General features: G+C 54.2%; 116 protein-coding genes, 4 tRNA genes and 1 pseudogene (1 of these 121 running past the window's edge). 83 read left to right on the top strand and 38 right to left on the bottom strand.

Annotation, left to right across the window (positions count from 1 at the left end):
• The 5 genes from E7Z62_00605 to E7Z62_00585 all read left to right on the top strand — a co-directional run.
• Positions 1–550 carry the 3' portion of a thioredoxin reductase gene (locus E7Z62_00605; protein ID MBE6521624.1) on the top strand. It extends 332 nt beyond the left edge of the window, so only the last 550 of its 882 coding nucleotides appear in the window; its start codon lies off the left edge, out of view; the stop codon is at positions 548–550.
• The gene (locus E7Z62_00600) at positions 547–1,059 is read left to right on the top strand and encodes a helix-turn-helix domain-containing protein (GenBank protein ID MBE6521623.1); all 513 of its coding nucleotides are present in this window, start codon (positions 547–549) and stop codon (positions 1,057–1,059) included. The genes E7Z62_00605 and E7Z62_00600 overlap by 4 nt, the downstream gene beginning before the upstream one ends.
• A 105-nt stretch (positions 1,060–1,164) precedes the next feature.
• On the top strand, positions 1,165–1,614 hold the full coding sequence (locus E7Z62_00595; GenBank protein ID MBE6521622.1) for a helix-turn-helix transcriptional regulator: 450 nt from the start codon (positions 1,165–1,167) through the stop codon (positions 1,612–1,614).
• A gap of 5 nt (positions 1,615–1,619) precedes the next feature.
• Positions 1,620–1,865, top strand: a complete 246-nt coding sequence (locus tag E7Z62_00590) for a hypothetical protein (GenBank protein ID MBE6521621.1) — start codon at positions 1,620–1,622, stop codon at positions 1,863–1,865.
• On the top strand, positions 1,858–3,399 hold the full coding sequence (locus tag E7Z62_00585) for a tRNA uridine(34) 5-carboxymethylaminomethyl modification radical SAM/GNAT enzyme Elp3 (protein MBE6521620.1): 1,542 nt from the start codon (positions 1,858–1,860) through the stop codon (positions 3,397–3,399). The genes E7Z62_00590 and E7Z62_00585 overlap by 8 nt, the downstream gene beginning before the upstream one ends.
• On the opposite strand, the gene E7Z62_00580 is transcribed toward E7Z62_00585, so the two are convergent.
• Positions 3,400–5,598 carry an AAA family ATPase gene (locus E7Z62_00580; GenBank protein ID MBE6521619.1) on the bottom strand — a complete coding sequence of 733 codons (2,199 nt, stop codon included), beginning with the start codon at positions 5,596–5,598 and terminating at the stop codon, positions 3,400–3,402. It lies immediately after the preceding gene.
• 152 nt (positions 5,599–5,750) lie between these two features.
• Between E7Z62_00580 and E7Z62_00575 the strand changes: the two genes are divergently transcribed.
• From E7Z62_00575 to purQ, 4 genes are all read left to right on the top strand, one after another.
• Positions 5,751–6,143 (top strand): hypothetical protein, encoded by a 393-nt coding sequence (locus tag E7Z62_00575; GenBank protein MBE6521618.1) that lies wholly within the window; start codon positions 5,751–5,753, stop codon positions 6,141–6,143.
• A gap of 106 nt (positions 6,144–6,249) precedes the next feature.
• A complete protein-coding gene (gene purS / locus E7Z62_00570; protein ID MBE6521617.1) occupies positions 6,250–6,489 on the top strand; it encodes a phosphoribosylformylglycinamidine synthase subunit PurS in 240 nt (79 codons plus the stop codon).
• A 4-nt stretch (positions 6,490–6,493) separates the two neighbouring features.
• Positions 6,494–8,821: a phosphoribosylformylglycinamidine synthase subunit PurL gene (purL, locus tag E7Z62_00565; GenBank protein ID MBE6521616.1), complete on the top strand. Its 2,328-nt coding sequence runs from the start codon at positions 6,494–6,496 to the stop codon at positions 8,819–8,821.
• Positions 8,818–9,636: a phosphoribosylformylglycinamidine synthase subunit PurQ gene (gene purQ, locus E7Z62_00560; protein ID MBE6521615.1), complete on the top strand. Its 819-nt coding sequence runs from the start codon at positions 8,818–8,820 to the stop codon at positions 9,634–9,636. The genes purL and purQ overlap by 4 nt, the downstream gene beginning before the upstream one ends.
• A gap of 24 nt (positions 9,637–9,660) precedes the next feature.
• Here the strand turns inward: purQ and E7Z62_00555 are convergent, their stop codons facing one another.
• The 3 genes from E7Z62_00555 to E7Z62_00545 all read right to left on the bottom strand — a co-directional run bounded on the left by E7Z62_00555 (position 9,661) and on the right by E7Z62_00545 (position 11,371).
• A complete protein-coding gene (locus E7Z62_00555; protein MBE6521614.1) occupies positions 9,661–10,317 on the bottom strand; it encodes a DUF120 domain-containing protein in 657 nt (218 codons plus the stop codon).
• An 89-nt stretch (positions 10,318–10,406) separates the two neighbouring features.
• On the bottom strand, positions 10,407–10,775 hold the full coding sequence (locus E7Z62_00550) for a hypothetical protein (GenBank protein ID MBE6521613.1): 369 nt from the start codon (positions 10,773–10,775) through the stop codon (positions 10,407–10,409).
• Positions 10,772–11,371 (bottom strand): DUF998 domain-containing protein, encoded by a 600-nt coding sequence (locus E7Z62_00545; GenBank protein MBE6521612.1) that lies wholly within the window; start codon positions 11,369–11,371, stop codon positions 10,772–10,774. The genes E7Z62_00550 and E7Z62_00545 overlap by 4 nt, the downstream gene beginning before the upstream one ends.
• A gap of 68 nt (positions 11,372–11,439) precedes the next feature.
• On the opposite strand from E7Z62_00545, the gene E7Z62_00540 reads away from it, so the two are divergent.
• Positions 11,440–12,204 carry a GTPase gene (locus E7Z62_00540; GenBank protein MBE6521611.1) on the top strand — a complete coding sequence of 255 codons (765 nt, stop codon included), beginning with the start codon at positions 11,440–11,442 and terminating at the stop codon, positions 12,202–12,204.
• Between the two features lie 84 nt (positions 12,205–12,288).
• Here the strand turns inward: E7Z62_00540 and E7Z62_00535 are convergent, their stop codons facing one another.
• Positions 12,289–13,533, bottom strand: coding sequence for an AAA family ATPase (locus tag E7Z62_00535; protein MBE6521610.1), 1,245 nt, complete (start codon positions 13,531–13,533; stop codon positions 12,289–12,291).
• A 110-nt stretch (positions 13,534–13,643) separates the two neighbouring features.
• On the opposite strand from E7Z62_00535, the gene E7Z62_00530 reads away from it, so the two are divergent.
• The gene (locus E7Z62_00530) at positions 13,644–14,120 is read left to right on the top strand and encodes a TIGR00270 family protein (GenBank protein ID MBE6521609.1); all 477 of its coding nucleotides are present in this window, start codon (positions 13,644–13,646) and stop codon (positions 14,118–14,120) included.
• Positions 14,121–14,372: 252 nt separating this feature from the next.
• Entirely contained in the window at positions 14,373–15,347 is a 975-nt protein-coding gene (locus tag E7Z62_00525) for a hypothetical protein (protein MBE6521608.1), read from the top strand.
• Here the strand turns inward: E7Z62_00525 and E7Z62_00520 are convergent.
• A complete protein-coding gene (locus tag E7Z62_00520) occupies positions 15,338–15,847 on the bottom strand; it encodes a DUF2240 family protein (GenBank protein MBE6521607.1) in 510 nt (169 codons plus the stop codon). The two genes, E7Z62_00525 and E7Z62_00520, sit on opposite strands and share 10 nt — an antisense overlap.
• A gap of 197 nt (positions 15,848–16,044) precedes the next feature.
• Entirely contained in the window at positions 16,045–16,647 is a 603-nt protein-coding gene (locus E7Z62_00515; protein MBE6521606.1) for a DUF3800 domain-containing protein, read from the bottom strand.
• Between the two features lie 188 nt (positions 16,648–16,835).
• On the opposite strand from E7Z62_00515, the gene E7Z62_00510 reads away from it, so the two are divergent.
• From E7Z62_00510 to E7Z62_00490, 5 genes are all read left to right on the top strand, one after another.
• Complete coding sequence (locus E7Z62_00510) at positions 16,836–17,165, top strand: QacE family quaternary ammonium compound efflux SMR transporter (protein MBE6521605.1); 330 nt, start codon at positions 16,836–16,838, stop codon at positions 17,163–17,165.
• Positions 17,069–17,512, top strand: coding sequence for a hypothetical protein (locus E7Z62_00505; GenBank protein ID MBE6521604.1), 444 nt, complete (start codon positions 17,069–17,071; stop codon positions 17,510–17,512). Before E7Z62_00510 ends, E7Z62_00505 begins: the two co-directional genes overlap by 97 nt.
• 123 nt (positions 17,513–17,635) lie before the next feature.
• The gene (locus E7Z62_00500) at positions 17,636–17,818 is read left to right on the top strand and encodes a DNA-directed RNA polymerase subunit K (GenBank protein MBE6521603.1); all 183 of its coding nucleotides are present in this window, start codon (positions 17,636–17,638) and stop codon (positions 17,816–17,818) included.
• A gap of 16 nt (positions 17,819–17,834) precedes the next feature.
• Entirely contained in the window at positions 17,835–18,464 is a 630-nt protein-coding gene (locus E7Z62_00495; GenBank protein MBE6521602.1) for a 30S ribosomal protein S2, read from the top strand.
• 1,494 nt (positions 18,465–19,958) lie between these two features.
• Positions 19,959–21,146 carry a hypothetical protein gene (locus E7Z62_00490; protein ID MBE6521601.1) on the top strand — a complete coding sequence of 396 codons (1,188 nt, stop codon included), beginning with the start codon at positions 19,959–19,961 and terminating at the stop codon, positions 21,144–21,146.
• Here E7Z62_00490 and E7Z62_00485 read toward each other — a convergent pair.
• The 3 genes from E7Z62_00485 to E7Z62_00475 form a co-directional block, all read right to left on the bottom strand.
• The gene (locus E7Z62_00485; protein MBE6521600.1) at positions 21,133–21,396 is read right to left on the bottom strand and encodes a hypothetical protein; all 264 of its coding nucleotides are present in this window, start codon (positions 21,394–21,396) and stop codon (positions 21,133–21,135) included. The two genes, E7Z62_00490 and E7Z62_00485, sit on opposite strands and share 14 nt — an antisense overlap.
• A gap of 81 nt (positions 21,397–21,477) precedes the next feature.
• Entirely contained in the window at positions 21,478–22,386 is a 909-nt protein-coding gene (locus E7Z62_00480; GenBank protein ID MBE6521599.1) for a glycerol dehydrogenase, read from the bottom strand.
• Positions 22,383–23,705, bottom strand: coding sequence for a single-stranded DNA-binding protein (locus E7Z62_00475; protein ID MBE6521598.1), 1,323 nt, complete (start codon positions 23,703–23,705; stop codon positions 22,383–22,385). The genes E7Z62_00480 and E7Z62_00475 overlap by 4 nt, the downstream gene beginning before the upstream one ends.
• A gap of 236 nt (positions 23,706–23,941) precedes the next feature.
• Between E7Z62_00475 and E7Z62_00470 the strand changes: the two genes are divergently transcribed.
• Positions 23,942–25,015: a formate--phosphoribosylaminoimidazolecarboxamide ligase gene (locus E7Z62_00470; GenBank protein MBE6521597.1), complete on the top strand. Its 1,074-nt coding sequence runs from the start codon at positions 23,942–23,944 to the stop codon at positions 25,013–25,015.
• On the opposite strand, the gene E7Z62_00465 is transcribed toward E7Z62_00470, so the two are convergent.
• From E7Z62_00465 to E7Z62_00450, 4 genes are all read right to left on the bottom strand, one after another.
• A complete protein-coding gene (locus E7Z62_00465; GenBank protein ID MBE6521596.1) occupies positions 25,016–25,291 on the bottom strand; it encodes a hypothetical protein in 276 nt (91 codons plus the stop codon).
• Positions 25,292–25,720: 429 nt separating this feature from the next.
• Entirely contained in the window at positions 25,721–26,554 is an 834-nt protein-coding gene (locus tag E7Z62_00460) for an ABC transporter ATP-binding protein (GenBank protein MBE6521595.1), read from the bottom strand.
• Positions 26,443–27,486, bottom strand: a complete 1,044-nt coding sequence (locus E7Z62_00455) for an iron ABC transporter permease (protein ID MBE6521594.1) — start codon at positions 27,484–27,486, stop codon at positions 26,443–26,445. The genes E7Z62_00460 and E7Z62_00455 overlap by 112 nt, the downstream gene beginning before the upstream one ends.
• A gap of 5 nt (positions 27,487–27,491) precedes the next feature.
• Positions 27,492–28,727, bottom strand: coding sequence for a hypothetical protein (locus tag E7Z62_00450; GenBank protein MBE6521593.1), 1,236 nt, complete (start codon positions 28,725–28,727; stop codon positions 27,492–27,494).
• 387 nt (positions 28,728–29,114) lie between these two features.
• On the opposite strand from E7Z62_00450, the gene E7Z62_00445 reads away from it, so the two are divergent.
• The 10 genes from E7Z62_00445 (at position 29,115) to E7Z62_00400 (ending at position 40,915) form a co-directional block, all read left to right on the top strand.
• On the top strand, positions 29,115–29,750 hold the full coding sequence (locus E7Z62_00445) for a helix-turn-helix domain-containing protein (protein MBE6521592.1): 636 nt from the start codon (positions 29,115–29,117) through the stop codon (positions 29,748–29,750).
• A gap of 71 nt (positions 29,751–29,821) precedes the next feature.
• The gene (locus E7Z62_00440) at positions 29,822–31,609 is read left to right on the top strand and encodes an ABC transporter ATP-binding protein (protein ID MBE6521591.1); all 1,788 of its coding nucleotides are present in this window, start codon (positions 29,822–29,824) and stop codon (positions 31,607–31,609) included.
• Between the two features lie 2 nt (positions 31,610–31,611).
• Positions 31,612–33,348: an ABC transporter ATP-binding protein gene (locus tag E7Z62_00435; protein MBE6521590.1), complete on the top strand. Its 1,737-nt coding sequence runs from the start codon at positions 31,612–31,614 to the stop codon at positions 33,346–33,348.
• Positions 33,349–33,456: 108 nt separating this feature from the next.
• Entirely contained in the window at positions 33,457–34,611 is a 1,155-nt protein-coding gene (locus E7Z62_00430) for a pyridoxal phosphate-dependent aminotransferase (GenBank protein MBE6521589.1), read from the top strand.
• Between the two features lie 112 nt (positions 34,612–34,723).
• Positions 34,724–35,788 carry an alanine--glyoxylate aminotransferase family protein gene (locus E7Z62_00425; protein MBE6521588.1) on the top strand — a complete coding sequence of 355 codons (1,065 nt, stop codon included), beginning with the start codon at positions 34,724–34,726 and terminating at the stop codon, positions 35,786–35,788.
• A 2-nt stretch (positions 35,789–35,790) separates the two neighbouring features.
• The gene (locus tag E7Z62_00420) at positions 35,791–37,368 is read left to right on the top strand and encodes a phosphoglycerate dehydrogenase (protein MBE6521587.1); all 1,578 of its coding nucleotides are present in this window, start codon (positions 35,791–35,793) and stop codon (positions 37,366–37,368) included.
• Positions 37,369–37,372: 4 nt separating this feature from the next.
• Positions 37,373–37,768, top strand: coding sequence for a hypothetical protein (locus E7Z62_00415; protein MBE6521586.1), 396 nt, complete (start codon positions 37,373–37,375; stop codon positions 37,766–37,768).
• Positions 37,738–39,654, top strand: a complete 1,917-nt coding sequence (locus E7Z62_00410) for an ATP-dependent DNA helicase (protein MBE6521585.1) — start codon at positions 37,738–37,740, stop codon at positions 39,652–39,654. Before E7Z62_00415 ends, E7Z62_00410 begins: the two co-directional genes overlap by 31 nt.
• Before the next feature lie 59 nt (positions 39,655–39,713).
• On the top strand, positions 39,714–40,598 hold the full coding sequence (locus E7Z62_00405) for a phosphatase PAP2 family protein (protein ID MBE6521584.1): 885 nt from the start codon (positions 39,714–39,716) through the stop codon (positions 40,596–40,598).
• Positions 40,599–40,639: 41 nt separating this feature from the next.
• Complete coding sequence (locus tag E7Z62_00400) at positions 40,640–40,915, top strand: hypothetical protein (protein ID MBE6521583.1); 276 nt, start codon at positions 40,640–40,642, stop codon at positions 40,913–40,915.
• Here the strand turns inward: E7Z62_00400 and E7Z62_00395 are convergent.
• From E7Z62_00395 to E7Z62_00385, 3 genes are read right to left on the bottom strand one after another with little or no spacing between them, the layout of a single operon-like run.
• Positions 40,909–41,535, bottom strand: a complete 627-nt coding sequence (locus E7Z62_00395; GenBank protein MBE6521582.1) for a tRNA 4-thiouridine(8) synthase ThiI — start codon at positions 41,533–41,535, stop codon at positions 40,909–40,911. The two genes, E7Z62_00400 and E7Z62_00395, sit on opposite strands and share 7 nt — an antisense overlap.
• Positions 41,535–42,101 carry an RNA-binding protein gene (locus E7Z62_00390; GenBank protein MBE6521581.1) on the bottom strand — a complete coding sequence of 189 codons (567 nt, stop codon included), beginning with the start codon at positions 42,099–42,101 and terminating at the stop codon, positions 41,535–41,537. The genes E7Z62_00395 and E7Z62_00390 overlap by 1 nt, the downstream gene beginning before the upstream one ends.
• 5 nt (positions 42,102–42,106) lie before the next feature.
• Complete coding sequence (locus E7Z62_00385; protein MBE6521580.1) at positions 42,107–42,700, bottom strand: methyltransferase domain-containing protein; 594 nt, start codon at positions 42,698–42,700, stop codon at positions 42,107–42,109.
• A 235-nt stretch (positions 42,701–42,935) separates the two neighbouring features.
• Between E7Z62_00385 and E7Z62_00380 the strand changes: the two genes are divergently transcribed.
• On the top strand, positions 42,936–44,285 hold the full coding sequence (locus E7Z62_00380; protein ID MBE6521579.1) for an NADP-specific glutamate dehydrogenase: 1,350 nt from the start codon (positions 42,936–42,938) through the stop codon (positions 44,283–44,285).
• Between the two features lie 592 nt (positions 44,286–44,877).
• Positions 44,878–46,437 (top strand): bifunctional phosphoribosylaminoimidazolecarboxamide formyltransferase/IMP cyclohydrolase, encoded by a 1,560-nt coding sequence (purH, locus tag E7Z62_00375; protein MBE6521578.1) that lies wholly within the window; start codon positions 44,878–44,880, stop codon positions 46,435–46,437.
• A gap of 82 nt (positions 46,438–46,519) precedes the next feature.
• On the opposite strand, the gene E7Z62_00370 is transcribed toward purH, so the two are convergent.
• Together E7Z62_00370 and E7Z62_00365 are read right to left on the bottom strand one after the other, a co-directional pair.
• Complete coding sequence (locus E7Z62_00370) at positions 46,520–46,735, bottom strand: hypothetical protein (GenBank protein MBE6521577.1); 216 nt, start codon at positions 46,733–46,735, stop codon at positions 46,520–46,522.
• A gap of 94 nt (positions 46,736–46,829) precedes the next feature.
• A complete protein-coding gene (locus E7Z62_00365; GenBank protein MBE6521576.1) occupies positions 46,830–48,068 on the bottom strand; it encodes an MBL fold metallo-hydrolase in 1,239 nt (412 codons plus the stop codon).
• A 394-nt stretch (positions 48,069–48,462) separates the two neighbouring features.
• Here E7Z62_00365 and E7Z62_00360 point away from each other — a divergent pair, with 394 nt between their 5' ends.
• The 8 genes from E7Z62_00360 to E7Z62_00325 all read left to right on the top strand — a co-directional run bounded on the left by E7Z62_00360 (position 48,463) and on the right by E7Z62_00325 (position 55,835).
• Positions 48,463–50,073, top strand: coding sequence for a hypothetical protein (locus E7Z62_00360; GenBank protein ID MBE6521575.1), 1,611 nt, complete (start codon positions 48,463–48,465; stop codon positions 50,071–50,073).
• A gap of 102 nt (positions 50,074–50,175) precedes the next feature.
• On the top strand, positions 50,176–50,472 hold the full coding sequence (locus E7Z62_00355) for a transcription factor S (protein ID MBE6521574.1): 297 nt from the start codon (positions 50,176–50,178) through the stop codon (positions 50,470–50,472).
• A gap of 9 nt (positions 50,473–50,481) precedes the next feature.
• The gene (gene pcn / locus E7Z62_00350) at positions 50,482–51,216 is read left to right on the top strand and encodes a proliferating cell nuclear antigen (pcna) (protein MBE6521573.1); all 735 of its coding nucleotides are present in this window, start codon (positions 50,482–50,484) and stop codon (positions 51,214–51,216) included.
• Positions 51,217–51,220: 4 nt separating this feature from the next.
• A complete protein-coding gene (locus E7Z62_00345; protein ID MBE6521572.1) occupies positions 51,221–52,051 on the top strand; it encodes a transketolase in 831 nt (276 codons plus the stop codon).
• The gene (locus E7Z62_00340) at positions 52,048–52,989 is read left to right on the top strand and encodes a transketolase family protein (GenBank protein MBE6521571.1); all 942 of its coding nucleotides are present in this window, start codon (positions 52,048–52,050) and stop codon (positions 52,987–52,989) included. The genes E7Z62_00345 and E7Z62_00340 overlap by 4 nt, the downstream gene beginning before the upstream one ends.
• 4 nt (positions 52,990–52,993) lie before the next feature.
• A complete protein-coding gene (gene fsa, locus E7Z62_00335; GenBank protein ID MBE6521570.1) occupies positions 52,994–53,641 on the top strand; it encodes a fructose-6-phosphate aldolase in 648 nt (215 codons plus the stop codon).
• Positions 53,527–54,792: an NAD(P)/FAD-dependent oxidoreductase gene (locus tag E7Z62_00330; protein ID MBE6521569.1), complete on the top strand. Its 1,266-nt coding sequence runs from the start codon at positions 53,527–53,529 to the stop codon at positions 54,790–54,792. The genes fsa and E7Z62_00330 overlap by 115 nt, the downstream gene beginning before the upstream one ends.
• Positions 54,789–55,835 (top strand): class I SAM-dependent methyltransferase family protein, encoded by a 1,047-nt coding sequence (locus E7Z62_00325; protein MBE6521568.1) that lies wholly within the window; start codon positions 54,789–54,791, stop codon positions 55,833–55,835. Before E7Z62_00330 ends, E7Z62_00325 begins: the two co-directional genes overlap by 4 nt.
• Here the strand turns inward: E7Z62_00325 and E7Z62_00320 are convergent.
• Complete coding sequence (locus tag E7Z62_00320) at positions 55,804–57,309, bottom strand: hypothetical protein (GenBank protein ID MBE6521567.1); 1,506 nt, start codon at positions 57,307–57,309, stop codon at positions 55,804–55,806. The two genes, E7Z62_00325 and E7Z62_00320, sit on opposite strands and share 32 nt — an antisense overlap.
• A gap of 113 nt (positions 57,310–57,422) precedes the next feature.
• Between E7Z62_00320 and E7Z62_00315 the strand changes: the two genes are divergently transcribed.
• The 10 genes from E7Z62_00315 to E7Z62_00270 all read left to right on the top strand — a co-directional run bounded on the left by E7Z62_00315 (position 57,423) and on the right by E7Z62_00270 (position 67,680).
• Positions 57,423–57,911: a hypothetical protein gene (locus E7Z62_00315; protein MBE6521566.1), complete on the top strand. Its 489-nt coding sequence runs from the start codon at positions 57,423–57,425 to the stop codon at positions 57,909–57,911.
• A 49-nt stretch (positions 57,912–57,960) separates the two neighbouring features.
• Positions 57,961–58,887, top strand: a complete 927-nt coding sequence (locus tag E7Z62_00310) for a ribose 1,5-bisphosphate isomerase (GenBank protein ID MBE6521565.1) — start codon at positions 57,961–57,963, stop codon at positions 58,885–58,887.
• A gap of 4 nt (positions 58,888–58,891) precedes the next feature.
• Positions 58,892–60,121 carry a ribulose 1,5-bisphosphate carboxylase large subunit gene (locus tag E7Z62_00305; protein ID MBE6521564.1) on the top strand — a complete coding sequence of 410 codons (1,230 nt, stop codon included), beginning with the start codon at positions 58,892–58,894 and terminating at the stop codon, positions 60,119–60,121.
• Positions 60,118–61,629 (top strand): AMP phosphorylase, encoded by a 1,512-nt coding sequence (locus tag E7Z62_00300; GenBank protein MBE6521563.1) that lies wholly within the window; start codon positions 60,118–60,120, stop codon positions 61,627–61,629. The genes E7Z62_00305 and E7Z62_00300 overlap by 4 nt, the downstream gene beginning before the upstream one ends.
• Entirely contained in the window at positions 61,626–62,390 is a 765-nt protein-coding gene (locus tag E7Z62_00295; GenBank protein MBE6521562.1) for a chitin deacetylase, read from the top strand. The genes E7Z62_00300 and E7Z62_00295 overlap by 4 nt, the downstream gene beginning before the upstream one ends.
• Before the next feature lie 254 nt (positions 62,391–62,644).
• Entirely contained in the window at positions 62,645–63,532 is an 888-nt protein-coding gene (gene folD, locus E7Z62_00290) for a bifunctional methylenetetrahydrofolate dehydrogenase/methenyltetrahydrofolate cyclohydrolase FolD (protein MBE6521561.1), read from the top strand.
• Positions 63,529–64,188 (top strand): RNA 2'-phosphotransferase, encoded by a 660-nt coding sequence (locus E7Z62_00285; protein MBE6521560.1) that lies wholly within the window; start codon positions 63,529–63,531, stop codon positions 64,186–64,188. The genes folD and E7Z62_00285 overlap by 4 nt, the downstream gene beginning before the upstream one ends.
• Before the next feature lie 25 nt (positions 64,189–64,213).
• Entirely contained in the window at positions 64,214–65,167 is a 954-nt protein-coding gene (locus tag E7Z62_00280; GenBank protein ID MBE6521559.1) for a DUF1743 domain-containing protein, read from the top strand.
• A 74-nt stretch (positions 65,168–65,241) separates the two neighbouring features.
• Complete coding sequence (gene uppS / locus E7Z62_00275; protein MBE6521558.1) at positions 65,242–65,952, top strand: di-trans,poly-cis-decaprenylcistransferase; 711 nt, start codon at positions 65,242–65,244, stop codon at positions 65,950–65,952.
• A gap of 3 nt (positions 65,953–65,955) precedes the next feature.
• Entirely contained in the window at positions 65,956–67,680 is a 1,725-nt protein-coding gene (locus tag E7Z62_00270) for a TIGR04190 family B12-binding domain/radical SAM domain protein (protein MBE6521557.1), read from the top strand.
• Between the two features lie 3 nt (positions 67,681–67,683).
• On the opposite strand, the gene proC is transcribed toward E7Z62_00270, so the two are convergent.
• A complete protein-coding gene (gene proC, locus E7Z62_00265; protein MBE6521556.1) occupies positions 67,684–68,490 on the bottom strand; it encodes a pyrroline-5-carboxylate reductase in 807 nt (268 codons plus the stop codon).
• Positions 68,491–68,681: 191 nt separating this feature from the next.
• Between proC and E7Z62_00260 the strand changes: the two genes are divergently transcribed.
• The 14 genes from E7Z62_00260 (at position 68,682) to E7Z62_00195 (ending at position 81,143) form a co-directional block, all read left to right on the top strand.
• Positions 68,682–68,969 (top strand): NADH-quinone oxidoreductase subunit A, encoded by a 288-nt coding sequence (locus E7Z62_00260; GenBank protein MBE6521555.1) that lies wholly within the window; start codon positions 68,682–68,684, stop codon positions 68,967–68,969.
• Positions 68,960–69,523, top strand: a complete 564-nt coding sequence (locus E7Z62_00255; GenBank protein ID MBE6521554.1) for an NADH-quinone oxidoreductase subunit B — start codon at positions 68,960–68,962, stop codon at positions 69,521–69,523. Before E7Z62_00260 ends, E7Z62_00255 begins: the two co-directional genes overlap by 10 nt.
• A gap of 2 nt (positions 69,524–69,525) precedes the next feature.
• A complete protein-coding gene (locus E7Z62_00250) occupies positions 69,526–69,990 on the top strand; it encodes an NADH-quinone oxidoreductase subunit C (GenBank protein ID MBE6521553.1) in 465 nt (154 codons plus the stop codon).
• 5 nt (positions 69,991–69,995) lie between these two features.
• Positions 69,996–71,150 carry an NADH-quinone oxidoreductase subunit D gene (locus E7Z62_00245; GenBank protein ID MBE6521552.1) on the top strand — a complete coding sequence of 385 codons (1,155 nt, stop codon included), beginning with the start codon at positions 69,996–69,998 and terminating at the stop codon, positions 71,148–71,150.
• Positions 71,151–71,156: 6 nt separating this feature from the next.
• Positions 71,157–72,320, top strand: a complete 1,164-nt coding sequence (locus E7Z62_00240) for an NADH-quinone oxidoreductase subunit H (protein MBE6521551.1) — start codon at positions 71,157–71,159, stop codon at positions 72,318–72,320.
• Complete coding sequence (locus tag E7Z62_00235) at positions 72,320–73,060, top strand: 4Fe-4S dicluster domain-containing protein (protein MBE6521550.1); 741 nt, start codon at positions 72,320–72,322, stop codon at positions 73,058–73,060. The genes E7Z62_00240 and E7Z62_00235 overlap by 1 nt, the downstream gene beginning before the upstream one ends.
• On the top strand, positions 73,060–73,401 hold the full coding sequence (locus E7Z62_00230; protein MBE6521549.1) for an NADH:ubiquinone oxidoreductase subunit 6 (chain J): 342 nt from the start codon (positions 73,060–73,062) through the stop codon (positions 73,399–73,401). Before E7Z62_00235 ends, E7Z62_00230 begins: the two co-directional genes overlap by 1 nt.
• Positions 73,394–73,687 carry a hypothetical protein gene (locus tag E7Z62_00225; protein MBE6521548.1) on the top strand — a complete coding sequence of 98 codons (294 nt, stop codon included), beginning with the start codon at positions 73,394–73,396 and terminating at the stop codon, positions 73,685–73,687. The genes E7Z62_00230 and E7Z62_00225 overlap by 8 nt, the downstream gene beginning before the upstream one ends.
• The gene (gene nuoK / locus E7Z62_00220; GenBank protein ID MBE6521547.1) at positions 73,684–73,992 is read left to right on the top strand and encodes an NADH-quinone oxidoreductase subunit NuoK; all 309 of its coding nucleotides are present in this window, start codon (positions 73,684–73,686) and stop codon (positions 73,990–73,992) included. Before E7Z62_00225 ends, nuoK begins: the two co-directional genes overlap by 4 nt.
• Before the next feature lies 1 nt (position 73,993).
• On the top strand, positions 73,994–75,994 hold the full coding sequence (gene nuoL / locus E7Z62_00215) for an NADH-quinone oxidoreductase subunit L (protein MBE6521546.1): 2,001 nt from the start codon (positions 73,994–73,996) through the stop codon (positions 75,992–75,994).
• Between the two features lies 1 nt (position 75,995).
• Complete coding sequence (locus E7Z62_00210; GenBank protein MBE6521545.1) at positions 75,996–77,492, top strand: NADH-quinone oxidoreductase subunit M; 1,497 nt, start codon at positions 75,996–75,998, stop codon at positions 77,490–77,492.
• Positions 77,493–77,547: 55 nt separating this feature from the next.
• The gene (locus E7Z62_00205) at positions 77,548–78,981 is read left to right on the top strand and encodes an NADH-quinone oxidoreductase subunit N (protein ID MBE6521544.1); all 1,434 of its coding nucleotides are present in this window, start codon (positions 77,548–77,550) and stop codon (positions 78,979–78,981) included.
• Positions 78,982–79,098: 117 nt separating this feature from the next.
• On the top strand, positions 79,099–80,049 hold the full coding sequence (locus E7Z62_00200) for a hypothetical protein (GenBank protein ID MBE6521543.1): 951 nt from the start codon (positions 79,099–79,101) through the stop codon (positions 80,047–80,049).
• Positions 80,050–80,057: 8 nt separating this feature from the next.
• Positions 80,058–81,143, top strand: coding sequence for an NAD(P)/FAD-dependent oxidoreductase (locus tag E7Z62_00195; protein MBE6521542.1), 1,086 nt, complete (start codon positions 80,058–80,060; stop codon positions 81,141–81,143).
• Here the strand turns inward: E7Z62_00195 and E7Z62_00190 are convergent, their stop codons facing one another.
• Positions 81,144–81,602, bottom strand: a complete 459-nt coding sequence (locus tag E7Z62_00190) for a nucleic acid-binding protein (protein ID MBE6521541.1) — start codon at positions 81,600–81,602, stop codon at positions 81,144–81,146.
• A 78-nt stretch (positions 81,603–81,680) separates the two neighbouring features.
• Between E7Z62_00190 and E7Z62_00185 the strand changes: the two genes are divergently transcribed.
• The 8 genes from E7Z62_00185 to E7Z62_00150 all read left to right on the top strand — a co-directional run bounded on the left by E7Z62_00185 (position 81,681) and on the right by E7Z62_00150 (position 90,663).
• The gene (locus E7Z62_00185) at positions 81,681–82,259 is read left to right on the top strand and encodes a CDP-2,3-bis-(O-geranylgeranyl)-sn-glycerol synthase (GenBank protein MBE6521540.1); all 579 of its coding nucleotides are present in this window, start codon (positions 81,681–81,683) and stop codon (positions 82,257–82,259) included.
• A gap of 5 nt (positions 82,260–82,264) precedes the next feature.
• Positions 82,265–82,798, top strand: coding sequence for an orotate phosphoribosyltransferase (locus E7Z62_00180; protein ID MBE6521539.1), 534 nt, complete (start codon positions 82,265–82,267; stop codon positions 82,796–82,798).
• On the top strand, positions 82,795–83,325 hold the full coding sequence (locus tag E7Z62_00175; GenBank protein ID MBE6521538.1) for a uracil-DNA glycosylase: 531 nt from the start codon (positions 82,795–82,797) through the stop codon (positions 83,323–83,325). Before E7Z62_00180 ends, E7Z62_00175 begins: the two co-directional genes overlap by 4 nt.
• Entirely contained in the window at positions 83,322–84,092 is a 771-nt protein-coding gene (locus E7Z62_00170) for an HAD-IIA family hydrolase (GenBank protein MBE6521537.1), read from the top strand. Before E7Z62_00175 ends, E7Z62_00170 begins: the two co-directional genes overlap by 4 nt.
• A gap of 152 nt (positions 84,093–84,244) precedes the next feature.
• On the top strand, positions 84,245–87,826 hold the full coding sequence (gene smc, locus E7Z62_00165) for a chromosome segregation protein SMC (protein MBE6521536.1): 3,582 nt from the start codon (positions 84,245–84,247) through the stop codon (positions 87,824–87,826).
• 1 nt (position 87,827) lies between these two features.
• Positions 87,828–88,694, top strand: coding sequence for a chromosome segregation protein ScpA (locus tag E7Z62_00160; GenBank protein MBE6521535.1), 867 nt, complete (start codon positions 87,828–87,830; stop codon positions 88,692–88,694).
• A 1-nt stretch (position 88,695) separates the two neighbouring features.
• Complete coding sequence (scpB, locus tag E7Z62_00155; protein ID MBE6521534.1) at positions 88,696–89,217, top strand: SMC-Scp complex subunit ScpB; 522 nt, start codon at positions 88,696–88,698, stop codon at positions 89,215–89,217.
• A gap of 135 nt (positions 89,218–89,352) precedes the next feature.
• Complete coding sequence (locus E7Z62_00150; protein ID MBE6521533.1) at positions 89,353–90,663, top strand: hypothetical protein; 1,311 nt, start codon at positions 89,353–89,355, stop codon at positions 90,661–90,663.
• Between the two features lie 2 nt (positions 90,664–90,665).
• Here the strand turns inward: E7Z62_00150 and speB are convergent, their stop codons facing one another.
• The 6 genes from speB to mtnA form a co-directional block, all read right to left on the bottom strand.
• Complete coding sequence (gene speB, locus E7Z62_00145; GenBank protein MBE6521532.1) at positions 90,666–91,529, bottom strand: agmatinase; 864 nt, start codon at positions 91,527–91,529, stop codon at positions 90,666–90,668.
• 11 nt (positions 91,530–91,540) lie between these two features.
• Entirely contained in the window at positions 91,541–91,918 is a 378-nt protein-coding gene (locus E7Z62_00140; protein ID MBE6521531.1) for a translation initiation factor IF-5A, read from the bottom strand.
• A gap of 196 nt (positions 91,919–92,114) precedes the next feature.
• A complete protein-coding gene (locus E7Z62_00135; protein ID MBE6521530.1) occupies positions 92,115–92,723 on the bottom strand; it encodes a thymidylate synthase in 609 nt (202 codons plus the stop codon).
• 75 nt (positions 92,724–92,798) lie between these two features.
• Complete coding sequence (locus tag E7Z62_00130) at positions 92,799–93,881, bottom strand: ribosomal biogenesis protein (protein ID MBE6521529.1); 1,083 nt, start codon at positions 93,879–93,881, stop codon at positions 92,799–92,801.
• 4 nt (positions 93,882–93,885) lie between these two features.
• Positions 93,886–94,494 carry a class II aldolase/adducin family protein gene (locus E7Z62_00125; GenBank protein ID MBE6521528.1) on the bottom strand — a complete coding sequence of 203 codons (609 nt, stop codon included), beginning with the start codon at positions 94,492–94,494 and terminating at the stop codon, positions 93,886–93,888.
• Positions 94,495–95,490: an S-methyl-5-thioribose-1-phosphate isomerase gene (gene mtnA, locus E7Z62_00120; protein ID MBE6521527.1), complete on the bottom strand. Its 996-nt coding sequence runs from the start codon at positions 95,488–95,490 to the stop codon at positions 94,495–94,497.
• Positions 95,491–95,636: 146 nt separating this feature from the next.
• Here mtnA and E7Z62_00115 point away from each other — a divergent pair, with 146 nt between their 5' ends.
• A complete protein-coding gene (locus tag E7Z62_00115) occupies positions 95,637–96,419 on the top strand; it encodes a winged helix-turn-helix transcriptional regulator (GenBank protein MBE6521526.1) in 783 nt (260 codons plus the stop codon).
• Here E7Z62_00115 and E7Z62_00110 read toward each other — a convergent pair.
• The 4 genes from E7Z62_00110 to gpmA all read right to left on the bottom strand — a co-directional run bounded on the left by E7Z62_00110 (position 96,390) and on the right by gpmA (position 98,952).
• Positions 96,390–97,022, bottom strand: coding sequence for a 2,5-diamino-6-(ribosylamino)-4(3H)-pyrimidinone 5'-phosphate reductase (locus E7Z62_00110; protein ID MBE6521525.1), 633 nt, complete (start codon positions 97,020–97,022; stop codon positions 96,390–96,392). The genes E7Z62_00115 and E7Z62_00110 overlap by 30 nt on opposite strands.
• Complete coding sequence (locus E7Z62_00105) at positions 97,000–98,055, bottom strand: RNA 3'-terminal phosphate cyclase (GenBank protein MBE6521524.1); 1,056 nt, start codon at positions 98,053–98,055, stop codon at positions 97,000–97,002. The genes E7Z62_00110 and E7Z62_00105 overlap by 23 nt, the downstream gene beginning before the upstream one ends.
• A 40-nt stretch (positions 98,056–98,095) precedes the next feature.
• Positions 98,096–98,167: transfer RNA gene (locus E7Z62_00100), tRNA-Gly, on the bottom strand.
• Positions 98,168–98,247: 80 nt separating this feature from the next.
• Positions 98,248–98,952 carry a 2,3-diphosphoglycerate-dependent phosphoglycerate mutase gene (gene gpmA / locus E7Z62_00095; GenBank protein MBE6521523.1) on the bottom strand — a complete coding sequence of 235 codons (705 nt, stop codon included), beginning with the start codon at positions 98,950–98,952 and terminating at the stop codon, positions 98,248–98,250.
• 214 nt (positions 98,953–99,166) lie between these two features.
• Here gpmA and E7Z62_00090 point away from each other — a divergent pair.
• The 3 genes from E7Z62_00090 (at position 99,167) to E7Z62_00080 (ending at position 101,394) form a co-directional block, all read left to right on the top strand.
• Positions 99,167–99,242, top strand: a tRNA-Val gene (locus E7Z62_00090).
• Positions 99,243–99,700: 458 nt separating this feature from the next.
• Positions 99,701–99,776, top strand: a tRNA-Val gene (locus E7Z62_00085).
• A 226-nt stretch (positions 99,777–100,002) separates the two neighbouring features.
• The gene (locus E7Z62_00080) at positions 100,003–101,394 is read left to right on the top strand and encodes an aldehyde dehydrogenase (GenBank protein ID MBE6521522.1); all 1,392 of its coding nucleotides are present in this window, start codon (positions 100,003–100,005) and stop codon (positions 101,392–101,394) included.
• Here E7Z62_00080 and E7Z62_00075 read toward each other — a convergent pair whose 3' ends face one another.
• The 4 genes from E7Z62_00075 to E7Z62_00060 are packed head-to-tail and all read right to left on the bottom strand — an operon-like array spanning position 101,395 to position 104,341.
• Positions 101,395–101,901, bottom strand: coding sequence for a hypothetical protein (locus tag E7Z62_00075; protein ID MBE6521521.1), 507 nt, complete (start codon positions 101,899–101,901; stop codon positions 101,395–101,397).
• Positions 101,902–101,959: 58 nt separating this feature from the next.
• On the bottom strand, positions 101,960–102,598 hold the full coding sequence (locus tag E7Z62_00070; GenBank protein MBE6521520.1) for a hypothetical protein: 639 nt from the start codon (positions 102,596–102,598) through the stop codon (positions 101,960–101,962).
• The gene (locus E7Z62_00065) at positions 102,595–103,428 is read right to left on the bottom strand and encodes a hypothetical protein (GenBank protein ID MBE6521519.1); all 834 of its coding nucleotides are present in this window, start codon (positions 103,426–103,428) and stop codon (positions 102,595–102,597) included. Before E7Z62_00065 ends, E7Z62_00070 begins: the two co-directional genes overlap by 4 nt.
• A 4-nt stretch (positions 103,429–103,432) precedes the next feature.
• The gene (locus E7Z62_00060) at positions 103,433–104,341 is read right to left on the bottom strand and encodes an ACT domain protein (protein MBE6521518.1); all 909 of its coding nucleotides are present in this window, start codon (positions 104,339–104,341) and stop codon (positions 103,433–103,435) included.
• A 101-nt stretch (positions 104,342–104,442) separates the two neighbouring features.
• Here E7Z62_00060 and E7Z62_00055 point away from each other — a divergent pair, with 101 nt between their 5' ends.
• Together E7Z62_00055 and E7Z62_00050 are read left to right on the top strand one after the other, a co-directional pair.
• On the top strand, positions 104,443–105,390 hold the full coding sequence (locus tag E7Z62_00055; protein ID MBE6521517.1) for a hypothetical protein: 948 nt from the start codon (positions 104,443–104,445) through the stop codon (positions 105,388–105,390).
• Position 105,391: 1 nt separating this feature from the next.
• Complete coding sequence (locus tag E7Z62_00050) at positions 105,392–106,411, top strand: hypothetical protein (GenBank protein MBE6521516.1); 1,020 nt, start codon at positions 105,392–105,394, stop codon at positions 106,409–106,411.
• Here E7Z62_00050 and E7Z62_00045 read toward each other — a convergent pair.
• Both E7Z62_00045 and E7Z62_00040 read right to left on the bottom strand, forming a co-directional pair.
• Complete coding sequence (locus E7Z62_00045) at positions 106,381–106,650, bottom strand: hypothetical protein (GenBank protein MBE6521515.1); 270 nt, start codon at positions 106,648–106,650, stop codon at positions 106,381–106,383. The two genes, E7Z62_00050 and E7Z62_00045, sit on opposite strands and share 31 nt — an antisense overlap.
• 1 nt (position 106,651) lies before the next feature.
• Complete coding sequence (locus E7Z62_00040; GenBank protein ID MBE6521514.1) at positions 106,652–107,044, bottom strand: hypothetical protein; 393 nt, start codon at positions 107,042–107,044, stop codon at positions 106,652–106,654.
• A gap of 54 nt (positions 107,045–107,098) precedes the next feature.
• On the opposite strand from E7Z62_00040, the gene E7Z62_00035 reads away from it, so the two are divergent.
• The 7 genes and pseudogenes from E7Z62_00035 to E7Z62_00005 all read left to right on the top strand — a co-directional run.
• Positions 107,099–107,581: a LytTR family transcriptional regulator gene (locus E7Z62_00035; GenBank protein ID MBE6521513.1), complete on the top strand. Its 483-nt coding sequence runs from the start codon at positions 107,099–107,101 to the stop codon at positions 107,579–107,581.
• Positions 107,578–108,039, top strand: a complete 462-nt coding sequence (locus E7Z62_00030; protein MBE6521512.1) for a DUF3021 domain-containing protein — start codon at positions 107,578–107,580, stop codon at positions 108,037–108,039. Before E7Z62_00035 ends, E7Z62_00030 begins: the two co-directional genes overlap by 4 nt.
• Positions 108,040–108,491: 452 nt before the next feature.
• A complete protein-coding gene (locus E7Z62_00025; GenBank protein ID MBE6521511.1) occupies positions 108,492–111,656 on the top strand; it encodes a leucine-rich repeat domain-containing protein in 3,165 nt (1,054 codons plus the stop codon).
• Positions 111,657–111,774: 118 nt separating this feature from the next.
• Positions 111,775–111,857, top strand: a tRNA-Leu gene (locus E7Z62_00020).
• Between the two features lie 157 nt (positions 111,858–112,014).
• Positions 112,015–112,131 (top strand): annotated as a pseudogene (locus E7Z62_00015) (poly(3-hydroxyalkanoate) granule-associated protein PhaF).
• Between the two features lie 386 nt (positions 112,132–112,517).
• Positions 112,518–114,152, top strand: a complete 1,635-nt coding sequence (locus E7Z62_00010) for a hypothetical protein (GenBank protein ID MBE6521510.1) — start codon at positions 112,518–112,520, stop codon at positions 114,150–114,152.
• A 572-nt stretch (positions 114,153–114,724) separates the two neighbouring features.
• On the top strand, positions 114,725–115,343 hold a 619-nt coding region (locus E7Z62_00005; GenBank protein MBE6521509.1), incomplete at its 3' end, for a hypothetical protein.

Genomic DNA, 115,343 nt, shown 5'->3' with positions numbered 1-115,343 from the left:
GAAGCTGGCCGTTCCCGGAGAGAAGGAACTCTACGGCAAAGGGGTCAGTTACTGCGCGGTATGCGACTGCAATTTCTACAAAGGCCGCAGGGTCGTGCTGGTAGGCAACGAGTCCGAGGCGGCTTCATCAGCAAGGATGATGACCTCCTATGCATCCGAGACCTCATGGGTCGCATGGGACCTCACCGCGGACGAATCCGTAGTGTCGAAGGCGTTGGATGCAGGCGTGAGGCTGTACACCAACAAGCCCGTATCCATAGACGGTACCGACAAGGTGGAATCGATCACATTGGGTGACGGGACCGTCATTCCGACGGATGGTGTGTTCATCGAGCTCGGGGCCAAATCGGCCGCGGACATTGCGATGGACATAGGCGTCATGCCGGAGATGGACGACACCATCAAAGTGGATGCCGACTGCAAGACCGAGGTCCCCGGCGTTTTCGCCTGCGGGGACATCACCGGGAAACCCTGGCAGGTCGCCAAGGCCGTAGGTCAGGGATGTGTCGCCGGCCTCAACGCTGCCGATTACGTCAAAGAGAAATCATGACAGTGGACGACCTCATAACCGGGATGCTGAGGGAGGAAGGCGGATTCCAGATAGCCTTCCGCGGTATCCTAGATAACGAACTCCATATGTCCTTGAACGAGTTCTGCCGTGCCACCGGCATATCGCAGAGCACCCTGTACAAGGTCATGGAAGGGGGCAGGGAGCCCAATCTGAGGACCGTCCGCGAGGTAATAAAGGCCCTCAAGATCCTGAACACCGCCGAGGAGAACCGTTTCATAGCGATTATCGCGGCTTCTACAGCATTGGAGAGCATCCCGGAGAGCGTAACGGTTAGCGGACAGAGTATCAAAGTCCACGAATACCCTGTCGCCACACTCGAGGATGCAATAATCGCGGCTGTTCGTGCGGAGCGCGACGGGGCCTTGGGATTGGTGTGCGCGCCCATCGTCGCACCCACCGTCGAGAAGATCCTATCCATTCCCGTATCGCGTGTCATACCGACCTCTAGCATCCAAACGGCGATGGAGAGGTTGATCAATAATCTCTGATTTACATACTATTTTATATACAAATTTAAGGTGGAGTAATACGCGATTTAACGTGATACCTTAACCCTTAAAAACCACTATCACTATATCGTCAGCTGGTATTAGATGTTTGAGCTACAGGTGGTCAGTAACACACCCATGAGTGGTGTCACGGACGTCGATGTCGTCGCGGAGACACTCCTCGTACAGATAGGTTACCTGCCTAAGGGATACGACCCTAAGACAGGGGCAGTGACCATCAGGGACAGCGTCCCGTACCGTCTTTTCATGGACTATCTCATGGCCTACCCTTCCAAGGCGTGGACCGTTGAGGAATTGGCAGTCCTTTTGGAAACCACCAAGCCTACAATCTACAGGCACATCAACAAGCTGAAGTCGATGGATCTCCTTGAGGCCATGGATGTTGAGTTCAACAACCAGATCCGCAAGGGATACCGTATAAGGTTCGGGGACATCGTCAAGGCGTGGAGCTTCACCGAGGCCAACGTCAACATGGCGATGGAGAACTACCGCAAAACCGTCATCCACTTCCGCGAACTCATGGCTCAGAAGTGATCGGCTTGGATGGGGAATACGTCGTATCCGTCGGATCCAAGTACCGTGTGAACCACGGCGATGAGGAGCTCACAACAGGTATTTTCAAGGGCTATTCCGCAATGGGTTCGGAGACAATGATGGTCTTCGAATTGGAGGACAAGACCCTCAGATTCATAAATCTGGCACAGATAATCTACCTAGACCTTCTCGAGGATGCTCCCAAGAAGCAGACCAAGAAGAGGGAAACCGGCAGCGTGTACTATGGATGAGCGCATAGCGGCACTGTCCGAGGAGATCATCGATGCGGTCAAGACGCATCGCGTCAAGGACCGCGACGAGCTGCAGAATCTCAAATTGAAGCTTTCTAAGAAGTATGACCTAGGCACGGTACCGAAGAGTTCGGAGATCCTCGCCAACGTCAAGGACGAGGACCGTAAGCTCCTCACCCCGTTTCTGATCAAGAAACCGATGCGCACGATGAGCGGAGTCGCCGTCGTCGCGGTGATGTCATCGCCTTTCGACTGCCCTCACGGGAAGTGTGCATACTGTCCCGGAGGGGTGGCGAACAACTCCCCGCAGTCGTACACGGGTAAGGAACCGGCCGCCAGGCGTGCCGGAAGGAATGATTTCGATCCCTTCAAGCAGGTCTCCGATAGGATCAAGCAGCTTACGGACATAGGACATCAGACGGACAAGATCGACCTGATCATAATGGGAGGGACGTTCACCTGCAGGGACCCGGAATACCAGGAATGGTTCGTCCGCAGATGCTTCGATGCCATGAACGGCATCGATTCCATAACGCTGGGGGAGGCCCAGGCATTGAATGAGCTCTCCGAGCACAGATGCGTCGGCCTCACGGTCGAGACACGTCCCGATGTCTTCGACGATTCCCAGATCGAAAGGTCGATGAGGCTCGGCGCCACAAGGGTGGAGCTGGGCGTGCAGATCCTGGACGATGACATCCTTGACAGGGTCGACCGCGGCCACAGGACCGATGCGGTGCGCGACTGCACGAAGCGCTGCAAGGATCACGGTCTGAAGATATGCTATCACCTCATGCCCGGACTGCCGGGGTCGTCACCGGATCATGATCTGGAGTGTTTCAGGAAGGTCTTCGATGACCCGAACTACCGCCCGGACATGCTGAAGTTCTATCCCACTTTGGTCGTAGACGGCACAAAGGTGCTCGAATGGTGGAAGGAGGGCTCATACAAGCCCTTGGATACCGATGAGGCGGTCGATCTGCTCTGCAGGATGAAAGAGGCCGTTCCCGAGTATGTGAGGATCCAACGCATCCAGAGGGACATACCCGTGCCCCAGATCACAGCGGGGATCATGAAGAGCAACATCCGCCAGCTCGTCGCCGACGAGATGGAGAGGCGCGGGACCGAATGCAGATGCATACGCTGCAGGGAGGTCGGCCACAGAGGTATCAAACTGGAGGATCCCGACAAAGTATCGCTCAAGATAACCGAATACGACGCCAGCGGAGGTAAGGAGTACTTCGTCGCTCTGGAGTATGAGGATTCATTAGTTGGATACGTGCGCGTGAGGGTCGACGATAATCCGGTTGCCACGATAAGGGAGCTGAAGGTCTTCGGTAAGATCGTATCCATAGGCGAGGATGGTGACGATTGGCAGCACAGAGGCTACGGGAAGACGCTCGTGGCAGAGGCCGAGCGCATCGCCAAGGAGAACTCCAAACAGGGTATCCGCGTGACCAGCGGCGTGGGCGTCAGGAAGTACTACGAGTCGCTGGGCTTCCGTAAGTCTCTACCTTACATGCAGAAGGACTTCTGATCATCCGTAGAACGGGACGTTATCCCATCCGGAGCGGCGCTTGTTGAGGTCCTTCCCGATCTTGTCGTAGTTCTCGAACATGCGGGAATCCACCGACGGGACTACATTCTGAAGTGCGCCGTCGAAGTCATCCGCGGAGACGAATTCAGCGCCGTTGTTCTTGCGGTATGCGGTCAGTCCGGCCTCTCTGCACAATGCGGCAAGGTCCGCTCCCACGTATCCGTCCGTCTTGGATGCGATGTATTCGAGGTCCACGCCCATAAGGGGCATGTTGCGCGTGTGTACCTTGAGGATGTGGAGACGCGCCTTCTCGTTCGGTTTTCCGACCAGAACGAGCTTGTCGAATCTTCCCGGCCTGAGAAGGGCGGGATCGATCATGTCGGGCCTGTTGGTCGCTCCCATGACCATGACGTTGTTGAGGCTCTCCACCCCGTCCATGGACGTGAGCATCTGGGCGACGACCTTCTCCCAGGCGGAACTGTCCCCGCTCCCGCGAATAGGAGCGATGGAATCCAGTTCGTCGAAGAATATGATGCACGGGGCCATCTGCTTGGCCCTCTTGAATATCTGGCGGATCGCCCTCTCGCTCTCCCCGAACCATTTGCTGGCCATCTCGGGGCCGTTGACAGTGATGAAGTTGGCCCCAGCCTCGTTGGCGATGGCCTTCGCGATGAGCGTCTTACCTGTCCCCGGGGGACCGTAGAGCAGGACGCCTTTGGCGGGGGTTATCCCTAGCCTCTCGTAGGACTTGTTGCCCTCCTCGGGTACGAAGGCCTCCTCGATCTGCTTGCGGACATCGTCCAATCCGCCGACGTCCTCCCATGTGACCTTGGGGATCTCCACGAGGACTTCCCTCATTCCGCTGGGCTCCACGTCGGCCAGAGCCTCCCTGAAGTCGTTCATGGACACCTTCATGTTCTCCAGGATCTCGTTGGGGATCGGTTTGTCCAGGTCCAGGTCCTTCATGTGCGATCTGACGCACTTCATCGCTGCTTCCCTGCATAATGCGGCAAGGTCGGCGCCCACGAATCCCTGAGTCATCCCGGCCAATGCGTCGAGGGACACGTCCTCGGTGAGCGGCATCCCCCTCATGTGGACGTTCAGGATATCGCTGCGGGCCTTCCTTCCGGGGATACCTATCTCGATCTCCCTGTCGAACCTACCCGGCCTCCTGAGGGCGGGATCTATTGAGTCCTCCCTGTTGGTGGCCCCGATGACTATGACGTTGCCCCTGTCCCCGAGCCCGTCCATGAGCGTGAGGAGCTGTGCGACGACGCGCCTCTCCACCTCTCCGGACACGGAGTCCCTGTTGGGGGCTATGGAATCTATTTCGTCGAGGAATACTATGCTCGGGGTGCTCTCAGATGCCTCCTTGAATATCTCCCTGAGCCTCTCCTCGCTCTGTCCGTAATACTGTCCGATGATCTCCGGTCCGCGGACCGAGAAGAGCTTCGCACCCGACTCGTTGGCGACCGCCTCCGCTATGAGGGTCTTACCTGTACCAGGAGGTCCGAACAGAAGCACTCCTTTGGGTGCTCCGATGCCCAATCTCGTGAACAGTTCGGGGTGCTTGAGGGGGAGCTCGACCATCTCCCTGATCCTCTTCAGCTCGTCGTCCAATCCTCCGACGTCGTCGTATGTGATCTGCTTGCCGGAGGATGTCTTGACCGTCTGCTTCTGAGCGGAGTCCTTGATGACTATGTCCGTGCGCTTCGTGACCATGACGGGTCCGCCCGGATTGGTGGATGAGACGTTGAACGTGGACCTGTTGCCCATGAGGGCGACGTTGGGGACGATAATGTCGATCCCGGTGACGAGCGGCCTTCCCTGAAGGCCGTTGGAGAACACTTCTTCGATCCCCTTCCCGAAGCGGATCTTCTTCCCGTCGGGGATGTTGGGCGATAGGGTGATGGATATCGCTTCCTTCGGGACGCATTTCCTCACGGTGACGTTCTCATCGATGGATACCCCGGCATTCGTCCTCGTCAGACCGTCTATGCCTATGAGGCCGTGCCCTTCCTCGTCTATGGAGCTGGGGAAGACCTTGGCGACCACTGTCCTTTTGCCTACGATCTCCACGATGTCTCCGATTTCGAGTTCTAGTTCGCGGCGGGAGGCACTGTCCAATCTGGCGCGGCCGAATCCCGATTCCGCCTGACGTTGCGGCATGGCAACCTTGAGGACTATGGATTTAACCATCGTAGTACCAGATGTCTTCTGCCGTCTTAAAGATGGCTATGGTTTCGGTACATATCGGGGTGCTCTAGTTGATATCAACGGGCCGGCGGTGTCAGCTATCGACTGATGGTAATCCTTTAATTTGTTGGACGAATCTTCCAAATAGGCGAAATATGGCTCCTAATCCAACAACCGTCAAGATAATTGTCGTCATCTTCGTCGTGGCAATCGCAGTCGTCTTAGCGGTCGTGTTCTTCAACCAAGAGCCCGAGGAGGAGCTGCCTTACGAGGTCGAATACAAGAGCAAACTCGGCCAGCTCATCGTCCGCCAGACAGACGAGATCCCCGGCGATTGGTGGTTCGGGGACGTCTACTACGAGGATCCGGAATCCGGCGAGACCGTATACATATTGCAGCAGGAATACACGTCTCTCGGATGGGGCAAAACCTCATTCAGGATTATATCGGAGTCTCTGGTGAATCTGGACGAACGGACGTATACCGTTGAGCTCTTCAACGACTATCTAGATCCCCTCTTTTACAAGATAGTGGTGGAATCCTCGTAATCCAACACCGTTTCGCGTATTATCAGCGGTCGCCCCCTTCGTAAACCCGCGGATGCGATGCCCAATCCAGCGATTCCTTTTATTGTCGCACGCGATAGGGATGGGCATGGCTGTATTAGAGATCAGAATCGAGCTCAAGAAAGGCGTTGCCGATCCTGAAGGAAAGAACACTAAGAAGACATTGGAATCGCTTGGATTCAAGGGCCTCGGAGAGGTCAAGACCGTCAAGCTGTTCGAGATGGAGATCGACCTGCCTCCGGAAGAGGCGAAGAAGGCCGGCGAGGAGATGTGCAGAAAGCTCCTGGCCAACCCCGTAATCCAGAACTACAAGGTCACGGTGAGATGATCCAATGGCAGATCTGATGGTCAAACGCGACGTCCCCTTCCCGTTGTTCGACGTGAAGATCCTGGATGCCTCAGACGAGGAGCTCAAGCAAGTATCCTCGGACATGGCATTGGGACTCTCCGTGGACGAGATGAAGGTGGTCCGCGATTATTTCAAGAAGGAGGGCAGGGACCCCACCGATGTGGAGCTCCAGTCCCTCGGTCAGGCATGGAGCGAGCACTGCTGCTACAAGAGCAGCAAGCCGATCCTCAGGGAGTTCGTCTTCGGACTGGACAGGGAGGACATCCTCTCCAGGGGAGACGCCGGTGTCATGGTATTCGACGATGACTACGGTTACTGCCTGAGGATAGAGAGTCACAACCACCCCTCCGCAGTGGAGCCGTACGGAGGTGCCGCCACAGGTATCGGCGGAATCCTCAGGGATGTTGTGTGCATGGGTGCGCAGCCCATCGGACTGGCCGATCCGTTATGCTTCGGCCCCATAGACTACAGCGGGGAGATCCCTCCCGGAACAAAGCACCCCAGGTATCTGGTAAACGGTGTCGTGTCCGGTATCAGGGACTACGGAAACCGCTGCGGAATCCCCACGATCACAGGAGGATTCTTCTTCGACGAGAAGTACACCGGCAACTGCCTTGTGAATGTGGCATGCCTCGGAATCGTCAAGAGGAAGGACCTTGCCAACAACTTCGCCGGAGGGCCCGGCGAGGTCATGATACTCATAGGCGGCCGTACCGGCCGTGACGGTATCCACGGAGTCAACTTCGCGTCCGCCGACCTTACAGCCACGTCGGACGAGGATTCCAGGGGTGCCGTCCAGCTGGGAGACCCCATCACCAAGGAGCCTGTCATGCATGCATGCTTCGAGGTCAACGCCAAGCATCTCATCACGGGAATGAAGGACCTCGGAGGAGGCGGACTCAGCTGCGTCGTCGGAGAGATGGCGCTGGAAGCAGGCTGCGGAGCCGATGTCGATCTTGAGAAGGTCCCGCTGAAGGAGCCCGGACTCGCACCCTGGGAGATATGGGTGTCCGAGTCGCAGGAGCGTATGATGTGCACCTGCAAGCCCGAGAACGTGGAGAAGGTCCTGGAGATCTTCGACATGTGGGATGTGCTGGCCACACCCATCGCCAAGACCACGGACAAGAGGCGCACACGCCTGTTCTGGAACGGCGAGCTGATATTCGACATGGACCTGGAGTTCCTGACCGGAGGACCGGTCTACAACAGGCCCTACACCCTTCCCAAGGTCTCGAGCAAGGCCAACGAGAAGTTCCCCGCACTGCCTTCCGACAAGGAGGTCATCCTGAAGATGCTGTCCGATTTCAACGTGGCATCGAAGGAGTGGGCCATCAGGCAGTACGATCACGAGGTCCGTGCGAGCACCGCCATCCACCCGATGGTCGGAAAGCTGAACGAGACCGGTCCCGGAGACGCATCGGTCCTCCTGCCGGTACCCGGCAGCAAGAGGGGATTGGCAGCAGCCATAGGATGCAACCCGTGGTTCTGCGAGGCCGACCCCTACAAGGGCGGAATGGCGGCCATCGACGAGACATGCAGGAACATAGTCGCCGTCGGTGCGATGCCCAACGCGTTCACCGACTGTCTCAACTTCGGAAACCCCGAGATCCCGGAGAGGCTGGGAGTGTTCAGGGAGGCAGTCAGGGGACTGGGAGAGATCGCACGCGAGCTCAACATCCCCATACCCTCCGGAAATGTCAGTCTCTACAACGAGGCGCCCGGTGGAAAGCACATCCTTCCCACGCCCATGCTGCTCGGATGCGGTATCATCGACGATGTAACCAAAGCCGTCACAGCAGACTTCAAGAGGGCGGGAAGCTGCATCTTCATAGTCGGAAAGACCAAGGACGAGATGGGAGCATCGCTCCTGTTCAGGAAGTTCGGCGGAGTAGAGGGAGAGGTCCCCGGAGTGGACATCCCCGCACTGAAGAGGAACATGGCCAACCTGCTGAAGGCAATGGACAAGAGACTGGTCCTCAGCTGCCATGACTGTTCCGACGGAGGATTGGCGATCGCAGTGGCCGAGATGTGCATCTCAGGTCAGATCGGGGCCGAGCTCGACCTTTCCGCAATGGAGGGCGATCTCAGGAGGAACCTGTATTCCGAGAGCAACAGCCGTTGGATCGTCGAGGTCGACGGAAAGGACGTCACGGAGTTCACACAGATCATGGGCGACGACGCGCAGATCATCGGAATCACCAAGGGCGATTCCCTGAAGATCAAGGACAACGGAACCGAGATCCCCGTCTCAGAGATGAGGAAGGCTTGGAACGATCCCATTTGGAACATCATGGGAGGTGGTTCCCAATGAAGGCAGAGGATGTAAGGGTATGCGTCATACGCATCGAAGGTACGAACTGCGAGGACGAGATGGCCAACGCATGGAACATGGTAGGTGCGAAGGCGGAGAAGGTCCATCTCAAGCAGCTGATCGGACAGGCACCCGCCGACATGAGGCGCAGCCTGGAGGACTATGACGTACTGGCCTTCCCCGGAGGATTCTCTGCAGGGGACTACGTACGCGCAGGAGCGATCTTCGCAGCGAGGATCAAGGCCGGTATCGGCGGCGATGTGAAGAGGTTTGTCGAATCGGGCAAACCCGTCATCGGAGTCTGCAACGGATTCCAGATCCTGGTGGAGCTTGGTCTTCTGCCCGCCTTCGACCAGGTCATGGCTGACGAACCTAATGCTGCGCTGTACAACAACGTGTCCGGAAGGTTCGAGTGCCGTCCGACCGTCCTTAGGAACGACAACAAGGGCAAGTGCATCTTCACCAAGTGCATCCCCGAGAAGAAGACGCTGATGATCCCCTCCGCACACGGAGAGGGTAACCTCCTGAGCCTGGACCCTGATTTCGTCCAGAAGCTCGAGGACAACGACCAGGTCGTCTTCAGGTACGTCCGCCCGGACGGTTCCGACGCCGACTATCCCTGGAACCCCAACGGATCCCCCTCGGACATCGCAGGTATCTGCAACCCGGCCGGTAACGTCATGGGTATGATGCCCCATCCCGAGCGTGTGATGACCAGGTTCACGCACCCCGATTGGACCAGAGGATACGACACGGAGGAAGGGGACGGAAGATGCGTCTTCGAATCCGTTATCAAACATTTGGAAAAGTTCTGAAAACGAGGCGGGGGAAACCCCGTCTCATAATATTGCCTTGATGTCGACCTTGTCGCCGTCCACCAGGCTGAGAGTCCTGCGTACGCTGCAGGGTGCGATGATCTCCAGGATGTCCACGTAATGGGACCTCTCGGGGACGATGATGGCGCATTCGATGTTGTGGATCTTGCACCTGTATGCGATGACACTGCCGAAGCTCCTTCCCTCGCTGATGAAACCGTCAATCATGATCCCGGAGGTGCTCCTGATGATGTCCAGCTTACCGATCTCTTCGGGATAGATGCGGACGTTGAAGGTACCCTGGAAGGGCGTGAACCCGAGCTTCTTCTCGAACTGCGTGAGGTAGCCGTCCTGACAGATGTAGTATCCGCCCTCACCCATTCCGCTAACGACCTCTCCGCGGAGGATGAGGTGGTCGCTCTTCTCGAATATCCTGCGGTATTCGGAGTACTCCTTCTTCATCTCCTCCACACCCTTGCTCGTGATCTTGATGCGCTGCTTTCTGGCGCCCAGATCCCTGACGATGTATCCCTCGTCGATGAGTTCCAAAATCTTTTTGGAGGCTGACTGTTGACTCATCATGAGGTTCTCCCCCAATTCTCTCGAGGAGAGCATGATGTAGTCGTCTAGGGCACCCATGAGTGCGAGCTTCCGAAGGGCGAAGGTGTGCTTACCGTCCATAACGTCGATTCGGTATATTTTACCAATTTAAAAGATGATGATATTAATCTTGAAGAATAATAATGGGGTCCTTTCGGACCCTTATGGTTTCAGATGACTCTGTTGGCGTCTACGTAATCCTTTGTGCTGGAGAAGTTTCCGATGATGATGCAAACGACTCCAAGGATTGCGAGGAGTATAGCGAAGTATATGGGCAGGGCTTCGTAGATACCGCCGATGATGGAGGCTGCGGTCGCAATCGCTGAGAGAACAACGATTGTGTTGCCTTTTACAGGGCTGTAGGATGTGAAGCTGCCAGCGACGCCGAAGAACACCACGGCAACCGCCATGTCGACTCCGACAAGGCTGGTGGAATCGACGCTTCCATCCCAGGCCATGGCCATGGAGATGAATGCGCAGATCGCACCCAGGAAAGCTGCCGCCATTCCCAGTTTCATTGTGTTGGGCATTTCGCTCATTCTGTTACCATCCTGTTATCGGATTCCGTATTATAATCATTGCTGAAGGACAGCGAGACTCCCTGGGTGAACATCCACACGCAGATGGCGAATACGGAGATGACTTCCGTTCCCGGCAGATCGAATCCGGGCATGGAACCGTAGGATATGAGCAGCACTATGATACCGACAGACATTGAGAGGAATCTCCTGTTCCTGTAATCCCCGATGAGGCCCACGATTATCGCTGCGGTCATCATGAGGAAGTATCCTATTGCGACGGGGATGTGGACGCTGGTGTCCTTGTTGAACAATCCGACCGCGACTAGAAGCACCCCGGCCAGGATCAGGAGGAATCCGGTTGCCGAATCCAGTCCGTGCTTCATCATGTATTTTCCGAATCCGAAGAATGCTGTGAATATCCCTCCGATGATGCAGGTAACGGTGAAGACCATCCTGGCGAAATCATCTTCAGAGATACCTAGGTCGGAGAGGGTATTGATGTTAAATGTCCAACTGCCGTCTGCAAAGATCGCTACAGTGAATGCCAGGGGTACGAAGGCACCCACGAGCATAACGACCAGAGAGAACGGTGCCGTGCCCGTTTTAGAGAACATGGTCGAAAGATTGCATACTTATTTTATATTGATTTCCCGTGCAATCATCAGAACAGGTCGTTGATCACTTGAAGTTCTTGTTTTTCATCGGTACAGCCGGCAGCGGGAAGAGTACTCTGGTCGGAGCGTTCAAACAGTGGTGCGACGATGCCGGCGTGGATACCGTCATCGTCAATATGGATCCCGGGGCGGACGCATTGCCCTACACCGCGGACGTGGACATCAGGGAATGGATCTCCCTCGATGAGGTCATGAAGGAGTACAACCTCGGGCCGAACGGAGCGCAGATTGTCGCGGCGGACCTGATGGCCGTGAACATCAACAAGATGAAGGACGTCCTGTCGGGATACGAGACGGATTACGTCCTCGTGGACACGCCGGGACAGTTGGAGCTGTTCGCTTTCAGGGAGTCTTCTAACGTCCTTGTCGATGCGTTCGGAAGGGAAGATTCCATGCTTATCTACCTGTCCGACCCTTCTTTGTGCAAGTCCCCTAACGGATTCGTCACAGCAATGGTCTTGGGTGCGCTGGCACAGTTCAGGCTCCAGCTTCCCATGATGAACCTTCTCTCTAAGGCGGATACCCTCAACGAAGAGGATGAGCAGAGGATGCTCGATTGGTATTCCGTACCCGATGCGCTCTACGGCGACCTGCTAGATGCGGATATGAACCCCGAGACCGTGGTCGGCATGGAGCTCTTCAAGGCGATGGAGAACACGGGCGTCTTCGGAGAGATCCGTTCGGTCTCTGCGGAGACATCGGTCGGTCTCGAGGAGATCTACGCTGCCGCGCAGCTGTCGTTCTTCGGCGGAGAGGACAACGAGAAGTCCTGACGATGCTCTGTAATGTTGGAGAAAACGGTCCTACCGTTTTGCCGATAAAGAATAATGGGGGCAGAGCCCCCTTTTGTTACAGTTTTATTGGAACATGTATGCGGGAGCAGGGTTGGCCTTGTTCCTTCCAGCTTCCATGACCTTTTCCTTGGCGTTCATGAAGTCGCGCTCGTTGGCCTTGTTCCTTCCGTCCCTGATGGCGAGCATTCCCGCCTCGGTGCACATGTTCTTGATCTCCGCTCCGGAGAGTCCCTCGGTCTGCTCGGCGAGCTTCCTCGCGGAGACCTTCTTGTCCACGTTCATGTGACCGATGTGGATGCTGAAGATCTGCGTCCTAGCTTCCACGTCGGGGAGACCGACATCGATGATACGGTCGAATCTTCCGGGCCTCAGGAGTGCATCGTCCAGGATATCGGGCCTGTTGGTCGCTCCGATGATCTTGACGTCCTTGATCGCGGTGAATCCGTCCATCTCCGAGAGGAGCTGCATGAGGGTCCTCTGGACCTCCCTGTCTCCGGATGTCGCGACGTCGAGCCTCTTTCCTCCGACGGAATCCAGTTCGTCGATGAATATGATACTGGGTGCCTTCTGCTTCGCCAGGTCGAACAGGTCGCGGACGAGCCTTGCACCCTCTCCGATGTACTTCTGGACCAGTTCGGATCCGACCAGTCTGATGAAGGTGGCGTTGGTCGCGTTCGCGACAGCCTTGGCCATCAGGGTCTTTCCGGTTCCCGGAGGCCCTACGAGGAGGACTCCCTTCGGGGGTTCGATACCGATCTTGGCGTAGAGTTCGGGCCTGAGCAGCGGATCCTCGACGGCCTCACGGAGCTCCAGCATCTGCTGCTTGAGTCCTCCGATGTCGTCGTAGGTGACGTTGGGCTTCTCCAGCACCTCGGCTCCCGAAACGATCGGGTCGACGGATGCGGGGATGACCTCCATGACGGCCAGGGTCTGCTTGTTCAGTGTGACCCTGGATCCCGGGATCAGTGTCTTGGGGTCGATGTAATCGGACAGTGCGACGACGAAATCCGGTCCTGTAGAACTCTTCACGACAACACGGTTGTTGGGGAGGATATCCCTGAGGCTTCCGATGATGAGCGGAGGAGTCTTGAGCCTCTCCATCTCGCCCCTGAGCCTCGCCAGGTCCTTCTGGAGCCTGAAGAGTTCCCCTTCAGCGTAACGCTTCTCGTTCTCCGCGTTACGAAGGTCCTCTACAAGCCTTACGTTTCTGTCTTCCAGAGTGACGATCTTAGCTTTGAGTTCCGCGACCTCGTCAGTGAACGTCTGATCGAGGTCCTGTCTATCGATTATGGTCTCGTCGTTGCTCATTGAACCGTCATAAAGTTCGGCTACAATATAATAATGCGCTTGAATCCTTCGATTATCTTACCATTATTGTTATTTACAACCGCTCCGATTGGTGACGCATGATCTGCGAAATGTGCGGAAAAGAGGTCCCCCTGACCAAGACGGTCATAGTGGAGGGAAGCAGGCTGAACGTGTGCCCCAACTGCGCCAGGTTCGGAGAGGACTACAGGTCCAACCAAAGCGGTGCCCCGATATCCTCGTCCGTCATAGACCAGAGGCTCGAGAAGCGCGAGAAGAGGATGAAGACCAAAGACATCTACGCCGGCACGTCATCCACCGAGCTCGTCGACGATTACGGCGGGGTCATCAGGGAGGCCCGTGAGGCCAAGGGAATGGATCTCGAACAGTTCGCCGCGTCCATCCTCGAGAAGAAGGGAACCATCGCCAAGATCGAATCCAACTCGCTGGTCCCCGATGATAAGATCATCAAGAAGATCGAGAAGGCATTGGGAATCAAGCTCACCGAGACCGTCCAGTCGGGAGTTTCCGTCGGTGGCGGGAACAACAGCAACAAGATGACCCTCGGCAACTTCATCAAGAAGGAGTGAAACTTTATTTTTCAAACTCTGGCACACAGCCTTCGTGTGTCAGAGATTCATTTTTATCGATTCTATTCACGGCCATCGTGCCATGTTGATGCTAATAGAAAGTAGAGTATGATTCATGGTCTATTCAGACCATGCCGAAAATCGGCATTACGGGAGACATCCTTCGAGTAATCTGTCATTTCACAACGGAGGTTAGTAGTTTTATAATCCGTTGGATGATAATTCCATGCTATCATTACAGCCGGTGGTCCGTTGGAATTCGGCAAGTCGAACGTATTGGTCGTCCTGATCCTGGGAGAGATGATGTATGGGTTCGTAGGTCTATTCTCCCGTTATTTCTACGACCTTGGAATGAGGTCCATCGACATCACGTTCCTCAGGCTGTTCACTATCACCGTAGTGCTCCTCATCGTGCTCCTGATAGCTAAGAGGGAGCTCCTCAAGGTCAAGCCCATGGACCTTGTGTTCTTCGTATCGTTCGGAGTGTTCAAGCTCCTTGCCGATGTGTTCTACATATTCTCCATAGACTACATCCCTCTGGCCCTGGCATCGGTGCTTCAGATGATGTTCCCGTTCTACATCATCGTGCTATCCCTTCTCCTGTTCAAGGAGAAGATCGACCTCAAGAAGCTGGTCGCGATCCTTGTAGGTTTCATTGGATGCACGCTCATAACCGGGAATCTGTTCGCAACCGGAAAGATAGAATCCATGGGTATAGTGGCGGCCATGATATCCGGACTCGCACTGTCGGTGTACGTCCTGGGAGGAACGTTCAGTTTCAAGAGAGGGTACCATCCTGCCACGTATCTGCTGTTCAGCGCCATGCTGAGCGATCTGATAGCCCTTCCCTTCATCCAGCATGATCTTGTGATCGAGACGATAACGAGTCTGGATGTCATACCTCTCATCATGGGGCTTGGTATCGTCGCATCCCTCATCCCCATGTTCATAGAGGTGTGGAGCGCAAGATATCTGTCCCCAACGGTAATATCGATAGTCTCTATGGTCGAGGTCGTATCCGCGGCGATCATAGGTGTCGTGGCATTCGATGAGGTCTTGGACATCTTCAACATATTTGGAATCGCTCTCGTGCTCTCCTCCATTCTGATAATCAACATCAGGATAAGCATCAAGGCCCAGAAGTACTTCGAGGAGCATCCAGAGGTAGTGGAGAGACTCAAAGAGGAATACGGCCCTAAACGTTCCGATGGCCCTGATCAGGAATGAGCTCCGCTGATCCCGGCATATACTTTGCCGATATATGGGGAGATGTCCACACCGTTGTCCCTGAGAACTATCAGCGCTGCGGCGGCGATATCGATGCCCAGTTTCTTTTGGATCTTGGTGCAGACCGGGACGAAATCTCTGGTCTGGATGCCGTTGGAGGTCGCCACATCCATCAGGATATGGAACATGTCCGGTTCGGTCTCCTTCTTCGATTCGTAGGTCTCGACAGAGCTGGAGCGAATGAGCTCGTTGACATCCTTGGAAGGCTTGTAGGCTAGAGGCAGGTCGATGCCGCTCAGGTCCGAGGATGCGCGGATGTAATCGCCCTTCTTCTCCAATATCCCTTTGGCAAGAAGAGTCCTCAGCAGGAGCTTGGCATCCGACGGTGACATCCATTTGAGCTCCAGGGAGGATATCATCACGAACTCATCAGAGGTTGTAACGTCCTTCCCTATGCTGCGGAAGAATGCGGCAGCGCAGACTGTCAGCTCATCGGTCATGCTGTCTGCAACGATTAGTCCGTAATTAGGCTTTACGGGACATTTGTTAATCGGTATAATCGATGTCTTCGCTGAATTGATTGTTACTATTAAGATTATGAATTGTTTTCTTCATGACAAACTTGTGTTTAAATATAACAAAATCATTGGATTATCATCCAAGTAAGACCCATGAGTCGGCTGCAAGTGCGCGGCCATTATGTCTCATGGGCAATGGATATTTTGTCTTTGATGATGGCTAAGAATTCGTCATTCCCGTGTTCATATTTTTCGCGAATCGAACCTGATACAAAATCTGCAAGCTGGACAGCCTTGTCTGATGAAGAATTGACTTTTCTAACAGATTTAACATTATGATTCGATAGATTATCTTTAACCATCTCTGTCAGTTTTTTCATACTGATGCAGAGATTTTCGTCAAAATTCAGATTAACGTCTTTTGTTAATACAGTTTTATCGATTAGGGGTAATATCTCTCTTATCGAAGCCCTGTATAAGTCACAGTTACGTACATCGCTGTAAAGCTTCGATTTTTTCTTATCAATGACTATGAAGACGATAGAAACAGAACTACTTGATAGCGCATTTAAAATCTCCATTTTTTCATCTGTATAAGAGTGACTGAATTTTACTTCAAACGAGGAACCTTTCTTTTTGGTTTTTCTCTTCCTTATTTCATCAAGAAGTTTGAAAGGTTTGTTCAGATCGCTTGTGCGCTTCACAATCAGGGCAGACATCACAAAGTATCTGTCTTGTGAGCCGACATTTCCTGACTCATCTAAAGATACTGTTGATGTCATTCGATCACGATGTAACAAGAATCAATACTCGATAGATATTGTTATTGCATCGGCGTCTGTCTTCTGAGCTGCGATCATGGAAACAGTAGGCGGTTTTTTTGTATACAATTACTAAGTATAGCCATTGAAACAATGAATATGGTAGTGTCGAACCGTTTTTATCTCTCATCAATTTGCACCCATCTGCAATGGCCGATCTCGGAATACTTTGGGTGATCCTTGCAGGATTGATGGAACCTATTTGGATGGTGTCGCTCCAGAAGTACAACAAATCGAAGAACCTCCTCTGGGGCGCAGTGGTCCTGGCGTTCATGTTCATCGGTCCGGCCTGTCTCTCCATGGCGACCGAGGGCACCCTGCAGGTCAGTATAGCATATGCGGTGTGGGTGAGCATAGGCACGGTCATGACCACACTGGTCGGATGGATATTCTACAAGGATCCCCTCGACAGGTACACGATACTCTACATAGCGATGGTCGTAGTAGGCGTCGCTGGATTCGATCTGGTGGTAGGATGAACAGAGCATGGCTTTGGGTTATTGCAGGGGGCATCGTCGAGGCCATCTACACTACGTTCATGGGCCTTGCCGAAGGCATGACGGATATTCTGTACACTGTACTAGGTCTCTCGCTGAGCATTGTGGGCACCATCCTGCTCAACGGAGGGCTCAAGCGCGGTCTTGCGATGGGGTCTAGCTATGCTGTATGGGTAGGCATCGGTGTCGTGGGTGCCGCAATAGCCGATGTCGTAGTCTTCTCCAACGGCCTCAACGTGTTGGGATACCTGTTCCTCGCCATCACGATGGGGGGCATCGTAGGGCTGAATCTCAAGAACGACAAGGCCTCGGATAAGGTCCCGGAATGAGTATCGAAAGACGGCCCTCGCGCGCGCGTTTTTTGATATATGTACTAACAGTAAAAATAAGGGGCCTGCAAACCTTTATAATCAAGACTAATCTACACGGCTCTATCCTGTATGGTGACTTATATGGAAGCACACAGTAAGTACACAAGATTCGAGAAAGCAAGGATCATCGGAGCGAGGGCACTGCAGATCTCATACGGAGCGCCCGTACTCACGGACTATCCGGAGGATATGCTTGACCCGATCGATATCGCCATGCTGGAATTCGACAAGGATCTCATTCCGATCTCTGTCGTCAGGAACTGAATAAGAGGTAATAATCATGAGCGAAGAGGAATCATATGTAGCACCGGGAACCGATCTCCTGGTGGAAGAGGACATCTACCTGACATCTGGAGTTCACATCGGAACACAGCAGAAATCCGCAGACATGAAGGATTTCATCTACAAGGTCAGGCAGGACGGACTGTACGTCCTTGATGTCAAGAAGACCGACGACAGGCTTAGGGACGCAGCTTCCTTCCTGGCAAGGTTCGACTCCAAGAGGATCCTCGTCGTCTCTGCAAGGCAGTACGGACAGAAGCCCGCAAGGGAGTTCTCCAAGGCAATCGGAGCACCCGCATTCGCAGGCCGTTTCGTCCCCGGAACACTGACCAACCCCTTGAACCCCGCTTTCATCGAGCCCGAGGTCCTGGTCGTCACCGACCCCGCAGCCGACAAGCAGGCACTCAACGAGGCACTCAACCTCGGAATCCCGATCGTCGCACTCTGCGATGCCAACAACGAGACCAGGAACGTCGATCTCGTCATCCCCACCAACAACAAGGGAAGGCGCGCACTCGCATGTGTCTACTGGATCCTCGCCAGGGAGCTCCTCACCAAGCGCGGTGACCTCAAGGACCCCAACGACTTCCAGTTGTCCATTGACGACTTCGAAGCAAAGCTCGTCTGAGCTTCTCAAACTCATTGCCCCTTCGGGGGCATTTTTACAATTCAATTATAAAGAAAGGGTCTTTTTTTCTAAAGGAAAGACTGTATAGGATTCATCCAACCTATTTTAATCGTATATAAAAGCGAACGGATACAAAAAATTCTAGCCAGACATTAGAAAAAGTGTCCATTTTAATTGCTTACAACCCATCTATGCAATCTAACAATTGGATATAACAATCAAAAGTTATTTATAGAAATCAAGCATAGTATACTGTTGCCTAATACATCACAAACTCCATGAGTAAGTGTAGCGAGTAATCGCTTAGGTCCATGTACCGTCCGTCAAGGTCGGGTGAGAAACGAAGAGGACCGAGTACCTCCATATGGAGGGAAAGGGTTGCTCGGCTGTCGACGCTGAGTCGTCGGGTAGGCTGAAGTTTCTGCATGGTGCAGCGCCAAGCGCATGACAGCGCGTCGCCCGTATGGGTGGAGACCGGGTTCGAGTCCTGGTTGGTTGTTGCGAAGCCGCAATCCGCGCATAGCGTACGTATATGGCATCAGCCATCATGACACTGTGTCATGGTGGACCACCGTGGCAGTGCAGTCGATCCCTTTGGGGTCAGGCGGCTGCTTACGGTCAGACATATGCGACAGATCAGCACGTGAACGATGTGTCCCCATGGGTTGGGGACGTCCGGGGTAAAACCCGGAAGAACACTGGCTATGACAGCGGGTGACGCATGTATCGCTCAGGCGATGCGTGCGCCGTATTCCCGGTGGCAATATGTTGGCGCCCGCACCGTAAGGTGATGGGTTGTTGGATATGGCTCAAGCACGGTGACAGTGCAGCCCCGGTAAACGGGGAAGGTCGGGGGCAGAGCCCGATGAGATTTGTGCGCGGTATTGGATCAGCGTCGTATGTGGCGTGGTGTGCGAAACGGTTGCGTGTGCGTTTCCTGCAAAGGAGTGCAGCGTCATCATCATCGTGTGTCGCGGTTTGGGAGTGCCCGCCGTATGGTGGACGGTCTTGTGTCGCGTATCGCGTATACACATCGCGGTTTCGTCGTTCCCCTCGGGGTTCGGCGGCCCATACGGTTGCACGTAAACACATCATAAGTGTTTTGGTGCCCTGTGGCAGTGTGCTGTTGCTTGATCCGCGAGCAATCGTCGGCGTTCTTGGTTCCTGTCGGGAATCAAGACTGTCGCGTGAACTCGGTGCAGTGTGTGTTGCACCAGTGCCCGCAAGGGCGTTGGTGTGTGGAACCACATTGTTAGCGGCACCGTAGACATCGTGGTGCATATCCTGGTGTCACGGATCCGGGGTGATAAGGTCCTCCGGAATAAACTCCCGAAGTACAGGATGGGTAACCATCCTGTGCTCCGTACCCTCTTTGTGTGGGTAGGGCTCCGCATTAGCCAACGGCTGATGTGGAGTCAGGATTGACCTTATGTTCCTACTTTATTCTACGATTCTAACATTAATTTTATTAAACCAAGCCAATTCTTAATCATCATGATCATGGGTTTGGACATACTTGGTATCACCACCGTGCCCCAGTTAGTCCTTACTCTGATGCTCCTTTTCTACACTCCTTTTGCTTTCTATCAGCTCTTCCTTATCGATTACAGTATGCTGATGACCGATAGGAAGCTGTTCGATAGGCATGAGAAGCTGGAGGTCTCAAACAACGTCATCGTCGCAATCACCACCAACGGGATGGCTACTGATGTGGTCGAGAAGATCATCAAGAGGGTCAAGAGCTACAACGTGATCTCCGAGATTTTCGTAGTCAAGGAGGAGAGGGATACATTCGAATACAGCTGCAGGATGGTAACCGTCCCTTCGGATTACAAATGCCCCAACGGATCCCTGTGCAAGATGCGTGCCATGCAATACGGTATCGAGGCATTCCACGAGATGGGTTTTGGAAAGGAGACATACATCTGCCACCTGGATGATGACAGCATAATCGACAAGCCCTACCTGGAGTTCGTGAAATACTATCTGATCAGCGAAGGGGCGCAGGGATGCATAAGGCTCCGCGCGTGGGGAAGGCATCTGTTCTCGTCCCTTGCGGATATCATCAGGATCGCCAACTGCGAGGCGTGGTGCAAGAGATGCAACCATAAGAACCGCCCGCAGTTCGTTCACGGGGAGGGTCTGGTTGTCCGTGCCGATGTCGAATACGAGATCGGATGGGATTACGGGACATACGGTGCAGAGGACCTCATAATGGGGTTGTCGATCTCCAAGAAGTACACGTTCGCGGAGATCCCTGTCGGCCACATCTATATCGCTCCCCCAACATCCGTCAGGGATTATTACAAGCAGAGACGCAGATGGTTCTGGTCCCTGATGAACAACAAAGGCGTCGTCAGGAAGCTCTCGCTCAGGACTTGGCTGTTCTACATGTACATGTACATAAACGGAATCCTAGGACTACTGTGCCTGTGCCTGTTCCCGGTCCTGCTGTTCATGGCTCCGGGTCTCAGCGATTTCACCCAATTCATAGCGGTGATGAACATGGTATGTTTCTTTGGGTACTATCAGTTCGGTGCAACGTTCATGCATTCCGCATCCATATCGATAGCGATGTTCATACTGACGATTCCGGTGGCGTTCTATGACGGTATGACCTCGATATATGCTCTGATCAGGCCACCCGACTTCAAGTCGTTCGAGACCATCAAGAAAGTCTGATCTTGTCATCCTCTTCGCATTCTGGATTCTCATCCAGGCTGGAATTGAGAGGGTCGAACACCTGATCCTTGGTATAGATGACATATAAGGCGACGGCGACTCCGAAGATTATCGTTGCCAACATGAAGTATGAGGAGATGGTGCTGAGTTCATCTAGAACAATTCTGCTCTTGAGGAAAGATATGACGCACGCCGCTATGAGCATATTGGCGATGATGATGTCTATCAGCTGATGCTGCCTTATCTTCATGTTCTGAAAAAATCAGGAGTCCTGATATTTATTAGATATTATTTGTTAATACAACGATGTAGGGGGATGGACCCCCTACGTTCAAATGCGTTTGAGGTATCTCAGGTTAGGTTCGTAGACGAGTCCCTTGTCCATGAGGGTGTTGGAGACCTCTTCGAGCTCGATGCTGCTGATGCCCTCGGCCTCGGCCCTTCTCTCGAGCTCCTCCCTGGGCGCACCCTTGCCGTCGGTGTCCAGCTCCTCCAGGAGCCTGAGGATCATGTCCTCGAGCTGTGCGGCGTTGTTGCCTGAGCTCTCGCCGTTCTCGGGCATCTCTATCTCGTCGGGCTCGTCCGAGTAGTCCTCGGGGAACCCGAGGTCGACATCCCTGTCGGGGAGCAGCATCCTGAGGGCTGCCTGGATGGTCTTGAGGTACAGTGTGGAATCGGGCATCTGGCCGTAGTTGTCCAGTGCATATGTTATGCCGAATGCCTCGGTAGGGGACATTCCCGATTTGATCAGGTCCTGTTCGGTGGCATCCCCCATTCCGAGAACCTTCTTGGTGTCCTTGAGCCTCTTCCAAGTGGATTTGGCGGTCTCGAGGATCCATTCGTTGCGTACGGATTCGTCGATGGGGACGATGTGCTCCGGCCTGACGGACACGAAGACTCTCTGGTCGTCGGTGGTGTATGTCCTTACCCTTCCGACGGCAGCCACGAAGCTTGGGATCTCGATATCTGCTATGGCCGCGGAGGCCTCCGGCTGGAATCTTCCGACGTTGATGTAGAAGCTTCCGGACACGTCCTGTATCCTGGCCTTCCACATGGGTTCCTCTTCGCTCCCGATGTTCTCCTTCTCGGTCATGACGCCGGCGATGAGCACCCTGTTGATCTTCGCACCAAGCGGGGTGACGATGTAGGAAGGCTGCTTCTCCTCAGTTGCCTTGATCTCGAGGGTGGTGGAGTTCAGCTCGGTGGCGAACACCCTCCATGCGGTCTCCCTGGCGTTCATATCGCTGCCTCCACTTCGTCGAGGAGTTTGTTCGCTTCGGCCTGCAGGTTTATTTTCTCCAGGCTGGCGGTCTTGACTATCATGCTGGGGCCGTAGTCGTCGCTCATGACGTTGCCGGTCACCTTCACCCTCTTCATGAGGATCTTGCTGGTGATCTCCCTTCCGACGACGGCTTCGCCTTTCACCGCGGCCAGTCCGCGGGCGGCCTGGAGGGTCACTCCGGTGAGCTTCTCGGTGTCGTTCTTGTTAATGATGGCGCCGATGGCTCCGGTACCGTCGTCGATGACGACCTTGAGCCTCAGATCCATCACGCCTTCTACGATTCCGTGGGTGGTGCACGCGCCGTTGAGCATGGAACGGTTGCACTGGGGGCATCTCCTGATGATACCGCTTCCCTGGCGGACGTCCACGACCAGACCTTCCAATGTTATGTCCAGTCCGCCGCCTATCCTGGTGATCTCGTCGACCGTCTTCATGTTGGCGGATGTGTCAACGATATCGGTGACCTCATCCACGCGGCTCACTTCGCACCTGTCGCCCAGATTGAGCTGGGGGATGCCCTTCCATGACCTGATGTAGGCATTCTGGATGCACAGGGACTCCCCTTCTTTGAGGCCGAAGTCGCTCCATGCCGAGAACTGTATCTTCCCGGTGTCATCGGCGATGATTCCCGAGTAGACTGTCTTCTGTTCCCCTTTGGCAGTGATCTCCCTGGTCTCTACGGAGATTATCTTACCGGTGACCGTGACGCTGCCCATGCCTTCCTTGATCTTTCCGATCTTGATCTCTGTGGGTGCGGCTGTTATCTGCCTTTCGGGAAGGTCGATCTTCACTCCGTCGGCGGGTTCGACCTTACCGCGGTTGCCCAGATTGACCTGGGCCTTGTCGTTCCAGGTCTTGCAGTAGCAGTTCCTGAAGTGGTATACCGATCCTTTCGCGAGTACGAGCGCTCCCGGCTCCCAGACTGTGAAGGACACCGATCCTGTCTCGTCCGCAAGGATACCTGATATGATCTGCTTGGGCAGACCCTTGACTGTGATTTCCTTGTTGTCAACGAATACCACCTTGGCCGTGATGTCCACGTTCTGCTCCGAACCCGTGAGTTCGGAGATCTTCTTCACAAGTGAGTTGCCGGTGACGAAGGTGGCCGTGTCGGTCCCCCCGTACTTCCTTATGATGCCCCTTTTGGCGGCATCGATGTTCACGTGGTACTCGTTCAGATACTTGTTCAGCTCCGCGATGAGCTGTTCTTCGTCGATCTTGTCTCCGAGCACCCTTTGCAATTCCTGAATATGGGGTGTTAGTTCTTCCATTTCCATTGTATCGACTCCTTCCTTTCGGAGGGATATCTCATCATCGTTCCGATTGTATAAAAGGATATGAGGGAGGTCTCCGAAAGTACCCGAAAGTGCAGATAGCCAGATATTGAAAAGTAGTGTTAATTGTAGCATCGCTACCGGGCGATTCTCACGCAGCCTCTAACCCAGCGAAAGCGTATCCAGACATGTCCTTTTAAGCGAGATACTATTAAATGCGACAATCCCATTAATCGCTAATGGTACCCAAAGGTAAGATCGACGCAATCCTGGACGAATACGATCCGAAGGACATCACGATAGCAACTCTGTGCTCCCACTCGTCGCTGCAGATTTTCCATGGCGCGAGGAAGTTGGGCTTCAAGACCTTGGGTCTGACCATATCTCACAGCACTAAGTACTACGATGCGTTCCCCCTCGGAAAGCCCGACGAGATCATCAAGTACAAGGATTTCGAGGACATGGAGTCCCGTGTAGACGAGCTCTACGAGAAGAATGCGATCATCATCCCCCACGGTTCCTTTGTCGAGTACATGGGTTCCGAGAGGTTCGGCGATTATCCCGTCCCCTCGTACGGCAACCGTGAGGTCCTTAATTGGGAATCCAGCAGGGAGAAGCAGAGGGAATGGATCTCCGGAGCCGGCGTATCCATGCCCGAGATCATCACCGACCCCAAGGCCATCGACAAGCCTGTCATGGTCAAGTACAACGGTGCCAAGGGCGGTAAGGGTTACTTCATCGCCATGGACTACAACGGTTTCAAGATGGCAGTCGACCCCGACGAGTCATACAACATCCAGGAATACTGCATGGGTACAAGGTACTACATGCACTTCTTCTATGACCCTCTGAAGCATGACGGTTACAAGTGTGCCGAGGGCGGTTCGCTCGAGCTCATGTCCATGGACCGTAGGGACGAATCTAACATCGATGAGCTGTACAAGCTCGGTAACATAGACGATCTGAAGAAGGTCGGAATGTACCCCTCGTTCGTGGTCACCGGAAACACACCTGTGGTCCTCAGGGAATCTCTCCTGCCGAAGGCGTTCGACATGGCCGAGAAGGTCGTGGACAAGTCTTACGAGCTGTTCGGAGGAATGTGGGGACCGTTCTGTCTGGAGACCGTCGTCAACGATAAGCTGCAGTTCAAGGCCTTCGAGATCTCGACAAGGATCGTCGCGGGAACCAACCCGTTCATCTCCGGTTCCCCCTATGCCGACCTGATATATCCTGGAATGAGCACTGGCGCAAGGATGGCCATGCACATCAAGGAAGCGGCAGAGACCGGTAAGCTGAAGGAGATCGTCTCCTGATCAGTCCAGGTTGATCTCTCCTTCGTAGGTGCTGAGAAGCGTTTCGTTCTCTATCAGCTTGCGCCTTCCCCGATCAACATACACGGACACGCGGAAGTTCGTTACATCCTTACCTGTGATGGCCTTAATGGCATCAGATGCTTCTATGGGGGATAGTCCTCTTATCCGGACCAGTGAGAAGGAAAGAGCCTCCATGATGGACAGGCCTTCGATTGTGGTAAGGTTGAAGAACGGCTCTAAGATGTCTTTTTTTATCTGCTCAAACTCTGAAACCAACGGATCACCAGCGGTATTTTATACTCCCCATTGACTATTTTTATTATGCGAGAGTGGATGACGGCTCCCGGAGGAGCCGGGTCAGTTAGGCTGACCAATCCTTGACATCCTTCACGGGATATCAACGATAATCAAGACTTCATCTGTCATGATTATCAACATAGAACCGACAGTAAGTGGTTCCATAAGGATGCAGAGCATCGATTTCACCTCCCACCAACGGTTCCGGCGCCGAGCAATTGGTCTGCCCGGCGTCCCGGACTTACCGTATTCGGCAATTATCCTATTTAGAGTAATTTTATTTAATTATTTTTATGCGCCGTCATTCTAGTTATTCTTTTTATCAGGATTGTACTCAGGAGCGGTCAAACAGATGGTCAATAGTTTGCGTTATTTGATTGATCTAATCGGATACACCACAGGGAACCCTTAGCTGTTAATCGCTACTTCCGCCTCTACCCTGTAAACATCACGGAGCATTTCTGGAGTAATTACTTCCTGAGGCGTTCCTGACGAGTACACCTCTCCATGATCCATAACAACTATGCGGTCGCAATACCTCGAAGCAAAATTCAGGTCGTGGAGCACCATGACGGTGGTCAATTCCCTCAGGGAATGCTCCTCTCTGATTATTTCGAATATGTCCAATTCCCTCTTAAGGTCCAGATTGTTCATGGGTTCATCGAGGATGATCAGGTCGGGGTCGGATACGAGACATTGGGCGATCATTACCATCTGGGCCTGTCCCCCGGACAGTTCGCCTACATTCCTGTCGGCAAATTCCTCTATCCCCAACTTGTGAAGCGGAGAATAAGCAAGGTCGATGTCGTCTTCCGATACCCTCAGCTTAAGTTCGTTAGCACGGCCCAGGAGCATGAACTCAAGTACGGTCAGATTGCTGATATGCGGTGTCTCTTGGGACATGTAGGTCATGTTGATCTTGTAAGGGTCTCTATGTATCAGGCTCTCTCCATCGAACGTGGCGGTGCCCGATGAAGGTTTGTGGACACCCGACAAGCACTTCACCAGTGTGGATTTTCCAGCACCGTTCGGGCCCAGTACGGCATTGATGCCTGTATCGAACTCCATTGATACGCCCTTCAGGATCTCCGTGCTGCCGTATGAGAAGCGGAGGGCGTCTACTTCCAGTTTCATGAGACCACCGCCCTCTTTCTCATTATGAGGTAAATGAAGAACGGTACACCGACAAGGGATGTAACGACACCTATCGGCAGCGATGCCACGTTTTCGAGGAATTTGCATATGATTGAGGCGATGAGTACCATTGCCGCGCCGCACAGTCCGGACATCGGCAGGAGGAATCTCTGATCATCGCCCACGAGCATGCGTGCGATATGCGGCCCCACCAACCCAACAAAACCTATCGTCCCCGTGAAGCTGACCGCGGTTGCCGTCACCAGAGATATCCCTATTATGATGTTACGCCTCAGTTTGGTCACGTCAATGCCCATGGAATTGACTTTGCTGTCCCCCATCTTCAGAGATGTCAGTTTCCATGCATTCCAAGCGAAGAGTGTCGCCACCAATACGACTACCAGGGCCAGTATCCCGATGTCGCTGTAGTTGTTATCCCTCCCGATACTTCCGAACATCCAGAACATGATGCTGTTGGCCGCATCTTTGTTCGATATCGATTGGATGAGGCTGACCAGAGATTGGAACAGGAACAGCATCGCCACTCCAAGCAGAATGGTCGTGGTCGGGTTGGCCGTTCTTCTGTTGATAACCGATGTGATTACCAGGCATATCATCATCGAGAATGCGAAGGCTAGTATTATCGTGGAATAATTTCCGAAGACGGTCGCTCCGAAACCGAATGCGATGGATAGCGCGGCACCGAATGAAGCGGCCGATGAAATCCCCAGGGTGTAAGGTTCTGCCAAGGGGTTGTTAAGCACCGTCTGCATCTCTGCACCGGCCATACCTAGAGCCAATCCGACGAGGAGCCCGAAACAGCTCTCAGGCAGACGGTAGTAATGCATGATCAGATATGTACTCTTACTGACAGAATCTGGATCGAAAAGGGCTTTAAGGCCCTCGATCGGACCCGCACTAAGGTTGATCAGCATGTTGGACATGAATGCGATGGCCACAGTGATCGCGGCAATGAGGATGAACAGCACCCTCTTCCTAGTTATGTTCCTGTACAGTGTGCGTCCGATCGTAGGGTCCATGTTTATCACTGCGTCACGTAACTGAATGTTCCGTCGATCTTCCAGGGCATGAACTTGTTCAATCCGGCTGTCAGGTCGGCGAGTTCCTTGTCCGAAACGATCTTCTCGTCAACAATGTTGGCGAGATCATAGAGGTCGTAAAGTCCCGCGAGACCGTTCCTCATCTCCCCGTAACGGAAGCATACATGTTTGTTCTTCACAGCATCAAGTTCGGACCATCCGTCACGCGACAGATACTCGTCCATGGCGGATTGGAGGGATTTCTCGTCCTTCTGTACGAAGTAGCCTGTGAGCTGTTTGTCCCCGTAATATGCAGTGGATATGATCACAATCCAATCGGCTTGGCACTCTATCATCTTCTCAAGATTGAATGAGAAGTTGTAGCCTCCGCCGTAATCGTTCTGGATGTTGTAACCGAGTATATCGATCTCCGGGAACCCGTATGCGGATACAGTTCCGTATGTGCCGGGTTCGACCGGGACCTCTCCATAGAAACGGATCGTATCGCCCGATCTGCCTGAAACCCTGTCCTTGACCATCTTCAGCTTCTCATCGTAGAATTTGACCATATCCTTCGCACGATCCTCCTTCTGCAGGATCTTTCCAAGAGGGGTGAAGTTCTTGTCAGCGATGCCTTCGGATAGGCCCCAGGTGTAGAACATGGTTTCGAAATAGGGTATGTCTGCTTTCTTCAGCATGTTGAAGAATCCATCAAGGGCTCCAGGGAAGTAGTCAATATAGGATTTTGCAAGCAGTACGAAATCGGGGTTCGTGTCGATTATGGCTTCAGATACAGAAAGAGGATTCGTAGAGAATCCGGAGAACATGTCTGGGCATTTTGGAAGTTTGCTCAGTTCGGGCCACGTCTTCTCTATATAGGATCCGAGCGACATATCCCTGGAGGATATGTCGGCAGGCATCATGCATACGATCTTGTCCCATCCTTCGCCATAGGCGGTTGCGAACATTTCCAAGGTGCTGACGTCGGTTATGGCCACGCGTTTGATCTCCTTGCTGATCGTTACTTTGTTTCCAGCGAGATCCTCGACGGTGAAGGCTTCGAAGGGCTTATCGGATGATCCGTTGTCATTTCCTCCGCTGACCGCCACAATAGCGATTGCAGCAACTGCAACCACTGCTATTAATGCGACAACAGGTATCAATTTACTATTCATTTTGTATTTCTCCAAATCAGTTTTGTTCGACTCTCTATTGGATGAATCTGTTTCTATTTTAGGCATGCCTAATATTATTAAATATTACCAAAACTTTGACAAAAATGGTGTCTTTTCTTGCCAGGAGATAGTTCGAAATACGGCTCGTATGAGAATCGGGCGGTCCACAACGACTTTGAGCGCACCGCGACTACAGACGGATTCCGGTATGAGATCCATAACAACGAAGGGGATGCAGTAGTCAGAACCAGGTTCTTCGAACCTTCTATAGGTATCTGCAAGGCATACTTTGATACTAGTAGTATATCGAACAGGAATGTTATCGGCAGGACCGACCTAATGGAATTCCATTTCCCGCTGTTCGGCAGATCCATCTACAAGACGGATTCTGCGCAGACACATTATCTTCCAGGGGTCGGATAGCTTTACAATCCACACTGGGAGAGAATAGATATGCTGATCCCGTCCAAGAGGCACAGATCGCTTGATGTTATCGTGGCCCCCGGAGAGTTCTATGTCAAGGGTTCCGATCCCCAGTCCACCCGGAAGATATTGGATGGCATTAAGGACAGGTACCGCATGAACAGCGGCAGGTGTTTTGAATTGGGTGACAGGGTAATGGTGGACACAATGGCAATATGGAAGGTACTGGACAGGGAGAACCCCGACCCCGAAACGATACATGTGTTGGTATCCGATCTGATAATGAGCCTTCATTCCAGCGATGAGGTGAATTTCGTCAAGGCACATACGCCGGCAGCGGCATCTCCCGAGGATGAATTGTGCAACATGCTGCAATCGAAGATCAATACAGAGGTCACGATCGACAGCCTGTGCAGGCAGTTGGGAATCGATGGTCCAGGAGCATGCAGGAGATTCGCTCGTATCTATGGGAAGACGCCGTATTCGTATCTGAAGTACTATCGTATGATAGATGCCGCAAGCACGATCCTTCTGGGGGAGAGGAGTATGGAAGAGGTGGGGAGATCTGTCGGTTATTCAGCAGAATGCAAGTTCGCAGAATCCTTCAGGAAACAGTTTGGGTGCAGGCCCAAACATTTCATCACCCAATATCATACATATTCATAATTGTGAAAAAAGAAACCATAATTGTTAGTCTTGCCTAAATTTTTATTAACCGATTATGACCAGTTTTTATCATGGGCAAAGAAAAGAAACCGAGTCGTATCTCGGAGTTCGAGAAATATGCCGAAGGCAGGCATCACCTTGTCATTCTGTCAATGGTCGGTTCTGCGATAAGCGCTATTCTCTCCGTGATACCCTTCTATTACATTTGGCTGATAGCTAAGGAGGCCATGGGTGCCGGCGATACCGAGCTGATGATAAGCTATGGCTGGTTGGCTCTGGCGTTCGCACTGATATCGATCCTTGTTTACATCATAGCATTGATGTTGTCGCATCTGGCAGCCTTCCGTATCAGCAAGAATCTGAAGAAAAAGATGATAAATCACGTCCTGTCGCTGCCCCCTGGAGCCTTGGACGAGGAAGGAAGCGGGAGAGTAAGGAGGACCATACAGGATTCAGTGGAATCCACGCATGAGTTCATAGCGCACAACCAGCCTGACCTGGCCTCGTCATATATCCTTCCGATAGCCATAATCGTGCTGTTGCTGGTGTTCGATTGGAGGCTCGGATTGGCATCGCTGATCCCCGTCCTGCTGGGGATTTACATCTCCATGTCTATGCTGGGAAGGTCATCGATGAAATACCATATGACGCAATGGCAGAATTCTCTGGCCGATGTCAACAACAAGGCCGTGGAGTATGTTAGGGGAATATCCGTTGTAAAGGTCTTCCAACAGACGGTCGATTCGTTCCAGAGTTTCAAGGGTTCTATAGACAATTACTCCGACTACTGTCTGGGCTACACAAAAATGGCCCGCAGGCCGATGTGCGAGTTCTTCACGCTGATAAACAGCTGCGGAGCCTTCATTGTGGCATTCGCTGTGATCATCATAGAATTCCTGGAGGACGGTGCGGTCTCCGGAGACCTAATCGCCAATGTGATCTTCTATGTCGTGTTCACACCCATCATATCTGTCCTGCTGATGAGGATAATGTTCTCGTCGGATCAGACATATAGGGTCGATGATGCGCTCATGCGCATAAACGAACTGCTGGCCATGAAGCCGTTGGATGAGCCTGCCGCTCCGAGGTCCCCTCAGGACTTCAGCATCGTCTTCAAGGACGTCCGCTTCTCCTATTCCGAGGAGTCTGCTCCTGCAGTGGACGGCGTATCCATCGAACTGAAGCAGGGAACAATCACGGCATTGGTCGGTCTGTCCGGGAGTGGAAAATCCACAATGGCGGGGCTGGCAGCAAGGTTCTGGGATCCCCAGGAGGGTTCAATTACTGTAGGCGGGATTGATCTGAAGGACGTCGGCAGTGATAATCTCCGCAAGATCGAGAGTTATGTCTTCCAGAACAACCATCTCATAAAGGGAACGCTGTCAGAGAACGTCCGCCTCGGCAGGCCCGACGCTACGGACGAACAGGTGGCCAACGCTCTGAAGCTCGCCCAGTGCGACGACATCGTTGCCAAGATGCCTGAGGGTCTGGACACTATGATCGGTCCCGGAGGGGTATATCTGTCCGGAGGAGAGGTGCAGAGGGTATCCATCGCAAGGGCTATCCTCAGAGATGCCCCCATCGTCATATTGGACGAGGCTACGGCATTCGCGGATCCGGAGAACGAGCACCTCATTCAGAAAGCATTCGAAGAACTGGCCAAAGGCCGCACCGTGCTTCTAATCGCACACCGTCTCACAACAGTTCGCAACGCAGACCAGATCTGCGTCATGGACCACGGAAAGGTGATCGAAACTGGGAAGCATGACGATCTGGTCCTATCCCAAGGCAAGTATCAGGCTATGTGGGAGGACTATCAGAAGGTCCTGTCCTGGAAGGTCAAGGGGGTGTCCGCATGAGCATCAGCAGTACACTGAAAAGGAAGTTCGGTCTTTCTGAAAAGGGCTGGAAGAACCTCAAGGGTGCTTCGATCTCAGCCACGATAACCAATTTCGTGCTCATGATCCCGATGATGGTCATCATAATGTTCATAGCGGACCTGATAGGCGATAACGAGTATGATTACGACCTGGATTTATGGATCTATGTCGCATTATGCCTTGGTCTCATGCTGTTGACATTCATCGTATACATGTATGAGTACCACCGCTGTTTCTTCGACGTATACAGCGAGAGCAAGAACGTGCGCATCGGGATGGCTGAGAAGATGCGTAAAATGCCGCTATCGTTCTTCTCACAGAAGGACCCTACGGACCTTACCGTCCGTATGATGGGCGACGTCTCCATGCAGGAATCGGCGCTATCCCACTGGGTCCCATCACTGATCGCGTCACTGATATTCACTCCGATCATCGGTATTATGGTCCTGGTATGGTCCCCAATAATCGGTCTTGCGATCGTCTGGCCTATACCTGTGGCGTTTGCCATGGTCGTATTCTCCTCTAAAATCCAGAGAAGGGAGAATAAGAAGAAGTTCGACAAGATGGAGAGGGTGACCGAGCTCATACAGGAATCCATAGAGTGCTCGGATGATCTGAAGGCCAACGACGCCCAGAGATCCTACATGAAGAAGGTCAACAAGGAGTTGGATGCTGTGGAAGGTGCGGAGGTGAGGTGCGAGCTCATCATAGCTCTATTCGTCGTCGGAGGACAGTCCGTCATGAAGATAGGGCTGGCCACCACTGCGGTGGTCGGAGCCCTGCTCTTTGCAGACGGTTCGATCCCCATGATAATCTATCTGGCAGCTCTGATCGTCGTGTCGCGCATATATGATCCGATAAACATCGCTCTCCAGAATCTTGCGGCCATACTGGTAGCAGAGGATCATTGCGAGCGTATCCAGGAGATCAACGATCTTCCGATTCAGTCAGGTACTGATGATTTCAACCCAGAGAACTACGACATAGAATTCAAGAATGTCGGTTTCGCCTACAGCGGGGGCAAGACGGTTCTTGAGGATGTATCGTTCGTGGCGAAGCAGGGAGAGGTGACGGCACTGGTCGGACCTTCGGGAGAGGGCAAGTCCACCGTTGCCAGATTGGCTACCAGATTCTGGGATGTTGACAAAGGCCAGATAATCCTGGGAGGGGTGGACATATCCACGGTCGATACAGAGGTCTTGATGTCCAAATACTCGATTGTCTTCCAGGATGTGGTCTTGTTCAATACCACCATCATGGATAACATCCGTATTGGCAGGAAAGGCGCCACTGACGAGGAAGTTCTGGCAGCCGCCAAGGCCGCACTTTGCGATGAGTTCGTATCCGCCTTGCCCGATGGTTACAACACCAATATAGGTGAGAACGGAGGCAAACTTTCCGGAGGCGAGAGGCAGAGGATATCGATCGCCCGTGCGATACTGAAGGATGCCCCTATCATCATCATGGATGAGGCCACCGCCTCCTTGGACACGGAATCAGAGAGCAGAGTGCAGGAGGCACTTTCCAGGCTGATAGCCGACAAGACCGTGGTGATAATCGCGCACCGCATGAGGACCGTTGAGGATGCCGACAAGATCGTTGTCCTGTCCGGCGGAAAGGTGGCGGAGATGGGAGCGCCATCGGAACTCAAGGAGGCCGGAGGAATCTTTTCCAGAATGGTGGACCTGCAGACCAATTCCGGTACTTGGAGTCTCTAAAACATTTTGGCGGGCGGTGCTCCAAAGGGCACTGCTCGCCCATTAATCCTTCCTCGAAACTATTATTATAACACTTTTTGATGCTGGGGTCAAGAAGTGTGTTAAGCAATGGTTTCCCAGAGGTTGCAAACGGTCCCCGCGTCAGGGACGATAGCGATATCGAATCTCGTCAGCCAGATGAAGGCCGAGGGCATAGACATAGTGTCCTTTTCTATGGGAGAACCCGATTTCACAACACCTTCCAACATTATCGATGCCGCATGCGATTCTCTGCATGCAGGTTTCACGCATTACACACCTTCTACCGGAATCCCGGAGCTCAGAAAGGCCATCGCGGATTACACGAAGAAGAACGACAATGTTCCGTGCGAGGCGAAAAATGTCCTCGTCACCCCTACCAAGCAGGCCATCTTCATGACCTGTCTGGCCTATATCGATCCCGGAGATGAGGTGATCCTTCCGGATCCGTCTTGGGTCTCTTACGAGGCATGCATACGCCTGGCAGGAGGGGTTCCTGTCTACGTCCCCACGAGGTTCGAGGACGGTTTCGTCGTGAATCCCGCTCTCATCGAGCAGGCAATAACCCCTAGGACCAGGATGATCATCCTGAACACACCGACGAATCCCACCGGTGCGGTGATTCCGAAGGACACGCTCAAGCAGATCGCGGACATTGCTATCAGCCATGATGTCATGGTGATGTCCGATGAGATCTACAGCGCCATCATCTACGAGGGACAGCACACATCGATGGCATCATTCCCCGGTATGATGGACCGTACCATACTCATATCCGGACTTTCAAAGACGTTCGCGATGACCGGATGGAGGCTCGGATGGGCGATCGCTTCCGAGGAGAATATCAAGAACATCAACAAGCTCCAATCACATTCCATCTCATGCTGTACTTCTTTTGTTCAGAAGGCTGCGGTGGAGGCCCTCAACGGACCTCAGGATTCTAAGATCAACATGGTCAAGGCGTTCAGGAAGAGACGCGATCTGGCACTTGATCTCATCAGGGACATTCCCGGCATGGAATGCAACACCCCTAACGGGGCATTCTACCTCTTCCCGAAGTACAACAAGGATATCCCCTCTGCGAAGCTCGCGGAGATCCTTCTCAAGGAAGGCCATGTCGCCGTCACTCCCGGAACCGCATTCGGACCCGGAGGAGAGGGATTCTTCAGGATCTCGTACGCAACATCCGAGGATCAGATCCAAGAGGGAGTCGCCAGGATCAAGAAGACCTTGTCGAGTCTCTGAACCGCTGTTAATGCCCAATGGCGCGACATATGTGCGCGCGTACTTGCGACCTTATTTTATAGGACGTGTTGGTTACACAACCAATGTCGCTTATGCGAATGAGGGAATAATCTTGAGTAGAACGCTGTTTACCGTCGGACCTGTACACGTAGAGGCCGCGACACTTCAAGCAATGACCAAACCTATGATCACACACCGCTGCAAGGAGTACAAGGAACTCCACGCCGGCATCGTTGAGAAGATCCAAAAGGCTCTCAACACGGATATGGACGTCTTCCTCGTCGGAGGATCCGCCACCGTCATGCTGGAGGCCGCAATCAGGAACGGTGTCAACAGCAAATCTCTCGGACTGACCAACGGTTCCTTCGGAAACAGGTCCATCGAGCTAGGACAGCTCAACGGAAAGGACGTCACGAAGGTGGAGGTCCCCTGGGGCAAGGCAATGAAGCCCGAGCACATCGCAGGAAAGGTCACCAAGGGCATCGAGGCCGTCCACTGGGTGAGCAACGAGTCCTCCACAGGAGTATTCAGCGATTCCCTGGCTTTGACCAAGGAAATCAGGGCCCAGAACCCCGATGCTCTCACCATGATCGATGCGGTCACATCCGCTTTCGCTATGGACCTGAAGGTTAAGGACCTGGATGCGGATTCTATCGTATTCGGAACCCAGAAGGCACTCGCCCTTCCTCCCGGACTCGCCATCATGCTGTGCTCCGAGAGGCTCCTCGAGAAGGCCAAGACCGTTCCCAACCGCGGATTCTACGGCGACCTTCTGAAGATCAAGAAGCAGGCCGATGTGGATTACGCCCTCACCACACCCCCAGTCTCCCTCATGTACGCATTGGACTACCAGCTCGACAAGGCCCTCAAGGAGGGAATGCAGAATAGGTACGCCAGGCACCAGGAGATGGCCGACATGGTCAGGAACTGGGCGGACAAGAAGCTCAACGGCGTGTTCCCCGAGGAGGGGTACCGCTCTAACTCCATCGGAGTGCTCAACAAGGGCGACATGGATTTCGACACATTCAATTCGAAGCTGAAGGCCAAGGGATACGAGATCTCCAACGGCTACGGCGATGTAAAGGAGAAGACGTTCAGGATCGGACACATGGGAGACACCACACCCGCTATGGTGAAGGAGCTCCTGTCCGCCATGGACGCCGTTCTGGAGGAATGAAAATGACAACCAAGATTCTGGTATCGGACCCCCTGGATGCAGAGGGACTGGAGATACTCAAGAAGTCCGGATTCCCCGTAGACGAGGTCTCAGGACTCACTGAGGACGAGCTGTGCGCGAAGATCGGGGACTATGATGCTCTCATCATCAGGTCCGGAACCAAGGTGACCAAGAAGGTCATCGACGCTGGAAAGAAGCTCCGCGTCATCGGCCGTGCCGGAGTAGGTGTCGACAACATCGACGTGCCTTACGCCACGGACAAGGGAATCCTTGTCATGAACACCCCTTCTGCGAACATCCTGTCCGCTGCCGAGCACTCCTGCGCAATGCTCTTGGCCGTCGCTAGGAACATCCCCTTCGCACACGAGTCCATGCACAAGGGCGAGTGGAAGAGGTCCAAGTACACCGGAGTCGAGCTCAACGGAAAGACACTGGGAATCATCGGTGTCGGCCGTGTCGGAGGAGAGGTCGCAAAACGCATGAAAGCGTTCAACATGACCATGATCGGATACGATCCCTTTCTTCCCAAGGAGGTCGCCGACTCCCTCGGAGTCAGGCTCACCACCTTCGAGGAGGTCATCAAGAACGCCGACTTCATGACTATCCACACACCCCTGCTCCCCGAGACCAGGAACATGATCTCCCTGCCCCAGTTCAAGATGATGAAGCCCAACGCGAGAATCGCCAACGTGGCCCGCGGAGGAATCGTCAACGAGGACGACCTGTACACGGCACTCAAGGAGAAGATCATCGCAGGTGCAGCTTTCGACGTATGGTGCAACGAGCCCCTGACCGACGACGAGAAGAAGCTCCTTGAGCTGGACAATCTCGTCACCACACCCCACCTGGGAGCATCCACCGTGGAGGCACAGGAGAGGGTCGCAATCGAGGTAGCGGAGCACGCAGTCATGTACCTCAAGGACGGAATCGTCTCCAACGCCATCAACGCTCCCCGCGGATCGCTGGACAGCGAGACGGAGCCCTTCATGCCTTTGGTCAAGAACATGGGTTCCATCATTCAGCAGATCGTCGGCAACCACCCGCTCAACAAGCTGGAGATCTCCTACTGCGGAAACCTCTCGAAGAAACAGACCAAGCTCCTCACCGTCACCACCGTGATCGGATACCTGGAAGGGGTCATCGGCACAGCCAACATGATCAACGCCATGCCCGTCGCGAAATCCAAGGGAATCGAGATCTTCGAGTCCACCAAGGACGACGCCAAGGATTACGCCTCCCTCGTGGAGATGAAGTTCACATACGACGGAAAGTCCCGCAGCATCAGGGGAACCGTCATCGGCGGAAAACCCAAGATCCTCGGAATGGACGACTATGTCACCGATATCTCCCTGGCCAACAGGATGATCATCCTGACCTACAAGGACACCCCCGGAGTCATCGGAGCCGTCGGAAACGCCATCGGAGAGGAGGGCATCAACATCGCCCACATGGCAGTCGGAAGGTCAAGCGGAAAGGCGACCATGTTCCTGACCATCGACGGAGACGTCCCCGAGGATGTCGTCAAGAAGGTCGGAGAGAAGGTCGGCGTCGAAGAGATCCACTACGTCAAACTCGAGTGATAGCATGACAATCGTCACAGTCGATGACCTGACCCTTGCGATCAAGAACAGCATTGACGATTCCCACGCCATGGTGGAGGAGCAGGCCTACGAGCTTGCCCACCATGTCCTCAACTTCTTTGGATACTCCGACAGGATCATAGACAACGTCCTGGAGCCGGAGGACCGCGATGCATTCTACATGCTCGAGGACGGAGGGATCCTCACCACAGAGAGGGAGGAGACCACACTCTACGACGGAAGGGAGTGGAGGATCCACTACTGGCTGTTCAAGAGGGACAAGATCGCCGATCTCATGGTCAACGCCAGAAGGAAGGAGAAGGACGACAGCGAAGAGGAATTCGTCTATTCCGACCTCCCCGACGACGTATGGCAGAGGGGCGGCGGAGAAGCCGAGTGAAAATGGATTACTTCCCTTACGAGTACCGCCCCGGCCAGAAGGAGCTTGTGAGCTTCATCGACCGTACGGTCCGCGACAGCAGATGCGCGGTCATCGAGGCCGGGACAGGTACCGGAAAGACGATCACATCGTTATGCGGTGTCCTGGGCTATGCCAAGGACCATGATATGAAGGTCGTCTACCTCACAAGGACCAAATCTCAGCAGAAACAGGTCATCAGGGAGTCAGCCGCCATCGGCAACGGCATCCTGTGCGTAGCGGTCCAGGGCCGTTCGGCCGCTTCCTGTCCCATGATGAGGGACGATCCCGATCTCGCGTCGGGTAATGCCGAGGAGATATCGAAGCTCTGTTCGGTCTACAAGCGCAAGTCAGGCGGTGTCTGCCATTGCAAGTTCTACAGCGGCATCGAGGAGACCGATGTCGAGCAATGGGTGGAGATCATCCGCCAGCAGCATCCCGACCCTGAGGATTTCTCCCGCATGTGCGAGGATACGGGCATCTGCCCGTATGAACTGATGAAGCTCATCCTCCCGTATGCGGATGTCATAGCGGTCCCGTATCCCTTCGTCTTCATGCCGATGGTCCTCGACCGTTTCGTCGAATGGATGGGCGTACCCCTTTCGAGGACGATCCTCATCGTGGACGAGGCCCATAACCTCCCTGATTATCTGCGCGATGTTCAGACCTTCGAGTACAGCGAGCACGCCATGGACCTCGCCGCCAAAGAGGCCAAGGAGCATGGCGACTTCGAGCTGCACGAGGGGATCACAGTAACGGATCTCGTAGCGGTTCTCAAGGAGATACTGGCTCATGCGGAGAAGGAGTATCTTATCGATGAGGACGGGATGCTCCCACCGTACTTCTTGGAGGACGAGCTGATGAGCCGTCTCGGAGTCAGTTCTGTGACCATCTCCCGCATGTGCAAGTCCATGGAGGAAATTGGCGACGGAATCATGGAGAAGAAGAAGGAGCGCAAGAAGCTCCCCCGTTCCTACATACATTCGATGTCCCGTTTCATCCGTGCATGGATCGATGGCGACGAGGACAACTACGTCAGGCTGATAGTCAAGGAGAAGGACAATCCCCTCTTCCAAGCCTACTGTATGGATCCCTCGGGAGCCGCCGGCCCTCTGATAGACTGCTTCTCATCGATACACATGTCAGGTACACTCCAGCCTCTGGACGCTTACGAGACGGAATTGGGTCTGGACAGGGTGAACAAGCTCTGTCTCGACGGGATATTCCCCAAGGAGAACCTCCTCACGCTCTATACAGATAAGGTCTCGATGAAGTACGAGGAGAGGGAGCTCCCCCAGAACTACGATACATTAATGCAGATGATCGTGGACTGCGTCAATGCGGTCCGTGTGAACACTGCGATCTTCTTCCCGTCCTACGGTTTCATGGACAAGATGGTGGATGACGGTCTGGTCAGGTATCTGAACAGGGATGTGGTCTACGAGCAGAGGGGCATGTCGCAGCCTGAGCTGATGAGCGTATTCGAGAACTTCAAGACCTCCGACGGCGGCGTGCTGTTCTGTGTGACCGGAGGAAGGATCAGCGAAGGTCTGGACTTCCCCGACAAATCCCTGGAGATGGCGATTCTGATCGGTATCCCATATCCAAAGCCCACCGCGAAGATGAGGGCCATGCGCAGATACTACGACATCAGGTTCGGGGACGGCATGAAGTACACCTCGACGATCCCCACCGTCAGGAAGATGAGGCAGTCCATCGGAAGGCTGATCAGGTCCGAGACGGACAGAGGTGTGGCCATAATCATGGACCGCAGGGTCGCCGGTCTGAAGGATATCGACGCGGAGCTCTGTCAGGACATCCCTTCCAAGGAGAGGGAGTTCTTCAGTTATTCCAAGTATGACCTCTGAAAGGCTGAAAGTTCCTTTTTTTCAACCATATTATCTACTAAAACCCCGATTTGGACTCGATGTGGACTGGAATTGACTTCCTGCTTGTCCTACAGGACCTAAGGCTGTCCCTGCCCGATTTCGTCACGGACTTCTTCAACATCCTTGCGCGCCAGGAGTTCCAATATTTCATCCCCATACTGTTGGGAGCGGTCTTCCTCTGGTGCTTCGGCAAGAGGGAGGGAGAGTTCCTCCTCTTCAGCTTCACATTCTCCAATCTGGTCGGATATCTGGCCAAGAACATTGCGAAGGTCCCCAGGCCGTGGGACATCGATCCAGACATCCAGCCCACCGCGGAATCCAAGAAAGGGGCTCCCGGATATTCGCTTCCCAGCGGACACACGACATCTTCTGTCTCAGGCTACGGTACCGCGGCCTATCTGTCAAAGAATACCATTCTCAGGATATTGTTCATAGTTATGGCGGTGCTGATCCCCTTCTCAAGGATGTACCTCGGTGTGCACACGCCGATGGATCTCATCGTGGCGATCATCATTGTCGCAGCGGTGTGCTTCGTCAACTACAAGATACTGGCCTGGTCCCATGAGAGCGAGAGGAACCGCATGTATGTGCTGGTGGGCTATCTCATCGTGGCCATAGCGTTATCTGTCGCATGCGACCTGACCGCAGGCAAGTTCCTGTCCAACAAGATGGCCGGACTCAGCGTCGCCATCCCACTCTGTCTGCTGATCGAGGAAAGGTTCGTCGGTTACGAGGTGCCCTCGGCATCCCTGAAGGACCGTCTGACCATCGCCATACCCGGATTGATCGTCGCCTTTGTGCTGATGGAGATCCTTGTCCGCATCCACACTTACGGGGTGATCGCAAGCACCTCGGCCGCTGCGGTATTCATAATTCTCGTGTATCCGTACCTGCTGAAGAGGTACTCGGGCAGGTCCGCATGAAGGAGATAAGGCTTATCTACTAAAGGGAAGGTAATCCAGCCATGGAGATAACCGTCGATCCCGAGGTCGAACAGCTCATCAAGGACGCAGGCTGCGATTACCGCGTCTGCACAGCATGTCTCGGGCCAGCACTCGTGCCTACATCTGTGAAAGGACCTAAGGATACCGACATCCAGATACCGATAGGCAATAACGTTCTCTACATCTCCAGATATGTCGCACGCTACATCTCGAAGGTCACCATCGACATGGTCTATGATGACGATGAGATCGATGCCTGTCCCGCGTTCCCTAACAGGTACCACGGATATCAGTGATATAACACGGCGCCGTCGGCGCATTCCTTAGCGAGAGCATCCAGATCGATCTTCTCGCTCATTGTGAGGACCTTTTCGGGATTGGCCTCGGTGATGGGCCTGGTCGGAACGATCATGCATCCCGCGGTCTGCCTTATCGATATGTCGAAGAGTCCGGTCTCCTTCGAGATGTCGATGATTTCCAGCTTGTCCAGGCCTATAAGTGGCCTGACGACGGGGAAGTTCAGTCCTAGATTCTCCGATTTGATGTTCTTGAGGGTCTGCGAAGCGACCTGTCCCAAGGAGTCACCCATGATGATCCCGGAGGCACCGAGCTTCTTGGCCAGTTCTCTGGCGGTCCTCTGCATTACGCGCTTGCACATGACGCATTGGTAGTGATAATCGCAGTTCTCCTTGATCCTTTCCTGATTCGCACCGTGGTTGGCGATGTAGAGCGGGAATTCCTTTCCTGTGACTGCCCTCAATTGGTCAGCCAGAGCGGTGACGACGTCCAAAGAGCGGTCGTCGGTGTACGGACGGTTGTCCATGTGGAGAAGTATGACGTCCGCACCGCGCTTGCTCATAATGTATGAAGCGACCGGCGAGTCGATGCCGTTGGACATCAATGCGACTAGCTTCATCAGAGTTCCACGTCGCCATAATCGTCGGCGAGCTTCCTGGGCATGGCATACTTGCACTCGGGGCAGTACAGACCGTCGCCCTTCTTGCTTCTGATCATCTCGGTCTTGCATTTGCTGCACTGTGCCCTGATGACTCCGAGGTGGTCGTCCTTGGTGGTCAGCTGAAGAGCTGGCTTGATGGCTGTGACCCTGGCCCTGATGTAGTCTCCCTTCCTGAGCTCCTTGGCGACATCGTCGGTGTAGCCCTGGGAGATCTTCGAAACGTGAATGGTGGCGTATGTGTCTCCGCCGAGTCTCCTCTCGACTCCGTCCTTGACGAAAACATCCGCGGTAGCCATGGTGCTCCTGATGTCACCTACGACTCCGTAGACGATGTCACCGACTGCAAGGATGTTTGGTGGATTGGGGGAGATGACCTTTGCGACGCACTCTGCATCGTCAAGTACGAGCTCTCCTACCTGTGAAGCGTAAACGATACCGTTCTCAGCGAATGTCCCCTCTGCGGCCAGATACTCTTCTTCCGAGGCCACTTCCTCTCCGGGGAACACGAATTTGGATTCTGTCATTGAAATCACCTTATGTTGACGACCGCGACGTCAACCGTCTTCTTCGTCTTTGTATGGAATGAAAATGTATTATGGATGTCGTACTTATAAATTTTAGAGAATGCGACAGTGCGTCCACGTTTCTCCACATACTCCGTTATGAAGTCCAGGGTGTTGGCCATGTGTATGGAGTAGACGCATTCCGAGAGCTCCATGGCCCTGTCGAGGAAGGGTCTGTCCGCATTCCTGTTCTGACATCCGAAGGGAGGGTTCATGAAGATGGTGTCTGCCCCTTCTTCTACATTAATAATATCTATATTATGGAATGAGACCTCGGCACCGAGGTCCTTCTTGTTCTGTTCCGCCACCCTGAGAGCAGATTCCGATATGTCGAAGCCATCCACCTGGGCGGCACCGAGCATCCATGCGCCGATGGAGAACATACCTGTTCCGCATCCAAGATCCACCACTTTGAGGTTCTCTATATCCCCTTTGGAGTAGGCATCGAACAATATGTCCGCCGCTATGGTAGCGGGTGTCATGTACTGTTCTAGGAACGGATCGGGATCCTCGAAGTTCCTGACCTTCTGCAGGCCCATCTCGAGATCCTTTTTCTTCATCATTTCGGCTCACCGCCGGACTTCCGCCGGCATCCGTCGTTACAGCCTGCCACTATAAAATTACGAATCCCGAAAAGACTGTTGACCGACATCCGACACGGATTTTTCTGATTTGTGCGACTGAAAACAAATCACGTACATCAAGAAATTTTAGATAAGTTTATTTTTTATTTGATGAGAAATATCAGCCGAATCGCAGGAAAAATGAGTATTTCTGTTACCACAGGTGAAAACTATGGCTATCAAGAACAAGTATCTGAAGGAAGTCTACGCAGATCTCGAGCAGCGCAACAAGGATCAGCCCGAGTTCCTACAGGCAGTCAAGGAAGTCCTGGAATCCCTGGAGCCCGTCGTCAAGGCGAGGCCCGAACTCCAGGAGGCCGGAATCATCGAGAGGATCGTTGAGCCCGAGAGGATCATCATGTTCCGTGTTTCATGGGTAGATGACAAGGGCAAGGTGCAGGTCAACCGCGGATACCGTGTACAGTTCAACTCGGCCATCGGACCCTACAAGGGAGGTCTCAGACTTCACCCGTCCGTCAACCTGTCCATCCTGAAGTTCCTCGGATTCGAGCAGATCTTCAAGAACAGCCTCACCACACTCCCCATCGGAGGAGGAAAGGGAGGATCAGACTTCGACCCCAAGGGCAAGTCCGACGCAGAGGTCATGCGCTTCTGCCAGTCATTCATGACAGAGCTCGCCAAGCACATCGGTGCAGACACCGACGTCCCCGCAGGAGACATCGGAGTCGGCGGAAGAGAGATCGGATACATGTTCGGTCAGTACAAGAGGCTCCAGAACGAGTTCACCGGAGTCCTCACCGGAAAGGCAATCCCCTGCGGAGGATCCCTCGCAAGGACAGAGGCAACCGGATACGGTCTCTGCTACTTCACCGAGGAGATGCTGAAGGACCACAAGGATTCCTTCAAGAAGAAGACCGTCGTCATCTCCGGATCCGGAAACGTCGCGACATACGCATGCCAGAAGGCAACCCAGCTGGGAGCCAAGGTCGTTGCAGTCTCCGACTCCAACGGATACATCTACGATCCCAAGGGAATCGATTACAAGATCATGAAGGAGATCAAGGAGGTCAAGAGAGACAGGATCAAGACCTACGTCAACTACTCCAAGACCGCCAAGTACACAGAGGGCTGCTCCGGAATCTGGACCATCCCCTGTGACATCGCTCTCCCCTGTGCTACGCAGAACGAGCTCGACGAGAAGTCCGCCAAGATCCTGATCAAGAACGGTGTCAAGGCAGTCGCCGAGGGAGCCAACATGCCCAGCACACCCGGTGCGGTCGCAGCCTTCCAGAAGGCAGGCGTCCTCTTCGGTCCCGCAAAGGCGGCCAACGCCGGAGGAGTCGCAACATCCGCTCTCGAGATGAGTCAGAACAGCCAGAGGCTCGCCTGGACCTTCGACGAGGTAGATGCAAAGCTCCACGACATCATGGTCAACATCTACAAGCAGGCTTCCGAAGCAGCCAAGAAGTATGGAATGGAGGGCAACCTCGTCGCCGGTGCGAACATCGCTGGATTCGAGAAGGTCGCCAACGCCATGCTCTGGCAGGGAATCTCCTACTGATAAACTTCCAAAGGTGCCTCCGGGCACCTTCCTTTCTTTATAGATTATAGAAGAGTTGGACGATATGTCCCCCATAATTGGACGCGATATGGATATAGAATCCAACCATAGGGCGGATCGTGTCCGTTCGTTTGTACATTTACAGACCTTTGATAGGTATCATTATTATATCTGAGGACGATATCGCCGTTTCGCAAATATGACTCGCTATAGGCGAGGAAGTGGATGGCGACTAACGGGATGTAGTGAGTGATTACATCACGCTTGTACATTTACTGAAAACATAACCTATACGTTTAAATATAACGTAAAACTAATGACCTTTCAAGGATGTGCCTACTGGGTTAAAGATGTCGATAGTAGGTGTGTCTAACCCTAACAAACGATTTACCTCGAAACACGAAGGGATTCGTGATTCGGGTTCCCCTAATATCTATCCGGGTTCGGAGAAATCCGAGCCCGGATCCCCTATATTTTCTCGTAATTTCTGTCCACTGCGATCATGCGTCACGCGCGCGACTGCAACCGTTATATCTGATTACTCGGATGACGAGATGCATACGTAGTATGCATTTCCTCTGAACGAGGGGGTATGCATCTGGCTAAGATCAAGAGGGCAGTCATCAGTGTTTCCGACAAGACGGGTATCGTCGAGTTCGCGAAGAAATTAGAGACCGCAGGCGTGGAGCTGATCTCCACAGGCGGCACGTATAAGCTTCTGAAAGAGAATGACATCAAGGTTGTCGAGGTATCGGACGTCACGGGATTCCCCGAGATGTTGGACGGACGCGTCAAGACGCTCCACCCCAAGATCCATGCGGGTATCCTCGCACGCAGGGACATCCCCGACCACATGAGCGCCATCAAAGGCAAGGGAATCGATCCCATCGACATGGTGGTCATCAACCTGTATCCATTCAAGCAGACGGTACTCAAGGAGGGCGTATCCTTCGAGGACATCGTCGAGAACATCGACATCGGAGGCCCCAGCATGATCCGTGCGGCCGCAAAGAACTATCAGTCTGTCGCAGTGGTCACCAAGCCCGAGCAGTACTCGGAGATCATCGAGCAGATGTACGCCAACGCCGGCGACCTCAGCCCCGACCTCCACCAGAGGCTCATGGCAGAGGCATTCGATGTGACATCGCAGTACGACGCGATGATCGCCTCTCAGATGAAGAAGAGGTTCATCCCCGGATTCCCCGACTCCTTCCCGATCCCATTGGAGAAGGTACAGGACCTCAGGTACGGAGAGAACCCCAACCAGTCGGCCGCATTCTACAAGGATCCCTTCACACCCGGGCCCACAGTGGCCAAGGCGGAATGCCTCTGGGGTAAGGAGCTGTCCTACAACAACATCCTCGATCTGGACAAGGCCCTGGACATCTGTATGGACTTCGAGAAGCCCACAGCTGTCGTCATGAAGCATACCAACCCCTGCGGACTCGCTTCCGCAGACACGATCTTCGAGGCATTCGAGACAGCATACAACGTCGACCCCCTGTCCGCATTCGGATGCGTCATCTGTCTGAACAGGCCCTGTACCAAGGAGTGTGCGGAGATGATCTCCAAATACTTCGTCGAGGCCGTCCTGTGTCCCGATTTCGAGGAGGGCGCCGTGGAGATCATGGAGGTCAAGAAGAACATCCGTCTCCTCAGGACGAACTGCCCCATCGGACCTTCCGAGAGGGTCAGGGAATTCAAGATGAAGAAGGTCCAGGGAGGAATGCTCATCCAGACCGACGAGGATGTCCCCGTCGACCCCCAGAACCTCAAGGTCGTCACCAACCGTGCTCCCACAGAGGAGGAGGTCCACTCTCTGCTCTTCGCATGGAAGCTCGCTAAGCACGTCACATCCAACGCCGTCGTCTACGTAAGGGGCGAGCGCGCAGTCGGAATCGGTGCAGGTCAGATGAGCCGTGTGGACTCGGCTAAGATCGCGACTATGAAGGCCAACGAGCCTACGCAGGGCTGCGTGATGGCCTCCGATGCCTTCTTCCCCTTCAGGGACGGAGTCGACGAGGCTGCCAAGGCTGGTGTGACCGCTATCATTCAGCCCGGAGGAAGCATCAGGGACCAGGAGGTCATCGATGCGGCCAATGAGCACGGAATGGCTATGGTCTTCACCGGATGCCGTGTCTTCAGGCACTGAAACTCATTGACGGGCCGGGAGACCGGTCCGTCTCAATTATTCTAAAAAGAATGTTCGCCGCCGTCACGACGGCTGGTGTTTCTCAGACTCTTTTGTTGTCTTCGATGGCAGGCTCGAGGTCCTGTGGGATGATGGGTTTGCCTTCCGCTTTCCTCTTCATGTGTCCCCCGGGCCCTCCGCGTGCAACCCTGGCCTTCTCTATGCATTCGGGGTTGTCGCAGACGAATGCGGCATAGATGACGTTCTTGCACGGTCCGCCGCAGAATTCACATGTATACTCATCCAGATTGAGGGACATACCGCCGATATCCCCCTCAGATGTATAAAACGATTGATTCGAAAGGATTTAGGGCAGGGCCCGGGGGCGATGCCCCCAGACCGCAGCCGAAGTTTCACATGTCGATTGTGAACTCTTCTCCGGTCATCGGCAGGAAGACCTTGTAGTCTCCCTCGAGATCGGGCAGGAAGGCCTCACGGGACTCCGAGTGCATGATGATGACGTTGTCCGGATCGCACTCCCTGATGAAGTTCACGATCTGATCGTGGTCAGCGTGTGCAGAGAAGTCGTACTTTTGCAGTTCGCAGGAGATCTTGACGATTTCGCCGTCGATCTTTACGCAGCCCTCTTCGAGCAGCATCCTTCCGTTGGTGTCCTCTGCCTGATATCCTACCAGGAGGATGGCGCTCTTGGGGTCGTCCTTGATGGCGTTGAGGTATCCTAAGACAGGTCCTCCGTCGAGCATTCCGCCGGTGGTGACGATGATCTGTCCCTTGATGGCGGAGAGCCTGGAGTTGGGGTTCCTTACCTCGTTGAACTTCCTCTTCGCTGCCTTCAGGTGCTTGACATCCTTGATGTATTCGGGATAGTCTAGGAACAGGCGGGTCACGGACCTTCCCATTCCGTCCACCCACATCTCGTATCCGAGGTTTCTGAGAAGGAGCATGATCTCCTGCGTCCTTCCGTTGGCGAAACAGGGGATGAGCACCTTTCCGCCGCGGTCGATGACCTCATCGATCTTGGCGAGGAACTTCTCCTCGGTCTCGTTTCTGTCGGGGTGGTTGCGACCTCCGTACGTTCCCTCGATGAACAGGGTCGTACAGTCGTGGGGCTTTGCTCCGCCGACAAGTCTCTGTTCTTCGGTGTGGATGTCACCGGAGTAGATGGTCGAAACGTCCTTGTCGAATTGGAACATCGCCGCTCCGGGGATGTGTCCTGCGTCGAGCATTGTTACGTCTATGTGGTTGATGCTGATCTGGTCCTCGTATGTCATGGGTACGACGGCCTTCATGGTCCTCTCGATATCGCCTGTTGTGTAGGGCTGGGGATAATCCTCTGCCTTGGCGATCTTGAGGGTGTCGTACATCATGAGTTCCGATATCTCCGCTGACAGCGGTGTCGTGAAGAGGTCGCACTCGTTCTTACCGCAGATCTGCGGGATCATACCGCAGTGGTCCAGGTGAGAGTGCGTCAGGAACGCATAGTCGATACGGGGTGCGGGCAGGGGATACTCCGGAGGCTTGGTGGGGCTCAGGCCGTACTCGATGAGCGCGGTCATGCCGTCTCCCTCCATGGTCATCCCCATGCGTCCGACCATATCGGCACCGCCCAGGAATTTACACTTCATTTTCATGTGATTAGGCTCCTTTTCGTATATTGCCTCACTTTCCGGTGAGGACTTTGTGAAAGAAGGTCTCTGAGAGTCCTTCTTGACTGTGATGATGATGCAGGGGTCCTCTCCCCCCACATTATAAGGATATGTCTTCCCTATCTACGCGTACTATATAAATTATAATAGTTGCGAGTTTTGAGGCATTCTTACCATTTGGTAAATGCTGGCACATAAATTTCAGTATGCTGGCTCATTATTATGGATGCAAATGGACTTAATGAGCCACACATCACAAACCGTTATATCCTTTAATCACGTTCCCCCACTCATGGGAACACTTGACAGTAAATATGGAAAATTCGTGGGATTGTTTGCTGCAGTCCTTTTTATTATCACGGCATTTGTCATGTTACTAATGAAGGGAGACGGCCAGGAGTGGACTATCGCTCTGACCGTAAGCGGTGTGTTCGCACTCATAGCTGGAATCTTGATGGTTATGGGCGAATCATCGAAGAAGATAGACGGCCTGGCCGTCTTGTTATTGGGTATCGTCGCCGCGTTGGCGTACGTGCTGATCAAGATCGTCGAGATGGACGCCTACATCGTCGTAGGAATCGTCGCTGCAATCGGCGCGTTGACGATCCTTGTAGGGTGCTTGGTCGATAAGGGAAGGAAGAATGTCATCATGATGTATGTGGACATCTTCTTCCTCATCATCGAGTTGATCCTCGTTGCCCTCATCTTCATGAAGACCTCGCTTGATATCACTCAGGCTTCGGCAGTCATCGTCGTCGGCTTCTGGTTGGCAGTGTACCTCGTCATGGGTGCAAACGGAGAGGTTGAGGAGAATCCGATCGATCCCAACAGGAAATCTGCTAAGAAAGCTCAGAAACAGAGGAGCAAGCAGGAAGCCCAGGCCAGGAAAGAGAAGGAGAGACAGGACAAGCTCGAGGCCAGGAAGAAGTCCGAGAAGAAGCACAAGCACGAGGAGCACAAGAAAGAGGTCGCCGCGGCAAAGGAAGAGCCCAAGGCCGAGGAACCCGTCGAAGAGGAAGCTCCCGTCAAGGAAGAACCCAAAGAGCAGATCAAGGCGGCTCCCGTCGAGGAACCCGTCAAAGAAGAGCCCGTAGCAGAGCCCGAGCCTGTGAAGGAAGAGCCTGTCGCAGAACTGGAACCGGTCAAGGAAGAGGCGAAGCCCGAACCCGAGCCGGTCAAAGAGGAACCTGCAGCAGAGCCCGAGCCTGTGAAGGAAGAGCCTAAGAAGGAAGAGCCCAAGAAGATCAACAACGACTTCATGTCAAGGCTGGTCTCGTCCAAGGATGTCGGCGGAAAGATCGTTCCTCCGAAGAAGGAGCCCGAACCGGAAACTGTAGTAGAGGAGGCCCCTGTGAAAGAAGAGCCTGTCGCAGAACCTGAACCGGCCAAAGAAGAGCCTGTTGTTGAGCCTGTCAAAGAGGAACCCGTAGCAGAACCTGAACCCGAACCTTTGAAGGAAGAGCCTGAGCCCACATCCGCACCGGTCTCGGAACCCGAGCCTGTGAAGGAGGAGCCTGTCGCAGAACCGGAACCTGTGAAAGAAGAGCCCGCAGCAGAGCCCGTGAAGGAAGAGGTGGTCGCCGCGGCAGCAGTCGCAGCAGCTTCCGAAGTCGCTTCCGAACCCGAAGATGAACCGGACGAAGAGCTTTCCGAGGAGGAGATGGATGACATCTACACCGACTACTCCCCTGAAGCGCTCGTCAGAAGGGCCGCTTGGAACAAGGGTATGAGGTGCAGAAGGAACTACGGAGAATACAACATACCCGTAGCATTCGTGAAGGGCAAGGTCGCAGTCTATGTCGAGGAGCCCGGATCCGAGAACCCCGAGGTCGAGGCCAAACTGAAGGAGGACGGTTGGGTCGTGCTCAGATACGATATCAACAAGATCACCGACGGACTCGCAGAGGGGGCCGAGATCGCCGAGACCATAAAGGCGAACATGCGCGCTCAGAAAGCGGCCAAAAAGAAGAAGAAACCCGCAAAGAAATGATCCTTTGAACGACGGGGGACACCCCCCGTTAAACCCCTTTATATTTTATCGCGGATAACGTTAAAATACGGACAGTCGATGCAGAAGGCAGAGGCTGAATACATGTTTTGCTCGTGCGGCTCAATGATGTTCCCCAAAGACGGGAAGTATGTTTGCAATTCCTGCGGTGCTACCAAGGATATCGGTGGCAAGGCAGAGGTCATAAAGACGGATGTTAAGGAGAAGGAGACCACCGTGATAACGGAGAATGTGGCGACCCTTCCGAAGACCCGCATCCCTTGTCCCGAGTGCGGACATACCGAAGCGTTCTTCGTCATCAGGCAGACCCGTGCAGCGGATGAACCTGAGACGAGGATCTACCGCTGCTGTAAGTGCAACCATTCCTGGAGAGAGTACTGAGGTGCGGATATGTTCGTTGCAGAGCTGAAATCCGACACACTCAAAGGATTGGTGAACATAATCTCGACACTCATTGACGAGGTCAAGTTCACTGTCAACGCCGAAGGCATGACGCTCAAGGCTGTCGACGCCGCACACGTCGCCATGATCGAGATGAACGTCACAAAGGGAGCTTTCGAGTCCTTCTCAGCCGAGGACACGGAGCTCGGTCTCGACCTCGAGAAGGTCAAGGGAGTCCTCAAACTGGCAGGATCCGGAGAGACCATCAGGATGGAGCAGGACGACGCCACTGGGAAGCTCATCTTCAAGGTAGGCAACATCACAAGGCGCATGAGCCTCATCGACACGACCGGAATGAACGACCCCAAAGTCCCCCAGCTCAACCTCTCGGCGACCATCACCGTCCCCGTGGAGGAGCTGCAGAAGGGAATCCGCGCAGTGGAGTCCATCTCCGATCACATCACGCTCAAGGCAGGTCCCGAGTTCTTCGAACTCTCCTGCGAGGGGGACACAGATTCCGTCAGCCTCAAACTGGACGCCTCCTCAGCGAAGATCAGCACGGATACGGACGTGTGCAGCATGTTCCCTCCAGACTATCTCGCCAACATCATCAAGGCCATCCCCTCGGGGACTCAGGTCGACATCGAACTCGACAACGATTATCCCGTCAAGCTCGTGTTCGCGCTTGCTGACGGGGCAGCGAAGGTGGATTACCTCCTCGCACCCAGAATCGAGAGCGAGTGAGACGATGGAAGAACTAACGCTGAGCGACCTGGAAAACATCGCGAACAGGCTCAGGCTCCACGTCGTCGAGATGACGTACGCGGCCCATTCGGGACACCCCGGGGGATCGCTGTCAGCAGCGGACATGATGGCCGCTCTCTATTTCAGATTCATGAGGCACGACCCTATGAACCCCCAGTGGGAGGACAGGGACAGATTCGTGCTCTCCAAGGGCCACGTGGCACCCATCCTCTATGCGGCATTGGCCGAGTCGGGGTACTTCCCCGTCGAGGAACTCACCTCCCTGAGGCAGATCGGATCGAAACTGCAGGGACACCCCGTACGCGGAAAGGTCCCCGGAGTGGAGATGTCCACAGGATCCCTCGGTCAGGGGCTCAGCATGGCATGCGGTATCGCACTGGCAGGCAAGATGGACGGCAAGGACTACAGGACCATCTGCATGCTGGGCGACGGAGAGCTCCAGGAAGGACAGAACTGGGAGGCGGCAATGTTCGCCCGCCAGGCAGGGCTCACGAACCTCATCGCCATTGTGGACCGCAACAGATTGCAGATCACAGGCGACACCGAGGGTGCCGTCGGTCTCGAACCCCTTCCCGAGAAATGGAAGGCGTTCGGATGGAACGTTATCATAATCGACGGACACAACATGCGTCAGATCCTGGAGGCCCTGGACAAGGCAGCGGCCGCAAGGACCAGGCCTACCGTTATCATAATGAAGACCGTGAAGGGAAAGGGCGTATCGTTCATGGAGAACAACGCCGGATTCCACGGAAAGGCATGCAACGACGAGGAGTATGCGAAAGCGGTCGAAGAGCTCAGGGCGGTGATCCAATGACAGGAGAGAAGCTCGCTCAGCGCAATTACTACGGAAAGGCTCTTGCAGAGCTTGCTGTGGAAAACCCCAACGTCGTCGTCATGGATGCTGACCTGGCAGGATCCACAAAGACCTCGGACTTCCAGAAGGTATGTCCCGAGAGGTTTGTCGAGGTCGGAATCGCCGAATCCAACATGATCGGTATCGCAGCAGGACTCGCGGCTTCCGGAAAGACGGTCTTCGCATCGACATTCGGAGTGTTCGCCACCGGAAGGTGTTGGGAACAGATCAGGCTCGGAGTCGCATACCCTAAGCTGAACGTCAAGATCGTAGCCACCCACTGCGGAATCAGCGTGGGTGAGGACGGGGCTTCCCATCAGGCCCTGGAGGACATCTCTATCATGCGCAGTCTTCCGAACATGGTGGTAATCGCGCCTGCTGACGCCTACGAGGCATTCGCAGCCACCAAAGTCCTGGCCGCCTACGACGGTCCGGCATACATGAGGATGGGCCGTGCGGACTTCCCCACAATTCTCGAGCCCGACGTTGAGTTCGAGATCGGTAAGGCGCAGGTCCTGAGGGAGGGCGGAGACGTCACCATCATCGGATGCGGACAGATGGTCTCATTCTGTCTCGAGGCGGCAGAGTTCCTCGCGATCGAGGGAATCAACGCCGAAGTCATAAACATGTCAACAATCAAGCCTCTCGACACCGCGACGCTCATCTCGTCCGTAACCAAGACAGGATGCTGCGTCACCGCCGAGGAGCACAGTATCATCGGAGGATTGGGTTCAGCCGTTGCGGAGGCTCTCTGCGACAGCACCTGTGTGCCTCTGGAGAGGGTCGGAACCAAGGATACCTTCGGTGAATCCGGCAAACCCGCGGACCTGATGGTCAAATACGGTCTTACCACGCAGGATATAATCGCTGCCGCCAAGAGATCGATTTCAAGGATGTGACGAGATGAAGATATTCATAGACACTGCAAATCTGGACATGATCAAGGAAATCAACAGCTGGGGAATCCTGGACGGAGTGACGACCAACCCCAGTCTCATCGCCAAGGAAGGAGTCGACGTGAGGACCCGTGTAAGGGAGATCGCTGAGATCGTCGACGGACCCATCTCCGCAGAGGCAATGTCCATGACCTGCGACGAAATGGTCAAGGAGGGCCGCGAGCTCGCCAAGATCCACCCCAACATCAATGTCAAACTGCCTATGTGCGTGGAGACACTGAAGGCCACCAAGATCCTCTCCTCCGAGGGAATCAAGGTCAACGTCACCCTCATCTTCTCTCCTCTGCAGGCATTGCTAGCAGCAAAGGCCGGAGCAGCATTCGTCTCTCCCTTTGTAGGACGTCTCGACGATATCGGACAGTTCGGAGGCGATCTCGTCGCCCAGATCATGACAGTCCTCGAGAACTACGGCTACCCCACAGAGGTCATCGCAGCATCCATCCGCGGACCCAACCACGTGCTCGAAGCGGCACTCAACGGATGCGACATCGCCACGATCCCCTACGACACCCTCAAGAAGATGGTCGGACACCCCAAGACCGACGAGGGTATCCAGAAGTTCATAGCCGATTACGAGAAATCCAAGAAAAACTGATCGCGATGCACGACGTAATCGTGGTCGGTGCCGGACCGGCTGGGAGCCTGGCAGCCAGAAGACTGTCGGAGAAGAAGTACGAGGTGCTGGTGCTCGAGGAGCATGAGTCCCCCGGAATCCCCCAGCACTGCACAGGTCTGGTTTCCGAAGAGACAATAAAGATGTCCGGCGTCAGGCCGGTGGAATACAGCACATTGTACGGTGCACATGTCGTCTTCCCCAACGGAGAGTCCCTAGAGATACGTTCGGATAAGCCCAAGGCGAAGATGATCGACCGTGTGGACCTTGAGGTCAAGATGGCCGAGGCCGCACAGGATGCCGGTGCCGATTATTGTTTCAACGAGCGCTATAACGGCCATACCGTCGGAGACGCTGTAGTCGTGGACACCAGTGTCCGTCCCCACAGAGGGAAGATAATCATAGGCGCTGACGGGGTCAACTCCCAGGTGGCCATGTCCCTGGGCGATAACAAACCCAAGGAGTACATCAGGGGAATCCAGGCAGATGTCGATTACAAGATGGACGACCAGGAGATGCTGAACCTTTATCTCGGCAACAAGGTCGCCCCCGGATTCTTCGCATGGGCGATCCCCTGCGGCGAATTCACACGCATAGGTCTTTGCTCAACATGGTCGGCAGGACCCCCTTCGGAATACCTCTCGGACATCCTTGTCCAGATGGGATTCCATGACAAGGTGCTAAGGGTGCATTCTGGAAAGATCCCCCTCGGTATACGTCCGTTCCTCTGCGGGGACAGGTGCCTGCTGAACGGGGATGCCGCCGGTTTCGTCAAACCCCTCTCCGGAGGAGGACTCTATCCCACGTTCAGGGCCAATACGCATCTCGTCAACACCATCACCAACGGGTTGGATTCCGATGCCCTGTACTCCAGGGACCTGTCCGAGTACACCAGGGCATGCATGGAGGATTTCGGCCGCGAGCTGGACCATTCCTATCAGCTGAGGAAGAGGTACAAGAAGCTCACGGACAACGATTTCAACAGATTCTACGATTACATCATGAAGAACGACCTCGTTCCGTTCGTCCAGGAGATCGATATCGATCATCCGAGCGAGGTCATCAAGAAGGTTCTCAAGAGTCCGTCCAGGCTGCTTTCCGCCATCCCTCTGGCCTTGAGGTCAGTCAAATGAAGAGGGTAACGTTCGCCAAACTGCCATCGGAAGAGGCCGGCCCGATCATCCGCGACCTTATGTCAAAGGAGTATGTCGACCTTCACGCGAAGATAGGCAAGGATGAATGTTTCCGTTATGTGCCAGTATTGCCTGAGTTCATTGATACTGTCAGGGCCATGGGCATCGAGACGGCCGAGGGGGACGCCCATACATTGGACCGCAGGAGCCCCCAGGAGAAGATACATGACATCCTCTCGGACCATCCCGAATTGGAAGGGATCATCCCCGAGAAGTGGGAGTATGTCGGGGACATCGTGATAGTTAGGATGGATCCCGCCTGCGAACCTTATAAGGAACTGATAGGCAAGACATATGCGGAGGTCCTCGATGCCAAGACCGTCTGTGCGGACGTCAGAGGCGTCTCGGGGGAATTCAGGCAGCCAAGCATGGAGGTCATATACGGTACCGACACGGAGTCGGTCCGTCTCGAGAACGGGATCAGATACGGTTTCGATGTCACCAAGGTGATGTTCGCTTCCGGGAACACCGACGAGAGGATGCGCATGAGGAAGCTGGACTGCACCGGGGAGACCGTGGTGGACATGTTCGCGGGGATAGGCTACTTCACCCTCCCTCTTGCAAAATACTCGGGTGCGAGGCGCGTATTTGCATGCGAGAAGAATCCGGAATCATATCAGTTCCTCTGCAGGAACATCAGGGACAACGGGCTCCAGGACAAGGTCATCCCCATCCTATCCGATAACAGGAACCTTCTGGGGAAGCATTTCGCCGACCGTATCCTCATGGGATATGTCCAGACGACCTCCGAATTCGTCCCCAAGGCGCTGTCGATGATACGTCCCGGTGGGATCATACACTATCACGACACATTCTATGTCACCGAATACGAGGATAGGATCAGATCGATCTTCGATGAGAACTGCGGAAAGGACGGGTACGAGATCCTCAGGATTCACGAGGTAAAATCATACGCCCCGTCCGTCTCGCATTATGTGGCCGATATAAGGGTCAGACCTTCTCTCCAGAACCTGATGCAGTGAGCAGGGTGTTCATGGTCTCGCGGTACTTGTCGCCGTTGGCCGCAACCACGGCTTTGACGAAGGGCAGGAGATATTCTGCGAAGTCTTTCTCCTCGTTGCTGAGCTTGATGGGGAGTTCGGTCGCACCCGTGGACATGACGAAGGCTGCGGCGACGCTGCGTGCTTTGTTGTTCTTCAGTCCGGTGTTCTGAAGTGTCTTCTCGACCATCTGTTGGCCTCCGACCTTCGCTGCCTTGGCCAGGGAATCCGCCAGTGATGTGATGGGCCCAGGTCTGTTGAATACGGGCAGCGAGTCGACGACCGAAGCGGAGATCTGGATGTTGTGGGCCGCTTCCAGCGACTGAAGGGGCTGGACGTTGGTCTGGTCCCCCATCTTGGCAGCGGTTTCAGCATCGGTATAGACTGTGATGATCTCTTTCCAGTCGGCCTCCCAAAGGATACCGAGGACATCTGTGATCCTGTTTCCCTTGGCCACGATGGCCCTGGGGTTCTCTGCGAGGAACCTCTTCAGACATGCCTTGACGTCATCCGCTCCGACTATGTCATTGATGAACTCGTCCAGGGAATCCCCGTAGTTCTTGGTGCCTATGATGTAAGTGGCGACGGAACTGCCCCTGAGGTCCCCGAGCTTGGACCTCTTGACCTCGTTTATGAGGGAGGCGTCGGTGAACTTCCCGAACATGAAATCTTTGAGCTTGTCGTCGTCTATCTCCTCGTAGTCCTTCTCCCCGGGCTTGTGATACTTGTGTCTTATGCGGACGGTGAGGTCCTTCCAGGGATCCGTTCCCGCGACCCTCGACAGGAGGTACTGTGCGGTGGAGACGTTCTTGGCGCAGTTCTCGCAGATCTTGATGGTCTCTCCGATGGATTTGATCTCGATCTCGAGGACAGCGGATGCATCGTGGCCGCACTGGAGCCCGTCATCGGGGAACTCGTACGGGGTCTCCCAGAAGGTGTCGTAAAGATAGTCCTCCGGCATGTTGAACTTGTCAGAACAGACGAGGGTGTCCTCGAAAGAGTACAGGTACAGTCCGTTCTTCTTGATGAACTGGTTGTAGAGCAGGAGCCTGATCTTCGGATCGGTGTAGTATTGGCATCCGATGAGCTTGTCGGCACCGACGCTTCCCCTGACCGCATAGGATACGGTGTCCTCACCGAGTCTGGCGCTGGCCAGGAGCGGGACCGAACCGGATGCTGCGAGGGAGATGGTACCTGCATAGGCCTTCGTGATGTCGTCGTTGAACATCTTGCCGGCTTCCTTCACGAGCGCATCCGCGTTGTTGCGGATCTTCTGGAGGGAGTCGATGCTCTTGAAGACCTTGTCGAAATGGCATTTCCTGCAGTTGCCTGCGCACATGGGCCTGAGGAGGCTGGGGTTCTCCGCTAGGTTCCTGGAGCGTTCCAGGAGGTCATCCTCCAACTTTTTGGAGGTGTGCTTAACTCCTCTCATCCTCACGCGTTTCTTGCCGGGCATGCCCTCTCGATTGTATCTCTTTTACTAATACCTCACTATCGCATGCGCGGAAAGTCGGGAAACACGGACGGAACGTCCTCACGGCTATATACCGATCATATGATTGACCGTCCATGGAGTCCGACTTCGAGAAGAGCGTCCGTGAGTTCCTCGCCAAGGAACCATTCTGTCTGAGGAAGGTTTCGGAGGAGAACCTGGCACTGTTCTGCGCAGCACTAACTCATGATAGTTATTCCAATGAGGCACTGGACATGGATCCGCCCAGGCATGTGGAGTCCTACGAGCGTCTCGAGTTCCTTGGGGACGCTATCCTGGAGTTCCTTGTCTGCGAGCACGTCTACAAGGATACGAACATCAGCGAAGGCCCTATGACGGATTATAAGCAGGACAAGGTTGCCAACCATATGCTCTCTCAGCGCATCCTCGTGAAGAATGTGGGGATAGACGCTGTAATGAGGGTCGGGAAGGGACATCTGAGGGGTCAGACCAAGTCCATTGAGGAGAACATGCGTGCGGATTGCTTCGAAGCATTGATCGCCGCCGTCTATCTCTCATACGGACTAGACGAGGCCCGCAGGGTGGTCAGAGCCGTGGTGCTCTGAACCGCGCTATATTAGAATATTATAATAGGCACAGGCCCGATACACACCCATGGACCAGAACGTCGTTTCGATTTCTCAGGATATCCGCGATATGAAGATACGCGGTGCAGGAAGGATCGCCAGGGCAGGGGCCACCGCCGTCTGCAGATTCGCAGAGGGGTACTCGGGGACCGATCTGACATCCTTCAGCAGGGATCTGGATGACGCCGTGAAGGTAATCTTGGACTCCAGGCCGACGGCAGTATCGCTGTGGAACGGTGTCCACGCATCCATAAAGGGGGTCAAGGAAGCTTCCGGCGTGGAAGAGGCGAAGGAGATCCTCATCAGGAACTCGAACGAGTTCATAGCAGAGTCCAACGAGGCCGTCCAGAACATCGCACGTATTGGTGCGAAGAGGATCGAGGACGGTGACACGATTATGACGCACTGCAACAGCAGCGTCGCCATCGGTGTGATATCCGAAGCCCACAGGCAGGGAAAGGACATCAAGGTGTACGCCACCGAATCCCGCCCCTGGAGGCAGGGCATACTTACAGTCAACGACCTTTCCAGAGAGGGGATAGACACCACGCTGATCATCGACAGCGCCGTCCGTCTCGTCATGAAGAAGGTCGACAAGGTCTTCGTGGGGGCCGACACCATAACATCCCACGGTGCGCTCGTGAACAAGATCGGGACTTCTCAGGTGGCATTAGCCGCAAAGGAGGCCAGGGTCCAATTCTACGTCTGCAGCGAGACCTACAAGTTCTCGCCGCTGACCCTCGAAGGGGATCTGGTGAAGATCGAGGAGCGCGAGATCTCGGAGGTCGTCAGGCCAGGGGAGATCCCTGATTCCGTCAAGGTATTCAACCCAGTCTTCGACGTGACACCCTCGCAATACATCGACGGAATAATCACCGAGCTAGGCCTGATATCGCCGGGCTCGGTCTACGACATCCTGGAGAAGAAGTTCGGAACGGAATTAATGAAGGAGTGATCAAATGGATTCATATCTGCATCTTGGAGAGCCGGTGGACCCGGACAAGTACGTTGTTTGCAAATACCGCGTGACGACAGACCTACCGATGGAGAAGGCGGCGGAGGCGATAGCGGCAGAACAGTCCACAGGGACATGGACCGGAATCTCCACTCTGGACAAGGACATATTCGATTCCCTGGGAGCAAGAGTCGTGGACATCTCCGGCGACGAGATCATAGTCGAATTCCCCACGGAGGACTTCAGCATCGAGGTCGGTGCCGTACCGCAGATCCTCAGCGTAATAGCCGGGAACCTGTTCGGTCTGGGAGCACTGAAGGGTGTGAGGTTGGAGGATGTGACGTTCCCCAAGGAGATCCTCAACCAGTTCAAGGGTCCGAAGTTCGGTGCCGACGGTATCAGGAAGGCCCTTGACCGTCCCGAGAAACCGTTGGTGGGAACTATAGTCAAGCCCAAGATCGGTCTCAATCCAAAAAAGACCGCGGAATACGTATACGAGGCCGGATCGGGAGGGCTCACTAACTCCAAGGACGACGAGACCCTGGTCGACCAGGCGTTCTGCCCGATAGAGGACAGGACGATTGCGGTCGCAGAGGCACTGGACAGGCTGGAGAGCGAGGGCCACAAGATGATGCACGCCATCAACGTCAGCACCCGCGGCGACAGGATCGTGGAGTTGGCGGAGAAGGTCCAGTCATGGGGTGCGAGGGAACTGATGGTCGATGTCATCACATGCGGATTCGGAGCCGTACAGGCTCTCGCAGAGGACCCGTCCATCAAGGTGCCCATCCATGTCCACAGGACCATGCACGGAGCATTCACCAAGGATCCGCTACACGGTGTCGCTATGCTCCCGCTCACGAAGCTGACCAGGATGTGCGGAGGAGATGCTCTGCACATAGGTACCCTCGGAGTCGGGAAGATGTCCGGCAGCACGAAGGAGGATTCGAACCTCACGGCATGCCTCGGGAACGATGTGCCCTATAAGACGGTCATGCCCGTATGTTCCGGCGGAGTCTACCCCGGAATAGTCGAGGCCATCGTGAAGAAGGCAGGGAACAACGTACAGATTCAGGCCGGAGGCGGTGTCGCAGGACACCCCGGAGGCGTCAGGGCAGGGGCCATGGGAATGAGTCAAGCTGTGGACGCCGCATTCCTGGGCATCCCCAAGGAGGAGTATGCCAAGGACCACAAGGAACTGGCCGTAGCACTTGAGACGTGGGGATCCAAATGAAGTTCAAGATCAAGACGGTGGACGTCCGCTCTCTGGAGCCCCAGATCCTTTTGGACGAGGAGGACTGCATAGAGCTTGGCGTGAAGGAGAACGACCGTGTGAGCATCACGGGAGAGAGGTCCGCAATATCGTTGGTATCCTATGCAGACAACATAGTCGAGAAGGGAGTGGCGATAGTTCCCAAGAACATAGTCGAGAAGACCGGCCTCAACAAGGACGGCACGGTCAACATAACATACGCCCACAATCCCGATTCGGTAAGATATATCCGTATGAAGATGGACGGCGAGAGGCTCAGCAAGGAGCAGATCGAGGCCATCGTCAGGGACATCTTGGACAACAGACTATCCAGGATAGAGGTGTCCGCATGGCTGACTGCCCTATACATCAACGGTATGGATATCGATGAGATCGCCGATTTCACCATGGCCATGGCCAACACAGGGGACATCATCAAGTTCTCGAGGACGCCGGTGTTCGACTTCCACAGTCTGGGAGGAGTACCGGGTAACAAGATCACACCTATAGTCATCTCCATAGTCGCGGCGGCAGGACTGATGATCCCCAAGACATCATCCCGTGCCATAAGCAGTGCATGCGGGACATCCGATTTCGTGGAGACGTTCTGCGACGTGGAGCTCTCGTCAAGCAAACTGATGGCGATATCCGAGGAGGTCGGAGGTGTGTTCGCATGGGGAGGATCCATGAATCTGGCCCCCGTGGACGATATGGTAATCAAGATAGAGCACCCTCTGGGAATAAACCCGAGGGCGCAGATGCTGGCCTCGATCATGAGCAAGAAGGTCGCCATGGGTTCCACGCACCTGTTGGTTGACATCCCGACCGGTTCTGGTTCAAAGGTACCCACATTGGAGGAGGCCAAGGCATACGCCCGCGACCTGATGGATCTGGGCGAGAGGATCGGAATGCACGTGGAGTGCGCCATCACATACGCTGATCAACCCATCGGAATGGCCATCGGACCCAATCTCGAGGCCAGGGAATGCATCTCCATACTGGAGGGGGAGAAGCACCCGTCCAGTGTCATCGAGAAGGCATGCGAGTGCGCAGGGATCATCCTCGAGATGGCAGGCGTCCCCAACGGGGCGACCAGAGCAAGGGAGATCCTGGATTCGGGAGAGGCCCACAAGAAGTTCCTGGAGATAGTGGTGGCCCAGAACGGAAGGCCCGATCTCAAGTCATCCGACCTGAAGCCCGGAGACCACTCGTTCGATCTGAAGGCCACGAACCCCGGATATGTCCATGCCATCCGCAACAAGGAGATAGTCAACATTGCGAAGGCTGCAGGATCGCCTTCCGACAAGGGCGCCGGACTCTTGATCTACAAGAAGAAGGGCCAGAGGGTGGAGGCCGGCGATGTGCTGATGACGATATACGCCGAGAGCGATGCGAAACTCAAGCGTGCTCAGGAACTGGCGATGAGCAATAACCCGTTCGACATCGAGGGAATGCTGATCAAGAGAGTCACGGAGGTCAAACCCAGATGACCCGCAGGCTCATATTCACAGTGGATCTGGACCGTGATGTTAACATCGAGGTCGACGGTTCAAGGGCCGCAGGCTCCATTGACCGCGGGCAGGGGACCGCCCCCAGGTTCGAATCCGCCGAGAAGGGTCTGGAGATTCTATTGGATATACTGCATAATTACGGTATCAAGGCCACATTCTTCGTGGAAGGCCATACCGCCGAGGTCCTGGACTGTTCTGTATTGGCCGACCACTGCGTCGGATTCCACGGCTACGACCATGAGGATATGACAAAACTCGGACCGGACGACCTCAGAGAGGTCATGGAAAAGGGGTATTCCGCAGTGAAGGACAACCTGAAGGCACCGACGTGCTTCCGCGCACCATTCATGCAGATGTCCGACCAGGTATACGGAGAGCTGGGGAGGCTGGGAATAAAGCACGATTCATCGGTTTATGCCGATCCCGGTAAGAGGCCCTATGAGGTGTCTGGAGTGACGGAGCATCCAGTCGCGAAGGGCAAGGATCTCAGAGGGAAGAACATTGCAGCATATCTTTGGCCTATGCACGAGGGTAAGAGGGAACCTTCCGACTACCTTTCCCTTGCAAGGTCAGTCGGCGACGGCGATCTGGTGCTGGGCACACATTCATGGCATATGGTGGAATCCCGTGACAAAGGGATCATGACCTGGGCGGAGATGGAGCACAACAAGAAGGCCGTCGAGCAGACTCTCAAACTGATCATCGACGAGGGATTCGAACCCGCGACGATCATTGAGTGACCTGCCGTAAACAGAACCGGGACCAGAAGCTGATGGATGAATCATCTTAATGTGCCAGTTTATGTTGATGCAGTCGATTTTCTGCATCGGAGCAGGCTGTTGCGCAAGTTCCTTTCCATTCGAAGCCGCAGGGAAGAATGACTTCACGTAGGCGGATTCATTCGTTTAGTGGACTTTAATGGAATCCAACCTTAAAAAGAACGGGCGCACGATTATATACGCATGAAAATATGGCGCGCATACCGTGATCAAGCATGACCAAGCTCATACTAGGGAAGGATGTATCGGCCGAGATCTATGCCGAGCTCAGGACAAGGATAGAAAACCTCAAGGCAAAGGGTGTGACGCCCGGTCTAGCAGTCGTCCTTGTCGGTGACGACCCCGCTTCGCAAGTCTACGTCAGGAAAAAGGGCGAGATGTGCGAGGAGCTTGGGATGAAATCCGTCACGGTGCGCATGCCTGCAGATACTACTCAGGAACAGCTCATGGCGAAGGTGGACGAGCTCAACAAGGATCCATCGATACACGGATTCCTCGTCCAGCTGCCTCTCCCGTCGCATCTTGACGAGGAAGCGGTGATCAACGCCATCGATCCCAAGAAGGATGTGGACTGTTTTCACCCCAGCAACGTCGGACGCGTGCTCATAGGCAACCCGGACTTCCTTCCCGCCACACCGGCAGGGGTCCAGCAGATGCTCATAAGGTCCGGTATCGAGACTTCGGGGAAACATGTCGTGGTCATCGGACGCAGCAATATCGTGGGAAAACCCATGGCCGCGATGATGGTCCAGAAGGGTGCAGGCGCGGATTCAACAGTCACCATCGTACATTCCCGTACCAAGAACCTGCCGGAGATCACTAGGCAGGCCGACATCCTCATAGTCGCCATAGGCAAGCCCCGCTTCGTAACGGCGGAAATGGTGAAGGACGGCGCAGTCGTCATAGACGTGGGGACCAACAGGGTTGATGACCCGACACATCCCAAGGGCAGCAGGCTCGTGGGGGATGTGGATTTCGAGAATGTCAAAGACAAGACATCAGCAATATCGCCGGTCCCCGGAGGAGTGGGTCCGATGACAATTTGTATGCTCATGGCCAACGCGGTCAAAGCGGCCGAGAAGGCTTCGGAAGTGAAACCATGATAAGAGAATGCGAGGAGCACGGATATTTCCGTAACGAACGCTGCCCCTATTGCGGCGAAGAAGGCAAATTCATAATGTCCGATTTCGAGGTTGAGAAGATTGGAAGGACATTGGCAGGAATCCTGAGGCACGGGAAGTACAATCTCAGGATGGACTCCCAGGGATACGTCTCTACCCGCGACGTGCTCGACAAGATCAAGGACCTGAACCCCCGCATGGGATGGCTCAGGATCAGACACCTGGAAGCGCTGGTCGATACCGACCCCAAGGGAAGGTACAGCATCTCCGCCGGTAAGATCAGGGCAACCTACGGCCACACGATTGAGCTCGACATCAAGCTGGACTGTGAGAACATACCCGAGGAGCTCTTCTACCCCACCAACGAGGAGGAGGTCGAGGACCTGCTCGAGAACGGAATCGTACCTGGCGACCGCTCCATGGTCCATCTCTCGAGGACATTCCAGGATGCCATGCGCGCAGGTCTCGTGCACACCGAGGACCCCATAATCCTCGGAATCGACACGGACATCTGTATGGACGCAGGTTACGACATCGGAAAGGCCGCACGCACCGTCTACCTCTGCAGGAACGTTCCCGCCGAGGCACTGTTCGTCGCTGACCCGGACGAGTACGGATCGGAAGAGGAAGAGGACTGACCCTTCCAGAGGAATTGGTGTTAATATGGTGCAGATACTGACGCCGGAAGAGGTACAGGCCAGGACAGGAAGGATGTTCTGCAAGCGCTTCCTGACGATGGTCGACGAGAAGAGCGGCAAGGTCCAGTTCATAGAGACATGCTCGTCCGTCGGTCCAGCGGAATGGGATGCGGTCAACAGGCGCCGTACAGGCGGTGTCATCAAGTCCGTGAAGCTGAAGTCCACCATGCTGATCACCACAGCGGAAATCGGCGAGGGGGAGCTCAGATTCGGTCCGGTCTCACAGCAGCTTGGCGCGATGGGTATCAAATCCATCAAGATCGAGGGTGACGAGGTCCGTTCCACATGGTACGGGATGGCAGGAGCATCCGTAGGGATCGGAGCATGCATGCCTGCATGCCCTGACGTCCTCCGCACCGAATTCCCCGACGATTTCAAGATGGGAGGCGGACACACCACCCACGTGGACATCATAACCCCTAAGCTGGTCCGTGTGATCATCGGTATCGACGATACCGATACGAAGGAGAAGGGGGCCACATGGGTCGCGGGACTCAAGCTCGGAACACAGTGCCCTATCGGCAAGTTCATCGAGCACAAGATCGTCCAGCTCAATCCCGATGCACCCAACAAGACGACGAACTGCTGCGGTACCGCAGTGTCCTTCGCCGTCAAGGAGTCGGAGATTCCGGCGCTCATCGAGTATGCTGCGGATTTCATCCGCAAAGAGAGCTATTCCGAAGATGCTATCATGACGGTCTTCCAGGGTCTGGAGATTCCCAAGAGCCTGGCGGATTTCGGGTGGGATTGCAAGAGCATCCTCTTCAAACCGGAGGATGCGGTCAAGGTAGCGGAAGAGAACGGGGTGCAGATCATCTCGCTCAACGGCGGGACCAAAGGCGTCATCGGCGCCGTGGCGGCCATAGGCTGCTTCGACATGGGCGAGAAGGCCGCAGGCGTTCCTCAAGACTTCGAGTGATAGACATGGCGATGCCCAATCTGGTCAAGGATGCAGCATATACGGCTTACGAATCCTCGCTCAGAAAGGAGGTCATGAACGGGGCGATCCCCAAGCATATCGCCATCATCATGGACGGCAACCGCAGATACGCGGAGGAGGTCCTCGGGGAACCCACCATCAAGGGACATACCATGGGCAGGGACAAGCTCAAGGAGGTCCTGGAGTGGTGCACGGATCTGGGGATCAGCCATCTCACTTTGTTCGCATTCTCCACGGAGAACTTCAAGAGGGATCCGGAGGAGGTGGAGTACATCATGGAGTTGATGGAGAAGTCCTTCTACGAGTATGCTGACTCGGAGGAGGTCCATAAGCGCCGCGCAGGTATCAGGGTCATCGGGGACAGGAGCCTTTTCTCCCCGGAACTCCTCAAAGCGGTCGAATACGCGGAGGAGAAGACCAAGGATTACAACGAGGTCACAGTCTACATGGCGGTAGGATACGGCGGAAGGCAGGACATCGCCCAGGCTGTGAGGTGCATCGTGAAGAAGGTCCAGAAAGGTGAGATCACTGTCGACGACATAGACGAGGACATGATATCATCCGCCATCTCTACAAGCGACATACCGGATCCAGACCTCGTGCTGAGGACATCCGGGGAGATCAGGATCTCCAACTTCCTGCTTTGGCAGATGGCTTATTCCGAGTTGTATTTCACGGATGTCTACTGGCCGGGATTCAGGTACATAGACTTCCTGAGGGCCATCAGGACATATCAGCAGCGCAAGAGGCGTTACGGAGCATGATGCATGAGCTCGGACATCATATTCATGCATGCGCCGTCCGTCTATGACTTCCGCAAGAAACCGATATTCTACGGGCCGGTCAGCGATGTTATACCGTCGTCGCCGGTCTTCGAGATGTATCCTATAGGATTCATGACGATCTCCTCCCATCTGGAGGCTGCCGGTTTCAAGACCAGGATCGTCAACATAGCGGTCCAGATGCTCCAAAGCGACAAGTTCGACGTGGAGAAGAGGATCAGCAAGCTCAATGCCAAGGTCTTCGCCATAGACCTCCACTGGATGCCCCATGCTCATGGTGCGATAGAGCTGGCGAAGATCGTCAAGAAATACCATCCCGATGCCCTTGTGGAGTTCGGAGGGCTCACTTCCTCGTACTTCTACAGGGAGCTCATCCAGCGTCCCGAGATTGACCTGGTTATGAGAGGGGACACTACGGAGGTCCCCACTGTGATGATGATGGAGGCCCTCTCGAAGGGAGGCGACCTCTCCGAGGTCCCGAACCTCACATGGAAGGACGGAAACGGGAACGTGCACGAGAACCTGGTCTCATATTCGCTACAGTCCCTTGACGAGATAAAGTTCGATTACGGGACCATGATCAAGTGCGTCATGCGCAACATGGACATCTCCGGAGCCCTGCCATGGTTCGGATGGGACAAGCTCCCCCTGACATCGGTCTTCACCGTCAGGGGTTGCTCCATAAACTGCGCCGAGTGCGGAGGTTCCCATCACGCCAACGGCAAAGTGGTCTGTAGGAAGGCCCCCGCTTACAGGAGCCCTGAGAAACTGGCGGAGGACATGGATGTCATCCAGTCCTATCTGGACACACCCATATTCATCGTGGGCGATTTGAGGCAGCAGAGTATGGATTATGCCGACAGATTCCTCAAGGAATGCAAGGAGAGGCGCATCAAGAACCATGTCGTCATCGAGCTGTTCAACGGCGGAACGCCGGAATACTTCAAGAAGATCAACGACACCTTCGATGGAGGTTGGTCTATCGAATTTTCGCCCGATTCCCATGACGAGCAGGTTCGCCTGAACCTGGGAAAGGGTTACACGAACGAGGCCATAGAGAAGACGCTGCCGGCGGCATTCAACAACGGGTGCAGCAGGATGGACCTGTTCTACATGAACGGACTCCCCTACCAGGACAGAGCATCCGCCCTGTACAGCGTGGAATCGGCAGAGAGGCTGTGGAGCCTGGTAGGCAGGGATGACGGGCTATTCATCTACAATGCACCGTTCGCACCCTTCGTCGATCCCGGGAGCAGAATCTTCGAGGAACCCGAGAAGTGGGGATACACCCTAAGGGCACATACCCTGGAAGATCACAGGAAGCTGTTGGACAACCCCTCTTGGAAACATGTCCTGTCCTATGAGACCAAGTGGATGACCCGCGATGACATAGCAGAAGTGTCCTACGATGCTGCATTGGTGCTTGCCCAGAAGGAGTTCGAGGCAGGCCGTATCGAGGAGAGCGTCAAGAACGACAGATGTCAGAGGACCGAGTTCGCCCGTGAGCTGATGCACAAGGTCGACGAAATCATGAAGATCGAGGATGCCGAGGAGAGGAACGCCCGCCTCTGGGAGACCAAGGACGAGGGTACCCGTATGATGAACTCCACGATAGCTAACAAAAAGGACCTCGACTGGGATGCGGGCTCCATATGGAGCAACGCACCCCGCGTCGGTATCGGTCTGGTAAGGTCGTTTTTCAGAAAGTGAGTTTCATTCCTGCGACATCTCGCGGGATTTCGCTATCGTCCCATCGACTGCGTTGGACATGGCCGAGCGCATTCCGAGGTCCTCGAGTATCTTCACTCCGACGATTGTGGTTCCTCCGGGTGAACATACCTCGTCTCTGAGCTGATCCGGATGCTTTCCGGTCTCCAGGACCATCTTGGCCGCTCCGAGCATGGACTGTGCTGCCAATTTTATGGATTGCTCGCGGCTGAGGCCGTTCAGGACACCTGCATCCGCCATGGCATCGATCACCATATAGAGGAATGCGGGAGAGCTTCCTGCGATTCCCGTCACTGCATCCATCTGAGATTCGGGCACCTCGACCGCTAATCCTACAGAGGACAGAATCTTCTCTATCTTCTTCTTGTCCGCCGCTTTCAGCGTAGGATCGCACGTGTAGCCCATGGCGCCTTCGAGGACCATGCAGCAATGGTTGGGCATAACTCTAACTTTTTTAGCGTCTGGCACATAACGATTCATCTTCTCGAGCGAGAGTCCGGCGACGATGCTGATGAGGATCTTCCCTTTGCCTATCTTCACGCCCTCGTCCTCGAACAGTCCGGGTACGTTCTTGGGCTTGACGGCGAGCACGATGAGGTCCGCATCCTTCACCATGTCCGCGGCCTTCGCATAGGTCTTGACGCCGTAGACGGTCTCGATGTGTTCTCTCGTCTTCTGACTCGGGGCGCAGGCGATGATCTCGTCCTTCGAGAACACTTTCTTGGCGATCAGCCCTCCGATGAGGGCCTCTGCCATCTTCCCGGCACCGATGAATCCGATATGGCTAGACATGGTCCGTTAATCGTTGATTCAGTACTAAAACTGTGGTCTAAACCGTCTAACAACGCCCTATTATAGGAACGCGTGTGCGGTTATCTTTATGTACCAATAAAGTATCCAATCGCCCAATGTTACTAATAATGTACTACATGCCGTTGGCTTTTGTGGCGCTTTTGACGTTCGCATTTGGCCCTCTCGCATGGTTGGTATCGAGGTTCCTTAGGCCTGAGAAACCCACAGAGTGGATGGAGCAGACCTATGAGTGCGGTTCGGAGCCTATCGGAGAAGCGCACGTGCAGTTCAGATTCCAGTACTACACGTTCGCTCTTATCTTCGTCGTCTTCGACTTAGTAGCGACTTTCCTCCTGATCTGGGCAATCGCCTTCTCAGGATTGAGCGCTACCGCTCAGCTCATGATGATCATCTTCTTCGGAATCATGGTCCTCGGAGTGGCATACTCTCTCAAAAAGGAGGCAGAAGTATGGATATGAGCCTTTACCCCCATGCAGTAGCAATGAGTGCTGACGAGTTCATGACATGGTCGGACGCGATCATCAATGACCTGCTCAGCACCGGAACAAAGAAATCAGTGGATAAATTGACGGGTCCCATCTGGGCTTGGGGAATGAAGAACTCCATGCACCCCCTTCACTGGGGACTGGCCTGCTGTGCTCTCGAGATGGCGGCCGCATCCGCGCCCAGGTACGATGCAGAGCGTTACGGTATGATCTACCGTTCATCGCCCAGGCAGACCGATATCCTGCTCGTTAACGGCTGGATTTCGAAGAAGATCCGTCCCGACCTTAGGCGTCTCTACGAGATGATCCCCAACCCCAAGTGGGTCGTGGCAATGGGAGAGTGCGCCATTTCTGGAGGACCTTGGTACGATTCCTACAACTGTATCCAGGGACTTGACCAGATCGTCCCCGTCGACGTGTACATCCCCGGTTGTCCCGCACGTCCCGATGCGATGATCGACGGATTCATGCTCCTTCAGAAGAAGATCGAGGCATACTTCCGCAGAGGAAACTTCATGGAGGACTGAGCATGGCAGAAGTCTATCAGAGTCCTTCAATCGAGGAGATCACAAACGCCCTCACAACAAACTTCTCCGGAGTGGAGATCATCTCCACAGAGGAGCGCAGGGTCAAGGCAAAATGCCCCAGGGAGATCTCCCATGATGTTTGCCAATTCATCCACGACAACCTCACGTTCGAGCACTGCTCCGTCGTGACCGCCGTGGACTACATCGACCATCTGATGGTCGTTTACCTCTTGTCCAACTACTACAACGGAATCATGATCGACCTCGACGTCGACGTCCCGGCCGACGATCTCCACATCGCCTGTGTCACCGACATCTGGCAGGGAGCGAACTGGCATGAGAGGGAGACATGGGAACTGTTCGGAATCGTCTTCGACAACCACCCGAGGCTGGAGAGGCTGCTCACACCGCAGTCCTACGAATTCTTCCCCTTCAGGAAGTCATACAAACTCAGGAGTCAGGAGTGAGAACCATGGCAGATTCGCTTGTACCCGTATTAGAAGCACAAGAGAAGATGGACACAGACAAGATGTGGGTTATCTGGGGTCCCCAGCACCCGTTCTCTCACGGTCTTTGGACACTCAAGCTGAAGATCGACGGAGAGTTCTGCGTTGACGCAGATCCTATCGTCGGATATCTTCACCGCGGTTGGGAGAAGGAGACTGAGAACAGGGACTACGCAAGGATCATCCCCATGACCGACCGTCTCTGCTACTGTGCATCAATGACATATTCTCACCTCTACTGCATGACAGTGGAGAAGGCCCTCGGAATCGATATTCCTGAGAAGGCCAAATACATCAGAATCGTAGCTGACGAGGTGTGCCGTATCCAGTCGCACCTCATGTGGCTCGCTGCAGTCGGAACCGACATGGGTAACCTGACCGTGTTCCTCTGGGCAATGAGGGAGAGGGAGTACTTCCTGGACCTCAACGTCAAACTGTGCGGTGCCAGGATGACCACGAACTTCCCCCGTATCGGAGGAGTCAGGAACGACACGACCGAGCTGTTCGACAGGGATATTCTGAGGACAGTCGACCGTTTCGAGAAGGCAATGTGGGACATCATCTACCTCATCGACGACTCTTCAGTCTTCGTATCAAGGATGAGGAAGATCAGCTACCTCACACGCGAGCAGTGTGCCAACATGGGTCTCACTGGTCCCGCAATGAGGGGTTGCGGTGTCGATTTCGATATCCGCCGTGACGACCCCTACGACAACTATGACAAGGTCGACTTCGAGGTCCCGGTCCTCAACAAGGACACCAAGGTCGGAGACACGTACGACAGGTACATGATCCGTATCGAGGAGATGTTCCAGTCCTGCGATATCATCAGGCAGGCAGTCAAGAAGATCGAGGCAATCGGAAAGAACGCACCCTACAGGATCAAGACCCCCACAAAGGTCCCCGCCGGAACAACATTCGGAAGGCTCGAGGATCCCCGTGGAGAGTCCATCATGTACCTCGTATCCGACGGTACAGACAAGCCTTACAGGCTTAAGGTGCGCAGTCCGATCTTTACGAACGTTTCATGCTCCAAGGTAATGTGCGAGGGAGTCAGGATCGCAGATGTTCCTGCAGTTCTGGCCCAGATCGACATGTGTCTCGGAGAGACTGACAGGTGAGGGAGAATGGCAGATTACGTATCTATATTGGATTGGATCAACTTCAGGGATCCCTACGCCAACCCCTTCACACCTTTCCTGACGGACAACCTTCCGTACGATATCTGTTACGGACTCTGGGAGATCATCGGCGGAACAATCGCATGGCTTATCGACCTGCTCTTCCCTGGCAACCCGGTCTCCGAGTGGCTGGTGTGCGACCAGGTATTGGTCATCTTCGCATTGGTCCTCTTCATGCTCGTCGTCTTCATCGTGGCATTCGTCGTGGTCCTGCTCAATCTATGGATGGAGCGTAAGGTCCTCGGAAGGCTGATGGACAGGCGCGGAACAATGATCGGAATGAAGGGATTCCTTCAGTGTGTCGCGGACGGTCTTAAGACCTTCATGAAAGAGAACACAATCCCCGCGAAAGTCGACAAGATGACATACATCTGGTGTGTCTCGCTTATCGTCGGTCTTTCTTGTTTTGTCGCTTGTATGGTGCCCCTGTCCGACAGATGGTATGTCGTGAACTATGACACCGGACTTTTGATCATCATGGCGTTCTACGCCCTTGCCCCGTTCTTCATCCTGGTTTCCGGATGGGCACAGAACAACAAGTACTCCCTTATCGGAGGAATCAGGGCAGCAGAACTGATGATCTCTTACGAAGTCCCGATGCTCATCATCATCGCCACCGTCTCCCTGCTCGCAGGAAGCTTCAACATCGGCGAAATCGTTGCACTTCAGGACACAGTTTGGCTTATCATCCCGATGGCCCTCGGTTTCATCGTCTTCTTCTTCTGCGCAATCGCAGAGTGTGAGAGGCCCCCCTTCGACATCGCCGAAGCAGAGACTGAGCTGGTCGAGGGATGGCAGACCGAGTACGCAGGAATGAAGTGGGGACTTATCATGCTCGCAGACTACCTCAGAGGTTCAGTCTCGTGCGGTATGGTCGCCATCATGTTCCTCGGAGGATGGACTCTCCCCTTCATCGGCGGAACAGCCCTTCCTGAGATCGTGTTCCTTATCAAGGCATGGTTCGTGTTCTTCCTGATGATCCTCGTCAGAGGAGCAATCGCTCGTGTCAGGCCCGATCAGATCCTTAACCTCGGTTGGAAGGTCTTCATGCCTTTGGCAGTGTTCAACCTCGCAATCGCTGTATTCCTTAAGATTGGAGGGATCTACTGATGGCAATGAAATATCTTGATAAGTATCCGAAGAACCTCGCCAAGAGCCTTTGGATCATGAAGCCTGTATGGACAGCCTTCAAGCTCTTCTGCAAGACAGTCGTCCACAGGCCCGTTACAGTCCTCTACCCCTACGAGAAGGAGTGGATTCCCGAGAACTACCGCGGACGCCCCGGACTCAGGTTCGACAGGTGCGTAGGATGCGGTATGTGTGCACGCATGTGCGTCACACAGGCGATCAAGCTCATCGAGGTGGATGACGACAACGGCAACAAGGTAATGAGACCCCAGGTCAACGTCGGAAGGTGCGCATTCTGCGGATACTGCGCAGAGTACTGCCCCGTCGATGCAATGACCGTCACGCCCGAGTACGAGCTGGCCGAGTACACAAGGTACGACCTGCTCTATGGACCTAGGAGGCTCAACTACCCCAACACGACTCCCGGTATGGAGGTCAAGCTGGAAGTTACACTTCCCTCCGATATCGCGAACGGCAACCCTGAGAGGCGTGTCTTCATCTTCGATGTCGACAAGCCCGAGCTCACAGACAGCAAATGTATCGGCTGTAAGAAGTGCTCCAAGGTCTGCCCCGTCGAGGCCATCACCATGGTCGAGAAGGGAGTCAACGACAAGGGAAGGCCCATCGTGCGTCCCGAGTTCGACAACGCGAAGTGCATCTCATGCAAGAACTGTGTGGACGCATGTCCTAAGGATGCTCTTCAGATCAAGGAGGTGCTCTGATGGGAATTATTTATGATTTCATTGTGGATATTTGGACCGGAGTCGTGGATTTCGCTTCATATGCGATCGAGAACCTCGACCTCGTAGCGTTCCTTATCCTCGCAGCAATCACAATCCTTGCTGCATTATACGTGGTTCATGACAAGGAGGTCATGCACAGCGCGTTCTATCTGGCCCTCGTGTTCCTCTGCGTGGGACTCTTCTACTTCTTCCTTGAAGCGGAGTTCCTTGGAGTAATACAGATGCTGGTGTACGTCGGTGCAATCACCATCCTGTTCGCATTCAGCGTCATGCTTACCAGAAGATACATAGTAACAAAGGAGGATGATTCCGATGAGTAAGAGAAGCACCAAAGGCCTCATAGTCGCAGGGGTCCTGGTCTTTGTGCTCGTCGCAGCGATCATGACTACCGACTTTGACCCGTATTTCGACACCCCTCAGGAACTGCCTACGTTCCCTGACGGGCACAGCGGAGAGAGCATATTCGATGGCGATGAGCTCGTGGAGAACAGTCTCCCCTACGCCATCTTCGAGCAGTACGGATTCGTACTCATCCCCTTGGCCGTTCTGATGTTCGGTGCAATGGTCGGAGGAGTCGTTATTTCCAAAGAGGAGGTCGAAGAATGATCCCGATGGAGTATTTCCTCGTCCTCGCAGCCATCCTGTTCGTCATCGGTGCGTACGGTGTGCTCACAAAGAGCAACGCGATCGTCGTGCTGATGTGTATCGAGCTCATGCTCAATGCCGCGAACATCAACTTCGTGACATTCGCTGCTTACAACTACGACATAGCCGGACAGGCGTTCGTCATCATGTCAATCTCCGTCGCAGCTGCAGAGGTTGCAGTCGGTATCGCCATCCTGCTCAACGCCTATAAGATGAGGAAGACCACAGAGCTTGACGATGCCAAGCTCACAACGATGAGGTGGTAAGATGATCTCAGAATTCACCTGGCTCGTCCCCTTCATCCCTATGATGTGTTTCCTTATCATAGGTATAATAGGAAAGAAGACGCCTGAGAAGGGCGGATACATCGCGATCGCCGGAGCACTCCTGTCGTTCCTGATCGCACTCGCTATCTCGTTCGAGTACCTTGGCAGCGATGAGTTCGCAAACGGCCAGGCGATCGAGAGCTCTATCCGCTGGTTCGACATCGGCGGCTACACAATCAACCTCGGATACTACGTCGACGGACTGACATGCGTAATGATGCTGTTCTCGTCCTTCATCTCGACACTGATCTTCATCTACTCTCTCGGCTACATGCACGACCAGGGTGAGAGGAAGAACAGGTACTATGCCGAGGTCTCGCTCTTCTTGACCGGTATGCTCGGACTCATCGTCTCGAGCAACTTCCTGGAGCTCTTCATCTTCTGGGAGGTCATGGGACTTTGTTCCTACCTGCTCATCGGATTCTGGTCCTTCAGGCACGATCTCGGAGATGCCGCATCCGCCAACGCTGCTTCCGCAGCAAAGAAGGCTTTCCTCGTCACCCGTATGGGAGACGTGTGCCTCATGGGTGGACTGTTCATCCTCCTCAACCTGTTCCACAGCCTGGACTATGCTTCAATGTTCGAGTCCGCAGAGGCAGTGGCAGCAGCCAACCCCGGTCTCATGACCCTTGGTCTCTGTCTCGTATTCGGCGGAGTCATCGGTAAGAGCGCCCAGTTCCCCCTGCACGACTGGCTCCCGGATGCGATGGCCGGACCTACAACGGTCTCCTCGCTGATCCACGCCGCAACTATGGTTAAGGCCGGAGTCTACCTCGTCGCAAGGGCGTTCCCCCTGTACGTACAGGACGCCGATGTCATGCTCTTCGTGGCAATCATCGGAGGTCTCACAGCGTTCATCGCAGCTACGATGGCGCTCAACAACATGAACATCAAGAAGGTCCTGGCCTACTCCACCGTCTCCCAGCTCGGATACATGATTCTCTCGCTCGGAGCAGGAGGATACCTTTGGGCACTCGGTTACGAGGAGCTCGGAGCACTCGGATTCTTCGCAGGATGTTTCCACATGGTCAACCACGCTTTCTTCAAGGCCCTTCTGTTCATGGGCTCCGGTTCCGTCATCCACGGATGCGGAACAGAGGACATGAGGCTCATGGGAGGACTCTTCAAGAAGATGAAGATCACAGCAACAACCATGCTCTTCGGATGTCTGTCCATCGCAGGAATCCCTATCTTCAGCGGATTCTGGTCCAAGGATCTTGTCATAGACACTGCAATGAACGCATTCAACAACGGAATAGACACAGCGGCCATTTGGTTCCTTATCCTCTGGCTGCTCGCAGTCATCACAGCATTCATGACAGCATTCTACATGTTCCGCATGTGGTTCATGACCTTCATGGGCGAGCCCCGCGAGAATGCACAGCACTGCCACGGCGAGTCTCCCAAGACCATGACCATGCCCTTGGTCATCCTGGCCGTCTTCGCTCTCATCAGCGGACTCTTCATGTTCTGCGGAATCACCGACATGCTTGCCTTCGAGGGAGAGGCGATCGATGGAATCGAGCACGGAATCGAGCTCTTCACCAACCCGTTCACCTACCTCACCATCATCCTGGCCGCCGTCGGTATCGGAATCGCATACATGATGTACGTGAAGAAGACCATCAACCCTGGAAAGTTCAACAAGGAAGGAGAGTCCTGGCTTTACAAGGCACTCACCAAGAGATGGTGGTTCCCCGACCTCTACAACCAGATTTCCTGGAAGTTCGGTTACGGAGTCGCAAAGGGAGTCAACTATGTCGACAGGCAGATCGTGGACGGAACCGTCAACGGACTGTCAAGCGCCGTCGTCGGCGGAGGAGATGTCATGAGCAAGGTCCAGACCGGACACGTGCAGGACTACTCGTCCATCGTGCTGATCGGAGTATCGTTCTTCTCCGTCCTGATTGTGGTTGTATACGCATTACTGGGAGGTTTCTGATATGAGTATGATACTTTCAAGTCTGATCCTGCTCCCCTTGATTGGAGCCATCGTGGCCTTGTTCATGGGAGGAGCGAGAGAGGCATACGCTAAGTACGTCGCAATCGGATTCTCCGCGATAACTCTGGTCATCGCAACACTCCTGATGTTCGGTCTCTTCGGAGACTTCGATACACTCGGAGAGAGCTTCGAATGGATCAGTACATCGACGTTCATCATGAACTACGCCCTGTCCGTTGACGGACTCAGCATCCTGATGGTCTTCCTGACCGCACTGCTCTGTCTCCTCGTCAACGTGTTCTCGCTCGACGAGCACAGGGAGAACAACAACTACTTCTACGCACTGATCATGGCGATGGAAGTCGGTCTCATGGGTGTTTACATGGCAGCCGACTACTTCCTGTTCTACATCATGTGGGAGATCACTCTCATTCCGATGTTCTTCATGATCTCATGGTATGGAGGACCCCGCAGGCACTACTCTGCTATCAAGTTCTTCATCTACACACACGTCGCATCACTTGTGATGCTGATCGGTATCTTCGCAATGGGATACGAGGCAGCCGGTGCAACCGGAATCGTCGACTTCAGCTTCGAGGCAATCAAGAACGGAATCGCTTCCGTCGCAGTCTCGACTCAGTCCCTGATCTTCGCACTGCTGTTCTTCGGATTCATGGTCAAGATGCCTTCCGTACCCTTCCATACTTGGCTTCCGGACGCACACACAGAGGCACCTACCGAGGGATCCGTCCTTCTGGCCGGTGTCATGCTTAAGATGGGATCATACGGTATCATCCGTATCTGTATCGAGGCTCTGCCCGACGCAGCATCCTACTGGCAGTGGGTCATCATCGTCATCGCGCTGATATCCATCATCTACGGTGCATACGGATGTATCGCACAGACCGACCTCAAGAAGATGGTCGCGTTCTCGTCAATCAGCCACATGGGAATGGTCATGCTCGGTATCGGATGTCTGTCCGACGCCGGAATAACCTTTGCAGTGTTCCAGATGTTCGCACACGGACTCATCACAGCAATGCTGTTCATGGTCTGCGGTATGACCGGACACAAGGTCGGAACCAGAGAGATCCCTCTCCTCGGAGGATTGGCAGGAAGGATGCCCGTATACGCGACATTCATGATGATCGCATTCATGGCATCCCTTGGACTTCCCGGACTCGTAGGATTCTGGGGAGAGTTCCCTGTCATCATGGCGTTCTACGAGTTCATCCTCGAGAACGATGTGATCTGGATGATCCTGTTCTGTATGCTGTCCCTCATGCTCACCGCAGGATACTACCTGTGGGCCATGCAGAGGACCCTGTTCGGACCTGAGACCACCAAGATCGATCTCAACAAAGCACACGACGTCGGACACTATGAGTTCGCGGTCCTGCTCGTGCTCGCAATCCTTGTCGCACTCTTCGGAGTATGGCCTGATGCGGCACTTCAGTTCATCGACCCCTATGTCGACGCTCTCTTCGGGGTGATTTGAAATGGCAGCTGATATCATATCTAGTATATTCGGAGACCTGACCCCTATGGCGGCCATGTTCTTCCTGCTCATCGGCGCATTGATCATGCCCGGAGTGCAGATGTTCATCAAGAAGCACACAGTGACCTGGGCTCTCGCCCTCGTCTTCGTTCTGTTGGCCTTCTTTGCCGATGTCATCCTGCTGACCAACGATGTCACCGGAGAGTATCTCGGTGTCAGGCTGAACACATACACCACACTGATGAGCATGCTCTTCCTGATCGTGCTGTTCCTGGTAGTCCTCGTCTCCAACGTGAGCACGGAGACCACCAAGAACCACTCCGGAGCATACTACGCACTGCTCTTCGGTGCAACACTCGGTATGCTGTTCGTGGCAGGCTCCAGCAGTCTGCTCACGATCTTCGTCGGAGTCGAGCTTACCAGTATCTCCTCATATGCGCTCGTCGCGCTGAAGAGGAGGGACGGCAGGGCTTCCGAGGCAGCGGTCAAGTACGCCATCATCGGAGGAATGTCCACTGCACTGACCCTGTACGGTATCTCGATGGTCTACGGGGTAGGAGGTACCCTCGATATCACTCGTCTCGCAGTAGTCGTTGCGGCATCGGACGGATTCTCCTGGGCATTTGCAGTCGGAATAATCTGTATGATCGCCGGTTACGGTTTCAAAATCGCAGCAGTGCCCTTCCACATGTGGGCACCCGATGTGTACGAGGGAGCGGCCACACCTGTATCAATGTTCCTGGCAACAGGATCGAAGAAGATGGGTCTGGCAGTGTTCATCCAGGTCTTCATGGCGATGTTCATCCTCTCATCTACAGTCGGCGACATCGCCGGACTGACGGTACAGTACATCTTCGCGGTTCTCGCGGCCATCACAATGACCGTCGGAAACGTCGTCGCAATCGCACAGAGCAACATCAAGAGGATGTTGGCCTACTCATCGATCGCACAGGCAGGATACATCCTGATCATCCTGGCGGTCATGACACCTCAGGCAGAGGCGGCAGGTATCTTCCACATGTTCACCCACGTGTTCATGAAGGGAGGAGCCTTCCTCATCGTCGGAGGACTCATCTGTGCCGGTATCGGCGAGAAGATCTCTGATTACAGAGGACTCGCAAAGAGAGCACCCTTCCTTGCTGCAGCGATGATGTTGTTCCTGTTCTCATTGGCAGGAATACCCCCGCTCGCAGGATTCACATCCAAGTTCTTCCTGTTCGCTTCCGCCGTGGGAACCCCCGGAGAGGCTGACGGAACCTGGATCTGGTTGGCATTCGTTGCCATCTTGAACTCCGCGATTTCGCTGTACTATTACGCAAGAGTGGTCAAGGCCATGTACATCGAGAAAGGAGAGTCGACCGAGAAGGTCAAGATCCCCACGATCTTCACCGTCGCGATCGTCATCTGTCTGGTGTTCGTCATCGTTCTCGGAGTATACCCTGACCTGATCTACGGATTCTGCGAGGACGCGACGCTGTTCCTGTTTTAAGTGGCAGTCCACTAAACCTTTTCCCAAACCCCTTAATTCTCTTCTTCAGCAATATCTGAATAAACCGTCTCGCTGGAATCTCCAAATTATTAAGTACGGCACGATGATACTGCAACAATGGCTCAGAGCTGGTATTCTGTCGTGGATGAAGAAATGGCATCCATCGACGAGATGATCAGGAAGGGAGTAAGGTCCTCGTATCCCGAACTTAACGAGATGTGCGAGAACGCTCTAAACTCCCGCTACCACGAGGTCAGGCCAGCGATAAGCGTTCTAACATACTATGTGAATGGAGGCAAGACCGCTTCCGAGGCAGTGGCGAATGCCATCTGTTTTGAGGCATCCTTCGACGGTCTTCACCTGCACGACAGGATCGATTCCAACGGAAAGGTCCTTTCAGGCAGGAAGAAGAAACTCTTCGGAAAGGAGCCCTCCACCACCAAGGTCATAGTAGCCGGGGATTTCATGTATGTCATGGGATTCCGCCAAGCATATTCGCACTCCCCCAAGTCCGTCCCCTACATGATGCAGGCATCGGCCACCATCAGCAACGCCATCTTCGATCTGACCGACAGGATGCGTGATCCCGAGATCTCCGAAGAGGATGTATGGGATCTGATGAAGAGGAAGAGTGCGGTCGAATTCCAGATCATAATGGAGAGTGCGGCCAACCAGGCAGGTGCCGGAGAGGACGCCCTTGCAAGGATGAAGGAGTGCGGAATGTACATAGGTTCGGCTGTCCAGATCCGCAGCGATATGGATGACCTGTTCGGTATCGAAGGGGAGAAACCCCTCTGCCATACACTGGTCACAGGATACCCCACCCTGGCGCTCTATCACGCCATGAATGACGCATCCATCGGACAGAAGGTCAGGGACGCTTACACGAATGAGAACCTCGATCCGAAGCAGGCCAAGGCAGTAGCCGACCTGATAAAAGGTTCCGAGACAATCTCCAAATGCGAGCAGGCCATAGAAGTATGCAAGAAGAATGCGTCAGACATCATCGATGGGCTTCCCGATTCTGAATACAAAGCAGCTCTGAAGGAGTTTCTGCAGACCATCTGAGGGATAACATGGACGAGGTCGATGTTCTCATAGTAGGTTCCGGACCGGCAGGAAGCGTCGCTGCAAGATATGCGGCGATGAAAGGCGCCAGCGTCATGTTCCTGGAGAGACGCCCCACAGTGGGAGTTCCCGTCAGATGCGGCGAGTTCATGCCATCCGACGAGGAGATCCTGAACATGTTCCCAAAGCTGAAGGACATGGATTCACTTTTCGACATCCCTGAGGAATTCCGCTGTCTGAATACAGTCGGCATAGACCTCATAAACCCCGACGGGAAGGTCACCGTATTGGATTTCAACGGATACACTACCGACAGGGACAGATTCGACCAGTATCTTGCCAAGCGTGCCCAGGAAGAGGGTGCGGTTCTCAGTACCGACCATGCATTCCAGAAGATCGAGGATGGCGTGGCCAGGACAAGCAAGGGCGACATCAAGTACAAGGTCATCATAGGTGCGGACGGGCCCGGATCCATGGTCGCAAGGAATCTGGGGCTCCAGAAGAACAGGAACCCCTATCCCGCGATGACCGCACAGGTCAAGGGAGATTACGGCAACCATACGCATATGTTCTTCGGCGGAATCGCCCCCGGGGCATACGGATGGATCATCCCCAAGGACGGACGCGCCAACATCGGAGTAGGTATGTCCCCCAAGTTCTCGAACGGCTCGCTGAGGGCATATTTCGATAAGTTCGTCGACAAGAACGGTCTCGAACCCGTCACCAAGGTCCAGGGGAAGTACGTTCCCAGCGAGGGACCGATCCCAAAGACGGTATCCGGAAACGGAATGGTCGTCGGAGATGCCGCAGGACAGGTCATCTCCGTCAACGGAGGAGGGATCCCGCTCGCCATGATAGCAGGCCGTATCTGCGGTAACGTCGCTGCAGATAACATCAACAACGGCACATCTCTTCAGGCATACGAGACCGAGTGGAGGGACATCATGGAGAAGCCCCTCAAACTGGCCGCATTCAACAAGAAGCTCGCGGACACGTTCGCATTCAGGTCTGATTTCACAACAAAGATGTGCATGGGGATCCTAGGAAAGCGCAGGATGGGCAATCTCATCAGGTGCAAGAGGATCTTCCCATGATCATTTCTTCCTGCATGCCTTCATTGGGGAACCGCAAATCGGGCAGTCGGGATACTTCTCTTTGAACCATTTTCCGCACCCGATGCACTTGTAATTCCACTTGACGACCTTCTCTATCCCCTTCATCCCGACGGGCTTGAAACCTATGCCCATAATCTTAGCGACGTTCTGTATCGAGTAGTCGTCCGACCAAATGGTCCCGTTGACGTCCAGAGCAAGTGCCAGCACGGTCATGTCCACCGGGGAGAGCCTGCCCAGGTCACCGCTCTTCTTGGCTGATTCCTCGACCTTTGCTAGTGATTCCTGAGAGCACTCCGACACATGCACCATGTCGCCCCAGAGAGCGAGGCGGGGATCCTCGTACTTCTGCAGTTCCCTGATGACGCCCGGAGGGCATACATGGTCCTCCTGGGGAAGGGCATCCATCGAAAAGAATGCGGAACTGTCCAATACGAGCATGTTCACATCATCGACGAAGGGATAGAAAAACGATACCCATTATTATGAGAATCCGATATCGAGTCAGAAGGTACGCCTATGGATGTCCTAGAAGTAATTGGAATCATGTTCTTCGGAATTTGGCTTTTCCTCCCGGCGATGATACCGAACACCACCGCTGTATTCTTCGGAAAGATGTCAAAGACCAAGATCGATTTTGGAAAGACCTGGAAGGGCAAGAGGATATTCGGGGACGGTAAGTCCTGGGGAGGATTCTTCGGAGGGGCACTGACAGGTGTCCTGCTCGGTTTCCTAATCATAGGCATCAACAACCTTTTCGGAGTGGGGGACGACGGAGGATACGGACCGTACTGGAGCAATCTGGGCGTCCTGATCTGCCTTGCGTTCGGATCCCTGCTCGGAGACCTGACGGGAGCGTTCATCAAGAGGAGGCTCGGAATGGAGAGGGGGCAGAAGGCGCCCATCCTCGACCAGTACGACTTCGTGGCAGGAGCCTTTCTGATCACGGCCCTTTTCTTCCCGGATTGGGTCTACGCGAATTACATCGAGGGATGGCATCTGGCCGCCCTGATATTCATATTGGTGATCATGTTCGCCGTGCACCGCATAACGAACATAGTCGGTTTCAAATTGGGGCTCAAGAAGGAGCCGTGGTGATTCAAATGAGCGAATTGACAACAGCATTGAGGGACTGTGGAGCACTCCAGTTCGGGGACTTCACATTGGCATCCGGTGCCAAGAGCGAATACTACATCGATATCAAGAAGGCGAGCACGAATCCCAAGGTGCTCTACATGATCTCCATTCTCATGGCGGAGAAGATGCAGGACGAGAACCTCCGTCCCGACAGGATCGCAGGGGTCGTACTCGGATCCGTTCCGTTGGCTGCGGCATTGTCCTTGGCTACAGGCATCCCGTATGTCATGGTCCGCAAGGAGAAGAAGGACCACGGTACCGGGAAGCTCATCGAGGGAGACCTCAACCCCGGGGACAAGGTCCTTGTTGTCGAGGATGTTGTCACCACCGCAGGATCGAGCATCGCCGCCATCAAGACCCTCCGCGAGAACGGGGCCGTCGTGGACACCGCGATGTCCGTCATCGACCGCGAGAGCGGCGGAGAGGAGAACTACGCCGAGATCGGTGTCAAGTTCCTGTCCCTGGTGAAGGCATCAGAGATCCTGAAGGAAAAGAAATGAGGCCCGAACCAGACTGCCGCCTGTGCGGGCTGTGCGAGGGACGCACGAACATCGTGCTCCCCGACGGTACGTACGACACGGGCATAGTGTTCGTGGGCGAGGCTCCGGGAGAGAACGAGGACAACGAGGGAAGGCCCTTCGTGGGCCGTTCAGGCAAGATCCTGGAAGGCATGATGAAGGATGCGGGATTCTCCCGTTCGGACGTCCTGATAACGAATACGGTCAAATGCAGGCCGCCTGGAAACAGGGATCCTACCCATGAGGAGATGCAGGCGTGCAGGCCGTTTCTCGAATCGGAGCTCTACGATGCCGAGGTCGTCATAGGATTGGGGAAATCGGCATGCAGGGACCTCATGAGCTACGAGGGAAAGATGGACGAGATCGTCAACATCCCCACCACAATACGCGTGAGGGACAGGGATGTTAAGTTCATCCCGACATTCCACCCCGCGGCCACGATCTACAACAAGACCTCCTGCGAGGAGCTGCGCAGGACCATCGAGATGGTTGGAGGGATGCTAAGATGAGATATTCGGGATTCATGATAGACATGGACGGTACGGTGTACAAGGGCGGGGATCTCATTCCTGGAGCGACAGATTTCATCGCTGCTCTCAAGGCCAAAGGCATACCTTTCGTGTTCCTTACCAACAATTCATCCCATTCCAGGGATTACTACTACAACAAACTGGTCCGTATGGGCTTCGACGTCTCGATCGACAACGTGCTGACGTCCAACATAGCGACCATCAGGTTCGTGCTCTCGGAGCGTCCAGGTAAAAGGGTGTATGTGGTGGGTGCCCCGGATGTGATCGAGGAGGTCAGGTCCGCAGGCATCAACGTGGTCGAGGAGGATCCCGACATAGTTTACCTCACATTCGACCGCACCATCGATTACGACAAGATCAACAAGGCGTACAAGGCGCTCTGCAAGGGGGCGGAACTCATCGCCACCCATCCCGACGATGTCTGTCCTACGGAGACCGATTATGACATCGATATCGGACCTTTCATAAGGCTGTTCGAGCAGATGTGCCAGACTACAGCAGTGGTCATCGGGAAACCGAGCAGGCTGATGCTCGAGATGGCCGCCCGCGAGATGGGAGTGGATCCCAAAGGCACCGTCATGGTGGGCGATCGTCTCTACACCGATATCAGGATGGGCAATCTCGCCGGTATCGCCACGATCCTCGTGCTATCCGGAGAGACGAGCAGGGGAGATCTTGAAGGCTCGGACGTGGTCCCGACGCACGTGTTGGATTCGGTAGCGGATATTCCTTCCTTACTGGAATGAGCCAAAGGACGTTCTTTCCTCCACCCATTTATATATTTAATTGCGCATATTATTTTGATGTGCGCGCGAGCGTTCGGATGCACGCGCTAGCGAGTGACGCACGACAAAGGGATGCAGCTGCTGAAGCGGTTGTCCTCCGATGGGGGGAATGGATGCACTTAAAGACGGTCGAGATGGAGAATTTCAAATCATTCGGTGGGAAGGTAGTAGTACCGCTGATGGAAGGTTACACTGCGGTCACCGGACCCAACGGTTCAGGTAAATCGAACATCACCGACGCCATCCTTTTCGTTCTCGGACCTAAGAGCCCCAAGGCCGTCCGTGCCGGCAGACTCACCGACCTCATCTTCGATGGGGGACGGAGCAAGAACAAAGCATCCTTCATGAAAGTCTCACTCGTCTTCGACAACAGGGACCGTATCATGCCCTGGGATGCGGATGAGGTCAGGCTCACCCGTTACATCAAGATGTCCGATAACGGACAGGATTACAACTCATATTTCTACATCAACGATCAGAAGTCCACGCTCACTGAGTTCGACAACCTGCTCACCAAGGCGAGGATCAGCGCGGAAGGATACAACCTGGTCCAGCAAGGAGACGTCACCCAGATCGTCCAGATGGGTAACACGCAGAGGAGAGGCATCCTAGACAGCATCTCAGGTATCGCCAGTTTCGATGCGGATATCGAGAAGGCACAGGCCGAGAGGAACGAGGCCAACGCCAACCTCGACAGGATCAACATCGTCGTCGGTGAGCTCACCGAGGACGTCAAGAGGCTGGAGAAGGACCGCGAGGCGGCGGAGAAGTACGTGGAGCTCAAGGACACGTTGGACATGGCCAAGGCCCAGTACTCCCACAGGAAGCTTCAGATGGCCAAGGCATCGTACGATGCGACATCCGAACAGATCACAAAGCTCAATTCGAACATCCAGAATTTCTCAGCGGAGAAGGCTGAACTGGAGCAGAAGAGGGACGGTAAGAAGCAGGAGATCGCAGACGTTGAACTGGAGATCGCCGCGAAGGCCGGCCCCGAGTACACCGAGCTCAAGAAGAAGATCGAGGATGTGAAGGTCGCATATGCCACCAAGAAGGACAAGGTGGAGTTCACAGAGGAGAAGATCGAGGAGAACAAGACCTTCAGGAAGAACTTCGAGGAGCGCATCTCCGAGAACGAGAGGAGCATAGTCTCCCTCGAGGAGAACAAGAAGGACCTTGAGATCAAGCTCTTCCAGGCCGAGAGGGACAAGGATGTCCAGTCCGAGGAGGAGTGCAAGATATCCGATATGATCTCCAGTTCAGGTGGGGAGCAGAAGGAGCTCCAGGACCGTCTGGCGAAGATCGAGGCCGACGCCGAGGAATGCTCCAACGACCTGTTGGACGCCCAGGGCAAGTTCTCCAAGGCGGAGACCGCATCGGAGGAGGCCCACAGGAACGTGGCCGCTCTGGACGAGAGGATTCAGAACATCGATTTCGAGATCAAGGATGCCAAATGGAGCCTTGATCAGATCAAGGCGGAGGCCGGGCCGAGTCTGGAGGACTACGGCCAGAAGATATTGGAGGCTAGGAAGAAGGAGTCCGAGCTGGAGAAGCAGGAGGCCGAGCTCAACGCAGTCTACAGGAAGGTGGACGAGGAGTACAAGGCTCTCCAGGCCGAGAAGAAGGTCTCCGAGAGGATGAACCAGGGAAGCATGGCCGTCGAGGCAATACTGGCCCTGAGGAACAGGGGAGAGATGCCCGGCATCCACGGTACGATCCAGGAGCTGGCCACCGTCGATCCCGGGTTCGAGACAGCACTGTCAGTTGCCGCCGGAGGAAAGATGCAGGCCGTCGTCGTGGACAATGACCAGGTCGCGGCGGATGCCATCGCATACCTGAAGAAGGAGAGGCTCGGAAGGGTCACATTCCTTCCTCTCACGAAGATGATGGGCGGAAAGCCGAGGGCGAAGGCCATCATGAGTGAGAAGGACTCGGAGGGCTATGCGATAGACCTCATAGATTTCAACCAGAAGTACTACAACGCATTCTGGTACGTCCTCGGGGACACATTGGTCGTCAAGGACATGGACACCGCCCGCAGGATCATGGGCGGAATCAGGATAGTCACCAAGGCCGGAGAGCTCATAGAGGCATCCGGAGCAATGGTCGGAGGTACCATCAACCAGCAGAAGCTGATGAAGTTCGGTGCGGCCTCCGAGGACAAGCTCACGGAGCTGGGCGAGAAGCTCAGGAAGGCATCCGATGCCCTGGACAACGTGAGGCAGGAGCTCAGGAAGGTCCGCGACGAGATCCGCTCCGCCGACGACGAGATGAGGGCGAACTCCACTGCTGGAATGGAGCAGAGGGAGAAGGTCGCAGGTCTCAAGGCTAGGATCACGGAGCTGGAGAAGTCCAAGAAGGATGCCCAGAAGGACCTTCAGGACGCCAGGGCCAAGGTGGCCGCAGCAGATTCGGAACTGGCGGAGACCAGGAAGGTCTTCACCATGCTCACGGAGCGCATGACGCTCTACACCGACCAGAAGAACAGGGTCAAGGACCGTATCGCCGAGATCGCTCCGGCCGACCTGCAGAACAGGATACAGAAGGTCAGGGACACTCTCCACAAGCTCACCGAGGCCATATCCGAGCTGAAGCTGCAGATCGGGGGAGTAGATACCGAGATCGTCGGATACAGGAAGCAGAACGAGTCCACCCAGATACAGCTCGATGCCGTCATAAAGGACATCGAGGAGGGATACAGGACCATCGAGGAGAACACTGCGGAGATGAACCGCCTCAAGGTGGACCTCGATGCTCTCCGCGCCATAGAGGCGGAGATGGAGAGCGGTCTGACCAACCTCCGCGACAAGAAGGACGGTCTCGTGGCCGAGATGTACGAGTTCGAGAACCAGGTCAGGGAGAAGGCGACCTCCATCGAGAACACCAACGCATCCGTCCAGAGGTTCTCCGCACAGTTGGGCATCATCGTGCAGGATATCACCCAATACCAGGCCGAGGTCGATGCCATTACATTCGAGGTGGCCCAGCCCATACCCTCCGAGGAGGAGATCAGGCGCACCATCAGGAACTGCGAGTCCTCACTGGAGAAGCTAGGAAACGTCAACCTGCGCGCCATCGAGGACTACGAGGAGAAGAAGGCCCGTCTCGACATGCTCAACGAGCAGGTCATGGCCCTCAACAAGAACATCGCCGACCTGACATCGCTGACAGATTCCCTCACGGCCAAGAAGAAGGGCCTGTTCATGGAGTCCTACAGGGCGGTCGACGAGAATTTCAAGAAGATCTACGCACAGCTCTCCGGCGGAGGAGAGGCGTACATGGCGCTGGAGGACGAGGATGACCCGTTCAACGGCGGTCTGATAATCAATGCCAAGCCCAGGAACGGAAAGCTCCTGAGGCTGGAAGCTCTCTCCGGAGGAGAGAAGTCGCTCACAGCACTGTCATTCATCTTCGCCATCCAGGAATACCAGCCCTCGCCCTTCTACGTGCTGGACGAGGTCGACATGTTCCTGGACTCGGTCAACTCCGAGATGGTTGCTCAGAGGGTGAAGGAGAGTTCGCAGAAGGCACAGTTCATTCAGGTGTCCCTGAGGAAGGTCGCGTTAGCGGTCGCCGATCAGCTGATCGGGGTAACCAGGCCACCTACGGGAATCAGCAAGATTATAATACAGCCCGATCTGGCTGAAGTCTCGAGATACGAGGAAGAGGCTGTAAACGACAAAGAGGCGATCTGAAATGGATGGGAACATTAGGATTGAGGACTTGGAGCAGCACCTGCTGTTCCACAAGGCAATGAGCGAGAACACCGAGACCTATCAGAGGATAGGCGGATACATGGACATCCTGTCGAAGGCGGAGTCCGGGGAGAAGCTCCCCGACCCGGTCGACGAGGCCATCAGGTCCGTATTCAGCCTGGTGCTGGAGAACGGGATCGACCCCTGGGAGATCGACCTGTCGGAGTTCGTGAGACTGTACAACAACAAGGTGGTGGCCGATTCCTTCGACATGATCGTGGCCGGAAAGCTGATGCTGATGGCATGGAAGATCCTCAGGATGCAGTCGGATTCCACCAGGGTCAGGTCGGAACCCCCTGTCCAGGACTTCGAGATGGACATCGACGACAGCTTCTTCTACGAGAGCGAGGACGACATGGTCGTTCCCGAGGTCGTGCTCACCGGAGCATTCCAGAGGGAGCCGATGCGCCCGGTCACCATGTACGAGCTCATAGACGCCTTCGAGGAGGCCAGGGAGGAGATCGAGGTCCAGCAGGAGAGGGAGCGCGTAAGGCGCGAGCTCAAGGCGAAGGAGCCCTCCAAGTTCGACAACAAGGCTCACGAGGAGGACGACCAGAGGGACGTCGAGGAGGTCTGGGAGAGGATCCAGAAGCTCGGTATGGGCCAGATATGCATCGAGGACCTGTACACCAACGACCTGAAGGAGAACCTCAAGACATTCGTATCCATACTGCACCTGGTAAGGGTAGGACGTCTCGATGTATGGCAGGAGACCCTGCCCTACGGGGACATCTTCGTGGAGATCATCACCGAGGGTGCATCAGGCACCATCGAGGACAGCACGGGACGCATCGAAGCGGTGATGTGACGTGAACGTCAAGGGAGCAGTCGAGGCGGCGCTCTACTCCAGTTCCGAGACCCTCCGCATATCCGATATCGCGGCAAAGACAGGATTCCCTGTCGAGGAGGTCAGGACCGCCATCCTGGACCTGCGCAGGGAATACGAGGAGAGGGATTCCGCAATCCAGATCGCCAAGATAGGTACCGAGTACAGGATGATGCTCAGACCCGAGTACACCGAAGTGACCGGCACCTTCGCCAAAGCGGAACTCTCCGGAGGCGCACTGCGCACCCTGACCGCCATCGCATACTATCAGCCTGTGCTCCAGTCCAAGCTCCTGGAGCTGCGCGGGCCCCGCGTGTATGACGATGTTCACACCCTCGTGGACATGGACTTCGTCGCCAAGAAGAGGGCCGGGAACACCTGGGAACTGACCACCACCAAGAAGTTCGCGGAGTATTTCGGCATCGGCAGCACCAGGCCCACTGACATCAAGAAATGGATCAAGGAGAGGGCCACCAACCTGCAGGAAGAGCCCGGCAAGGAATGATGTCCCCATCCATCGGCGGTTACAACTGACTGTCCGTCTTCCTAAGGTATATATTGGACGATTCAGTTCGGATTCCAGTCGATATATCGGCCCGTATTATTGTAGAGGGCTGGTAGGCGGCACAAGGCTGTTCCAATGTACCTGATCGCTGGAAGTAACACCGTCAAAGGCACCGTCAATGATGGTCTGGATGTAGAGTTCGCCCTTAAGCTGGGCAAAACCCTGGGAACGATTTACGGTTCCCCGATTGCGGTCGCGATGGACGGAAGGAACTCCAACATCATGCTCAAGAGCGCACTCTTGGCCGGTATAATGTCGGTCGGATGCGACGTCCACGATCTCGGTTCCGTCCCCACCCCCTTGATGCAGTTCTACATGGTTTCCCATCCGGAGGTCAAGGGAGGGGTGACTATCACCGCATCCTTCGCCCGCTTGGAGATCAACGGGTTCAGGGTGATGAAGGCCAACGGTATCGAGGATCCCATCTTTGACGAGTACACCATCGAGAAGATAATGGCCAACAACACGCAGGTCCCCGGCCTTCAGGTCGGCGAGTCCTATCTCGTGGCGGATTTCAGGGAGAAGTACATCGACTACATCCTGTCCGAGGTCGACGAGGATATGATCAGGGATGCAAATCTTAAGATCTGTCTGGATTGCCGTAACAGTGTCGTGGCGAACATAGTCAACAGCATCCTCATGAGGCTGTCCGTGGACTGTATCTTCATAGGCGGGGACACATCCATCATGGACGGCACCAGGCTCATCAAGCTGGGCCATGTGGTGAAAAGCCAAGAATTGGATCTCGGTGTCGCTCTGGAGATGGATGCGGACCACTGTCTGTTCACCACTGCCGACGGTGATCCCGTACAGGGAGACAAGTCCTTCGCGGTGCTTGTCAAGTCCATCTTGGCAGAGAACAAGGGAAAGGTCGTCATGCCGATCAATTCATCGACCCTTATGGAGGATGTCGTCACTCAGAACGGAGGTCTTGTGATTCACTGTACGATAGGTGAGCAGACCGTCGTAAGGAAGGTTCAGGAGAATCAGGCGGTACTGGGCGGAGACATATTCGGATGCATCGTCATCCCCGGCCCATTCTGTACATGCGATTCCATCGAGGCAATGGTGAGGATGCTCGCCATAATAGCCAAGGAAGGTCCTCTGGCACAGCTGATTAAGGACTTCCCCGACTACTACATCTCCAGGGGTTCCATGGATTATCCTCTGGATGGAGTTCCCGATCTTCTCAAGAGGTTCAAGGCCTCCTACGATGGGTTCAACATGGACCTCACCGACGGAGTGAAGGTGTTCCGCGACGGAGGATGGGTGCTCGTAAGGCAGTCCAATGTCGCAGGTACGGTCAAGATCTATTCACAGGCAAGGTCGAAGGAAGAGGCTGACGTCTGCGTGAAAGAGACAATCAATAAGCTATCGAATCTGTAAGTTCACTGCCTGAGATTCTTGGCGTGGACCGCAACCGCTTCGTTGATGAGTCTGGCGGCAAGAATTGATGTTATTCCCGCGGGGTCCGCCGGAGGGCACACTTCGCATACATCGAAACCTACAAGTCTGTCGCCCACTGCGTTGATGACCTTCTTGACATCGTAGGGGTGCAGACCGAAGGGCTCCGGAGTTCCGGTACCCGGAGCATAAGCAGGGTCTATGCCGTCGATGTCTATCGTCAGGTAGATGTATTCGTGTTTGACGCTGTCGAGAGCCTTCTTTATTGCCCATTCGATGCCGTTGTCGAAGATGTCATAGGCGCTGATGAAAGGGATCACGTCGTCCCTGTCCAGCTCTTCCTCTCCGATGGCGCGGCATCCTAGAACGTAGGTGTTCTCCACACCGACATGGTCTGCCGCACGCCTCATGATGCAGGCATGGCTGAGGGGTGTTCCGAGATACTCGTCCCTGGAATCCAGGTGGGCATCGATGGATATCACCGCTATGTCATCTGCGTTGAAGTTCTTCACGACGGGGATGTTCACAGAATGCTCTCCGCCGATGGTGATCGGGAACTTGCCGTCTCTGATGGCAGGTCCGACCGCGAAATCGACTTCCTGTACCATGTCCTCGGGCATGACGAAGTCGTCGACGTTCCCGTAATCGCATATCGCAGGCAGTTCCTGATGGACGCCGTGCTCGAAATGAATCTCTTCAAAATTATAGGAGGCCCGCCTGATGGCGGTGGGTCCCTCCCTTGCGCCCGCTTTGAAGCAGGCGGTATGGTCATACTGGACTCCGAATATGACGATGTCAGCGTCCTCGTATTCCGAGTCCGCTCCCGCATATCCGAGTCCGTATGATATTTTACCAGTCCTCACATGAACTTGTATCTGCCCATCGCGACGAGGTACAGAACTTCTGCTCCTTCCTCGATCTTCTGCTCCGCGTCGGAGTTAATAACGATGGAGAGGTTCTCGAAGGTCTCGAGATCCATGACGAGTGCCTCGTCTCCGGTGATGGACAGGATCTGTCCCTTCCTCTTGTCGATCATGGGGACCTGAACTTTTGTGCTGACAGGTCCAACGATGGATTTCTTTGCGCCGGTGAAGATGCTGACTGCATCGATGTTCGCCTTTGCGGATCCGTGCTTTCCGGGCTTGGATGTCGTAATCTTGACGATTTTACAAGGTTCCTCGTCAACGTTGACGTACCTTCCCTCTTTCAGCTCTCTGATCTCTTTCATCTCCCACATTGGTTTCACTATCCTTTGGAAATACTCGATCCGACACTCATGGCCGGAAGTTCACTTCCCTCTTGGAAGCGAACACATGTAAGCCGTAAACGTTTACTGACCTCATGTTATCTGGCAAGGACTATGTCGACTGTCCTTATAATATTATTTAGGAAAAGACGCGTGATTGTACGACGCCCTTGACCAATACGTTCGCTCATTCAGGCATGGAAAAGAGCGGTTCATGAGGGAGTTTCCCGTCGTCATCCCATTTGCCGTACATCTTTCCAACCCTGGTGTTGTCCATGAATCTCTTCATGCGGTCGCGGTACAGTTTGGGATCGTCCTTGCGTACGCTCTGTATGTTGTCCGCCCTGATCTCCACATAGAGCTTCGGAAGCGTCTCGATCATCCTCGTCACCTCGGGATCGTTCCTTATCCTCTTCAGGACGTACCTGTCGATCTTGAACCCTTTCGCAGGGATCGCCTTCCTGCCCGCATCGGTCATCAGCCCGAGGGATTCCAGACGCTCGCACCTGGCCATGTTGAGCCTGGTGAATCTAGACCTTGGCCTGCGGGGGGACAGCCTCAGGACGTTGCCTATCCCTTCTATCTTGTTGTGTGTGGAATCGATCCAACCGAAGCACAGAGCCTCCTCTACGGCATCCAGGTACGACATCCTCGCCGGATAGTCGAGGCCGCTGATTATGACCCTGCATTCCTTGGCCGTCTCATGGTTGTCGACGAGCCATTGTCTGAAACCCTCCCTGTCGAGGTTCAGGAAATCGTCTGGGATCACTTCGGGTCCGTCCGCCATACTATCCATCTTTCTTCCTCAATGGTAAGTATTTGTGGGGAGGCCGGTCTGACTTACTTCCTTTCGGAAAAAATGGTAAGTAAATCAGTGTCTCCTCGGTTTCCCTCTGTTCCTGGGCTTGTTCTTCTTCTGGGGCTTCTTGGGCGGTTCGGGATACCTGCGCTTGATGTCCTCCACCCTGGCCATGAACTCCTCGTTCAGCCTGTCCCCGCAGAATTCCCCGTGATACTGGTCGACCTTGGCGGCGATGAGGATCTTCCCGGCCAGCGCACGGGCGATGTTCCCTCTCTGCCAGTATGGGGCCTTGTGCACCTCGGGATGCTGATAGATGACTCCGTGCTTTGGAGGCCTCTTGCCCGATTTCAGGTGCCTGAACATGGCCTTCTCCGCTCCGAGGAGCTGGACCGTCGATGAGGGCAGTGTGGAGAGCCTTTCGAGTCCGCCCGAGAGCGATATGAGCCTGGCAGCCAACGGGCCGCCGACTATGGCGCACATGTTGGGACAGGTCTCCTCGACGATCTCCTGGATGTAAGCCTCGGTCCTCTCCTCGTCGTCATAGAGACGGTAAAGGGTGTCCGCGAGGTCGATCACGGCACGCATATCGTTGTCGTTGAAGTCCGCTCCGATGGATTGTATGTCTATGCCCAGCTCCTCGATTATGGCCTCCCTGTCGCCGTAACGTGCGATCAGGTCCGCATACTTCGAGTCCTTGGCGTAATCGGCGAGTTCGGGGAAGTGCATCCCGTACCACTCGTGGAGTCTTTCGTTGTAAAGATTGATTGTGGCGATCTGGTCATCCAGGTTCCTTATGGCCTGGACCAGGTTCTTGTCCCTGGGGACGGGTTCGGACGTCCTGAGCTTCCCGAGGCCCATCATGACCTCGTGCATGAACGCATCGTCGTATCCGAACTTCTGCGGGTTTAGGAAGGACGAATCGAAAAGTTCGGGCTTTCCGAGTTCGGACTGTCTCCTGTCCCCTACCATCAGCTTCTCGGGCACCAATGCCGCCAGTTCGCGCTCCTCGTCGAGTACGCCTCCTCTCTGGACGGCGGCCAGTTTCTCTGCGACCGCCTGTGCGTCCTTGGGCATCAGCCTCTTGTCGACGATGCTGTGCGACCTCTCGTCAACGAGGAATACTCCGAACCATTTCGTTACCAGTATCGCCATGGTATCACATCTTGGAAAGTTTGGTTATCTCCCTCTTGGGGAGATCGGTGACGTCCTCGCCGCAGAGCAGCTGGAGCCTGGCCTGGAATTCCAATTCCTCCATCCTGTTGTAGGCCTCTTCCAGGGTCCTCCCTTGAGTGATCGCTCCGTGCCTAGCCAAGAGCATGGCCTTGTACTGCCCATGCTCCTTCACGGCCTCCACCAGTTTCTTGGACCCCGGCGTGTAGTAGTCTATCATGGGGACCTCTCCGAGCAGGAGCACCCCCTCAGGCGTGATGTTGCTCTTGATGTTCTCCCCCTTGACCGCGAGAGTGACGCAATGCAGGGGATGGCAGTGGACCACCGCGTTGGTATCGTAATTCATATTGTAGAGTGCCAGATGGAACTTATGCTCTATGGAGGGCTTCCCTGCGGAGAGTACCTTTCCCTTGGAATCGATGAGCACCAGGTCCTCGGGTTCGAGCATGCCCTTGTTCCTTCCGGAGGGGGTGATGAGGATCTCGGAATCGTTGATCTTGACGCTCATGTTGCCTCCGGCGGATACCGTGAGCTGTCTGTCGTACAGCATCTTGCAGATCTTCACCAGTTCCTGCCTGGCGTACCTCTCGTTCATTTACCTCACCTTATGGATCTCGCTGGGCTTCAGTATGCCCTTCTCGGTGATGAATCCGGTCACCAGTTCTGCCGGTGTGACATCGAAGGCCGGATTCTTAGCCTTGGATCCCACAGGCGCGATCCTGATGCCCTGCAGCATCGTAACCTCCGTCTCGGACCTCTCCTCGATAACGATGTCCTTTCCGGTCTTGGTGTTGAAATCGAATGTGGAGATGGGTGCGGCGACGTAGAAGGGGATGCCGAAGTGCTTCGCTACTATGGCCTTGTCGAAGGTTCCGATCTTGTTGGCGAAGTCCCCGTTCTCGGCTATCCTGTCGGCTCCGGTGATGATCATATCGACTCCCTTGGACATGTAGTAGGCTGATGCTCCATCGGGGATGATGGCATGGTCGATGCCCTCCTGGTTTAGCTCCCAGGCGGTGAGCTGCATTCCCTGCAGACGGGGCCTGGTCTCCGATGCGTACACGAAGAACTTCTTGCCCTGTTCCTTCGCTTTCCTCATAGGTGCTAGGGCGGTACCGACATCCACGGTGGCCAGTGCTCCTGCGTTGCAGTGAGTCATGAGGGTCATTCCGTCCTTGATGAGCTCTGCCCCGTACTCTCCGATCTTGGTGCATTTGTCGACCATCATCTGTGCGTAATCGTTCGCTGCCTTGGCGGGTTTCTCTCCCTGCTTCAGCTTCTCATACATGTAGTCGACGGCGTAGAACAGGTCATTGGCCGTGGGTCTCGCGGCCTTGATGTCCGCCGCTGCTTTGTCCAGGTCGCATCCCTTCAGTGCCGCCATGCACATCGCGTATGCCGCTGTGGCGCCTATGGACGGCGCACCGCGCGTCGTCATGTTGCGAATGGCCTCCGCTATGTCCAGATAATTATCGAAATCCACAATGACGATCTTTGCTGGGAGTTCCCTCTGATCGATCATGCGGACCTTACAGTTCTCATACCATACTGCTCTGATATCGCATTTCTGTCCATCTACTGTGGCCTTCATCTTTGCACCTGTCCGTCGATTGGTTCCGATATATACAAACATTGTTGTTATCAGTTCAGAATTGTAGGTTCCGTCGTTCTGTAAATCTGCGGTCGAACGGTTGTACGAGTACGAAAGTTTAATATACGAACCGCATACGGAGTCTTATGGCAGAGGATAGCTCCAGGAATTTTGAGTTGTACATCACTCCAAAAGGAACGGTGCAGGTCTCCAACGATGTGAAGCTGAAGATCCTGCATGAACTGGCCGAGAAGGATCTCTCTCTGACGGAGATCGCCAAGAAGGTCTCGAAGGCTCAGTCCACAGTATCGGTGCACCTCGACACAATGGTGGAAGAACAGCTCATCAGCGTCCACGACGATCTTCAGGACAGCCGTAAGAAGTACTATACCCTGATCTCGCTGCCATTCGGGAAGTCGGTGGATTCATCGGACGAATCCAGGGAGGTCGCATTCAAGATCCTGGCCAAGGTCGCCCAGGATCCCGAGAAGATGCTCAAGAGCCTCCCCCGCTTCATATTCCTAGGATTCGATGGAATGGGCCTCAACGTCGACCCCATGGCGAACATTCTTGGATTTATACACGGCGCCAGCATGTCAGGTACCCTGAACGGTCCTACTCTGGAGGATACCGTGGACAACGCCCGCAATTACTTCAAGCAGATGGGATTGGGTGAGGTCAGTATATTCTCATCTAAGCCGCTGACCATCATAGTCAAGGACAGCGTGCCACTTACCGAAGGTGCCGCGAAGTGTCTGATCCAATACTGCGGAGGATTCTTCTCCAAGATAATGGAGGATGCTACCGGGAAGCCATATGAGATGGTAAGCAGCGAGGTGTTCGGTTCCGACTTCAACTATGTGAGGTTCGTACTGGAGCCGAAGGAACACAGGATCCCCTTACTCGTAGGCGGGCTTGAAGGAGAGTAAGGCTCCGTTTCCGAGCATTTGGCAGTCCTCGAGGATTAGTCTGATCCCGCCTTCGGCCACCCATCCGTCCCCGTCGCAAGGAGTAGGGGCATCCTTTCCGCCGATGAGGAGACCTCCGACGAATACGGTGTAACGGTCGACCATCTTGTTCCTGAAAAGCGAAGATATGGTCTTCCCTCCCCCCTCCACAAGGATGTTCTCGATGCCCATCTCCGCCAGTTCCTCCATGGCCTTGTCAAGGTCGATAGTGTCTGTACCAGCGCGTATGATCTTGTCGCAGTCCCAAGTGATGTCGCATCTCTCGGTGGTTATCATTATCGTAGGTGCGCGATCGTTCAGGACCTGTGCGGTGACCGGTGTCTTTCCGTGGGGGTCGATGACTATGCGGATGGGGTTCGTATCGTAGTCCCTGTCTTTCAGGGTGAGATGCGGGTCGTCGGCGAGGACGGTACCTACACCTACAAGGATTGAATCATATTGCTTCCTGAGGCCTTTAACACGGGTCTTGTCCTCATCGGAAGAGATGCGTACCTGCGTGCGGTCATCGCCGGCTATCTTCCCGTCGGCGGACATGGCGCAGTTAACGTGGATGAATGGCCTCATTGTTCTCCCCGGGAGTTACGGTGAATCTGTAGATGTTGTCCTTCCTCTCGACTCCGAACTTAACGTCCAGGAAGGATTCGAGGGTATCCATCTGACTGAGAAGGTGCTTGCTGATCCTTGAAACGCTGAATCCGCTCTTTCCCTGGGCCATCGCCATGTACGGAAGGACCTGGTCGGCCGTGTGGACATCCATGGTGGCTCCGCTGGTCATTTCCCTGATGAGATCCGCTGCCGCGTCCTCACCAGCTTTATCCGCTGTGTGTCCGCGGGATGTCAATGCGTTGCTTCCCAAGAGACCGTTCTCGAATTCCGCGGTCAGGACGATTCCAGCTCCGCGGGAGTCCCCGTCCGTCTTCTGTATGTCGAATTCGACATCCGCATAAGGTTCCAGGGCCTTCTTGCAGCTGACGATCATGTCCCTGTTGATCCAATCTGGGAGACGCTGGCTGAAACAGATCCCTGAGATCCTCTTCAGTTCTCCCAGTTCCTCGATGTCGAGGGGTTTGATGGTATCGATGGGGTCCAGTGTGGTGATAACACGGCCTCCTCCCTGGGGGTAGAAACCGCGGTCGATGATCTTGACGTTCGCCTCGATCCCCATCCTTCTCATCAGAGGGAACAGCAGTGTCTGATACGAATCGATGGGGGGTGCCCACATGACGTTGGTGCCTCCGCTGATGTCGACTGTCAGTCTCTTCCTGTGGTTCCTTCCTGCCAGCATCATGGCCTGCAGGACAAGGCTCAGGCTTCCTGCGGTACCGATGTTCATATCGATATCGTACTTCTGTTCGTTCCCGGGAGTGAAAAGAAGTTCTCTGGAACCGATGGTGTTACCCTCTACAGTGGATCCAGCCATCTGGGCCACCGCATCAACGGCGGCACAGTGCTGTTTGGACAGGCCGTTCGTAGGCCTGTTCTCCCTGATACGGGTGAGGTGAGTGGTGATCCCGGTGACGGTAGCCATGGCTACTGATGTGCGGACCATCTGTCCTCCACCTTCGCCTCTTGAACCGTCGATCTCCAGGACTGTCATAGGACGACCATATGCTTAACAGTTAAAAAAAGGGTATGAGTGCGATAGCCGGGAGTCGAACCCGGGTCAGGTGCTTGGGAAGCACCGATCATAGCCGTTGGACCACTATCGCAACGCCATCGTCATCATGAGTTCGACTAATAAAGATGTCGTCCAGTCCGAGAATCTGCCGTTTTGGAAGGGTATCTGTGATTAAGTCAGTGCATTCTGGTCGCCGAGATATCTCTTCGAAATGACGTTGAAATCCCTGTCCAACTCGTACACCAGAGGTATTCCGTTAGGGATCTCCACCTCGGGTATATCCTTGTCAGATATGTCTTCCAGGTACTTTACCAGGGCACGTAGTGAGTTTCCGTGTGCGACGATGATGACCTTGTCGCCCGCCAGCATCCTTGGTTTGATGACGTCATCGAAGTAGGGGACGACCCTGGCAACGGTGTCCTTCAGACACTCCGTCAGTGGGAGGTTCTCCGCGGGGACATCCCTGTACTGTTCCTGCTTGGCGGGGTTCCTATCGTCGTCGGGATCCAGTGCCGGCGGCGGAACATCGTAGGATCTGCGCCATATCTTGACCTGCTCCTCGCCGTATTTCTCCGCAGTCTCCTTCTTATTGAGTCCCTGCAGGGCGCCGTAATGCCTCTCATTGAGCTGCCATGCTTTGGTAACGGGGAGCCATTCGAGATCCATCTCGTCCAGAACGATATCGAGAGTGTGGATGGCGCGTTTCAGATACGATGTGTAACAGACATCGAAGTCGAATCCCTCTTCCTTCAACATTTTGCCGGCCAACTCAGCTTCCGTTCTTCCCTTCTCGGAGAGGTCCACATCCGTCCAGCCTGTGAAAAGGTTCAGACTGTTCCATTCGCTCTCCCCGTGACGTATGATCACAAGAGTCATCGTCTCAGGTGTTGGAACGTCCTTGTTCGCATCATCTATTGCGGATAGAGTAACGAAGCCGGCTGCCACGCAGAGGCAGATCAATACTATTGCCTTGACCCAACTAGGGATGCTGCTCATCGTATTAACATCCAACTCAGCGTATTTATGGATAAGCTATCAGAAGAATGTCGTCCCAGCGATTTTTATATCATTTGTTCATTAGGAGGATTGCGGACTCGTGGTCTAGGGGTTATGACGTCGCCTTCACACGGCGGAGGTCGCCGGTTCAAATCCGGCCGGGTCCACCATCTTATCCCATCAATCAACTCGTTTTGTACACATTTGTTCATTATTATGCTCGTTTTGTAGTTGCTATTAAATATCAGCAATTAGTACGTGGGATTAAGCATCCATCCATGTGGCTGTGATGGGCCAAAAAAGCATGAGGATGCTAGATCGCGGGCGGTTATTCCTCCTACTTCACCACTCCCCGCCCGCGTTTCCTACCTTATTTTCGAGCTTCTTTACATTCATTCTACAATGTCTAATGCACACATATGTACATTATTTTAGATATAAATCAGTTCATTATATATACATCCTAGCGTTTACTAGGATTATACATCCATCCATCATGTCTCCATCAAGATGGACGGTTGTAATGAAGTCGCGGGCGGTTTATTCCTCCTTTCCTTACCATTTCCCGCCCGCGGCCTCCCTCCAATTATCAATAATTAAATACGGCAACCTATTCCAGTGACATATCGGACTCGTGGTCTAGGGGTTATGACGTCGCCCTTACAAGGCGAAGGCCGCCGGTTCAATTCCGGCCGGGTCCACCATTTTCTTATGATCCATCGACTATCAATGTATATTTTTATACAATTTCACAGAATTCTTCAACAAACTCCAATCAGTTAGTGGACACATTTTCCTACATAGTAAACTATGTCCATTTCGTCCTATTATTCCTCCAATTCGTGAACGGCCGAAAAAAGAGTGGACACAGTTGCTTTGTTTGCCATGTACTGCATAGTTTTATCCAAGTGATAGACATGTACATCCATCATGGCAGACGTTCCCGATTTCCAGACCACCGAGGAAGGCAGGCAGTATGAGACCGAGGTAATGATTATCCTCAGTGCCGAGAAGAAGGATTACCCCAACTATTTCGGGGGACTCAAGGTCGCTTCCGGCCGTGAGTTCAAGATATGCAGCCCAATCGATCCCACAATTGAGTACGGTATCTTCCAGGAGCCCGAGGAAGGCACGATGGAGGAAGCGGTCGGAGCAGCGGTAAAAGCAGCCGAATCTTGGGGAAAGATTGCCATAGAGGAGAGGGCCAGATACTTCCAGGCCATCCCAGGCGTCCTAAAGGCCAGAAGGATGCATTACGCAGCAGCGATAACGGTGAGCTGCGGAATGATCCGCCAGGATGCCTTGAAAGAGGTCGATTCGGCGATCGAAGCGATCGAGAGGATCCTGAAAGAGGCAACGGAGATCGGAAAGAGGAAGCCCATGGGTGTTTGGGCGGTCATAAGTTCGCCCAACTCGCCGTTCGCATCCCCGGTAGCGTTCGCGGTAGCGGCCATGATAGCTGGAAACGCAGTTGTGATGAACCCTTCGAAGTTCTGTCCCATGCCGATCCATCTATTCTACAACCTGATGGAGAAATACCAGCTTCCCGACGGAGTGCTGAACCTCATCGTCGACAGGAAGGAGTACACGACGTCCGAGTTAGTCGACGACGCACGCATCGCCGGAGTCGTGGCCACCGGAGGAGGGGACAGGCTCGAGGACCTGATGTTCATGCAGATCGATGACGATTTGTCATTCGTCAACGAGCTCAAGGGAATGAATCCGGTCATAGTGTACAGGCCGTCGGACATGAAGGCCACTGTGAAGAACATCATGGATTCTGCATTCGCATACAGCGGACAGAGCATATTCGCATGCTCCAAGGTCATCATTACTCGCGAGGACCATACCAAGTTCACAGAGCTCCTCGCCGAGTACATGAAGGATCTGAAGACCGACGATCCCGTCAACGATACAACCCATGTCGGACCTCTCATCAACGATGCGGAGGCCAAGAGGTTCAAGGACCTTGCGCTTCAGTACATGCCGTTCACCATCGCCAAGGGCATGCCCGTTCCAAAGGACCTTCCCGAGAACTATGTGGCACCCATAGCGATCACAGGTCTTGAAAAAGAGGACGATCTCAATTACATCGATACCGCCCTGCCCATCCTGAACATCGTCGTGGTCGATTCCGTCGATGCATTCTTCCAGGAGATCGAGGACAGCGAGTGCGGGCAGTCCGCAGGTCTGTTCACCAAGGACCCCAAGCTCATCGAGCGCTTCAAGAACGAGGTTGACGTGCCCCAGAAGTTCATCAACGAGAGCAGCCGCAGCCTGAAGCCCGCATTCGATGCCAGGCTGGAAAGGTTCGTCAAGTGATCATATCGTCTTGACATTCCATGTGCAGCGTTTCGCTGCAGCTGTAAGAGGGGACATCTCGTTCCTGTTCAGAGGTTTGAGCCTATCCTGTCTGAAGAGGAACATGCAGCACCCTTCGCATTCCTCCGCGATGGCGGATATGGAATCCTCATCGTGCTCCCACGCATTCACCGTGACGGCATACTTGCATCCGTTGTCGTTCAGTATGGAGATGCACTTCCTCTGAGCATCCGTGATCTTCTTACCGACGAGCAGGTCTATTGTATGTGTATATCCCGCTCCTATCAGGTCGTCCAGATTGCCGGGGTCCCGGCCATCGGTGATGATCAGGACCTTGAGGCCGCGTGGTCTGACCTGTTTGATCATCTTGTACAGGTCGGGGAATGCAAGCGGATCGGTATCGGATGAGATGCCGAGATAATCGATCGATCCCTTGTCGCTCTCTAATATTGATATTATACTATCAATATCGGATTCCGCGCCATCCGAAACATGGATCACTGACATGAACTAGTCCTTGACAGTGACCGTATCTATCCTGGTGAAACCGGTGATGGGCATGGACTCACCTTATGGATCTAATGAGCGCACCTATCGTCTCACAACTGTCGGCATCCAGGTCGTCGGCTATGACTATCGCATCGCCTACAAGGAACGATACGAGCGCCATGGTCATGGCATACTCTCCGGACCAGGTCCTGACCGCTATCGGATGTCTGGCCATCGGGGCTTTCTCCTGCAACCTCTTAAGGTCTGTGCAGACCTCCAGGCACTGCTTCATGTTCCTCAGGACGGGATCGAGTATGAGGTCCTCCAGCCCCATTTTCTCTGCTTGTTCTGCCAGTTCAAGAAGACCTTCCAGACTATCGCTGCTGAGGCAGAGAGGACAACTGAAGGTCTTCGATATGAGCGCGAATTGCTCAAGATTCGCCTGATTGGCCCCGATTACGATGGGCCTTCTGTCCATGACGTGGACCAAGGCCTTCGAAATGTTCGCAGGATAGTCCGATTCGATGATTATGTTCCCATCCCACAATTCACCCACCAGCTGGACGAGCGATGAGAACGGTTCTGAAGCGAAGCTGTCGTTGCGTATGCAGATCGCATCCGGGATCCTGGATGATCTGTTCCTTTTAGTGAGCTCTGCGATCCTCTTGCATGCCGTGTTGGCATCGGTCATGTCGGAGATAGTGAGGGCCATCATAGATCTGCCAACTCCTCTCCGTATACGCGGGCCATGTCTGCCGCTCCAGGACCTTTCATGACCACCATGTCGGCTCCGGACATCATCACCGCCAGGGCGACCGTTGCCTCGTGCATCGATGCCATCCTCGCAGTCACATCCTCGCCGTGGACATCCCAGGAGGAGGTGACATCGCAGATTATGTTGCGGTTCGAATCCTTCTGGCCGCTCAGTCCATCCAATCTGTAGGCGTTTATCCTGTCGCGAAGACGCTTCAGGGCAGGCCCCATGATACCAATGCCGAGGTCCACTATGATCCTCTCAGCGCCTTTGGAGGCCATCTCCCTGCATAGCTCCTGGGGCGATGTGCCGTCGCATTTGGCGACTATGATGTGGCGGTTAGGGCAGTCAGCCAGTTCGAGGCTCTGTTCTCTGTCCCTGCATCCTATTATCATCACCGAATCGTCCACCAGTGTGGCTGCTTCCCTCAGAAGTTTGGAGTCCCCGCAAATCATGACGGGGAGCCTTGTCCTGTCCAAGATCCTCTTAACCATCTCGGGCGTTCCATTGTTCCCTAATCTGAGGCAGACGCCGTCGGCACCCAGTTCCTTCCACATGACCGCCCATTCCTCGGGATTGGTCTGGCGTCCCGAGAACATGGATGCTGCGGATTTCGGGTAGCCTTCCAGTGTATCTAGCACCTCTCCGTAGATGACCGGCCTTCTGTGCCTCGCATTGTCCAGGTCCAGGAAGGCGGGGCTTCTCGCACCGCCAATGACATAGTCTCCCCTGCCGACTATGAGTTCTTCGATCTCCGCCGCATAGGTACGGGAGGTCTTGGGGAGACGCATCGTATCACGCGAGTTCTGTGAACTCTTTGAGAGTGAAAATGCCGTTGAGCTTTTCCAGCTCCTTCGGCAGGAGCTCCTTGATCTCCGGGATCGTCTTGTTGCTCTTGCCGACGTCCATCACAAGTTCGAGACTCATGGTCTCGTAGCAGATCTTGACCTTGCTGAACACTGATATGAGATTGACGTTCCAGTCGGCTAGCACTCCGAGGGAGTCCGTGATGCTTCCGGGGCAGTCGGGGATCTCGAGACCGACCTTCACGAGCTTGGTCTCCTCTTTGAAAAGTGTAATGGAGCAGATCCATGAGTCCGCATCCATGGTGATCAGCACATTCTTCCCGTCGATGTTGGGCAGGAGGTCTCCGTATACCTTTCCGATGTCGAAGCATCCGTTCTCGATGGTGATGGGATATCCGCGCCTGACCTCTTCCTTTCCGGTCTCATCCACCTTACCCTTGAATAGCCTTCCGATGTCCGCGGGTTTCAGCTCGATCCTCTTGATCTTCGATACAGAGGGGTCGTTCGCCGCCTTCAATGCCCTGAACTGCTCGAGTATGAGCTCCCCTTCTCCGGCGAAGTTCATATCCGCCATGAGCTTCCACACGATGACCGTGTCGGAAATGCCGTTCAGCGAGACGGAGTTCAGGATGTTGATCTCCTTCTCGGCGAGGAAATGGGCGGCCTGCGCACTGGATCCGGGAACGTCGTCCATGTACATCGTGATGTGCGTGAGGGTACGGTAGTTCTCCTGGGGGAACATCGAGAGCATGATCTCGTAATCCTTGGGTCCATGAGCAGGATGCTTGAAGAGGGTGCTGTACACGCAACCTCCGTCTACGATACCGATCGTATCGGATATCCAGTTGTCAACCTTTATGGACGAGCCACTTACCTTCGCGAATTCCCAAATCTTCATCGGAGACCCTTCGACACCCGATTGGCATCTTTCATCATATAACTTATGCCCTGGTGGAACCGATGGCAGTTTTTTTCTATGTTTTCTATAATTCTTAAAGCATGATTGATACCTACGGCCTGACCGAGTTCATTCGGAAGCTCAGCGTCCATACCACGAAGGTATTGGTCATAGCCATGGCCCTGTTCATGCTGGTCTATTCGGTCGCGTGCATCTTCCTCCAGCTGGATTCAGATATGTTCGGCGGAGACCTCATCATTGTGGCCTTCGCCATCACAACCATCATGTCGGTGCTGACCATCTTCACGAAGAAGATCGACGTCTTCAGATTGGTAGGGCTGTTCGCTCTGATGCTCGCCATCCAGAGATTCTATGTCAAACTCATGGGTTTCTCTTGGGACAACAACACATACACCGTCCTATTCGACCTGTACTTCATGGGTCTGGCCATCAATCTGATGGTGACAGGCATATCGTTCACGTTCGGGAAGGTCATCAGGCGCAACTCGATGATGATGACCTCGATACTCATGGCCATATACGAGTTCATAGTCCTGGAGTTCTTCTCGGCTCCCCCTATGGTAGGTGAGGCGGGCCTCTACTATGCTTACCTGATATGTCTCATCGGGATGTACCTGTGCATAGCGGGACTCATGGACGTGGATCTGATAAGGAACTCCACCAGGAACGCTAGGTACTCCAGGTCATTGGAGGCGTTCCGCAACGAATACCAATATGACCGCGGTTCGGCCGTTACGCATGAGGTCGCGAGGGCTTTGGTGGACCGCAGCTCTCCCCTATGGAAACCTGGTACCGGGGAGCCTGTGGAAGCGGAGATGCGTTTCGTCATCGAGGGATTCAGCACGGTCACTTACGTCATCGTGCAGAAATGGTACGGGGACGACAGGCTGTTCTTCACGGTCCATGATTCCCCCGGGAGCATACTGTTCGCGAACAGGTTCGCAGTGGACGGCATCAGGCTGACGGACAGGAAGCTGACCCTGGTGGGAAAGGACGGCACCAACGCCACGATATGGGTGAGGGATTGACATGAAGGTTTCTGAAACTTGGAAGGTTCATCAGGCCAACAAGGGCCTGAATCTCTATTCCAGGGCAGTCATGGTCGCTCTCGGAGTGGTGATGATCGTCGTAGGTCTGGTGACCCTGACCAAGATGATCATGGATATGGGGGGCCATATCGACTTCAACGCCTATCCGATCCTCATTGTGTCCGGTGCTCTAGTGATCCTCCTTTCCAACAAGCCGGCCAGCAATGCCGTACTCGTAACGAGCATATCTCTGGCGCTGTGCATCTTCGTGAGGATGCTGTATACCATCAACGATCGTCCGCTGACCTACACGATCCCGGTAGCCGCGTACTGCTTCATACTGATACTGAGTTCCATCTCGTATTACGTTGGTAACCGTCACAACGCCTGGAGGATCATGGTCCTGGTCATCGTGCACATCGTGAACTGTGCCGCCAACATCCTGTTCGTTCTGTATATGACGAAATCATGGGACAATGTGTTCGACGGATGTCTAGAGGACATCGCGGCCATTGTGTTCTGCTGCGTATTCATCTATTTTCTTCAGCAGCCGGCGGTGAGGGAGGATTCTATAAACGTACTGATGAGGACAGGTGTCGGTGCTCTGGAGGCTGTGGCGATATCCCGTTCCACGATCTACATAACTGAATCGTCGCTCTCGGAGATGCTGGGCCAGACCAGAACGACCTGGACGAATTATGAGGACGGTCCTGTGGCATCCGAGGGAAGGTCGGAGATAGTGGACGGCAAGAAGACGTTCCAATGCACCAGCAGGATATGGAGGGGCGAGGATTTCATCCGTGTGTCGTTGAACCGCGAAGACACTGCGCTTTCATACGGTTCAGGTTTCGAGATACGTTCCGTGCAGTATGCGGATGAGGACATCGGAAGGTTCGTCTATCTGTACGGCAGGGAAGGATACTTCGTCAAGCTGATGCTGGTCAGCGATTTCGAACAGATGATGGAAGTCGATGAGGAAGATGATCAGGATCAGTTCTTCTTCCCGGAGAGTTCGAACTGATTCTTCGGCGAGGTCAGAGGCCGCGTCCAAACGGGCTGTTCCTCGGATTGATATCTGATGTCCATGGCGATGTTGTGGAGGCTTCCCGCATAATCTCTGTCGGAAGCTATCCTCCTGATGGTCTCCGAGTCGTTCCCGGAACGGGATTCCATTCCGGACATCTTCAGAGCCTCGTCCATGAGGTCGGCGGCCTCGTTGAGCAGCTGTTCCGCCTTTAGGAGTTTATCTGCACGGTCCATCTCAATCCTTCCTGGTGATGATGTACCTTGCGGGCCTGGATGCATCGCTCTTCGCTGAGTATCCGCATTTCTTGCAGTCCCTGGAGATCTCCACCGTCTTCCAATCCAATGTCCTGTTCTTTACGGATTCCAGCTTCCCTCTGCATACCGGGCAGACCTGATACGGGACGGAACCGTTCTTGTGGGCATATCTTATCTCGAGATCGAAAAGGCCTCTCTCGATCCCCACCTTGCGTATCCTCTCCCCGCTGACGCGGAATGTCTCGTCGACGCACATCAGCTCCGTAAGGACCAGCTCGTTCAGGACGTTCTGGGAACGGACTCTGGGAGAACGGCTCAGACAGTTCTCTATCGCTTTTGCGATATCATCGTCTTTGGGGATCCTGTAGGACATCGGGAAGACATCGGGTTACGGATATATCGTCTCTACCATGGAGGGGGTTGTTTCATGATTCTAAACCTTTTTAGGCTTAACAGTTCATTGCATCATATCCCCATGCGTGTCGACTTCATACAGGACAAGGACGCCGATGACATCAGTGTCATCGTGCACGCCCCCTCCCGCTCTAAAGATGTAGACGAGCTGATAGAGGCCATAAAGAGCTATGCGCCCTCGCCGCTCTCCGGTTATTCCGAAGGGGTCGTCACCAAGCTGAACAAGGATTCCATCATACGCATCTATTCCAAGGACAAGAGGGTGTATGCCGATACTCTGGATGACTCGTATCTGATCAAGAGCACGCTCTATCAGCTGGAGGAGAACCTTCCCAGGCAGTTCGTAAGGATCTCTAATTCGGAGATAGTCAACACGGACAAGATCATCAGATTGGATCTGAATCTGGCAGGGACCATCAAGGTACATCTCCAGGGAGACATCCAGACACGCGTTTCCAGGAGATACATCTCGAAGGTGAAGGAGGTGCTGATGTGAACGTCAGCAAGGATCTGATCAGGCTGGCGGCCTTAGGGTTCATTCTGGGGATGCTCATCGGCGATATTCTGGTGGTTGCTTTCACCGCATCCGAAGGCATATCGTTGGCAGCACCTGAGCTCATCGACGAGTTCGGATACGTTCCCGCAGTGATCATACAGACATTGCTCTCAGGGGTATTGGGGTGCATATGCTTCGGAGCCACGATTGTGTACTACAAGGATGAATACGGCATACTTGCGGCTACCTGCATTCACATGCTGATCGCATTCCTGGCCCTGATTCCGATCTCCAACTTCCTGTGGTGGACCGGACGTGTAATGGAGGGCAACATTGTCGTCCTGGCGATGGGGATCTGTGCGTATGTGATGATATGGTTCTCGGTCTACATGTCGTACCGTATCCAGATTCAGAAGATCAACGAGGCCTTGGAAAGAAGGAATTCCGGCAAGGAATGATACCGCCCGTCTTCATGAAGATACCGTCCGTCTTTGTGTCGGAATAAACCTTTATCTCACTACCTTAGAATCAATTGATAGGTGATGTGATTTGGACATGAGGAAGATGATTCCTGTCGTTGCTATGATCGGCGTCCTGGTGATGCTCATTTGGGGATATCTGGATTCTTTCAAGTACAGCTGGCTGGCCATAATGGTCGCAGGTATAGTCATCGTAGCCATCTCGATTTATGAGAAGGACAGACAAGACAAGCAAACAAAGTGACATTCGGGCCATCTACAGCCCGATTCAACTTCTTAGGGTGTTGAACATAACCTCGATCAATAAAGATAACGGAAGATACCGATATACCGTTCATCCTCTGATATCAACCATCTGTCGTCCAGTCCAATGTAACACTTTTTAGAATGTCAGTCGTCAGACATCCAGCAATCTTCTGAAAGGGAAGGATATGATGAGTGACAATAGACTGAACAAAGGAACGTCCGGCAATGGATCGGACCGTTCTATGATAATGCCGTTCGCAGTAATCGCATTGCTTGTCATGGCATCCGCCATGGTTCTCCTCGTCGATGACGGAGTACAGGTGGAAGCGGAAGGCGGCAGCTGCGGCAGCGGTTTGACATGGGAAATTAGCGGTGACACGCTAAAGATTTCAAAGACAGGTGAAGGTACCGGAGAGATGACGGATTTCAACAAGGACAACAAACCGCCATGGTATGGAATGGATTATTCCAAGGCAGTTGTCGGCGACGGAGTCAAGACGATAGGCAACTATGCATTCCGCGAATCGAAGATGGTGGAGATCACTATTGCGGATTCGGTCGCCGCCATCGGTGAGGGTGCCTTTGCCCTGTGCGGTTCTCTCGAAGAGATTGAGGTGCCTACATCGGTGAAAGCCATCGAATACGGAACGTTCCTCAAATGCGTGAAACTGGAGGTGGTAAACCTTCCGAGAACGCTCACTTCGATCGGGGAGGATGCGTTCTACGGATGTCATTCGCTTCCGTATGTAGAACTCCCAGCAGATCTGGAAGTCATTGGCGAACAGGCATTCGCCGACTGTCAGAGTCTCATCACCGCATTGATCCCGTCTAAGGTCAAGGAGATAGGGCCATGCGCCTATGCGGACTGCCCCGATCTGCAATATGCCCTCTTCATGCCGGGATGCACGATGATAGCGGAGGCGATGTTCTACATGTCCAACGGCCTTGAGATGGTCTACATACCGTCGACCGTGAAGGATATAGGCGAGAGTGCGTTCGACAGTGTCGCATTCTACGACAAGGACGGTACCACCCTTCTTTCCTACAAGGAGCTTCCCGGATACGAATACAAGGGCGGGAACGAGAAGCTGGTGAGGGTCAGCGAGAGGAGCATAATCATAGCCGAGGGAGAATGCGGAAACGGTGTGACGTGGACCTATGATGACGCAGGCAATCTGGTAATCTCCAAGACCGGAAGCGGCAACGGTGCCATGTGGGACTACGATACCAAAGAGAAGAAGACTCCCTGGTATCAGCAGGGTTTCCAGGTTAACACAGTGTTGATCAACGAAGGCGTCACCAGCATAGGGAACTATGCGCTTAACGGCGCCGCCACCCTGACGTACGTGTCGATACCTTCGACCGTGAAGACCATCGGGGACAAGGCATTCGCATACTGTGTCCAATTGTCAGAGATCGAAATCCCCAAGGGAGTGACGTCCATAGGCGCTAATGCATTCGATTGGTGCATGAAGCTCAGCGACGTCTCCCTGCCTTCGACCCTGGAGACACTGGGGGACAAAGCGTTCTCCGGTTGCAGGAATCTGGAAGAGATAACGATCCCGGGCAGTCTCAAGAAATGGGGTAATGAACCGTTCGACAGCTGTGGACTCGTAAAAGTGGTCATATCCGAAGGTGTGACGACCGTGGGAGCGGACGCATTCAACATGTGCATGGATCTCAGCCAGGTCGTTCTTCCCTCTTCGCTGAAGTCGATCGGCGACAGGGCGTTCAAGGACTGTATGGACCTGAATTCAATCACATTGCCATCCGGATTGGAGACCATCGGTGCCGAAGCGTTCGCCATGGGCGACCTGGAAAGTATAGAGATACCCGGTTCGGTCAAGACCATAGGGGAAGGTGCCTTCAAGAGCAATTGGGACCTTACGGCCGTGAAGCTCAACAGCGGTCTGGAGACCATAGGTCCGAGCGCTTTCTCCGGTATCGACATAACGGAGATCACTATCCCCGATACCGTCAAGACCATCGGCGAAAGTGCATTCTGCAACTGCAAGTATCTGGTCACTGCGAAGCTGTCCTCTTCCTTACAATCCCTTCCTGAGAAGGCATTCAGCAGCTGTAACGCTCTGAAGACCGTCAACATCCCTGCAGGGGTCAAGACCATAGGTAAGGCCGCATTCCAAGACTGTCAGAACCTGGAAGCCATACTGCTTCCGGACAGTGTCGTCACTATCGCTGACGAGGCATTCAGCGGATGCATGCACGCAAAGACCCTCGCCCTCTCCTCTAACCTGAAGACCATTGGTAACAAGGCATTCTACAAGTGCGGGGACCTTGAGAGCCTGCAGCTCCCCGATTCGGTGAAATCGATAGGAGAGTACTCGTTCTACGGCTGTACGAACCTTTCAACGATCGCCATCAACGTTGGAATAACCGAGATTCCGCAGTATGCCTTCGCAGAGTGCTTGTGGACGCTCAATCTGATATTGCCTTCGGGACTGAAGACCATCGGCGACCATGCGTTCTACAAATGCGCATTCGTCAGTAAACTTTCCATTCCCATGACGGTGACGACCATAAGTCCGAGCGCATTCGAGCTCTGGGAAGGGATCAAGTCTGTGAAGATCCCGGCCAGCGTTAAGACCATCGGAACCTCCGCATTCGGAGAGACGCAGTTCTATGATACCGACGGTACCACCGCTCTGAGTTATGCGAACCTTCCCGGACACTCCTATTCCGGAGATGTTAAGAAGATGGTCAGGGACCAGGAGAGGTCGCCTCTCGTGGATGAGGGAGACTGCGGAAACGGAGTCAGGTGGATGTACTATTCGGACGGTGCATTGGATATCGTGAAGGTCATCAACAGCACCACGGCGAAGATGGACGACTACAGTTTCGACAACCCCGCACCTTGGGCCGAGTACGAGATTTCGAAGATCGGAATCGACGGAGGAATCACCAACATCGGTTCATGCGCATTCGTGTACTGCGGTTCCGTGACTGAGATGCAGTTCCCGGACAGCATCGAGGAGATAGGCGACTACGCATTCTACAGATGCATCTCATTGGTTGACTTGGTTCTGCCAAAGGACCTGAAGACCATAGGTAGGGAAGCATTTGCCGGATGCACCGCGATCGAATACATCAACTTCCCGTCGGTAAAGACTGTCGGAGACGGTGCATTCGAAGGACTGAGCTTCTTTGTGGGAGACAAGGAGGTCGAGCCGACCGCCAAGAACCTCTCTGGTAGGATCTGGGAAGGATTGGGCGACGGTCTCCTCTACACCGAGGATTCCCCTTCGTCCGGAATCGATCTATGGATAATCGTGGTCGTAGTGGTCGCGGTTATCGCTGTAGTGGCGATAGTCCTCTACATCAGGTCTAGATGATCAAAACCCTCCCGGGCGACCGGGAGGTTAAACCTCTTCATGTTGTTTTCAGAATCTGATGAGGCATCCGTTTCGTGCCCGATTACATTAAAAACGGGAAGGCTATAGACTTCATCAAGCGGGGGTAGCCGAGTTGGCCAAAGGCGCGGGACTTAAGATCCCGTCCTTAGTGGTTCATGGGTTCGAATCCCATCCCCCGCACTTCTGATCCCGGATGCAGTGAGAAACCGCGAAATACAGGTTGTTTTCACCTCTTTCTTTATAATAACTTTAATAGGATGATGGTATTCGAAATCCCAACGGAGTAATACGCTTGCCTGGTGAAACAAAGAAATCAAAGCCTGTTCAGAAGCCCGCTCAGAAACCGGCCGCACAACAGAAACCTGCACCTCAGAAGGCCGCCGCACCTAAACCGGCACCGAAACCAGCTGCACCGAAACCAGCTGCGCCCAAGCCAGCAGCACCTAAGCCTGCCAATCCTAAAGTGATCGTTGCGAAAACGGTCCCTCAGAAGGTAGTTTCGCAGGCCAACTCATATTCCGGCGAGAAATCTGGAGCGAAGAAGAACAAGCCTGTGAGGACCAAGGAGTCCACGAAGAAGCAGTCGATGCTGAACACCCATAAATTGGCCCCGTTCAAGTATGACATGAACGAGATCCTGTCCGTATCGAGGATGGACCCCGCAAAGGCATCATCGTTCTTAGCCTCGGTTATCGCAAAGGCTTCACGTATCTCCACCAAGACCGCGAAGGAGTTCGCAAAGACATATCTCGACGAGGGAGACCTCACAAAGGACGAGTATGACAAGATCTGCAGGCTCCTCGACAGGTACAGCAAATTCCGCTGAAGGGGGTTGCGCCCATGGCTTCCGAGGAGATACTCCAAAAGACCCTGAAGAATGCCGACGGCAAACCCTTCCAGAAATACAAGGGACTCCAGAACAACTTCTTGCTGGAGAACTATGAGATCATTTTCGACGACATCCAGAACGACAGGGCAGGACACACTGCCATGCGCGTCAGGGTGCCTCATAAGAAGGCCGGATTCCCGGCAGACATGTATGATACCAAGAAGAGGGAGATCGCTCTAAGGGACCTCATCGCCAGGCGTTTCAGGGAGGCCGCTCGCACCCATGCGAGGTCGCCCATACCGAAGACCTCCGGAGGAGAGGTGTACATACCACGTCCGGGACAGGAGATCCTGGAGAGAGGGAGCATAGCGATCACCCAATACTTCGTGGAGGCACGCTTCACAGTGGATCTTCCCGCGGACGGGAACAAGGTCAGCGCTATGGCGATGAACATCCTTCTGGAGAGGATCGACAGGATAGTCTCCGAATCCATGTACTTCTCAGCTTACAAGCAGTCGAAGGTCTACAACCATCTTCAGACCTATGAGAATGCGGAGTTCATCAGGGAGAATCTCAAATCCAAAGGATTGGTCGCATTCATAGCGGACGGGGCTGTCCTTCCCAGAAGAGATGACGATTTGGCACCTATGATAGATGCCGTCCCGTTCTCATGCTCCGATGACCTTAGAGTCATCTTTGATGTCCCTTACGGTGAGCCTATTGCAGGAGTAGGGATACCGAGGGGTTTCACGGTGATTTCCGGTAACAGCAGGAGCGGGAAATCCACTCTCATGGATGCGGTCTATGCCGGAGTGTACGATCATATTCCCGGTGACGGAAGGGAGTATGTCATCACATCCCCTGATGCCGCATTCATCATATCAGAACCCAACCGTCCTGCGGATTCGGTGGACATCTCCGCTTTCGTGAAGGAGACATCCGAGTTCGATGATACGGCCTCGGCGAAGAGGGAGTTCGTTTCCTCTCCCATGTCCGAGCTTCTGTCGGTATCGGAAGCAGTAGAGATGGGCTCAGAATTGATATTGGTCGACGAGGAGTTCTCCAACCCATGTGTGTTGAGGAAGGGATTCCTGGCCGACGATGAGAAGATCACACCGCTTTCCGACATAGGACATTCCATGGGTGAGGCTGGGGTCTCGATGATCATGATCTCCGGCGACGAATCTGCGATAAGGTCCGCGGACACGGTCCTTGTCATGAAAGACCACAGGCTTTCAAGGACAGAAATGCAGAGGAAGGCATTAGATGCCCAATTCTCGAGACCGGCCGTAAGGCATCCGGTTTCCAAAGGTATCGTGTATCAGAAGGGCCACAGGGATGTGAATGTGAATGCACAGGAGATCCGTACGATCGAGATCGGTGAGTTCAAGGTGCATGTCCCCACAGCTGCTTTCTTTGATATCTCGCAGGCCGATGCCGCAGCAGACGCCGTGGCCATGATGAAGGATCTGATGGATGGGTCCAAGAGCATGAAGGAAGTCTGCGAATCCGTCATAGCGATGATGAAGGCCGAGGATGATTCCACAGACAACGGTTCCGGGATGCATCACGCCCAGATAAGGGCGATAGACCTGGCTTCGGTCGTGAACAGGCATCCTCAGATGCTTGCGATCCAGAAGAGATGATTGCCCCCACTTGACGCAATAACACGGTGTCAAAGGCATATGGCCATATAGATTGGCAGATACAGCAGTTTTCCGTCTTTTTTGATCTTGACCTGGACAGTTGACTTTGCCTCTTTAGCCGCTTTTTGATGGATCAGCCGGATCTGCCCTCAAAATATGCTCATCAAATCTAACTATCCGGAATGACTGTACGGCGGTCGTTTCCGGCATTTCCGAAGAATTCGAAAAAATGAGGTCATTGGACAGTTGCCGATTTGTCAGGTCTTTATCCTCGTTCAAAGTGTAAAAAGGATTCTGATCACACTTGATATTCATGAAGGATGTCCATTTTCGGCGGTTTTCAGCGTGAATCACACGAATGATCGTCCTCCATCCTTTCATATCGGTCAGAACTGTCCAATGAAGCAGATTCCCGAAAACCGTCCTTTCAGAGTTGCCGCAATCGATTCCCTGTCTTCTTGAAATACATACATTCTCCGAACTCCGAATTAACTGCGGTGATTCTGTTAGTAAAGGCTAAAACCAACGGCGCGGGGATACCATTATATTATGATGAGAGGACTCATCCGACGATGTGCTATAAAGTCGTGAAGATGAGGATCGAGCCCAATTCCTCTCAGAGGAAGGTGATAGACGATACGATCGATTACAACAGGTACGTCTTCAATTTCCTGATCACGGCTAACAAACTGACCTATGCTAAGGAGAGCAGGTTGCTCTCCGAGTTCGAGATGAACAATCTATGCACTATATTGAGAAGGAGATGCTCATGTTTTCGCGTCATGCACAGCATGACGCATAACGATGTATCGAGGAGGGTGCACCAGGCATGCAGGAAATGCATGGACAATGCCGCTATCAAAAAGAGGAGGGCCGTTGCCAAAGGCGTCATGTCCGCCGAAGATCCGCTGCCCATGACCTGGCCGAGGTACAGGAATCGCAACAGATACGATTCGTATGCTCATCTCAGCAACAGGGATTTCGGCATAGTTGAATCGACGAACGGGAACGGGAAGATTGTGAGAAGGCTCAAGCTCGGAAAGGTCAAAGGTACCGTAAGATGCTACAACCAGGGCACACCGATACCGGGAATCCCGAAAACCTGCATCATAATCAGGAAGGACATGGGGACGCACACGGAATACTACGCTTGCATCTCCTATGAGATCGCGGAGTCCGAGCAGAGGCATC

Source organism: Thermoplasmata archaeon (assembly GCA_015063285.1).
Lineage (GTDB): Archaea > Thermoplasmatota > Thermoplasmata > Methanomassiliicoccales > Methanomethylophilaceae > Methanoprimaticola.
This window is presented reverse-complemented; position numbering and strand designations above follow the sequence as displayed.

Bases quoted from the DNA above. Each gene is read 5' to 3' on its own strand.
- E7Z62_00600 (MBE6521623.1), top strand. From the start codon at position 547: ATGACAGTGGACGACCTCATAACCGGGATGCTGAGGGAGGAAGGCGGA.
- E7Z62_00595 (MBE6521622.1), top strand. From the start codon at position 1,165: ATGTTTGAGCTACAGGTGGTCAGTAACACACCCATGAGTGGTGTCACG.
- E7Z62_00585 (MBE6521620.1), top strand. From the start codon at position 1,858: ATGGATGAGCGCATAGCGGCACTGTCCGAGGAGATCATCGATGCGGTC.
- E7Z62_00580 (MBE6521619.1), bottom strand. From the start codon at position 5,598: ATGGTTAAATCCATAGTCCTCAAGGTTGCCATGCCGCAACGTCAGGCG.
- E7Z62_00575 (MBE6521618.1), top strand. From the start codon at position 5,751: ATGGCTCCTAATCCAACAACCGTCAAGATAATTGTCGTCATCTTCGTC.
- purS (MBE6521617.1), top strand. From the start codon at position 6,250: ATGGCTGTATTAGAGATCAGAATCGAGCTCAAGAAAGGCGTTGCCGAT.
- purL (MBE6521616.1), top strand. From the start codon at position 6,494: ATGGCAGATCTGATGGTCAAACGCGACGTCCCCTTCCCGTTGTTCGAC.
- purQ (MBE6521615.1), top strand. From the start codon at position 8,818: ATGAAGGCAGAGGATGTAAGGGTATGCGTCATACGCATCGAAGGTACG.
- E7Z62_00555 (MBE6521614.1), bottom strand. From the start codon at position 10,317: ATGGACGGTAAGCACACCTTCGCCCTTCGGAAGCTCGCACTCATGGGT.
- E7Z62_00550 (MBE6521613.1), bottom strand. From the start codon at position 10,775: ATGAGCGAAATGCCCAACACAATGAAACTGGGAATGGCGGCAGCTTTC.
- E7Z62_00545 (MBE6521612.1), bottom strand. From the start codon at position 11,371: ATGTTCTCTAAAACGGGCACGGCACCGTTCTCTCTGGTCGTTATGCTC.
- E7Z62_00535 (MBE6521610.1), bottom strand. From the start codon at position 13,533: ATGAGCAACGACGAGACCATAATCGATAGACAGGACCTCGATCAGACG.
- E7Z62_00530 (MBE6521609.1), top strand. From the start codon at position 13,644: ATGTGCGGAAAAGAGGTCCCCCTGACCAAGACGGTCATAGTGGAGGGA.
- E7Z62_00520 (MBE6521607.1), bottom strand. From the start codon at position 15,847: ATGACCGATGAGCTGACAGTCTGCGCTGCCGCATTCTTCCGCAGCATA.
- E7Z62_00515 (MBE6521606.1), bottom strand. From the start codon at position 16,647: ATGACATCAACAGTATCTTTAGATGAGTCAGGAAATGTCGGCTCACAA.
- E7Z62_00510 (MBE6521605.1), top strand. From the start codon at position 16,836: ATGGCCGATCTCGGAATACTTTGGGTGATCCTTGCAGGATTGATGGAA.
- E7Z62_00505 (MBE6521604.1), top strand. From the start codon at position 17,069: ATGGATATTCTACAAGGATCCCCTCGACAGGTACACGATACTCTACAT.
- E7Z62_00500 (MBE6521603.1), top strand. From the start codon at position 17,636: ATGGAAGCACACAGTAAGTACACAAGATTCGAGAAAGCAAGGATCATC.
- E7Z62_00495 (MBE6521602.1), top strand. From the start codon at position 17,835: ATGAGCGAAGAGGAATCATATGTAGCACCGGGAACCGATCTCCTGGTG.
- E7Z62_00490 (MBE6521601.1), top strand. From the start codon at position 19,959: ATGATCATGGGTTTGGACATACTTGGTATCACCACCGTGCCCCAGTTA.
- E7Z62_00485 (MBE6521600.1), bottom strand. From the start codon at position 21,396: ATGAAGATAAGGCAGCATCAGCTGATAGACATCATCATCGCCAATATG.
- E7Z62_00480 (MBE6521599.1), bottom strand. From the start codon at position 22,386: ATGAACGCCAGGGAGACCGCATGGAGGGTGTTCGCCACCGAGCTGAAC.
- E7Z62_00475 (MBE6521598.1), bottom strand. From the start codon at position 23,705: ATGGAAATGGAAGAACTAACACCCCATATTCAGGAATTGCAAAGGGTG.
- E7Z62_00470 (MBE6521597.1), top strand. From the start codon at position 23,942: ATGGTACCCAAAGGTAAGATCGACGCAATCCTGGACGAATACGATCCG.
- E7Z62_00460 (MBE6521595.1), bottom strand. From the start codon at position 26,554: ATGCAAATTCCTCGAAAACGTGGCATCGCTGCCGATAGGTGTCGTTAC.
- E7Z62_00455 (MBE6521594.1), bottom strand. From the start codon at position 27,486: ATGGACCCTACGATCGGACGCACACTGTACAGGAACATAACTAGGAAG.
- E7Z62_00450 (MBE6521593.1), bottom strand. From the start codon at position 28,727: ATGCCTAAAATAGAAACAGATTCATCCAATAGAGAGTCGAACAAAACT.
- E7Z62_00445 (MBE6521592.1), top strand. From the start codon at position 29,115: ATGCTGATCCCGTCCAAGAGGCACAGATCGCTTGATGTTATCGTGGCC.
- E7Z62_00440 (MBE6521591.1), top strand. From the start codon at position 29,822: ATGGGCAAAGAAAAGAAACCGAGTCGTATCTCGGAGTTCGAGAAATAT.
- E7Z62_00430 (MBE6521589.1), top strand. From the start codon at position 33,457: ATGGTTTCCCAGAGGTTGCAAACGGTCCCCGCGTCAGGGACGATAGCG.
- E7Z62_00420 (MBE6521587.1), top strand. From the start codon at position 35,791: ATGACAACCAAGATTCTGGTATCGGACCCCCTGGATGCAGAGGGACTG.
- E7Z62_00415 (MBE6521586.1), top strand. From the start codon at position 37,373: ATGACAATCGTCACAGTCGATGACCTGACCCTTGCGATCAAGAACAGC.
- E7Z62_00410 (MBE6521585.1), top strand. From the start codon at position 37,738: ATGGCAGAGGGGCGGCGGAGAAGCCGAGTGAAAATGGATTACTTCCCT.
- E7Z62_00405 (MBE6521584.1), top strand. From the start codon at position 39,714: ATGTGGACTGGAATTGACTTCCTGCTTGTCCTACAGGACCTAAGGCTG.
- E7Z62_00400 (MBE6521583.1), top strand. From the start codon at position 40,640: ATGGAGATAACCGTCGATCCCGAGGTCGAACAGCTCATCAAGGACGCA.
- E7Z62_00395 (MBE6521582.1), bottom strand. From the start codon at position 41,535: ATGAAGCTAGTCGCATTGATGTCCAACGGCATCGACTCGCCGGTCGCT.
- E7Z62_00390 (MBE6521581.1), bottom strand. From the start codon at position 42,101: ATGACAGAATCCAAATTCGTGTTCCCCGGAGAGGAAGTGGCCTCGGAA.
- E7Z62_00385 (MBE6521580.1), bottom strand. From the start codon at position 42,700: ATGAAGAAAAAGGATCTCGAGATGGGCCTGCAGAAGGTCAGGAACTTC.
- E7Z62_00380 (MBE6521579.1), top strand. From the start codon at position 42,936: ATGGCTATCAAGAACAAGTATCTGAAGGAAGTCTACGCAGATCTCGAG.
- purH (MBE6521578.1), top strand. From the start codon at position 44,878: ATGCATCTGGCTAAGATCAAGAGGGCAGTCATCAGTGTTTCCGACAAG.
- E7Z62_00370 (MBE6521577.1), bottom strand. From the start codon at position 46,735: ATGTCCCTCAATCTGGATGAGTATACATGTGAATTCTGCGGCGGACCG.
- E7Z62_00365 (MBE6521576.1), bottom strand. From the start codon at position 48,068: ATGAAAATGAAGTGTAAATTCCTGGGCGGTGCCGATATGGTCGGACGC.
- E7Z62_00360 (MBE6521575.1), top strand. From the start codon at position 48,463: ATGAAGGGAGACGGCCAGGAGTGGACTATCGCTCTGACCGTAAGCGGT.
- E7Z62_00355 (MBE6521574.1), top strand. From the start codon at position 50,176: ATGTTTTGCTCGTGCGGCTCAATGATGTTCCCCAAAGACGGGAAGTAT.
- pcn (MBE6521573.1), top strand. From the start codon at position 50,482: ATGTTCGTTGCAGAGCTGAAATCCGACACACTCAAAGGATTGGTGAAC.
- E7Z62_00345 (MBE6521572.1), top strand. From the start codon at position 51,221: ATGGAAGAACTAACGCTGAGCGACCTGGAAAACATCGCGAACAGGCTC.
- E7Z62_00340 (MBE6521571.1), top strand. From the start codon at position 52,048: ATGACAGGAGAGAAGCTCGCTCAGCGCAATTACTACGGAAAGGCTCTT.
- fsa (MBE6521570.1), top strand. From the start codon at position 52,994: ATGAAGATATTCATAGACACTGCAAATCTGGACATGATCAAGGAAATC.
- E7Z62_00330 (MBE6521569.1), top strand. From the start codon at position 53,527: ATGCGACATCGCCACGATCCCCTACGACACCCTCAAGAAGATGGTCGG.
- E7Z62_00325 (MBE6521568.1), top strand. From the start codon at position 54,789: ATGAAGAGGGTAACGTTCGCCAAACTGCCATCGGAAGAGGCCGGCCCG.
- E7Z62_00320 (MBE6521567.1), bottom strand. From the start codon at position 57,309: ATGCCCGGCAAGAAACGCGTGAGGATGAGAGGAGTTAAGCACACCTCC.
- E7Z62_00315 (MBE6521566.1), top strand. From the start codon at position 57,423: ATGGAGTCCGACTTCGAGAAGAGCGTCCGTGAGTTCCTCGCCAAGGAA.
- E7Z62_00310 (MBE6521565.1), top strand. From the start codon at position 57,961: ATGGACCAGAACGTCGTTTCGATTTCTCAGGATATCCGCGATATGAAG.
- E7Z62_00305 (MBE6521564.1), top strand. From the start codon at position 58,892: ATGGATTCATATCTGCATCTTGGAGAGCCGGTGGACCCGGACAAGTAC.
- E7Z62_00300 (MBE6521563.1), top strand. From the start codon at position 60,118: ATGAAGTTCAAGATCAAGACGGTGGACGTCCGCTCTCTGGAGCCCCAG.
- E7Z62_00295 (MBE6521562.1), top strand. From the start codon at position 61,626: ATGACCCGCAGGCTCATATTCACAGTGGATCTGGACCGTGATGTTAAC.
- folD (MBE6521561.1), top strand. From the start codon at position 62,645: ATGACCAAGCTCATACTAGGGAAGGATGTATCGGCCGAGATCTATGCC.
- E7Z62_00285 (MBE6521560.1), top strand. From the start codon at position 63,529: ATGATAAGAGAATGCGAGGAGCACGGATATTTCCGTAACGAACGCTGC.
- E7Z62_00280 (MBE6521559.1), top strand. From the start codon at position 64,214: ATGGTGCAGATACTGACGCCGGAAGAGGTACAGGCCAGGACAGGAAGG.
- uppS (MBE6521558.1), top strand. From the start codon at position 65,242: ATGAACGGGGCGATCCCCAAGCATATCGCCATCATCATGGACGGCAAC.
- E7Z62_00270 (MBE6521557.1), top strand. From the start codon at position 65,956: ATGAGCTCGGACATCATATTCATGCATGCGCCGTCCGTCTATGACTTC.
- proC (MBE6521556.1), bottom strand. From the start codon at position 68,490: ATGTCTAGCCATATCGGATTCATCGGTGCCGGGAAGATGGCAGAGGCC.
- E7Z62_00255 (MBE6521554.1), top strand. From the start codon at position 68,960: ATGGATATGAGCCTTTACCCCCATGCAGTAGCAATGAGTGCTGACGAG.
- E7Z62_00250 (MBE6521553.1), top strand. From the start codon at position 69,526: ATGGCAGAAGTCTATCAGAGTCCTTCAATCGAGGAGATCACAAACGCC.
- E7Z62_00245 (MBE6521552.1), top strand. From the start codon at position 69,996: ATGGCAGATTCGCTTGTACCCGTATTAGAAGCACAAGAGAAGATGGAC.
- E7Z62_00240 (MBE6521551.1), top strand. From the start codon at position 71,157: ATGGCAGATTACGTATCTATATTGGATTGGATCAACTTCAGGGATCCC.
- E7Z62_00235 (MBE6521550.1), top strand. From the start codon at position 72,320: ATGGCAATGAAATATCTTGATAAGTATCCGAAGAACCTCGCCAAGAGC.
- E7Z62_00230 (MBE6521549.1), top strand. From the start codon at position 73,060: ATGGGAATTATTTATGATTTCATTGTGGATATTTGGACCGGAGTCGTG.
- E7Z62_00225 (MBE6521548.1), top strand. From the start codon at position 73,394: ATGAGTAAGAGAAGCACCAAAGGCCTCATAGTCGCAGGGGTCCTGGTC.
- nuoK (MBE6521547.1), top strand. From the start codon at position 73,684: ATGATCCCGATGGAGTATTTCCTCGTCCTCGCAGCCATCCTGTTCGTC.
- nuoL (MBE6521546.1), top strand. From the start codon at position 73,994: ATGATCTCAGAATTCACCTGGCTCGTCCCCTTCATCCCTATGATGTGT.
- E7Z62_00210 (MBE6521545.1), top strand. From the start codon at position 75,996: ATGAGTATGATACTTTCAAGTCTGATCCTGCTCCCCTTGATTGGAGCC.
- E7Z62_00205 (MBE6521544.1), top strand. From the start codon at position 77,548: ATGTTCTTCCTGCTCATCGGCGCATTGATCATGCCCGGAGTGCAGATG.
- E7Z62_00200 (MBE6521543.1), top strand. From the start codon at position 79,099: ATGGCTCAGAGCTGGTATTCTGTCGTGGATGAAGAAATGGCATCCATC.
- E7Z62_00195 (MBE6521542.1), top strand. From the start codon at position 80,058: ATGGACGAGGTCGATGTTCTCATAGTAGGTTCCGGACCGGCAGGAAGC.
- E7Z62_00190 (MBE6521541.1), bottom strand. From the start codon at position 81,602: ATGCTCGTATTGGACAGTTCCGCATTCTTTTCGATGGATGCCCTTCCC.
- E7Z62_00185 (MBE6521540.1), top strand. From the start codon at position 81,681: ATGGATGTCCTAGAAGTAATTGGAATCATGTTCTTCGGAATTTGGCTT.
- E7Z62_00180 (MBE6521539.1), top strand. From the start codon at position 82,265: ATGAGCGAATTGACAACAGCATTGAGGGACTGTGGAGCACTCCAGTTC.
- E7Z62_00175 (MBE6521538.1), top strand. From the start codon at position 82,795: ATGAGGCCCGAACCAGACTGCCGCCTGTGCGGGCTGTGCGAGGGACGC.
- E7Z62_00170 (MBE6521537.1), top strand. From the start codon at position 83,322: ATGAGATATTCGGGATTCATGATAGACATGGACGGTACGGTGTACAAG.
- smc (MBE6521536.1), top strand. From the start codon at position 84,245: ATGCACTTAAAGACGGTCGAGATGGAGAATTTCAAATCATTCGGTGGG.
- E7Z62_00160 (MBE6521535.1), top strand. From the start codon at position 87,828: ATGGATGGGAACATTAGGATTGAGGACTTGGAGCAGCACCTGCTGTTC.
- E7Z62_00150 (MBE6521533.1), top strand. From the start codon at position 89,353: ATGTACCTGATCGCTGGAAGTAACACCGTCAAAGGCACCGTCAATGAT.
- E7Z62_00140 (MBE6521531.1), bottom strand. From the start codon at position 91,918: ATGTGGGAGATGAAAGAGATCAGAGAGCTGAAAGAGGGAAGGTACGTC.
- E7Z62_00135 (MBE6521530.1), bottom strand. From the start codon at position 92,723: ATGGATAGTATGGCGGACGGACCCGAAGTGATCCCAGACGATTTCCTG.
- E7Z62_00130 (MBE6521529.1), bottom strand. From the start codon at position 93,881: ATGGCGATACTGGTAACGAAATGGTTCGGAGTATTCCTCGTTGACGAG.
- E7Z62_00125 (MBE6521528.1), bottom strand. From the start codon at position 94,494: ATGAACGAGAGGTACGCCAGGCAGGAACTGGTGAAGATCTGCAAGATG.
- mtnA (MBE6521527.1), bottom strand. From the start codon at position 95,490: ATGAAGGCCACAGTAGATGGACAGAAATGCGATATCAGAGCAGTATGG.
- E7Z62_00115 (MBE6521526.1), top strand. From the start codon at position 95,637: ATGGCAGAGGATAGCTCCAGGAATTTTGAGTTGTACATCACTCCAAAA.
- E7Z62_00110 (MBE6521525.1), bottom strand. From the start codon at position 97,022: ATGAGGCCATTCATCCACGTTAACTGCGCCATGTCCGCCGACGGGAAG.
- E7Z62_00105 (MBE6521524.1), bottom strand. From the start codon at position 98,055: ATGACAGTCCTGGAGATCGACGGTTCAAGAGGCGAAGGTGGAGGACAG.
- gpmA (MBE6521523.1), bottom strand. From the start codon at position 98,952: ATGACTCTTGTGATCATACGTCACGGGGAGAGCGAATGGAACAGTCTG.
- E7Z62_00080 (MBE6521522.1), top strand. From the start codon at position 100,003: ATGGCAGACGTTCCCGATTTCCAGACCACCGAGGAAGGCAGGCAGTAT.
- E7Z62_00075 (MBE6521521.1), bottom strand. From the start codon at position 101,901: ATGTCAGTGATCCATGTTTCGGATGGCGCGGAATCCGATATTGATAGT.
- E7Z62_00070 (MBE6521520.1), bottom strand. From the start codon at position 102,598: ATGATGGCCCTCACTATCTCCGACATGACCGATGCCAACACGGCATGC.
- E7Z62_00065 (MBE6521519.1), bottom strand. From the start codon at position 103,428: ATGCGTCTCCCCAAGACCTCCCGTACCTATGCGGCGGAGATCGAAGAA.
- E7Z62_00060 (MBE6521518.1), bottom strand. From the start codon at position 104,341: ATGAAGATTTGGGAATTCGCGAAGGTAAGTGGCTCGTCCATAAAGGTT.
- E7Z62_00055 (MBE6521517.1), top strand. From the start codon at position 104,443: ATGATTGATACCTACGGCCTGACCGAGTTCATTCGGAAGCTCAGCGTC.
- E7Z62_00050 (MBE6521516.1), top strand. From the start codon at position 105,392: ATGAAGGTTTCTGAAACTTGGAAGGTTCATCAGGCCAACAAGGGCCTG.
- E7Z62_00045 (MBE6521515.1), bottom strand. From the start codon at position 106,650: ATGGACCGTGCAGATAAACTCCTAAAGGCGGAACAGCTGCTCAACGAG.
- E7Z62_00040 (MBE6521514.1), bottom strand. From the start codon at position 107,044: ATGTCCTACAGGATCCCCAAAGACGATGATATCGCAAAAGCGATAGAG.
- E7Z62_00035 (MBE6521513.1), top strand. From the start codon at position 107,099: ATGATTCTAAACCTTTTTAGGCTTAACAGTTCATTGCATCATATCCCC.
- E7Z62_00025 (MBE6521511.1), top strand. From the start codon at position 108,492: ATGATGAGTGACAATAGACTGAACAAAGGAACGTCCGGCAATGGATCG.
- E7Z62_00010 (MBE6521510.1), top strand. From the start codon at position 112,518: ATGGCTTCCGAGGAGATACTCCAAAAGACCCTGAAGAATGCCGACGGC.